Annotated in this window: 101 protein-coding genes, 1 tRNA gene and 1 pseudogene; 50 read left to right on the forward strand and 53 right to left on the reverse strand. The window is 69.2% G+C overall.

Annotated elements, in window-relative coordinates:
* The first annotated feature begins 33 nt into the window (after positions 1-33).
* The gene (locus V5F63_RS21015) at positions 34-711 is read left to right on the forward strand and encodes a flavin reductase family protein (RefSeq protein WP_394101200.1); all 678 of its coding nucleotides are present in this window, start codon (positions 34-36) and stop codon (positions 709-711) included.
* 60 nt (positions 712-771) lie between these two features.
* Positions 772-1,149, forward strand: a complete 378-nt coding sequence (locus V5F63_RS21020) for a hypothetical protein (protein ID WP_209485359.1) — start codon at positions 772-774, stop codon at positions 1,147-1,149.
* A gap of 87 nt (positions 1,150-1,236) precedes the next feature.
* On the opposite strand, the gene V5F63_RS21025 is transcribed toward V5F63_RS21020, so the two are convergent.
* Positions 1,237-2,058 (reverse strand): ABC transporter ATP-binding protein, encoded by an 822-nt coding sequence (locus V5F63_RS21025; protein WP_394101199.1) that lies wholly within the window; start codon positions 2,056-2,058, stop codon positions 1,237-1,239.
* A 111-nt stretch (positions 2,059-2,169) separates the two neighbouring features.
* Positions 2,170-2,591 (reverse strand): annotated as a pseudogene (locus V5F63_RS21030) (LLM class flavin-dependent oxidoreductase); the annotation flags it as partial.
* A gap of 228 nt (positions 2,592-2,819) precedes the next feature.
* Between V5F63_RS21030 and V5F63_RS21035 the strand changes: the two are divergent.
* From V5F63_RS21035 to folK, 4 genes are all read left to right on the forward strand, one after another.
* Positions 2,820-3,134 (forward strand): hypothetical protein, encoded by a 315-nt coding sequence (locus tag V5F63_RS21035; protein ID WP_209485361.1) that lies wholly within the window; start codon positions 2,820-2,822, stop codon positions 3,132-3,134.
* A 150-nt stretch (positions 3,135-3,284) separates the two neighbouring features.
* Complete coding sequence (msrA, locus tag V5F63_RS21040; RefSeq protein WP_394101198.1) at positions 3,285-3,941, forward strand: peptide-methionine (S)-S-oxide reductase MsrA; 657 nt, start codon at positions 3,285-3,287, stop codon at positions 3,939-3,941.
* A gap of 113 nt (positions 3,942-4,054) precedes the next feature.
* Positions 4,055-4,891: a dihydropteroate synthase gene (gene folP, locus V5F63_RS21045; protein WP_394101197.1), complete on the forward strand. Its 837-nt coding sequence runs from the start codon at positions 4,055-4,057 to the stop codon at positions 4,889-4,891.
* Positions 4,888-5,370 carry a 2-amino-4-hydroxy-6-hydroxymethyldihydropteridine diphosphokinase gene (folK, locus tag V5F63_RS21050; protein WP_394101196.1) on the forward strand — a complete coding sequence of 161 codons (483 nt, stop codon included), beginning with the start codon at positions 4,888-4,890 and terminating at the stop codon, positions 5,368-5,370. Before folP ends, folK begins: the two co-directional genes overlap by 4 nt.
* A 79-nt stretch (positions 5,371-5,449) precedes the next feature.
* On the opposite strand, the gene V5F63_RS21055 is transcribed toward folK, so the two are convergent.
* A complete protein-coding gene (locus V5F63_RS21055; RefSeq protein ID WP_209485369.1) occupies positions 5,450-5,656 on the reverse strand; it encodes a CsbD family protein in 207 nt (68 codons plus the stop codon).
* Positions 5,657-5,748: 92 nt separating this feature from the next.
* Here V5F63_RS21055 and meaB point away from each other — a divergent pair, with 92 nt between their 5' ends.
* The 5 genes from meaB to V5F63_RS21080 all read left to right on the forward strand — a co-directional run bounded on the left by meaB (position 5,749) and on the right by V5F63_RS21080 (position 10,434).
* Positions 5,749-6,735: a methylmalonyl Co-A mutase-associated GTPase MeaB gene (meaB, locus tag V5F63_RS21060; protein ID WP_209485370.1), complete on the forward strand. Its 987-nt coding sequence runs from the start codon at positions 5,749-5,751 to the stop codon at positions 6,733-6,735.
* Between the two features lie 4 nt (positions 6,736-6,739).
* Complete coding sequence (locus V5F63_RS21065; protein ID WP_394028724.1) at positions 6,740-7,384, forward strand: pyroglutamyl-peptidase I; 645 nt, start codon at positions 6,740-6,742, stop codon at positions 7,382-7,384.
* A gap of 68 nt (positions 7,385-7,452) precedes the next feature.
* Positions 7,453-8,379: a sulfite exporter TauE/SafE family protein gene (locus V5F63_RS21070; RefSeq protein WP_394101195.1), complete on the forward strand. Its 927-nt coding sequence runs from the start codon at positions 7,453-7,455 to the stop codon at positions 8,377-8,379.
* Complete coding sequence (locus V5F63_RS21075; protein ID WP_394101194.1) at positions 8,376-9,191, forward strand: TIGR02186 family protein; 816 nt, start codon at positions 8,376-8,378, stop codon at positions 9,189-9,191. The genes V5F63_RS21070 and V5F63_RS21075 overlap by 4 nt, the downstream gene beginning before the upstream one ends.
* 460 nt (positions 9,192-9,651) lie before the next feature.
* Positions 9,652-10,434 carry an enoyl-CoA hydratase-related protein gene (locus tag V5F63_RS21080; protein ID WP_394101193.1) on the forward strand — a complete coding sequence of 261 codons (783 nt, stop codon included), beginning with the start codon at positions 9,652-9,654 and terminating at the stop codon, positions 10,432-10,434.
* 92 nt (positions 10,435-10,526) lie between these two features.
* Here V5F63_RS21080 and V5F63_RS21085 read toward each other — a convergent pair whose 3' ends face one another.
* Positions 10,527-10,904, reverse strand: coding sequence for a hypothetical protein (locus V5F63_RS21085; protein WP_209485379.1), 378 nt, complete (start codon positions 10,902-10,904; stop codon positions 10,527-10,529).
* Positions 10,905-11,167: 263 nt separating this feature from the next.
* Here V5F63_RS21085 and V5F63_RS21090 point away from each other — a divergent pair.
* Positions 11,168-11,242: transfer RNA gene (locus V5F63_RS21090), tRNA-Gln, on the forward strand.
* 33 nt (positions 11,243-11,275) lie between these two features.
* On the opposite strand, the gene V5F63_RS21095 is transcribed toward V5F63_RS21090, so the two are convergent.
* Complete coding sequence (locus V5F63_RS21095) at positions 11,276-12,292, reverse strand: zinc-binding alcohol dehydrogenase family protein (RefSeq protein ID WP_394101192.1); 1,017 nt, start codon at positions 12,290-12,292, stop codon at positions 11,276-11,278.
* Positions 12,293-12,470: 178 nt separating this feature from the next.
* Here V5F63_RS21095 and V5F63_RS21100 point away from each other — a divergent pair, with 178 nt between their 5' ends.
* Positions 12,471-12,845, forward strand: a complete 375-nt coding sequence (locus V5F63_RS21100) for a winged helix-turn-helix transcriptional regulator (protein ID WP_245327242.1) — start codon at positions 12,471-12,473, stop codon at positions 12,843-12,845.
* Positions 12,846-12,906: 61 nt separating this feature from the next.
* Positions 12,907-13,911, forward strand: coding sequence for an MBL fold metallo-hydrolase (locus V5F63_RS21105; RefSeq protein ID WP_394101191.1), 1,005 nt, complete (start codon positions 12,907-12,909; stop codon positions 13,909-13,911).
* On the opposite strand, the gene pap is transcribed toward V5F63_RS21105, so the two are convergent.
* The 4 genes from pap to V5F63_RS21125 all read right to left on the reverse strand — a co-directional run bounded on the left by pap (position 13,908) and on the right by V5F63_RS21125 (position 17,515).
* A complete protein-coding gene (pap, locus tag V5F63_RS21110) occupies positions 13,908-15,395 on the reverse strand; it encodes a polyphosphate:AMP phosphotransferase (RefSeq protein ID WP_394101190.1) in 1,488 nt (495 codons plus the stop codon). The two genes, V5F63_RS21105 and pap, sit on opposite strands and share 4 nt — an antisense overlap.
* A gap of 43 nt (positions 15,396-15,438) precedes the next feature.
* Positions 15,439-15,891 (reverse strand): MaoC family dehydratase, encoded by a 453-nt coding sequence (locus V5F63_RS21115; RefSeq protein WP_029555753.1) that lies wholly within the window; start codon positions 15,889-15,891, stop codon positions 15,439-15,441.
* A gap of 121 nt (positions 15,892-16,012) precedes the next feature.
* Positions 16,013-16,966, reverse strand: a complete 954-nt coding sequence (locus V5F63_RS21120) for a DnaJ C-terminal domain-containing protein (RefSeq protein WP_394101189.1) — start codon at positions 16,964-16,966, stop codon at positions 16,013-16,015.
* Between the two features lie 141 nt (positions 16,967-17,107).
* Positions 17,108-17,515: an RT0821/Lpp0805 family surface protein gene (locus V5F63_RS21125; protein ID WP_394101188.1), complete on the reverse strand. Its 408-nt coding sequence runs from the start codon at positions 17,513-17,515 to the stop codon at positions 17,108-17,110.
* 114 nt (positions 17,516-17,629) lie between these two features.
* Between V5F63_RS21125 and pdxH the strand changes: the two genes are divergently transcribed.
* Entirely contained in the window at positions 17,630-18,253 is a 624-nt protein-coding gene (pdxH, locus tag V5F63_RS21130) for a pyridoxamine 5'-phosphate oxidase (protein WP_394028734.1), read from the forward strand.
* Positions 18,254-18,331: 78 nt separating this feature from the next.
* A complete protein-coding gene (locus V5F63_RS21135) occupies positions 18,332-19,081 on the forward strand; it encodes an SDR family NAD(P)-dependent oxidoreductase (RefSeq protein WP_394101187.1) in 750 nt (249 codons plus the stop codon).
* Between the two features lie 21 nt (positions 19,082-19,102).
* Here the strand turns inward: V5F63_RS21135 and V5F63_RS21140 are convergent, their stop codons facing one another.
* Positions 19,103-20,077, reverse strand: coding sequence for a magnesium transporter CorA family protein (locus V5F63_RS21140; RefSeq protein ID WP_394101186.1), 975 nt, complete (start codon positions 20,075-20,077; stop codon positions 19,103-19,105).
* A 253-nt stretch (positions 20,078-20,330) separates the two neighbouring features.
* Positions 20,331-20,534, reverse strand: a complete 204-nt coding sequence (locus V5F63_RS21145; RefSeq protein WP_024280859.1) for a hypothetical protein — start codon at positions 20,532-20,534, stop codon at positions 20,331-20,333.
* A 313-nt stretch (positions 20,535-20,847) separates the two neighbouring features.
* On the opposite strand from V5F63_RS21145, the gene V5F63_RS21150 reads away from it, so the two are divergent.
* Positions 20,848-21,450: a L,D-transpeptidase gene (locus V5F63_RS21150; RefSeq protein WP_209485397.1), complete on the forward strand. Its 603-nt coding sequence runs from the start codon at positions 20,848-20,850 to the stop codon at positions 21,448-21,450.
* A gap of 205 nt (positions 21,451-21,655) precedes the next feature.
* Here V5F63_RS21150 and V5F63_RS21155 read toward each other — a convergent pair whose 3' ends face one another.
* On the reverse strand, positions 21,656-23,008 hold the full coding sequence (locus tag V5F63_RS21155; RefSeq protein WP_394101185.1) for an extensin-like domain-containing protein: 1,353 nt from the start codon (positions 23,006-23,008) through the stop codon (positions 21,656-21,658).
* A 206-nt stretch (positions 23,009-23,214) separates the two neighbouring features.
* Here V5F63_RS21155 and V5F63_RS21160 point away from each other — a divergent pair, with 206 nt between their 5' ends.
* Positions 23,215-23,958 carry an HAD family hydrolase gene (locus tag V5F63_RS21160; RefSeq protein ID WP_394101184.1) on the forward strand — a complete coding sequence of 248 codons (744 nt, stop codon included), beginning with the start codon at positions 23,215-23,217 and terminating at the stop codon, positions 23,956-23,958.
* 41 nt (positions 23,959-23,999) lie between these two features.
* Positions 24,000-24,779 carry a DUF1499 domain-containing protein gene (locus V5F63_RS21165; RefSeq protein WP_394101183.1) on the forward strand — a complete coding sequence of 260 codons (780 nt, stop codon included), beginning with the start codon at positions 24,000-24,002 and terminating at the stop codon, positions 24,777-24,779.
* 3 nt (positions 24,780-24,782) lie between these two features.
* Here the strand turns inward: V5F63_RS21165 and V5F63_RS21170 are convergent, their stop codons facing one another.
* The 3 genes from V5F63_RS21170 to V5F63_RS21180 form a co-directional block, all read right to left on the reverse strand.
* A complete protein-coding gene (locus V5F63_RS21170; RefSeq protein ID WP_394101182.1) occupies positions 24,783-25,505 on the reverse strand; it encodes an SOS response-associated peptidase in 723 nt (240 codons plus the stop codon).
* 19 nt (positions 25,506-25,524) lie between these two features.
* Positions 25,525-26,439, reverse strand: coding sequence for an MBL fold metallo-hydrolase (locus V5F63_RS21175; protein WP_209485406.1), 915 nt, complete (start codon positions 26,437-26,439; stop codon positions 25,525-25,527).
* 222 nt (positions 26,440-26,661) lie between these two features.
* Positions 26,662-27,369 carry an outer membrane protein gene (locus V5F63_RS21180; protein WP_209485408.1) on the reverse strand — a complete coding sequence of 236 codons (708 nt, stop codon included), beginning with the start codon at positions 27,367-27,369 and terminating at the stop codon, positions 26,662-26,664.
* A 328-nt stretch (positions 27,370-27,697) separates the two neighbouring features.
* On the opposite strand from V5F63_RS21180, the gene V5F63_RS21185 reads away from it, so the two are divergent.
* Both V5F63_RS21185 and V5F63_RS21190 read left to right on the forward strand, forming a co-directional pair.
* Positions 27,698-28,015, forward strand: coding sequence for a hypothetical protein (locus V5F63_RS21185; protein WP_209485410.1), 318 nt, complete (start codon positions 27,698-27,700; stop codon positions 28,013-28,015).
* 59 nt (positions 28,016-28,074) lie between these two features.
* A complete protein-coding gene (locus tag V5F63_RS21190) occupies positions 28,075-28,398 on the forward strand; it encodes a hypothetical protein (protein WP_209485412.1) in 324 nt (107 codons plus the stop codon).
* An 80-nt stretch (positions 28,399-28,478) separates the two neighbouring features.
* Here the strand turns inward: V5F63_RS21190 and V5F63_RS21195 are convergent, their stop codons facing one another.
* Positions 28,479-30,395 (reverse strand): propionyl-CoA synthetase, encoded by a 1,917-nt coding sequence (locus V5F63_RS21195; RefSeq protein WP_394101181.1) that lies wholly within the window; start codon positions 30,393-30,395, stop codon positions 28,479-28,481.
* A gap of 238 nt (positions 30,396-30,633) precedes the next feature.
* On the opposite strand from V5F63_RS21195, the gene V5F63_RS21200 reads away from it, so the two are divergent.
* The 7 genes from V5F63_RS21200 (at position 30,634) to V5F63_RS21230 (ending at position 40,663) form a co-directional block, all read left to right on the forward strand.
* Positions 30,634-32,259, forward strand: coding sequence for an acyl-CoA synthetase (locus V5F63_RS21200; RefSeq protein WP_394101180.1), 1,626 nt, complete (start codon positions 30,634-30,636; stop codon positions 32,257-32,259).
* Positions 32,260-32,274: 15 nt separating this feature from the next.
* Complete coding sequence (locus tag V5F63_RS21205; protein ID WP_024280870.1) at positions 32,275-32,487, forward strand: alkylphosphonate utilization protein; 213 nt, start codon at positions 32,275-32,277, stop codon at positions 32,485-32,487.
* A gap of 191 nt (positions 32,488-32,678) precedes the next feature.
* Entirely contained in the window at positions 32,679-34,421 is a 1,743-nt protein-coding gene (locus V5F63_RS21210) for an ABC transporter ATP-binding protein/permease (RefSeq protein ID WP_394101179.1), read from the forward strand.
* 112 nt (positions 34,422-34,533) lie between these two features.
* The gene (gene clcA, locus V5F63_RS21215) at positions 34,534-35,898 is read left to right on the forward strand and encodes a H(+)/Cl(-) exchange transporter ClcA (protein WP_394101178.1); all 1,365 of its coding nucleotides are present in this window, start codon (positions 34,534-34,536) and stop codon (positions 35,896-35,898) included.
* Between the two features lie 215 nt (positions 35,899-36,113).
* Positions 36,114-36,620, forward strand: coding sequence for a peptide deformylase (locus V5F63_RS21220; protein WP_394101177.1), 507 nt, complete (start codon positions 36,114-36,116; stop codon positions 36,618-36,620).
* A gap of 223 nt (positions 36,621-36,843) precedes the next feature.
* On the forward strand, positions 36,844-37,875 hold the full coding sequence (locus V5F63_RS21225) for a TRAP transporter substrate-binding protein (RefSeq protein WP_394101176.1): 1,032 nt from the start codon (positions 36,844-36,846) through the stop codon (positions 37,873-37,875).
* Positions 37,876-37,960: 85 nt separating this feature from the next.
* A complete protein-coding gene (locus V5F63_RS21230) occupies positions 37,961-40,663 on the forward strand; it encodes a bifunctional diguanylate cyclase/phosphodiesterase (protein WP_394101175.1) in 2,703 nt (900 codons plus the stop codon).
* A 13-nt stretch (positions 40,664-40,676) separates the two neighbouring features.
* On the opposite strand, the gene V5F63_RS21235 is transcribed toward V5F63_RS21230, so the two are convergent.
* Positions 40,677-41,375, reverse strand: coding sequence for a GntR family transcriptional regulator (locus tag V5F63_RS21235; protein ID WP_209485427.1), 699 nt, complete (start codon positions 41,373-41,375; stop codon positions 40,677-40,679).
* A gap of 224 nt (positions 41,376-41,599) precedes the next feature.
* On the opposite strand from V5F63_RS21235, the gene V5F63_RS21240 reads away from it, so the two are divergent.
* The 3 genes from V5F63_RS21240 to V5F63_RS21250 all read left to right on the forward strand — a co-directional run bounded on the left by V5F63_RS21240 (position 41,600) and on the right by V5F63_RS21250 (position 45,195).
* On the forward strand, positions 41,600-42,601 hold the full coding sequence (locus V5F63_RS21240) for a Bug family tripartite tricarboxylate transporter substrate binding protein (RefSeq protein WP_394101174.1): 1,002 nt from the start codon (positions 41,600-41,602) through the stop codon (positions 42,599-42,601).
* A 75-nt stretch (positions 42,602-42,676) separates the two neighbouring features.
* Positions 42,677-44,413: an L-arabinonate dehydratase gene (araD, locus tag V5F63_RS21245; RefSeq protein ID WP_394101173.1), complete on the forward strand. Its 1,737-nt coding sequence runs from the start codon at positions 42,677-42,679 to the stop codon at positions 44,411-44,413.
* 14 nt (positions 44,414-44,427) lie between these two features.
* Positions 44,428-45,195 carry an HpcH/HpaI aldolase family protein gene (locus V5F63_RS21250; protein ID WP_394101172.1) on the forward strand — a complete coding sequence of 256 codons (768 nt, stop codon included), beginning with the start codon at positions 44,428-44,430 and terminating at the stop codon, positions 45,193-45,195.
* 8 nt (positions 45,196-45,203) lie between these two features.
* Here V5F63_RS21250 and V5F63_RS21255 read toward each other — a convergent pair whose 3' ends face one another.
* Complete coding sequence (locus V5F63_RS21255; RefSeq protein ID WP_209485435.1) at positions 45,204-46,295, reverse strand: class I SAM-dependent methyltransferase; 1,092 nt, start codon at positions 46,293-46,295, stop codon at positions 45,204-45,206.
* A 124-nt stretch (positions 46,296-46,419) separates the two neighbouring features.
* Here V5F63_RS21255 and bchE point away from each other — a divergent pair, with 124 nt between their 5' ends.
* On the forward strand, positions 46,420-47,943 hold the full coding sequence (bchE, locus tag V5F63_RS21260; RefSeq protein WP_394101171.1) for a magnesium-protoporphyrin IX monomethyl ester anaerobic oxidative cyclase: 1,524 nt from the start codon (positions 46,420-46,422) through the stop codon (positions 47,941-47,943).
* 10 nt (positions 47,944-47,953) lie between these two features.
* On the opposite strand, the gene V5F63_RS21265 is transcribed toward bchE, so the two are convergent.
* The 3 genes from V5F63_RS21265 to V5F63_RS21275 all read right to left on the reverse strand — a co-directional run bounded on the left by V5F63_RS21265 (position 47,954) and on the right by V5F63_RS21275 (position 58,209).
* Positions 47,954-49,501 carry an adenosine deaminase gene (locus tag V5F63_RS21265; protein ID WP_394101170.1) on the reverse strand — a complete coding sequence of 516 codons (1,548 nt, stop codon included), beginning with the start codon at positions 49,499-49,501 and terminating at the stop codon, positions 47,954-47,956.
* Positions 49,502-49,824: 323 nt separating this feature from the next.
* Positions 49,825-50,469 carry an invasion associated locus B family protein gene (locus V5F63_RS21270; protein WP_209485441.1) on the reverse strand — a complete coding sequence of 215 codons (645 nt, stop codon included), beginning with the start codon at positions 50,467-50,469 and terminating at the stop codon, positions 49,825-49,827.
* A gap of 276 nt (positions 50,470-50,745) precedes the next feature.
* Entirely contained in the window at positions 50,746-58,209 is a 7,464-nt protein-coding gene (locus V5F63_RS21275; RefSeq protein ID WP_394101169.1) for a hypothetical protein, read from the reverse strand.
* A 377-nt stretch (positions 58,210-58,586) separates the two neighbouring features.
* Here V5F63_RS21275 and V5F63_RS21280 point away from each other — a divergent pair, with 377 nt between their 5' ends.
* The gene (locus tag V5F63_RS21280) at positions 58,587-59,579 is read left to right on the forward strand and encodes a helix-turn-helix transcriptional regulator (protein ID WP_209485447.1); all 993 of its coding nucleotides are present in this window, start codon (positions 58,587-58,589) and stop codon (positions 59,577-59,579) included.
* A 41-nt stretch (positions 59,580-59,620) separates the two neighbouring features.
* Here V5F63_RS21280 and V5F63_RS21285 read toward each other — a convergent pair whose 3' ends face one another.
* On the reverse strand, positions 59,621-60,310 hold the full coding sequence (locus V5F63_RS21285) for a gamma-glutamylcyclotransferase (protein ID WP_209485449.1): 690 nt from the start codon (positions 60,308-60,310) through the stop codon (positions 59,621-59,623).
* Between the two features lie 335 nt (positions 60,311-60,645).
* Between V5F63_RS21285 and V5F63_RS21290 the strand changes: the two genes are divergently transcribed.
* Together V5F63_RS21290 and V5F63_RS21295 are read left to right on the forward strand one after the other, a co-directional pair.
* Positions 60,646-62,817, forward strand: a complete 2,172-nt coding sequence (locus V5F63_RS21290; RefSeq protein ID WP_394101167.1) for a histidine kinase dimerization/phosphoacceptor domain -containing protein — start codon at positions 60,646-60,648, stop codon at positions 62,815-62,817.
* Positions 62,818-62,923: 106 nt separating this feature from the next.
* Complete coding sequence (locus tag V5F63_RS21295; RefSeq protein WP_394101166.1) at positions 62,924-63,940, forward strand: LLM class flavin-dependent oxidoreductase; 1,017 nt, start codon at positions 62,924-62,926, stop codon at positions 63,938-63,940.
* A 93-nt stretch (positions 63,941-64,033) separates the two neighbouring features.
* Here V5F63_RS21295 and V5F63_RS21300 read toward each other — a convergent pair whose 3' ends face one another.
* Positions 64,034-64,465 carry an OsmC family protein gene (locus V5F63_RS21300; RefSeq protein WP_209485455.1) on the reverse strand — a complete coding sequence of 144 codons (432 nt, stop codon included), beginning with the start codon at positions 64,463-64,465 and terminating at the stop codon, positions 64,034-64,036.
* A 341-nt stretch (positions 64,466-64,806) separates the two neighbouring features.
* On the opposite strand from V5F63_RS21300, the gene V5F63_RS21305 reads away from it, so the two are divergent.
* Positions 64,807-65,520 (forward strand): SGNH/GDSL hydrolase family protein, encoded by a 714-nt coding sequence (locus V5F63_RS21305; protein ID WP_394101165.1) that lies wholly within the window; start codon positions 64,807-64,809, stop codon positions 65,518-65,520.
* 15 nt (positions 65,521-65,535) lie between these two features.
* On the opposite strand, the gene V5F63_RS21310 is transcribed toward V5F63_RS21305, so the two are convergent.
* From V5F63_RS21310 to V5F63_RS21330, 5 genes are all read right to left on the reverse strand, one after another.
* Entirely contained in the window at positions 65,536-66,504 is a 969-nt protein-coding gene (locus tag V5F63_RS21310) for a hypothetical protein (RefSeq protein ID WP_394101164.1), read from the reverse strand.
* 78 nt (positions 66,505-66,582) lie between these two features.
* Positions 66,583-67,776, reverse strand: coding sequence for a dihydrodipicolinate synthase family protein (locus tag V5F63_RS21315; protein WP_394101163.1), 1,194 nt, complete (start codon positions 67,774-67,776; stop codon positions 66,583-66,585).
* A 31-nt stretch (positions 67,777-67,807) separates the two neighbouring features.
* Positions 67,808-69,220: an enolase C-terminal domain-like protein gene (locus V5F63_RS21320; RefSeq protein ID WP_394101162.1), complete on the reverse strand. Its 1,413-nt coding sequence runs from the start codon at positions 69,218-69,220 to the stop codon at positions 67,808-67,810.
* An 87-nt stretch (positions 69,221-69,307) separates the two neighbouring features.
* Positions 69,308-70,129, reverse strand: coding sequence for an ABC transporter ATP-binding protein (locus V5F63_RS21325; RefSeq protein WP_394028761.1), 822 nt, complete (start codon positions 70,127-70,129; stop codon positions 69,308-69,310).
* 10 nt (positions 70,130-70,139) lie between these two features.
* A complete protein-coding gene (locus V5F63_RS21330; RefSeq protein WP_209485467.1) occupies positions 70,140-70,949 on the reverse strand; it encodes an ABC transporter permease in 810 nt (269 codons plus the stop codon).
* A 302-nt stretch (positions 70,950-71,251) separates the two neighbouring features.
* Here V5F63_RS21330 and V5F63_RS21335 point away from each other — a divergent pair, with 302 nt between their 5' ends.
* From V5F63_RS21335 to V5F63_RS21345, 3 genes are all read left to right on the forward strand, one after another.
* Complete coding sequence (locus V5F63_RS21335; RefSeq protein WP_209485469.1) at positions 71,252-71,953, forward strand: thioesterase II family protein; 702 nt, start codon at positions 71,252-71,254, stop codon at positions 71,951-71,953.
* Positions 71,946-72,659 carry a 4'-phosphopantetheinyl transferase family protein gene (locus tag V5F63_RS21340; RefSeq protein ID WP_394101161.1) on the forward strand — a complete coding sequence of 238 codons (714 nt, stop codon included), beginning with the start codon at positions 71,946-71,948 and terminating at the stop codon, positions 72,657-72,659. Before V5F63_RS21335 ends, V5F63_RS21340 begins: the two co-directional genes overlap by 8 nt.
* A gap of 95 nt (positions 72,660-72,754) precedes the next feature.
* Positions 72,755-74,059 (forward strand): methyltransferase domain-containing protein, encoded by a 1,305-nt coding sequence (locus V5F63_RS21345; RefSeq protein ID WP_394101160.1) that lies wholly within the window; start codon positions 72,755-72,757, stop codon positions 74,057-74,059.
* On the opposite strand, the gene V5F63_RS21350 is transcribed toward V5F63_RS21345, so the two are convergent.
* The 7 genes from V5F63_RS21350 to V5F63_RS21380 form a co-directional block, all read right to left on the reverse strand.
* A complete protein-coding gene (locus V5F63_RS21350) occupies positions 74,056-74,751 on the reverse strand; it encodes a GntR family transcriptional regulator (RefSeq protein ID WP_394028766.1) in 696 nt (231 codons plus the stop codon). The genes V5F63_RS21345 and V5F63_RS21350 overlap by 4 nt on opposite strands.
* A 42-nt stretch (positions 74,752-74,793) precedes the next feature.
* Positions 74,794-75,477, reverse strand: a complete 684-nt coding sequence (locus V5F63_RS21355; RefSeq protein WP_394101159.1) for a DUF2848 domain-containing protein — start codon at positions 75,475-75,477, stop codon at positions 74,794-74,796.
* 90 nt (positions 75,478-75,567) lie between these two features.
* On the reverse strand, positions 75,568-76,740 hold the full coding sequence (locus V5F63_RS21360; protein ID WP_209485479.1) for an ABC transporter substrate-binding protein: 1,173 nt from the start codon (positions 76,738-76,740) through the stop codon (positions 75,568-75,570).
* A 29-nt stretch (positions 76,741-76,769) separates the two neighbouring features.
* Positions 76,770-77,495: an ABC transporter ATP-binding protein gene (locus tag V5F63_RS21365; protein ID WP_394101158.1), complete on the reverse strand. Its 726-nt coding sequence runs from the start codon at positions 77,493-77,495 to the stop codon at positions 76,770-76,772.
* Positions 77,496-77,498: 3 nt separating this feature from the next.
* A complete protein-coding gene (locus tag V5F63_RS21370; RefSeq protein WP_209485483.1) occupies positions 77,499-78,272 on the reverse strand; it encodes an ABC transporter ATP-binding protein in 774 nt (257 codons plus the stop codon).
* Positions 78,272-79,108, reverse strand: a complete 837-nt coding sequence (locus V5F63_RS21375; RefSeq protein WP_394101157.1) for a branched-chain amino acid ABC transporter permease — start codon at positions 79,106-79,108, stop codon at positions 78,272-78,274. The genes V5F63_RS21370 and V5F63_RS21375 overlap by 1 nt, the downstream gene beginning before the upstream one ends.
* Complete coding sequence (locus V5F63_RS21380; RefSeq protein ID WP_394028768.1) at positions 79,108-79,980, reverse strand: branched-chain amino acid ABC transporter permease; 873 nt, start codon at positions 79,978-79,980, stop codon at positions 79,108-79,110. Before V5F63_RS21380 ends, V5F63_RS21375 begins: the two co-directional genes overlap by 1 nt.
* A gap of 470 nt (positions 79,981-80,450) precedes the next feature.
* Between V5F63_RS21380 and V5F63_RS21385 the strand changes: the two genes are divergently transcribed.
* From V5F63_RS21385 to mog, 3 genes are all read left to right on the forward strand, one after another.
* Positions 80,451-82,157, forward strand: a complete 1,707-nt coding sequence (locus V5F63_RS21385; RefSeq protein ID WP_394101156.1) for an AAA family ATPase — start codon at positions 80,451-80,453, stop codon at positions 82,155-82,157.
* 268 nt (positions 82,158-82,425) lie between these two features.
* Positions 82,426-82,632 (forward strand): TOBE domain-containing protein, encoded by a 207-nt coding sequence (locus V5F63_RS21390; RefSeq protein WP_209485489.1) that lies wholly within the window; start codon positions 82,426-82,428, stop codon positions 82,630-82,632.
* Positions 82,633-82,843: 211 nt separating this feature from the next.
* Complete coding sequence (gene mog, locus V5F63_RS21395) at positions 82,844-83,377, forward strand: molybdopterin adenylyltransferase (RefSeq protein WP_209485491.1); 534 nt, start codon at positions 82,844-82,846, stop codon at positions 83,375-83,377.
* Between the two features lie 7 nt (positions 83,378-83,384).
* Here the strand turns inward: mog and V5F63_RS21400 are convergent, their stop codons facing one another.
* The 6 genes from V5F63_RS21400 to fabA all read right to left on the reverse strand — a co-directional run bounded on the left by V5F63_RS21400 (position 83,385) and on the right by fabA (position 88,776).
* On the reverse strand, positions 83,385-84,275 hold the full coding sequence (locus tag V5F63_RS21400) for a cation diffusion facilitator family transporter (protein ID WP_394101155.1): 891 nt from the start codon (positions 84,273-84,275) through the stop codon (positions 83,385-83,387).
* Between the two features lie 150 nt (positions 84,276-84,425).
* Positions 84,426-85,190, reverse strand: coding sequence for a bestrophin-like domain (locus tag V5F63_RS21405; RefSeq protein WP_394101154.1), 765 nt, complete (start codon positions 85,188-85,190; stop codon positions 84,426-84,428).
* 149 nt (positions 85,191-85,339) lie between these two features.
* Entirely contained in the window at positions 85,340-85,966 is a 627-nt protein-coding gene (locus V5F63_RS21410) for a DsbA family protein (protein WP_394101153.1), read from the reverse strand.
* 7 nt (positions 85,967-85,973) lie between these two features.
* Positions 85,974-86,822: an enoyl-ACP reductase FabI gene (gene fabI / locus V5F63_RS21415; RefSeq protein WP_209485499.1), complete on the reverse strand. Its 849-nt coding sequence runs from the start codon at positions 86,820-86,822 to the stop codon at positions 85,974-85,976.
* A gap of 138 nt (positions 86,823-86,960) precedes the next feature.
* The gene (gene fabB / locus V5F63_RS21420) at positions 86,961-88,178 is read right to left on the reverse strand and encodes a beta-ketoacyl-ACP synthase I (RefSeq protein ID WP_209485501.1); all 1,218 of its coding nucleotides are present in this window, start codon (positions 88,176-88,178) and stop codon (positions 86,961-86,963) included.
* A gap of 55 nt (positions 88,179-88,233) precedes the next feature.
* Entirely contained in the window at positions 88,234-88,776 is a 543-nt protein-coding gene (gene fabA / locus V5F63_RS21425) for a 3-hydroxyacyl-[acyl-carrier-protein] dehydratase FabA (RefSeq protein WP_209489957.1), read from the reverse strand.
* Between the two features lie 313 nt (positions 88,777-89,089).
* On the opposite strand from fabA, the gene mscL reads away from it, so the two are divergent.
* Entirely contained in the window at positions 89,090-89,554 is a 465-nt protein-coding gene (gene mscL, locus V5F63_RS21430; RefSeq protein WP_394101207.1) for a large conductance mechanosensitive channel protein MscL, read from the forward strand.
* Between the two features lie 18 nt (positions 89,555-89,572).
* On the opposite strand, the gene V5F63_RS21435 is transcribed toward mscL, so the two are convergent.
* From V5F63_RS21435 to V5F63_RS21450, 4 genes are all read right to left on the reverse strand, one after another.
* Positions 89,573-90,577, reverse strand: a complete 1,005-nt coding sequence (locus V5F63_RS21435; protein ID WP_394101152.1) for an alpha/beta fold hydrolase — start codon at positions 90,575-90,577, stop codon at positions 89,573-89,575.
* Between the two features lie 80 nt (positions 90,578-90,657).
* Positions 90,658-91,728, reverse strand: a complete 1,071-nt coding sequence (locus V5F63_RS21440) for a quinone-dependent dihydroorotate dehydrogenase (RefSeq protein WP_209485505.1) — start codon at positions 91,726-91,728, stop codon at positions 90,658-90,660.
* Positions 91,729-91,736: 8 nt separating this feature from the next.
* Positions 91,737-92,435, reverse strand: coding sequence for an orotate phosphoribosyltransferase (locus tag V5F63_RS21445; RefSeq protein WP_209485507.1), 699 nt, complete (start codon positions 92,433-92,435; stop codon positions 91,737-91,739).
* A 297-nt stretch (positions 92,436-92,732) separates the two neighbouring features.
* On the reverse strand, positions 92,733-93,347 hold the full coding sequence (locus V5F63_RS21450) for a 2-hydroxychromene-2-carboxylate isomerase (protein WP_394101151.1): 615 nt from the start codon (positions 93,345-93,347) through the stop codon (positions 92,733-92,735).
* Positions 93,348-93,457: 110 nt separating this feature from the next.
* Between V5F63_RS21450 and V5F63_RS21455 the strand changes: the two genes are divergently transcribed.
* The 4 genes from V5F63_RS21455 (at position 93,458) to V5F63_RS21470 (ending at position 98,845) form a co-directional block, all read left to right on the forward strand.
* Positions 93,458-94,207, forward strand: coding sequence for a phosphatase PAP2 family protein (locus V5F63_RS21455; protein ID WP_394101150.1), 750 nt, complete (start codon positions 93,458-93,460; stop codon positions 94,205-94,207).
* Positions 94,208-94,304: 97 nt separating this feature from the next.
* Positions 94,305-95,534, forward strand: coding sequence for an argininosuccinate synthase (locus V5F63_RS21460; RefSeq protein ID WP_209485513.1), 1,230 nt, complete (start codon positions 94,305-94,307; stop codon positions 95,532-95,534).
* Between the two features lie 102 nt (positions 95,535-95,636).
* A complete protein-coding gene (locus tag V5F63_RS21465; protein WP_394101149.1) occupies positions 95,637-97,742 on the forward strand; it encodes a LodA/GoxA family CTQ-dependent oxidase in 2,106 nt (701 codons plus the stop codon).
* Positions 97,739-98,845 (forward strand): FAD-dependent oxidoreductase, encoded by a 1,107-nt coding sequence (locus V5F63_RS21470; protein ID WP_394101148.1) that lies wholly within the window; start codon positions 97,739-97,741, stop codon positions 98,843-98,845. Before V5F63_RS21465 ends, V5F63_RS21470 begins: the two co-directional genes overlap by 4 nt.
* On the opposite strand, the gene V5F63_RS21475 is transcribed toward V5F63_RS21470, so the two are convergent.
* Positions 98,842-100,734 carry a heavy metal translocating P-type ATPase gene (locus tag V5F63_RS21475; protein ID WP_394101147.1) on the reverse strand — a complete coding sequence of 631 codons (1,893 nt, stop codon included), beginning with the start codon at positions 100,732-100,734 and terminating at the stop codon, positions 98,842-98,844. The two genes, V5F63_RS21470 and V5F63_RS21475, sit on opposite strands and share 4 nt — an antisense overlap.
* A gap of 103 nt (positions 100,735-100,837) precedes the next feature.
* Here V5F63_RS21475 and mbfA point away from each other — a divergent pair, with 103 nt between their 5' ends.
* Both mbfA and V5F63_RS21485 read left to right on the forward strand, forming a co-directional pair.
* Entirely contained in the window at positions 100,838-101,815 is a 978-nt protein-coding gene (gene mbfA / locus V5F63_RS21480) for an iron exporter MbfA (protein ID WP_209485521.1), read from the forward strand.
* Between the two features lie 71 nt (positions 101,816-101,886).
* On the forward strand, positions 101,887-102,870 hold the full coding sequence (locus V5F63_RS21485; RefSeq protein WP_394101146.1) for a zinc-dependent alcohol dehydrogenase family protein: 984 nt from the start codon (positions 101,887-101,889) through the stop codon (positions 102,868-102,870).
* 4 nt (positions 102,871-102,874) lie between these two features.
* Here the strand turns inward: V5F63_RS21485 and V5F63_RS21490 are convergent, their stop codons facing one another.
* From V5F63_RS21490 to V5F63_RS21520, 7 genes are all read right to left on the reverse strand, one after another.
* Positions 102,875-104,629, reverse strand: a complete 1,755-nt coding sequence (locus tag V5F63_RS21490) for a PHA/PHB synthase family protein (protein WP_394101206.1) — start codon at positions 104,627-104,629, stop codon at positions 102,875-102,877.
* 379 nt (positions 104,630-105,008) lie between these two features.
* The gene (locus V5F63_RS21495; protein ID WP_394101145.1) at positions 105,009-105,869 is read right to left on the reverse strand and encodes a CHAD domain-containing protein; all 861 of its coding nucleotides are present in this window, start codon (positions 105,867-105,869) and stop codon (positions 105,009-105,011) included.
* Between the two features lie 25 nt (positions 105,870-105,894).
* Complete coding sequence (locus tag V5F63_RS21500; protein WP_394101144.1) at positions 105,895-107,022, reverse strand: thiolase family protein; 1,128 nt, start codon at positions 107,020-107,022, stop codon at positions 105,895-105,897.
* Complete coding sequence (locus V5F63_RS21505) at positions 107,019-108,479, reverse strand: AMP-binding protein (protein ID WP_394101143.1); 1,461 nt, start codon at positions 108,477-108,479, stop codon at positions 107,019-107,021. The genes V5F63_RS21500 and V5F63_RS21505 overlap by 4 nt, the downstream gene beginning before the upstream one ends.
* Positions 108,476-109,051: a biotin transporter BioY gene (locus V5F63_RS21510; RefSeq protein ID WP_209485530.1), complete on the reverse strand. Its 576-nt coding sequence runs from the start codon at positions 109,049-109,051 to the stop codon at positions 108,476-108,478. The genes V5F63_RS21505 and V5F63_RS21510 overlap by 4 nt, the downstream gene beginning before the upstream one ends.
* A gap of 14 nt (positions 109,052-109,065) precedes the next feature.
* Entirely contained in the window at positions 109,066-109,707 is a 642-nt protein-coding gene (locus V5F63_RS21515; RefSeq protein WP_209485533.1) for an energy-coupling factor transporter transmembrane component T family protein, read from the reverse strand.
* A complete protein-coding gene (locus V5F63_RS21520) occupies positions 109,704-110,471 on the reverse strand; it encodes an energy-coupling factor ABC transporter ATP-binding protein (protein WP_394101142.1) in 768 nt (255 codons plus the stop codon). The genes V5F63_RS21515 and V5F63_RS21520 overlap by 4 nt, the downstream gene beginning before the upstream one ends.
* Before the next feature lie 205 nt (positions 110,472-110,676).
* On the opposite strand from V5F63_RS21520, the gene V5F63_RS21525 reads away from it, so the two are divergent.
* Positions 110,677-112,527 carry an IlvD/Edd family dehydratase gene (locus V5F63_RS21525; protein ID WP_394028787.1) on the forward strand — a complete coding sequence of 617 codons (1,851 nt, stop codon included), beginning with the start codon at positions 110,677-110,679 and terminating at the stop codon, positions 112,525-112,527.
* Position 112,528: the final 1 nt, after the last annotated feature.

Below are 112,528 nucleotides of genomic sequence, written 5' to 3' on the forward strand. Positions count from 1 at the left end.
GTGCCGTCCCGCATGTTCAAAGAAGGCAGATCGATGAACGCGCACGTCTCCGCCGCCCACAGCCAGCCCGCCCAGGTCACGGCAGTTCCGCCCCCCGCGCCCGAGCTTTCAGCTGCCCCGCGCGCCTTCCGGGGCGCCATGCGCAAGCTGGCGGGCGCCGTCAGCGTGCTCACGGTGGGCCAGGGCGAGGAGCGCACCGGCCTCACCGCGACATCGGTCACCTCCCTTTCGGTGGAGCCGCCGACGCTCCTCATCTGCGTCAACCGCGCCACCTCCTCGGTCGTGCCGCTGCTGAAGGAACGCGCCTTCGCCATCAACGTGCTGCGGCCGCATCACGAGCCGGTGGCCGACCGCTTCGCCGGCAAGGGCGGGCTCAAGGGTCCGGCCCGCTATGACGGTGCCGACTGGACCCGCCTTTCCACCGGCGCGCCGGTGCTCGCCGATGCCCTCGCCGCTTTCGTGGCAAGCCACTGTGCCGGCACTGTGCGGGTCGTGGCGTGGGCCACCCGGAAAAGGGCAGGTTGCCGGCTGAGATCAATGTCGGACATGGCGTGCCTCATGGTCTTGTCAGGCAGTTCACGGGTGGAGAAATGCCAATTGGTGTTCGTCAACGCGTTCCGGGCGCAACCAACGCTCCGGATCAGATCGTCAAAGCCGCAGGTCTCGACTAACTTCACGAGACGCCGGAAACACAACCTGATGTCGGCTTGATATTCTTCAAAAGCCTTGCGACAGTCCCGCGCGTAAATTCACATGGGGGAGTGGGGTCAAATGGGGAAAAGAAGGAACATCAGCGTATTCAGTTCCGTGTTTCTGCTTTTTACATGCGTATCTTATATTGACGTTGCGTCAGCTCAAACCGGAAAGAGCGGCGAATTCACTATCCATAACGAGACCGAGGCAAATACTGTCGTCGGGTTCTATACAAATGACGGGACCGGCTGGAGCACCAACTGGCTGAGCGAGCCGGTCGGCCCCGGCGACAACGCCGCCCTCGTCTTCACCAAGACGAGCGGCCGTTGCCAGCAAACGCTGCGTGTGGGCTGGCGCGGGAAGTCGGGCGGCGAAGTGAAGGATGATCCGATCCGCATCGACATCTGCAAGGCCAGCAACGTCTATCTGCACGACAACGACGTCACCTACGATTGAAGCATGGGCCGGTGACGAAACGGACATCGTCGCCGGCTCCCGCCGTGCTCCGCTCATCTCCACGGCCTTCGGCCCCTGCCCCGAACGTCAGTCATGGCGGGCTCCATCGGCGAAGAGCAGGTCGCTCACCTCCCGCACCACCCCCTCGAAAGCCGGCGAGCCGCGCTCGGCAAGCCCCAGCGACGACGTGTCGAAGCTGGCCACGGTGCGGCCGGGATGGGCCGCCAGAAGATGCAGCCGCGTGCCGATGAGCACCGCCTCGTCGATGGCGTGGGTGACGAAGACAAGGGTGAAGCCCTGCTCCTCGGCGAGGCGCAGCAGATCCTCCTGAAGGGTCCGCCGGGTGAGGGCGTCGAGGGCAGCGAAGGGCTCGTCCATCAGCAGCACGTCCGGCTCGGCGGCGAGCGCACGGGCGATGACGGCGCGCTGCTTCATGCCGCCGGAGAGCGTATGCGGATAGGCATCGAAGGCGCGGGCGCGACCGACCTTGGCGAGCGCCGCCCGCGCCCGCTCGCGGGCTTCCTTCAATGGCACCTTGCGGGCGACGCGCAGCGGGAAGGCCACGTTGTCCGTGATGCTCTTCCACGGCAGCAACTGGTCGAATTCCTGGAATACGACGAGGCGATCCGGCCCCGGCCCGGTCACCGCCTTGCCGCGCAGGCTCACCGTGCCGGCGGCGGGCTTCAGGAACCCTGCCAGCGCCTTGAGGATCGACGACTTGCCGCATCCCGAAGGCCCGATCAGCACAAGACGCTCGCGCGCGTGGACGGTGAAGCTCACATCCTCCACCGCCCGGTGCCGGCCGGCCTGCCCGACATAGTCGAGCGTCAAGCCCCGCACCTCCAGCACGGGGGGCGCAATGTGGGCGACGGGCGGCATGGCGGCGGCAGCGACGGCGTGGATGGTCATCGCATCCCCCCTCAGCTGCCCGACGCGGAATGCAGGTCCTCGAAGGTGAAGTCCTTGAAGCTCGTCGGCTTCGCCTTGATGGCGCCGATGCGGTTCATGAAATCAGCGAGCTTTAGCGTGCCGAGCGGCACGAGCGTGCTCCAGGAAAATGCCGTCCGCGCCCAGCTCGGCGGGATGGCCGCCCACCACCACGTTCAGCAGCAGCCGCCCGTCGCTGAGCCGGTCGAGCACCGCCGCCTGCCGCGCCGCGAAGGCTGGGAAGTGACGCCTGGCCGCAGCGCCACGAGGAGTTTCAGGCGCTCTGTGGCGGTGGCAAGGCCCGCAGCGGTGATCCAGCTATCTTCGCAGCTCTGGCCCGTGGGGAGAAGCACGCCCTTGAAGCCCAGCCGGTCCACCGCCTGCGCCACCTCGCGGAAATAGGCGAATTCCGGCGGCCGCTGCTGGGTCTCCGAGCCGAGATAAGAGCCGTCCCCATGGGTCGGGATGAACCAGAACAGGTCCGGCGGGGTGGCGGGAGACAAGGACGCGCTCATGGGGAACTCCGTTATTCCCATCGAGCTTGCGTACATTATTTGATCAGCCTATTTTATTATATTGATAGACAAAGTTTCCTAAAGCTGCGCATAGCTGCACGTGCCCCTGGGTCGGATCTGCCCCTTGCTTGCGATCGGAGATCATCGACGTACCGGCGTGCATTTGCCCGCGATCCTGCCTAAATGAGAGCCGTCGAGCCTTCGCCGCAAGGAGCCGCGCGCCGCCCCATGATCCGTTTCCTGCTTCGCTTCACCGGGTTCTGGCTGCTGGCTGGCGGCTTTGTCGCGCTCATCGTGGACGGCACGCGCTCCATCGCGGCGGCCGGCCTCGTCTTCACCTCGGCTGGAGATGCCTGGTTCGCGTTGTCTCCTGGCAGCCTGGAGCGGGCGGAGACCTCCGCCAAGGCGGGGATGCCGGCGGTTTGGAACAGCGTGCTGCTGCCGCTCCTCTCCATGCCGGCCTTCGCGCTTCTGATGCTCGTGGGGCTCATGCTGATGGGCCTCGGCCGCGTGCGCGAGCGCTCGCGCTTCGAGATCAGCTGAGCACGCACGCCCCGCAGCCCTCCCCCCCTCGCGCAAGCGCGGCCGCATCCCCATATTGGGGTTCCAGCGGGGTTTCCCGCCTGCCCCATCCAAAACCATGGCGCGGCCGCAGGGTCCGATGCCCGTGTGCCGCGAGACGAGGAGCCCGCCATGTTCTGGCTGAAGAAGTCCCTCGACCTGCCCACCGCCGCCGATGCCCTCCCCGGCCGCGCCGGTGCCATCCCCACCGCCGAGGTCCATTACGTCAATGGCCACGCCCTCAAGGGTCCGTACCCCCAGGGCTTCGAGACCGCGGTGTTCGCCCTCGGCTGCTTCTGGGGCGCCGAGCGCAAGTTCTGGCAGCAGCCCGGCGTTTGGGCGACGTCGGTCGGCTATGTCGCCGGCCATACGCCCAACCCCACCTATGAGGAGGTCTGCTCCGGCAATACCGGCCATACCGAGGCGGTGCTGGTCGTGTACGACCCGGCGGTTGTGTCCTACGGCGAACTGCTCAAGCTGTTCTTCGAGAGCCACGATCCCACCCAGGGCATGCGCCAGGGCAATGATGTAGGAACTCAGTACCGCTCCGGTATCTACGTCACGAGCCCCGAGCAGCGGGCCGAGGCGGAGGCGGCGAAGGCGGCATATGGGCCGGCGCTGAAGGCGCGCGGCTTTCCCGCCATCACCACTGAAATCGCCGATCTCGGGCCGTTCTATTTCGCCGAGGGCTATCACCAGCAGTATCTGGCGAAGAACCCCAACGGCTATTGCGGCCTCGGCGGCACCGGCGTCTCCTGCCCCATCGGCACCGGCGTCGCCGCGCAGTAGACCTGAAGCGGCGCTGACGCGCCTGTCATCCAAGAGTCGGCGGTGCCATCGCGCCGCCTTGCCAAATCGACACGCAGCGGGCTTGAGTGGGCGCCTCTCATCTGGTCCCCATCATGCCCGCTGCTCCTTCCCGATCCCTTCTCGCGCGCGGTCACGCCCTGCACCTGGGGCCGCGCACCCTCATCATGGGCATCCTCAATGTGACGCCCGATTCCTTCTCCGACGGCGGCCGCAGCGCTGCGCCGGACGATGCGCTGGCCAATGCCAGGCGGCTCGTCGCGGAGGGCGCGGACATGCTGGACGTGGGCGGCGAATCGACGCGGCCGGGACATACACCGGTGGCGGCGGAAGACGAGTGGGCGCGCATCGCCCCGGTCATCCCCGCGCTGGTGGCGGAGATGGGCGTTCCGGTCTCTGTGGACACCTACAAGGCCGAGGTTGCCCGCCGGGCGCTGGAGGCGGGTGCCAGCATCGTGAACGATGTCTGGGGCTTCACCCGCGATCCCGACATGGCGAAGGTGGTGGCCGACCACGATGCGGCGGCGGTCGTGATGCACAACCGCGCCGAGGTGGATGAGACCCTCGATATCGTGACCGATATGCTGGGCTTCTTCGAGCGCGTGCTCGAAATCGCCGACCGCGCCGGCGTGAAGCGGGAGAAGCTCGTGCTCGATCCCGGCATCGGCTTCGGCAAGAGCTTCCCGCAGAACCTCGCTGCCATCCGCCGCCTGCCCGAATTGCGCGTGCTGGGCCTTCCGATCCTCCTCGGCACCTCGCGCAAGTCCCTGATCGGCAAGGTAATCCAGACGACGCCGGCGGAACGGGTGCCGGGCACCATCGCCTCCAACGTCATCGCCATCATGGATGGGGTGGAGATCATCCGCGTGCACGATGTGGCCGCCCATGTGCAGGCCGCCCGCGTGGCCGAAGCGATCCGGGACGCCTCGTGACGACCGCCTATCTCTGCCTCGGCTCCAACCTTGGCGATCGCGAACAGACCATGGCGCAGGCCCTCGCCACCCTGTGCCGCGCCGGGCTCACCCTGCGCCGGAGCTCCTCATATTACGAAACGCCGCCTTGGGGACCCGTCCCGCAAGGGCCCTATCTCAACCAGGTGGTGGAGGTGGACAGCCCCATAGGGCCGAAAAGCCTGTTGGCGCTTGGGCTGGAGGTCGAGCGCATGCTCGGCCGTGACCGCGCGAACGAGGTGCGGTTCGGCCCGCGCCGCATCGATATCGACATCCTGCTGTTCGGTGACGAGACCGTCCGGGACGACGATCTCGAAATCCCCCATCCGCGGCTCATGGAACGCGCCTTCGCGCTCGTTCCGCTCACCGAGATCGCGCCCGACATCGTGGTGGGCGGCATACGCGCAGCGGATGCGCTGGCCCAACTGGACCGGAGTGGCATTACGCGGCACGGCACGTAGGTCCACCCATACAAAAAAGCCCCGCGCCGGGAGGCGCGGGGCGTTGGCGCAAGGGCCGTCCTTGCAGGATTGTTCGGCGTCACATGGTCCGGACGTTGGTGGACCAGGTATCGACCTGGCGCTTCACCTCGTCCTTCGCATAGCCGTAGCGTTCCTGCAGCTTGCCTTCGAGAACCTCGCGGTTCCCGTTGATCTCGGTGAGGTCGTCGTCGGTGAGCTTGCCCCACTGGGTCTTCAGGTTGCCCGTGAACTGCTTCCAATTGCCTTCGATGCGATCCCAATTCATCGGCTCGTCCTCCGCGTGAGTGGAAAGATGCAACAAGAACGTTCACGCTTGAGCCGGAGTTCCGCTAAGTTTTGCATATCAAGGGAGGAACGATGACAGCCGCGGTGCACGACGACGAGAAGCTGGCCGCAGGCGTCGCGAAGGGAGAGAGGGCCGCGCTGGCGCGGGCCATCACACTTGTGGAATCGCGTCGCGCGGACCACCGCCGCCGCGCCCAGGCCCTCCTCCAGTCGCTGCTGCCGAAGACCGGCAACGCTTATCGCATCGGCATCACCGGCGTGCCGGGGGTCGGCAAATCCACAACCATCGACGCGCTCGGCACCTATCTGACAGGGCTTGGCCACAAGGTGGCGGTGCTGGCCGTCGACCCCTCCTCCACCCGAACCGGCGGCTCCATCCTCGGCGACAAGACGCGCATGGCGCGGCTGTCCATCGATCCCGCCGCCTTCATCCGCCCCTCCCCGTCCGGCGGCACGCTAGGCGGCATCGCGGCCAAGACGCGCGAGACCATGCTCCTGTGCGAGGCGGCCGGATTCGACGTGGTGCTGGTGGAGACGGTGGGCGTCGGCCAGTCGGAGACGGCGGTGGCCGACCTGACCGACACCTTCCTCGTGCTCATGCTGCCCGGTGCCGGCGATGAACTGCAGGGCATCAAGAAGGGCGTTCTCGAGCTGGCCGACATCGTGGCCGTGAACAAGGCCGACGGCGACAACATCGCCCGTGCCCGCGCCGCCGCCGGCGAATATCGTGCCGCACTGCACCTCCTCGGGGCACGGGAGGCGCACTGGTCGCCGCCGGTGCTCACCTACTCCGCTCTGACCGGCGACGGCATTCCGGGCGTGTGGGAGCAGGTCGTCCTGCACCGGCAGAAATGCGAGGCGGCCGGCACCTTCGCCGCCACCCGCCGCGCCCAGCAGGTGCGCTGGATGTGGACCCTGCTGAACGAGCGGCTCGCCGAGAAGGTCGCCCACGACGCCGGCGTCAAGGCGCGCCTGCCAGCGCTGGAGCGCGAGGTGGCCGAGGGCGCCCTCTCCCCCGCCCTCGCGGCGGCGGAGATCGCCAGTCTCATCGGGCTTTAGCGCGATGAACCGGCCGTTGCGCATTCTCGTCTGCGCCTTCGGCCCGTTTCCCGGCGTGCCGGTAAACCCCTCGCAGCTTTTGGCGGGTGATCTGCTGCGCCTGCGACGCCCTGCGCTGTCGGACATCGAGATCGCGCTGGAAATCCTGCCGACGCGCTGGGATGCGCTGGCGCGCCTCGATGCCCGGCTTGAGGCGCTCGATCCCGACGCGGTGCTGCTCCTCGGGGTCGCGGCCCGGCGCCGCAGCCTCTCCATCGAGATGCTGGCGGTCAACGCCGCACGGGCCGCGCCGGACGCCGCCCGCAAGCACCCGTCCGCGCGCCGCCTCTCGGCAGGCGGGCCACCGCTCCTGCACTCCGGCGTCCCGGCCGAACGGCTGGCCAACGCGCTGCGTCGCGCCGGCATCGCCGCCGGCCCCTCGCGCGATGCCGGGCGATACCTGTGCAATGCCAGCTATTTCCACGCGCTCTCTTGGGCGGAAAGGGAAAGCGGGCGCCCGCGGCCGGTGCTGTTCGTCCACCTGCCGCGGCGGGAGGGCCGGCCGGCCGGCGTCTCGCGGGCGCGAATGGGGCGCGGGCTCTCCCACATCCTCCTCGCCCTCGCCGCCGAGGCGCGGCGTGGGACCTATGCCCTTAAGTCGATGGGATAGCTACAGCTTTCGCCTTCGGGGACGAACCGCTATAGGCTCGCCCATCCCCACGTACCGAAAGCCGGCCCGTGACGATCTATCTGCCCATTGCCGAGCTGCCAGTCGCCATCTTCACGATCCTTGCGATGGGCCTCGCGGTCGGCTTCATCTCCGGCATGTTCGGCGTCGGCGGCGGCTTCCTGATGACGCCGCTCCTCATCTTCACCGGTGTCCCGCCGGCGGTGGCCGTGGCCAGCGTCTCGCCCTACATGGCGGCCTCCTCCCTGTCCGGTGCCTTGTCCTACTGGCGCAGGGGCATGGTGGATACGACGCTGGCGTGGGTGCTGCTCTCGGGCGGCCTCGTCGGCACAGTGTCCGGCGTGCTGCTGTTTCTCTGGCTGCGCTCCGTCGGGCAGGTGGATCTCACCATCCGCCTCTCCTACATGCTGCTGCTCGGCGGCATCGGCCTGCTGATGCTGGTGGAGAGCGTGCGGGCCATCGTCAGGGCGCGATCCGGCGCGGCGCGCCCGGTGCGCCGGCCGGGCACCCGCCCCGCCCTCATGCGCCTGCCACTGAAGATGCGCTTCCGCCGCTCGCGCATCTACATCTCGGCCCTGCCGGTGGTGGCCATCGGCTACGTCATCGGCCTGCTCGGCGCAGTGCTGGGCGTGGGCGGCGGCTTCATCCTGGTGCCGGCGCTGATCTACCTGCTGCGGGTGCCGACCCAGACATCGGTCGGCACGTCGCTGGTGCTCACCCTCGTCACCATGGCGGCCGCAACCGTGCTGCACGCGGTCGCCAACGGCACCGTGGATGCCGTGCTGGCGCTGGTGATGATGATCGGCGGCACGGTCGGCGCCCAGTTCGGCGCCCGCACGGGGCAGACGCTGAAGGCGGAGAACCTGCGGCTGCTGCTCGGCCTTCTGGTGCTGTCGGTGGCGGTGCGCGTGGGTGCCGAGCTGGTGACGGCACCGGGCGACACCTTCGCCGTTACCGTGGTGGAGACGGTGCGATGAACGCCGCCCGCCCCCGCGCTGGCGCGGCCACCCCGCGCTTTCCCCGCCTCGCGCTCGCCGGCCTCGCCCTGCTGGCGGGCCTTTTTACCGGGCCCGCCCGCGCCGACCGGCTGGTTCTGTCGGTATCGCAGCACAAGGTGAGCATCTCCTCGAGCTTCGCCGGCGCCGAACTGGTGGTGTTCGGCGTTGCCGAGGCGTCCGATGGCGCGCCCATCGACGACACCCCCGACGTGGTCGTGACCGTGCGCGGCCCGCGGGAGGATTTCACCACCTGGCGCAAGGCGCAGGTGCTGGGCCTGTGGATCAACACCGACAGCCGCACCTTCATCGATGTGCCCGCCTTTCTCACCGTCCTCTCCAACCGGCCCACCGACGAGATGGCGAGCCTCGCGATCCTGCGGCGGGAGCAGATCGGCCTTACGCGGAATATCTTTGTCCAGCGCGTGGGCGCCGATTTCGCCGACGTTGTGCCGACCGACCCGTTCCGCACGGCTTTTCTTCGGCTGCAGTCGGCCCAAGGGCTCTATGAGGAAAATGCGAAGGGCGTCACCTTCCTCGCCCCCCGGGTGTTTCGCGCGGAGGTCCGCATCCCCGGTGCAGCGCCCATCGGTTCGTACCAGATCGAGGTCAAGCTGCTGCGGAACGGTCTAGTTGCCGCCACGGAACAGGCCACCTTCGACGTGCAGAAAATCGGCTTTGAGCAACGCGTAGCAGAGTTCGCCATGAACGATGCCTTGCTTTATGGACTGGCCGTGGCCTTAGGCAGTCTGATTGTCGGCTTCATCGCCAACATCTTGTTCCGCAAGGAATGACCTGAGCAGAGCGACGGTGTGGAACGCTTTGACGTACAACCTGTCTAGAGATCGATAGGACGGAAGCGGTTACCAACGCTGGAATTCAGCAGGAACCCCCTCATTTTTTCCTTGAATCTGCTTTAATCCGCGTCCACACAAGGGCAAGGATTGTCAGATTATCATGATACCCTGTCCGTTTTTGCGGCCTCCGTGCACGGCCACAGGATCTGCTCCGGGTGCCAAGCCCTGACCGGCGCCCGTAGGGAACGGGGTGGCGCACACGCGCCGCCCCGGCACCCTCAACAGCTTCAGACGGCAGGGAACCGCAGCGGACATCGTTCGGCACGCGCGTTCCCAACGTCCGACGGCGTTGCATTGGGATCGCCCCGTGCTCTAGGAACGTCCCAGTCACCGGCCACCGCCGGGTGGCAAGCAGCCGCGCCCTGCATGCAGCGCCGGCGGGAGCAGGGAGACGACCTTGGCCGGGAGCATCGCCATCACCGTCGAAGGCGGCATCGCCCGTCTCACGCTCACCAATCCGGAGCGGCGCAACGCCATTTCCAGCGCCATGTGGCGCGCCCTCTCCGTCTTCGCCCAGGAGGCCGGCGGCCGTTCGGATATTCGCGTCGCGGTACTGCGCGGTGCCGGCGATCTCGCCTTCTCCGGCGGTGCCGACATTTCCGATTTCGACAGCGCCCGCTCGGATGCCTCCGGCGCCCAGAGCTATGACGATGTTGTGGAACAGGCGTGCTCCGCCATCGAGGGGCTGGCCTTCCCGACGCTCGCCTTCATTCGCGGCGCCTGCGTCGGGGCGGGGGCGGCGCTGGCGGCCAGCTGCGACATGCGGATCGCGGGCGATGATGCATTCTTCGCCATCCCCGCCGCGCGGCTGGGGCTCGGCTACGATCCGCGCGGGCTCGGCCGCGTGCTCCGCGCCTTCGGCAGTCAGGGCGCGCGGCAATTGTTCTTCACCGCCGAGCGCCTCCCGGCAGATCGGGCGCACGCGATGGGCGCGGTGGATCTGATCGCCCCGGCGGCCGAAGTGGAGGTGCTGGCCGAGCGCACGCTCCTGCGCATCGCCGAGAACGCGCCGCTGACCCTCAAGGCCGCGAAACTCGCCATCCGGGCGGCCGAGAGCGGCAGCCAGGCCCTCTCCGGCGAGGCCAAGCGCGCCACTGCCTCCGCAAACGCCAGCGCGGATTATCGCGAAGGCCGCCTCGCCTTCGCCGAGAAGCGGGCGCCTCGCTTTTCGGGGACCTGACCGACACCGCACCCGGACGGCGGTGTCGCGTGAATGGGCGCTCTGGCCCGGATCGGGCAAAGCTCAGGCGCGGCTGCGGCCACCTCCCCGCATCATTTGCCCTGGGCTTTCAGGCGGGTATTGCAGGCACTCCAGTATTTTGGCCACGTCTGGCCGGCGGGAATCTTGCCGGCGGCCTTGGCCGCGCGCCATTCCGCCCCGCACGCAGCCTGACGCTGGTGCAATGCCGTCTCGGCCGCTGAGGGCGGCGCGCCGGGCTTGGCCGGGCTCGTCGCGCCCGTCGAGGCTGCCGGTGGCTTGGCGGGCGCCGTGGTCGCGGGCGGTGTCGTGGCAGGTGCAGGTGTGGCAGGCGCGGGCGTCGTCGCGGCCGGCTTTGTCGTGGTGGCGGGGGGCGTCGTCGTCTGCGCGAGGGCAGGCACCGCGAAGGCGGCGGCGAACGTCAGAGCAAGGACGGCAGTACGTGCACGCATGGTGCAGGCCTCCAAAAGGGCCGCGCAAAGCGGCGCGGCACACGGTCCGGTTCCGGACACCCCCTCAGCACGCCACGCGACCACGGCGGAATCGCGGCACAAGCTCTTGATGACGTTACGGAATTTCGGACCGGCACAGCGTTGCCGGGCGGCCGTGCCATCGCACGGGCCGCCCCCTCCACCGGCGCGATCCGTCCACATCGTCAATCGCGCGCCGATCCGTGGACAGGAGCCCCCCACGCCTATATGTTCCGCCGCCGCGTTGGGGCGTAGCCAAGTGGTAAGGCAGGGGATTTTGATTCCCCCATTCCCTGGTTCGAATCCAGGCGCCCCAGCCACGCCACGCCACGCCACGCCCCCAAGGCGATCCCCTACGCCCAGCCCTCCAGCACGATCTTGCCGATGGACCGCCCGCTCTCCAACGCGAGGTGGGCGCGCCTGAGGTTGTCCGGGGTAATGGCCCCGAAATGGGCGCCGAGGGTGGTGCGCAGGAGGCCTTCGTCCACCAGTCCCGCGACTTCCGAGAGGATGCGGTGCTGGGCGTCCATGTCCGGCGTCTCGAACATGGAGCGCGTGAACATGAACTCCCACGCGAGCGTACCGCTCTTCAGCTTCAGCAGGTTCGCATCCAGCCCCGAGGGATCGTCGATGACGCACACCGTGCCCTGCGGCACCAGCGCCTCCACCAGCTCCGGCCAGTGCTGCTGTGTCGCCGTCAGGCTGAAGATGCGATGAGCGCCGGCGAGCCCGAGCGCCTTCAGTTCAGCTGACAACGGCTTCGTATGATCGATCACATGGTCGGCCCCGAGGTCCTTCACCCAGGTGGCGCTTTCCGGCCGGGAGGCGGTGCCGATGATGATGGCGGAGGCGAGCCGCCGCGCAAGCTGCACCGCCATGGAGCCGACGCCACCGGCGGCGCCCACGATCAGGAGGACCGTGCCGTCGTCGGCGACGCCGCGCGGCAGGCGCAGGCGATCGAACAGTCCTTCATAGGCCGTGAGCGCCGTGAGCGGCAGGGCCGCCGCCTCGGCGAAGGAAAGCGTGCGTGGCTTGCGGGCGGCGATGCGGGCATCCACGAGGTGCAGTTCGGCATTGGTGCCGGGTCGCGTCAGGCTGCCGGCGTAATAAACCTCATCCCCCACGCAGAACGCCCCGGCGTCCGCGCCCACCGCCTCCACCACGCCGGCCGCGTCCCAGCCGAGGATGACGGGCGTCTCATCCGTGCCCTGGCGGCGCATGCGCACCTTGGTGTCCACAGGGTTGACGGAAATGGCCTTCACCCGCACCAGCAGGTCGCGCGGACCGGGCACGGGGTCCGGCACCTCGAAGGCGAACAGGGCGTCCACACTGTCGGCGGGACGGGAAGCGACGTAGCCGATGGCCTTCATGACGATCTCTCTCGAAGCTGGCGCGAGGTGCGCCGTCGTCCCCTAATCTTGATCGTCCGGCGCCCGGCGCAAGACGGCACAATCGGGTGGGGTGGTATCAGCCATGATACGCCATGTGGCGCGAACGACCTGCGTCCGCCATACTTCACCGCCGCCGCGACACGAGGAGGATCGAGCATTGGCAAGGCGCCACGAGACCCATCCGGGAACGGGATGCCCCGTGGAAGCGACGCTGGCGCTGATCGGCGCCAAGTGGAAGGGCGCGACCCTCTTTCATCTCATGGATGGCGAATTGCGCTTTTCCGAATTGCGACGCCGCCTGCCCAACGTCACCCAGCGCATCCTCTCCAAGGCGCTGCGCGAGCTGGAGGCGGATGGGCTGGTGCTGCGCCGGGTCTATCCCACCGTGCCGCCGCAAGTCGGCTACCGGCTCACCCGCAAGGGCGAGGCGTTGCGGGGCGCCATCGGGGCGCTGGCCGATTTCGGGCGCGGCCATCTTCAGGGCGCAGCCTGCCCGTTTCCCCATGCCGAGCAGGCGGTGGCGGCGGAATAGCGCGGCAGAGGGCCGCTGAGCATCGCGCGCCGGCTGCGCGAAATTGAGCTAGTGTCGGGCCATGCCCCGTCCTTACCATCATGGCCCGCCGTCGGATCATTTCGACGGCACGCGCTTCTTCAATCCCGATCACCCTTCCACTGACAAGAGCCTGAAGGATCTCCTGGCCTGGCGCCGCGCCAAGCGCGGACAGGCGCCCCAGCCTGCCGGCTGGCCGGCCGAGCCGCCGCTCCCGACGCGGAAGGAGACGCCGCCACCCCGCGTGGCATCCGGCATCCGAATCACCATGGTCGGGCACGCCAGCGTGCTGATCCAGGTGGCAGGACTGAACATCCTCACCGATCCGGTGTGGTCGGAACGCGCCAGTCCGCTCGGCTTTCTGGGGCCGAAGCGGCACAACCCGCCGGGCATCGCCTTTGAGGCGCTTCCGCCGATCGACTGGGTGCTGCTCAGCCACAACCATTACGACCACATGGATCTGGCGACCCTGCGCCGTCTCCAGCGCGCCCATCGCCCGCGCGTGCTCACGCCGCTCGGCAACGACAAGGTCCTGCGCCCGCGGATCAAGGCCCTCGACATCACCACCGGCGACTGGGGCGCGCGCTTCGATCTCGGCGCGGGGGTGGAAGCGATCCTGCATCCTGCCAACCACTGGTCGGCGCGCGGTGTCCGGGACCGGCGGTTCGCCCTGTGGGCCGGCTTCGTGCTGGCGACGCCGGAAGGGCTGATCTACTTCGCCGGGGATACCGGCTACGGCACCGGCGCGATCTTCCGGGCGGTTGCGCGCGACATCGGCGCGCCACGGGTGGCGCTGATCCCCATCGGCGCCTACGAGCCGCGCTGGTTCATGAAGCCGCAGCACACCAACCCGGAAGAGGCGGTGCGCATCCTGGAGGACACCGGCGCCACCCAGGGCCTCGGCATCCACTGGGGCACGTTCCGCCTCACCGACGAGGCCCAGGATGCGCCGAAGCGCGCGCTCAGCGCGGCGCTCGACGTCGCCGGCATCGCCAGAGACCGCTTCCTGCCGCTCCACCCGGGACAAGTGTGGGAAGCGGCCGGCTAGCCAATGGCCTCCTCGAGCCGGTCGGCGATGGTCTTCAGCACCTTGACCCGGCCGTAGCGCTTGTCCTCCGCCTCCACCAGCGTCCAGGGGGCGAAGCGGGTGGAGGTGCGGTCCACCATCTCGGTCACCGCCGCCTCATAGAGCGGCCATTTCTCGCGGTTGCGCCAGTCCTCCGGGGTGAGCTTGAAGCGCTTGTAGGCGATCGTCTCGCGCTCCTCGAAGCGGCGCGCCTGCTGCTCCTGGCTGATGGCGAGCCAGAACTTCACCACCACATAGTTGGCCGCCGCGAGCTGACCCTCGAAATCGTTGATCTCGCCATAGGCCCGGCCCCAGTCATCCGGACCGCACAGGCCCTCCACCCGCTCCACCAGCACGCGGCCGTACCAGGAGCGGTCGAAGATGACGATGCGCCCGTGCGCCGGAATGTGCCGCCAGAAGCGCCAGAGATAGGGCCGCGCCCGCTCCTCGTCGGTCGGCGCGGCGATGGGATGCACGCGGAAGCGCCGCGGATCGAGCGCCCGCCGCAGCCGCATGATGGTGGAGCTCTTGCCCGCCGCGTCCGAGCCCTCGAACGCCACCACCAGCCCGGCCTCGGCGAAGCGGCGGGAGTTGGTGAGGCGGGTGATGCGGCTCTGCTCCTGCGCCAGCTGGCGGTCGTACGCGTCTTCGTCGAGGGATTTGGACAGGTCGAGCGTCGAGAGGATGGAGAAGGTCGGCAGCGCCGGCGGCAGCCGCGTGGGATTGGGCGCGAGGGGCTGCGGGGCCGGCTCGGGCTCCGACACCATGGACCTCAGTTTCTCCAGCAGCAAGCTACCGGCCATGGCGTCGCGATACTCCTCGTCGGCGGCCGGCACAACGTGCCAGGGCGAGGTCTCGGTGGAGGTGGCGCGGGCGGCGTCCTCGGAGATCGCGAGCAGACGCTTGCGCGGGCCAGCTTCCTTCAATTCCTCCCACTCGCGCACGACCGGGCGTTGCCACTCGCCCCTGGACACGCCCTTGAGGCGCGCGCGCGCCTCCGCCTCGTCGAGGTAGAGCCAGATCTTGAGAAGGCTCACCCCCTCCGCATGAAGCATGGCCTCGAACCGCTCGATCTCGTCCAGCGCGGCCATGAAGTCGGCGCGCTTCATCTCGCCGAGCGCCCGCCGGCACAAAGGGGCGTGATACCAGGAGCCCAGCATGATGCCGATCTGGCCGAAGGGCGGCAGCTCGCGCCAGTATTTCCACATGGCCGGACGGTCCTCCGGCGCGCAGGGCATGTCGAAGGTGAGCGTCTGCAGCTTGCGCACGTCCAGCCAGCCGTAGAGACGGTTCAGCACCGCCCCCTTGCCGGCGCCGTCCGGCCCGTGGATCAGGACGATGAGGCTGCGCCGCTTCTGCTCGATGAGCTGGAACTGCGCGGTGAGCAGATCCTCGCGCAGGCTGGGCTCCATCGCCTTGAAGGCGGCCTTGTCGAGATGGTGCGCGAACGTCGCGGATTCGAACATGCCGCCTCTCCTCCGGTCGGGGGGAGGCAGCCTGTACGAGCCGTCAGGCCGATGCAACCTTCTGGGTGGCGGCGGAGGGCACCTTCACCCACGCCTCGCCATCCAGCACCACCTCGCCCTTCACCGTGCAGATGCAGGAGAGGCGGGCGCGGAAGCGCTCGGGGATCAATTCCACCACGCGCACCTCCACCTCCACCGTGTCGTCGATGCGCACGGGAGCCCTGAAGTTCAGCGTCTGGGAGATGTAGACCGCGCCCGGGCCGGGCAGGCGGGTGCCGAGCACGGCGGAGATCAGGCTCGCGGTATAGAGGCCATGAGCGATGCGGCCACCGAAGGGCGTGCGCGCGGCGAAATGCTGGGACAGGTGGATGGGATTGCGGTCGCCGGTGAGTTCGGCGAAGCCCACGATGTCGGACGAGGAGACCGTCTTCGACATGCGCTCGATGCGGCCCACCGTCAGGTCTTCAAAAAAGAGGTTCTGCAATTCGAGGAACATGGGCGCGCTTCCATTATGCTTGTCGGGGCGCGCACTCTAGAAGCCAGCCGCGAGGGTGGGAAGTCGGCCGAAATGGTAAGCCGGAACGTCGCAGGGGCGGCGGACACGGACAGAGGCGGCGTCAGGCCGCCTCCCCCTTGAGCTTGCGCATCAGCTCTTCCAGCTCCGCGTTCTTTTCCGCCGGCAGCACCACATTCACCCGCGCCAGCAGGTCGCCGTGGCCGCCTGTCGCATTGGGCAGGCCCTTGCCGCGCAGGCGGAAGGTGCGCCCGCCGGAGGTCCAGGCCGGAATGGCGAGCTCCACCGCGCCGGTCAGCGTGGGCACGCGCACCTTGGCCCCGAGCACCGCGTCGGCAAGCGGCACGTCCAGCGACTGGCGCAGATCGTCGCCGTCCCGCTCGAACACGGGATGCGTGGCGTAGGAGATGGTCACATAGGCATCGCCCGCCGGCCCGCCCATGGGGCTTGGCTCGCCCTGCCCCTTGAGGCGCATGCGGTGCCCCTCGCGGGTGCCGGGCGCGATCTTGATGTCGATCTGCTTGCCATTGGGCAGGCCGACACGCTTCGACGCCCCCTGAGTCGCCTCCTCGAAGGAAACGGGGAGCGTGATTTCCATGTCGGCGCCTGGCTGAGGCGCAAAGCCGCCGCCCGCCGAGCGGCGCTGGCGGCCGAAGCCGAAGATGTCGCCAATGTCCTCGAACCCACCGCCACCGCCACGCGACGACGTGCGCCGCGTGCCCTCGGGGCCGAAGGAGAAACTCTCGAAAATCGTATCGCCGTCGAAGCCGGAGAACCCGCCGGGGCCGCGCCGGGGACCGCCACCGCCGAAGCCGGAAAATTCCGGTGCGCGCGGCTTGCCCTCGGCGTCGATCTCGCCGCGGTCGAACTGGCCGCGCTTCTCCTTGTCGGAGAGAATCTCGTGCGCCGTGTTCAGCTCGGCGAAGCGGTCCTGGGCCTTGGGATCGGACGCATTGGCGTCCGGGTGGAGCTTCTTCGCGAGCTTGCGATAGGCGCGCTTGATCTCTGCCTCGTCGGCGGTCTTGGAAACACCGAGGACGTCGTAGGGATCACGCATGAATAGTCACCTCTGCGGCCGGCACTCAGGCGGCCAGCCGCAGCGAACATGTGGTTCGCGGCGCAAAAAATGCAACGGTAGCGCTCAAAGCCTCTGCGCTTTTGTGCGCCATGCTCCTTCTGCGTGCCCTGCGCAGAAGGCTCAGGCGCGCCCGAGCAGGCGCACCTGGTTCAGCACCGTGCCGCCACGGCTCTTGCAAGCCTCGCCCTGAACCCAGCGGTCGGGGGTCTTGCCATCCACCAGCGAGATCATGAAGGCGCGGCAGCCGGCCTGGGTCGGGCCGACCGGGGTCGCGGTGCCGCGAGCGCCCGTCTCCGGATTGTCCCACGGGACCGATACGTCGCCATCACGGGCGGCCAGCGCCTGGTCGAGCGCGAGCTTCGCCTGCGTCCAGTCGCCGGGCGCGATACCCTTGGGCGCCGGCCCATCCGGCACCGGCAGGGAGGCCGGCGTTGCCTTGATGGAGCCGGTGACGAGCGAATCGTCATCATGGAACGGCACGCTGGCGCAGCCGGAAAGGAGCGCGGCCAGAAGACACGCTCCAGCCACGGCCGTCAGCCCTTCGCGCGGGCGCCCGACACTTCTATATAGAACGATGAAGCCGCCCCGAGAGGCGCGCGAACGATGAGGCACGAGGGGCTCCACATGACGGCGAGCGAGACCATGGAACCCCGAGATCCCTTAACATCCGGTGATTTCACCGAATCTTCCGAGCCCTTCCGTCTTTTCGGCGCGTGGCTGGAGGAGGCCGGCAAGTCCGAGCCCAATGACCCGAACGCCATGACGCTGGCGACCGTGGACGAGGATGGGCTTCCCGACGCCCGCATGGTGCTGCTGAAGGGGCTGGACGAGCGCGGCTTCGTCTTCTTCACCAACACCGGCAGCGCCAAGGGCCGGGAGCTGGCCGCCATCCCCAAGGCCGCATTGGTCTTCCACTGGAAGTCCCTGCGCCGGCAGGTGCGGGTGCGCGGGCCGGTGGAGCAGGTGAGCGACGCGGAGGCCGATGCCTATTTCGCCACCCGCCCCCGCCTATCGCAGATCGGCGCCTGGGCCTCGACCCAGTCACGCCCGCTGGAGGGCCGCTTCGCGCTGGAAGCGGCGGTCGCGACGACCACCGCGAAATATGCCCTCGGCAGCGTGCCGCGCCCACCCCACTGGACCGGATTCCGCATCCTGCCCACGGCGATCGAATTCTGGCACGACCGGCCGTTCCGCCTGCACGACCGCGTGGTGTTCCGCCGCGCCGGCGAGGGCGAGGCGTGGACGAAGACGCGGCTCTATCCCTGACCGGAAAGGCCGGCCGGGCTTGACCCGGAGACGGGCGGGTGCTGCATGAGGTCGCCCGCTGTGGCCGAGGCTTGCATCATGACCCCCCAATCCGAAGATCGCCCGCGCATCATGCTCCTCACCGGAGCTTCGCGCGGCATCGGCCACGCCACGGTGAAGCGTTTCTCCGCCGCCGGCTGGCGCGTCATCTCCTGCTCGCGCCATGCCTTTCCCGAGAAGTGCCCCTGGGGCGCCGGCCCGGAGGATCATCTGCAGGTGGACCTTTCGAGCCCTGCGAGCACGAAGGCAGCCATCGCCGAGGTCAAGAGCCGCCTGCCGGAAGGCAAGCTCGACGCGCTCGTCAACAACGCAGCCATATCGCCCAAGGGCGAAGGCGGCGCGCGCCTCGGCACGCTGGACACCGACCTTGAGACCTGGGTGGACGTGTTTCAGGTGAATTTCTTCGCCCCCATCATCCTCGCCCGCGGCCTTTCGGCGGAGCTGGAAAAGGCGCAGGGCTCTGTGGTGAACGTGACCTCCATCGCCGGCTCGCGGGTGCATCCCTTCGCGGGGGCCGCCTATGCCACCTCCAAGGCGGCGCTCGCCTCGCTGACGCGGGAGATGGCCTCCGACTTCGGTCGCAGGGGCATCCGCGTCAACGCCATCGCGCCAGGAGAGATCGACACCGCCATCCTCTCGCCGGGCACCGACAAGATCGTCGCGCAGATTCCCATGCAGCGCCTCGGCACGCCGGACGAGGTGGCAAAGATCATCTACGTGCTGTGCACGGACACCTCTTCGTACCTGAACGGCGCCGAGATCCACATCAACGGCGGCCAGCACGTCTGAGCGGGCGGCTCATTCTTGGCGTTAGAGCCAGCCGCGCCACTTGAAGAAGACGTAGGGCAGGATGCCCGAGATCACCATCGCGACGAGGGCTGCCGGATAGGCATAGGTCCAGTTCAGCTCGGGCATGTGCTGGAAGTTCATGCCGTAGATGGAGGCGATGAGCGTCGGCGGCATCAGCACCACCGAGAGCACGGCGAAGATCTTGATGATGTTGTTCTGCTCGAGGCTCACCATGCCGATGGTGGCATCGAGCAGGAACTGCAGCTTGTCGCCGAGGAAGTTGGCGTAGTCGGAAAGGCCGGCCACGTCCCGGCTCATGGACTTGATGTTGGCCTTCCCGTCCTTGGCGATGGTCGAGCCGTCGGTGTCCGCGCCGAGGAACGAGATGAGCCGCTGCAGCGAGGCGAGGCTCTCGCGAGCGTAGGACACCAGCCCTTCCTTCCGGCCAATGTGGGAGAGAATGGCGCGGTAGCGCTGGTTGGCATTCTCGCGGCTGCCGGATCGGTCGAAAATCCGCCGCGAGATGCGCTCGACGTCCGCGCCGATCTGCTCCAGCACGTCGGCGGACCGGTCCACCACGGCTTCCAGCAGCTCGATCAGAACATCCTCGCCCTTGAGGGTGTCCGGGCAGGACTTCCCGAGCCTGGTCGCAACGGACGGGAAGGCGCGCGGCTCGCCATAGCGCACAGTGATGAGACGACCGCGGGTGAGGATGTAGGTGACAGCCAGCATCACCGGCGTCTCGGTGTCGGCGCCGCAGAGGATGGTGGCCGTCATGTAGCGTGCGCCGCCCTCCACATAGAGGCGGCTCGACTGCTCGATCTCGCCCATCTCCTCGCGGGTGGGGACAGAGATACCGGCAAACACCTCGGCCCGGGCGTCGTCCTCTTCTGTAGGGGATACGAGATCGATCCAGATCGCGGCTTCGGGGATGGCCCCGTCCACGACGGGCACCGCCTCAAGGCTTCCTTGTCTGGCGAGATAGGCGATGATCATGCTGCGGTCCCCGATCGGCCGGACCTTCTAGCCCGCCGCCGAGCGCGTGGGAACAGCGCGCCTTGGCGGCTTGCGTTCCCATCACCTGCCATGAGCATCCCTCGTCCGGCGGCAATCCATCGTCGCCGCCAGTCCGTCCGTTCCGGCCCGTTTCTGAAATCGAGGCCAGCGAGCGCGCGGCGCCCGCGCCAGCGCGCTGTCATCACCCCCGGCCGGCCCCCGCGCCGGTCCCGAGGAGCGCCATCGTCCCCGCTCAGGCGGCGAGGAAGTCGATGTCCTTGAGGGTGACCACCTTGTTGGCCTGGGCCGCCTTGGCCTCGACCGCCTTCTTGTCGCTCGCCTGCTGGGCGGCGGCGGCAACGGCGGAGATGCCGATGTCGCGCCACTGCTGGCTCTGCGCCGTACGCTTCAGATCCGATTCCTCCCGGGGGCTGAGCCCTTGGTGTCCGGTAGACATGTCCCAACTCCTGTGTGGTGCGCCGTTACGCAGCGGCACCTTCGCGTGACCCTTCCAGAGATGGCCATCAACTGCGTCAAAACTGTGCAGCCGATGCGACTTCTCCGCGGTCATACGAAGAGTAGGCGCCCCAAAGCTTGCGAAACTCCAAAGAGGCTGACGAAAGGGCAATCTGTGAGGCATTTCTGCAACGCATTCCCACAAGCATCCGCTGGCCATCCGAACACCCTTCAAGCGGGGCGGACATTGGGTTAATCCATTCTCGCGGGTCGAATCCTCCTTGCGCGTCAAGGGAAGAGTTAAGAGGCGAGACATGATGTGGCGAGCGGTCGGGGCACTGCTGACGGGTTTGATGCTCAGCGGCTGCATCTCCGGAACGGTTGCGCCGGCGCCGGATACGGCAATGACGGCGCGGGACAAGCAGCTTCTTGCCAACAAGCCGTACCCGAATGTGAAGCCTTCGGGCGACTTCGCGCGGCATATCGTTGAGTATCCGACCAATAAGAAGCCGGGCACGGTGGTCGTCGATACTCCGAACAAGTTCCTTTACTTCGTGGAAGGCAACGGTAAGGCGATCCGCTACGGCGTGACGGTCGGCGAGGAAAGCCTCGCATTCCGCGGCCAGGCCAAGGTTGGTCGCAAGACCGAATGGCCGAGCTGGACCCCCACGCCGGAAATCCACCAGCGCATCGCGGGCCTGCCGTCCTATGTGGCGCCCGGCCCCCACAATCCCATGGGCGCCCGCGCCCTTTACCTCTACCAGGGCAGTCAGGACACCCTGTTCCGCATTCACGGCACCAACCAGCCGGAATACATCGGGCAGGCGATCTCCTCGGGCTGCATCCGCATGCTCAACGAGGACGTGATCGACCTGTACAGCCGCGTGCCGGTCGGCGCCGAGGTCGTGGTCCTCTGATTGTCACCCCGTCGAATGCATGAAGGGCGCGGCTTGGCCGCGCCCTTTTTCGTTTGAGCTGCTGGGACGGCGCGAAGGCTCTGTCTGCAGCATCCGCGTTCACGCCGGACGAAGGCGGCCATGGCTACGCGGCGGCACGAGTGCGTTTCGCGCAGCCACGCATCGTCCAAGCCAATTCCACGGCGCGGTCAGTTAAGCTGCAACGTCAATTGGGCTGTACTGCAGCCGGCTTGGAGCCCTTCGCGCTCGCGTCCTTGCTCCCATCCTTGGCGGAATCCTTTGACGAAGCCGTCGTGGACGATCCAGCCTTGGGCGACGTGGGCTTGGGCGACGTGGGCTTGGGCGACGGCTTGGCTGCAGAAGGTACCGGGGGCGTGCTCCTGGGCTGATCCTTTGCCTGACCAATCTTGGGCTCACCAATCTTGGGCTGACCGTTCTTGGGCTGGCCGCTCTTCCCTGCCGCATTGCCCGTTGCTGGCGGCACGGATACCGGCCCCGCCTCCGGTTCGGCCTCGGCGCTCCCAGCCGCCGCCTCTTGGTCGGCCGCATCCTCGCCGCCCTTGCCTTCCGGCTGACCCGTCGTAGCGCCCCCCGCCGGCTTCTCCTTGCGCGATGCGACCGCGCTACCGGCGTCGAGATTCCAGTGGCAGAGCTTGAAATCGTTGCGGCGCTGGGCGAGGTCCACGTGGATGTGGTCCTCATGGTAGCCGTCGGAGCCTGGACCCAGCACGGTGCTGAACCGCGTGCAGGCACTGTCCTTCATCGATGCACGCAGCGACATCGGCAGCCCGCCCTTCGCCACCGTCCACACCCGGCCGTCGCCAAGCTCGAAACCACCCACGTCCACGGCATTGCCGCGCCCGTGCTCGCTCATCTTGGCGCCAGCCACCCGGTTGCGCGGACGGCAATTGTAGGAATCGGCAATGCGGATCGCCACCAATGCGCCACCGGCCGCCGCCACGGCGGGCGCCAGCGCCTCGCGCATCCACGCGGCTGCCGCGACCGTCAGCTCGCATCGGGAGATGGCGGCCGGCCTCAGCGGAATCATCCGCCCATCAGCAAGGCGCACCGCTGTCAGCCGCACCGGGACGAAGGTGCCGCACGTGGGATTGGGGGAGAGGGAGGTATCGAGGCTCGCCTCGATCTCGCCGGCCACCACCAGCTCCGCGCAGGCGGCCGGCATCTCCACGGGACCGGTTGGCGCCGACGGAGCCGGCGTCGGAAGAACGCCGGGGGATGGCGCCGCATTCGGCGTGGTTTCGCGTGAGGCCATGCGCGGGGGCGGCGAAGGTCGCGCCGGCTCCCGAACGAAGCCGTCGGCAGTGCCTAGGTCAACGGGCCTCTCTTGCGCCGCCTCCTGGCTGCCGGCCTCCGGCTCCGCCTCGCCATCCTCCTCGGCCAGTTCCGGCGGACGGCGTGGCGGCAGGGGCGCGGAGCGCAGAAGGGGCGGCCGCGTCGCCGTCGCTGCGGGCGACGCCTTGATGTCCTTGGGCTTGACGGGGGGGAGCGGGGTAGCCGCCTCCGCCGGATGCGGTCCCGGCACGGCGACAAGGGCCATGCTCAGGACGAGCGGCAGCCAGGCGGACGGCAATGAGGCAAGGGGAAGTCCCCCGTGCCACCGGACAGGTGGCCGCTGGGCGTCAGACTCGTTCGGGCGGCGCGGAGCGGCGGGTCGTCTCGATGACATGCCCATGATACTAAAGACGTCTTCCGCTGCGGTCGAGCCAGCCCGTCGGCGTTCCCTCCCCGCCCGGCGGACCCATCATGCAAGACCTGACCGCGCTGCTTTTCGACAAGGACGGCACCCTCGTGCATTTCGACCGCACTTGGGGTCGCGCTGCCGGCGCCGTCATGCGGCAGATGGCCCACGATGACGCCCATGCCGTCGCCCGGCTGGAAGCTGTAAGCCACTATCTTGCCGACGAGGAGCGCTTCCTACCGACATCGCCGCTGGTCTCCGGGTCGTCGGCCCATTACGGCCCTTTGTGGGCGCACGCGCTCGGCCGCCCCGCCGACGCCGGTTTTCTCGCGGAGATCGACCGGCTTTTCGCGGCCGAGGGCCTGCTCAATCTGACGCCCATCGGCCATCCGGCCCGTGTGCTGGGGGAGTTGAAGGCGGCGGGCTTCGCCCTCGCCATCGTCACCAACGATGCGGAGGAGAACGCCCGGCAGCAGGCGGAGGCCCTTGGCTTCCTCCATCTTCTCGATGCCGTCCACGGCTATGATTCCGGCTTCGGCTCCAAACCCGGCGCCGGCATGGTGGCGGCCTTCGCCGAGCGCTTCTGCCACCGCCCGCACGCCATGGCCGTGGTCGGCGACAGTGCCCACGACCTCGCCGCCGCGCGCGGCGCCGGCGCCAGGTTCATCCTCGTGCGCAGCGGACCGGCACCGGTGGATGACCTCGTGGGCGATGCGGACCTGGTGGTCGACAGCGTCGACGACCTGCCGGAAATCCTCGGCGTGTCGCTAGGCAAACCCTCTTCCCTCGTCGGCGAAAACGCGGTCTAACCTGCACGGACACCGCGCAAGAGCGCACCACAGGCGGCAGGATGATCAGACGCCGGCTTTATTCCGAGGAGCGCTATTCGCCGCTCGCCCGCTGGAGCTTCCGGCTGGCGCTGTTCTCGGTGCCGGTGGTGGCGCTGGCGGCCCTGCTCTATCGTACGGGAGCGCTCGATTTCCAGCCGGCCATCGTCACGCTGGGCGCCGGTCTCGTTCTCGCGCTGGTCGCGGCCGCCATGGGCGTTGTCGCCTTCTTCATCACCTGGGAGACGGGATGGCTGGGCATCGGCCGCGCCATCGCGGCGGTTGCCATCGGTGGCCTGGTGCTCGCCGGCCCGGCGGCTGTCCTCGCGCGTGGCATGATGCTGCCCCAGCTCACCGACATCGCCACCGATCCCACCGATCCGCCCCGCTTCCGGGCCCTCACCCTCGCCCATCCGCGCGATGCGAACAGCCTTGTGTTTGGCGGGGCCGCGGCGGCGGATGCCCAACGGATGGCCTATCCCGGCATCAAGCCCGTGGACCTCACGGCGACGCCGGAGGAAGCGTTCAACACCGTCCTCGCTTTGGTGCAGAAGCGGCACTGGCACATTCTCGATGCGATTCCCCCCCGCGGCACCCGACGCGACGGTCAGATCGAGGCTGTGGCGGTATCGCCCATCATGGGCTTTCGCAGCGACGTCTCGATCCGCATTCGCCCGACCTCCAAGGGCGCGCGCGTGGATGTGCGCTCCTCGGCCCGCTACGGCGTCCATGACCTCGGCACCAATGCCCAGCGCATCGAGGCGCTGATGGCAGACCTCGCGGCGGAGCGACGCCGACGCTGAGTCTCAGGACGCGGGCAGCGCCAGAAGGGCGGCGGCAGCCGCGGCCTCGCTGTCCGGCAAGGGCGACAGCAGTTGCGGGCCCTCATTGCGCACCGCGTTGACCTCACTCGAGACCGGCATGAGTTGCAGCGCCTCTCCCGGGAAAGGGCGCATGAGGGCGGTGGCATCTCCGCCCTCCAGCCACGCCTTGATGTCCGGCTCGGGGAGAATCACCGGCATGCGTTCGTGCAAGGCCCGCAGGCGCTCGGTCGCGGCGCAGGTGAGAATGGTGAACGTTCTAAGCCATTGGCCGGTGGCGGGATCCTTCCAGCCTTCCCACAGGCCCGCGAAGGCCATGGGCCGCCCATCTTCGCGCGAGATCAGGAAGGGCTGGCGCCGCTTGTCCACGGCCTTCCATTCATAGAAGGCATCGGCCGGCACGATGCAGCGCCGACGCGCCCGCCAGGCGGAGCGAAAGGTGGGCTTTTCTGCAACATTTTCGGAGCGGGCATTGATGAGCCGCCCGCCGCCGGAGCTATCCCGCGCGAACGACGGAACCAGCCCCCAGCGCAGGAGATCGAGATGGCGCCGCCCGGTCTCGGGATTGCGCCGCACCACCATCAGGTCCTGAGTCGGCGCTGCATTGTAGCGCGGCGGAACGTTGGGCAGCGGCGCGTGGGCGGGATCGACGCCGAACAGCGCCGCGAGCGCCGCGGGCGGCGTGAGCTGGACAAAGCGGCCACACATCCGAGACCGGGCCGCCGCGTCAGGCCGCCCGGCGGAAGCGGCCGGTGATGGCCGCGGCGCCCTCGGTGACGACCCGTCCGCTTGCCACCAGATGCTCCAGATGCGCCAGCACCGTGAGCGAAGCCGCACCGACCAACCGGGGATCGAGGCCGATATAGATGCCGCGCACCAGATCGGGAATCGTCTCGACCTCGCGGTCGAGGGCCCTCAGAATCGCGGCCTCCCGCGCCACGCGGTGTGCGAGGTAGTCCCGCACGAAGACCGGTGCGTTCCGTACGGGACCGCCGTGGCCGGGGAGATAAGTGGATTCGGTACGGGCCGCGAAGCGTTCGAGCGAGCGGATATAATCGCCCATCGAACCGTCTGGCGGCGCGACGATGGAGGTCGCCCAGGCCATCACATGATCGCCGGAGAAGACGAGATCCTCCTCCGCCAGTGCGAAGGCCATGTGGTTGGCGCAATGGCCCGGGGTCGCGATGGCGGTCAGGGTCCAGCCGGGGCCGCTGACGGCTTCTCCGTCGGGGATCACGATGTCCGGCCGGAAATCCATGTCCGCGCTGGCATCCAGGGGATTGACCTCGCCGATAGCGAGCGGGCGCGCCGCGCGGTGTGCCCCCTCTGCAACGGTCGGGGCGCCGGTCGCGGCCTGGATCGCCTTCGCGGCGGGGGAATGATCGCGATGGGTATGGGTGATGACGATATGGCTGACGCTCTCGCCCCGCACCGCGTCGAGGACGGCCGCAATGTGCGCGGGATCGTCCGGCCCCGGATCGATGATGGCCACGGTGCCGCGGCCCACGATGTAGGAGCAGGTGCCGGTGAAGGTAAACGGCGAGGGGTTCGGCGCCACGATGCGCCGGACAAGCGGCGTCACCTGATCGAGGCGGCCGGACGGGACATCGAAGCTGCGGTCGAACGCGATATCGTCGCTCATGGGTGGACGCTAGCCTAAGAGGGCCATATGCGACAACCGCGCCGGCGGCGAGGTCCGGCCCGGATCATGACCGTCATCGAGATGGGCCGGGCTTCGCCGTCCGCCAATAAAGTTCGGTGCGATCTCACGCTCTCGCGCGTGACCCACCTTCAGCGACAAGCCCGAGACAAAAGAAAAGCCCGCTGCCGAGGCAGCGGGCTTCGCGATGAAGCAGAGCTTCGATCAGAACTTGTAGTTCACGCCAGCCTTGAACGAGCTGAACTTGGAGTCGTTGCCGACGGTGACGCCGGGCGCAATGACCGCAGCCTGCACGTTGGAGTCGCCGAGGTCGACGTACAGGTATTCAGCCTTGAACGTCCAGTTGTTGGTGATCGCGAACTCGCCACCGGCACCGATCGTCCAGCCCCACGAGGTGGTGGAGGAGGAGAGCAGCGGAACGCCGAGGAGCGAGATGTCGGTGCCGGTCTTGCCATACGCCACACCGCCGGTGATGTAGGGCAGGAACCGGTCGATCGCGTAGCCGAGGCGAGCGCGGATCGTGCCGAAGTAGTCGATCGAGGAGCCAGCGCTCACGACCGGCAGGCCGAGCACGGAGGCGCTGACGGTGCCGGAGATGTCCGACCACTGCAGGTCGGTCTCGAGGCCGAGCACGATGTTGTTCGCGAACTGGTAGTTGTAGCCGATCTGACCACCGGCGAAGAAGCCGGAAGAGGTCACGCTGGCAGCGGCGACCGGGGTGCCGAGCACGTCCACGTCGTAGGTGAACGAGTCACCGCCGTAGCCGACGTTGGCGCCGATGTAGAAGCCGGTCCAGGAGAACACGGGAACAACGGCGACCGCCTTGACGGGGTACTTCGTCGCCAGGTCAGCAGCCGCGGCCGGAGCCGAGAGCGCCGCCAGCGCGACAGTGGCGAGAAGGAACCGCTTCATGACTAAAACCCCCTTGCTTGGGTAACTTATGTTTGGGCGAAACCATCGGCGACCGTCGAGAGCCACTGTCGTTTCGTCCAGTGACATCTATCTAGCAGGGGTCTCGCCGGAATGCCGTAACATTCTTGCCACAGTCGCCCCAAATCGCCACAACTGGAGGGCTAATTCCCAGTATGTTACCGCCACATAGGGGCTTTCGGCGCCCTTCGCCGGCTATCTGACCGCCCAGCCGCTCCGAAAAGGTAAATCGTTCGTAAAAACAACGCGTTTCAGACCCATTCAGAGAGCGGATGACACCTGGATTCGTTGGTCAAGGAAGGAGGCAGGCATGCAACTTTACCGATTCCCCCGTTTCGCCCTGTCCGTGGTGGCCGGTGCGGCGCTGCTGGCGGGCTCCTGCGGCCTCGCGATGGCGCGGCCCGACAGCCTCACGATGACGTGCGCGGCCGCGGCCGGCCTCGTTTCCAAGAATGGCGCCGTCGTCATGGGCACGGGTCCCAATCTGTTCGACCGATACGTGAGTTCGGTGCGCTATTGCTCGGGGTTCGAGCAGCTCAAGCCCGAATGGATCAAGACAAGGGACAATCCCGCGTGCTTCGTGGGCTATACCTGCTACGTGCCGACCCGGGACAATTACCTGCGGTGAACCGACCAAGCCCAAGCCCCACAACGGCCGGCGGCGGGGACGATGCGAAGGAGAAGCTCATGAAACCAGCCAACAGGCGCCCGTCCCGCCGGGCGCTCGCTCTTGTGGTCGCGGCCGCGCTCCTCGGGGTCGCAGGGCCGGCGTGGGCGCAGACGCAGAGCCGCACGTTCACCTGTGCCGAGGCCGCGGCGCTCATCCAGTCGCGGGGCGCGATGGTGCTCGCGACCTCGCCAACCCTTTATGATCGTTATGTTCGGGACCGGTCCTTCTGCGTCTACGACCAGGACACGCGACCGGAATGGGTCCCGACCCGCGACAATCCCCAGTGCTTCATCGGCTACAGCTGCTACGTGCCCTATCGCGACGGAGGCCGGGCGCCCTGAGCGGGATGCCTCGACCGTCGCCTGAACGCAAAAGGCCGGGCGATCGCCCGGCCTCGATAGGGTCAAAAAACGACATCGGCTCAGGCGATGCCGCGCTCCTTGAGCACGCCCTCGATCTCCTCCAGCACACCGGCATCGTCGATGGTAGCGGGCACGGTCCAGGGATCGTGGTCGGCGATCTTCTTCATGGTGCCGCGCAGGATCTTGCCCGAGCGGGTCTTGGGCAGGCGGTTCACGGTGACGGCCAGCTTGAACGCGGCCACCGGCCCGATGCGGTCGCGGACAAGGCCCACCAGTTCCTTCTCGATCACGTCCGGCGCACGCCGCTCGCCGGCCTTGAGCACGACGAAGCCGCAGGGTACCTCGCCCTTCAGCTCGTCCTTCACGCCGATGACGGCGCATTCGGCCACGTCCGGATGGGAGGCCAGCACCTCCTCCATGCCGCCGGTCGACAGGCGATGGCCCGCGACGTTGATTATGTCGTCGGTGCGGCCCATGACGAAGACATAGCCGTCGTCATCCAGGAATCCGGCGTCGGCGGTCTTGTAGTAGCCGGGGAACTCGGCGAGGTAGCTCTCGGCGAAGCGGTCGTCCTGCTGCCACAGGGTGGGCAGGCAGCCGGGCGGCAGCGGCAGCTTCACCACGATGGAGCCCATGGTTCCGGCCGGAACGGGCTTCGACGCCTCGTCCACGATCTGCACGTCGTAGCCGGGCATCGGCACCGTGGGCGAGCCCAGCTTGATGGGCAGCAGGCCCAGGCCCACAGGATTGGCGGCGATGGCCCAGCCGGTCTCGGTCTGCCACCAATGGTCCACCACCGGGACCTTCAGCTGCTCCTGCGCCCACATAACGGTATCGGGATCAGCCCGCTCGCCGGCGAGGAAGAGGGTGCGGAAGCGGGAAAGATCCCGCCCCTGCTTCAGGAGGCAGTCCGGATCTTCCTTCTTGATGGCGCGGAGCGCGGTCGGCGCGGTGAAGAGGGCGACAACGCCGTGCTCCTCGATCACCCGCCAGAAGGCCCCCGCATCGGGCGTGCCCACGGGCTTCCCTTCATAGACCAAAGTTGTCGCGCCAAGGATCAGCGGGCCGTAGACGATGTAGGAATGGCCCACCACCCAGCCGATGTCGGAGGCGGTCCAGAACACCTCGCCGGGCTTGATGCCGTAGAGATTCTTCATGCTCCAGTCGAGCGCCACCATGTAGCCGCCGGTGTCGCGCACGACGCCCTTCGGCTTTCCGGTCGTGCCGGAGGTGTACAGGATGTAGAGCGGATCGGTCGCAAGCATGTCGGCGCAAGGCGCGGCCTTGCCGGCGCCGGAGGCGGCATCCACGGCGGCCTGCCAATCGAGATCGCGGCCCTCCACCAGCGCGCCCGGCCCCTGTTCACGCTGCAGCACCAGGCACGCTTCCGGCTTCACCGCCGACATGGAAATGGCGAGGTCGAGCAGCGGCTTGTAGGGCACCACACGGTTGGGCTCGATACCGCAGGACGCCGCCAGGATCACTTTCGGCTCGGCGTCCTCGATGCGGGTGGCGAGTTCCTTGGCTGCGAACCCGCCGAACACCACGGAATGGATGGCGCCGATGCGGGCGCAGGCCAGCATGGCGCAGATCGCTTCCGGCACCATGGGCATGTAGATGAGCACCCGGTCGCCCTTGCCGACGCCCATGTCCTGGAGCACGGCGGCGAGCGTCGCCGTTTCCTTGAGCATCTCGCCGTAGGTCAGCGTGCGCCTGGTGCCGGTGACAGGGCTGTCATAGACGAGCGCCGCCTGATCGCCCCGGCCGGCGGCGACGTGGCGGTCGAGGGCGTTATGGCAGACGTTGCCCACCGCATCGGGAAACCAGCGGCCGTAGACACCGGCGTCGGCATCGAAGACCGTCTCGGGCGGCCGGACCCAGTCGATGCCGCGGGCGGCTTCGCCCCAGAAGGCGGACGGATCGGTCTTCCAGCCGGCATAGGCCTGCGCGTAGCGGCTCGCGCCATTGATGGACATGGACGTCTCCCTCAAAGGTCTTCTTTGGCCCGGTGATGCCGGGAGCGTTTTTACGGCGCAAGCTCGCACAAATGCGTAAGACGTTTGTCGCCCGGCGTGGGAAACACATGCGTGAACCGGTACTTTGGTATCGGGCAACCCCGATTGCACCGCCCTGCCGCCCTCGGCTAGGTTCGCGCTCGAATTCGACCGGAATCCCGGCGCGAACACAAGCATTCGCACGAATGGGGGGAACACGATGGCCGGCATCTACGACCAGGATCTCGATCGGAACGCGGCGAACTTCCAGCCACTGACCCCCCTGGGCTTCCTCGAGCGGGCGGCCAGTGTCTTTCCGGACCGCACCGCCATCCTGCACGGCAAATTGACGCGCAATTACCGCGATTTCTACGCCCGCAGCCGGCGCCTCGCGTCCGCGCTCACCAAGGTTGGGGTTGGCGTCGGCGACACCGTCGCTGTGATGCTGCCCAATGCGCCGGCCATGCTGGAAGCCCACTACGGCGTGCCCATGACGGGCGCCGTGCTCAATTCGCTGAATACCCGGCTCGACGCCGCCATCCTCGCCTTCACCCTCGACCACGGCGAGGCGAAGGTGCTCATCACCGACCGGGAATTCTCCCCGGTCATCAAGGCCGCCCTCGCCCTCGCCGTCCACAAGCCGCTGGTCATCGACTATGACGATCCCGAGTTCACCGGCGCGGGCGAGCGTATCGGGGTGATGGAATACGAGGATTTTCTCGCCACCGGCGACGAAGACTTCGCGTGGAAGCCGCCGGCCGATGAGTGGGATGCCATCGCCCTCAACTATACGTCCGGCACCACCGGCGATCCCAAGGGTGTCGTCTATCACCATCGCGGCGCTCACCTGTTGGCGGTCGGCAACGTGGTGACGTGCGGGCTGGGCAAGCACCCCGTCTATCTGTGGACGCTGCCCATGTTCCACTGCAACGGCTGGTGCTTCCCCTGGTCGATCACGCTTGTTGCCGGCACCCATGTGTGCCTGCGTCAGGTGCGGGCGAAGGCCATGTTCGATGCCATCGCCGACCACAAGGTGACGCACATGTGCGGGGCACCCATCGTGATGTCCACGCTGCTCAATGCGTCGGAGGCGGACAAGCGCCCCCTGCCCGGCCGGGTGGAGTTCATCACCGCCGCCGCCCCGCCGCCCGAAGCCGTGCTCGCCGCCATGCAGGACGCCGGCTTCAACGTGGTCCATGTCTACGGACTGACCGAAGTCTACGGCCCGGCGGTCGTCAACGACTGGCACGCGGAGTGGGATGCGCTCGACGCCAAGCAGCGGGCCTTCCTCAAGTCCCGGCAGGGCGTGCGCTACAGCGCGCTGGAAGCCCTCGACGTGATGGACCCCGAAACCATGGTTCCGGTCCCGGCCGACGGCGAGACGCTGGGCGAGGTCATGTTCCGCGGCAACGTGGTGATGAAGGGTTATCTCAAGAACCCCGCCTCCACCGAGAAGGCGTTTGCCGGCGGCTGGTTCCACTCGGGTGACCTCGGGGTGAAGCATCCCGATGGCTATATTCAGCTCAAGGACCGTTCCAAGGACATCATCATCTCCGGCGGAGAGAACATCTCCTCCATCGAGGTGGAGGACGCTCTCTACAAGCACCCGGCGGTCGCGGCGGCGGCCGTGGTGGCCAAGCCTGACGAGAAGTGGGGTGAGACGCCCATCGCCTTCATCGAGCTGCGCGACGGCATGAGCGCCACGGCGGAGGACATCATCGCCCATTGCCGCGCACATCTCGCGGCGTACAAGTGCCCCCGCCATGTGGTTTTCGAGGAGATCCCCAAGACCTCCACCGGCAAGATCCAGAAGTTCCGCCTGCGCGAGCTGGCCAAGGAGGTTTGAGGAAAGATGTCCGACATCGAAGTGCGCGACGCCAACGGCGCCGTCCTGAAGGACGGCGACAACGTGACCCTCATCAAGGATCTCAAGGTGAAGGGCACCTCCGTGACCCTGAAGCGCGGCACCCTGGTGAAGGGCATCCGCCTCACCGGCGATCCGGAAGAGATCGACTGCAAGGTCGAGAAGGTGAAGGGCCTCGTGCTGCGCACCGAGTTCGTGAAGAAGGCGTGAGTCGGCGTCCCCGAACGATCGCCTGATGGCCCGCGGTTACAGACAGGATCGGCAATCCCGTCTGTAACCGCCGGGGCAACTCCGCGACGCCTGCCCCATCGGCACCTTTCCAATCCTTCATCCTGCGGCCATGGTTCAGTCATGCGCGGGGGATCAATGCTCGCCGCGAGCCCCTTCCGGAGAGCCCGGCCTTGCGTGCCCTTCTATCCCTCCTCGGCGACATCCGCCGCCTCGCGCTGCCCTATTTCAAGAGCGAGGAACGGTGGATCGCCATCGGCCTCCTCGCCGCGGTCATCGCGCTCGAGCTCGCATGGGTGTTCGCCACCGTCATGCTCAACGAGTGGAACGTCGCCTTCTACAACGCCATCCAGGAGAAGGACTTCGACGCGTTCCAGCAGCAGTTGCTGGTCTTCTGCGCCATCGCCGCCGGCGCCATCATCGTGGCGGTCTACCAGATCTACCTGAAGCAGTGGCTTGAGGTGCGCTGGCGGCGCTGGCTCACCCGGCGCTACCTGGGCGCGTGGCTCGGCGATGACGTGCACTACCGGCTGCGGCTCGCCGGCGACGAGGCGGACAACCCCGACCAGCGCATCGCCGAGGACGTGCAATTGTTCATCAACCGGACCATCTCGGTGGGGGTGGGCCTGCTCGGCACCGTGGTCTCCCTCGTTTCCTTCTCCGTCATCCTGTGGAATCTGTCCGGCGCGCTGCCGATCAACCTGTTCGGGCGCGAGATGAATGTCCCGGGCTACCTGTTCTGGGCGGCGCTGATCTATGCCGCCGGCGGCACCCTCCTCGCCCACTTTATCGGTCGGCCACTGGTAAGGCTGAATTTCGAGCAGCAACGCTATGAGGCGAACTTCCGCGTCGATCTCGTGCGGGTGCGCGAGAATGGCGAGCAGATTGCCCTCCTGGATGGGGCCAAGGCGGAAGAGCGCAAGCTTGAAGGACGGTTTTCCAACATCTTCGGCAACTTCGTGGAGCTGATGAAGGCGCAGAAGCGCCTCACCTGGTTTACCGCCGGCTACAACCAGATCTCGACCATCTTCCCCTACGTGGTGGTGGCGCCGGCCTATTTTTCCGGCCAGATCCAGCTCGGCCAGCTGATGCAGACGGCAAGCGCCTTCTCCTCCGTGCAGGGCTCGTTCTCCTTCTTCATTTCCAGCTATGTGACGCTGGCCGAATGGACCTCCGTGGTGCAGCGGCTCACCGGCTTCGAGGCGGCCATCGCGGCGGCGCAGGCGAACCGTCCGGCCGAGAGCCTCGCGTCCCTTCCGCCCGGCCGGGCCCTGGCGCTGCGTGGACTGGACGTGCGTCTGCCGGGCGGTGCGCCGCTCATCGCCACGGACGAACTCCAAATCGCGCACGGCGAATGCGTGCTCATCACCGGCCCTTCGGGCGCCGGCAAGACCACCCTCCTGCGCGCCATCGCCGGCATCTGGCCCTATGCGACAGGCTCGGTGCACCGGCACGCCGCCCATCGCCTGATGGTGCTGCCACAAAAGCCTTATGTCCCGGCCGGGCGGCTGGATGTCGCCCTCGCCTATCCCAACCCCGTCGCCGATGTGCCGCGGGACCGCCTCGCCGAAGCGCTGAGCGCCGTCGGGCTCGCCGACCTCGCCGGGCGTCTGGATGCGGAAGCCCTGTGGCCGCACGAGCTCTCGCTGGGTGAGCAGCAGCGCATCTCCATCGCCCGCGCGCTGCTGGATGCCCCCGAGGTGCTGCTGCTGGACGAGGCGACTTCCGCCCTCGACGAGGCGAGCGAGGCGGCCCTCTATCGCCTGCTGCGGGAGCGGCTGCCGGAGACGACCTTCATCTCCATCGGCCACCGCAACACCCTGGTGGATCTGCACGACCGGGTGCTGCACCTCCACGGCGAGCAATCGCCGCGGATGCTGGGGCCGGCGGCACCGCCAACGCTCCGGGCGGTCTGAACAAGACGAAGGGGGCGGCGGGCCGAACAGCCTTGCTCCCCACGGCGCGGGTCAGCTAAGTCTGTTGCTGCAGCGCATCAGGCTGCTCAGCTGCCCCGCCCCGAGGTCCCGCGTGACGACCGCCGAACCCGCCCAGAAGCCGCGCGACATCATCTATTACGCCCTTGCCGCTCTGGTGGGCTTCATCGCCGGCGGCGTAGGCTCCGGCTTCCACTGGGCAACGGAGAAGGCGGGCGAATGGCCGCTGCTGCTGCGTGAGCATTTCCAAGGGCCGGCGCTCTATGCCGCGCTCTCGGTCGGGGCCGCGCTGATGGTGGCGCTGTCGGTCCTCCTGGTGCGCCGCTTCGCGCCCGAGGCGGCCGGCTCCGGCGTGCAGGAGATCGAGGGCGCGCTGGAAGGCCTGCGCGAGGTGCGGTGGAAACGGGTGCTGCCGGTGAAGTTCGTCGGCGGTGTCCTCGCCCTCGGGTCCGGATTGGTGGCGGGCCGGGAAGGGCCGACCATCCATATGGGCGCGTCCATCGCCAAGGCCATCTCGGATGCCGCAGGGCTCGGCACGCGCGACGGCCGGGGCCTTCTGGCGGCAGGCGCGGCGGCCGGTCTGGCGGCGGCCTTCAACGCGCCGCTGGCGGCGATCCTGTTCGTCATCGAGGAGACGCGGCGGCAGTTTCCATATGGCCTGCGGACCTACAGCGCAGTCATCATCTGCTCGGTGGCGAGCGCCGTCGTGGCCCAGGTCGTGGGCGGGACGGAGCCGGACATGCAGATGATCGTATCCGCCGTGCCGCTCCACCTTTTGCCTGCATTCATCGGGCTTGGCGCGGTGCTCGGGGTGGTGGGCATCGCCTTCAACGCGGCCCTCGTTTTCTCCCTTGATACGGCTCGGCGCCTCGCTTTGAAGGTCTCCCCCTATCTGCTGCCGGTGGCGGTGGGCGCGGCGGTGGGGCCGTTGCTGGTGCTGCGGCCGGAGGCGACGTTCGGGGGGGAATTGCTGGCGGTATCCTTGCCGGGGATGGGGTTGCCGGCGCTGACTTTGGCGGGGATCGTGCTGATCCGCTTCGTCATGACCATGGCGAGCTATTCCACCGGCATCCCGGGTGGCATCTTCGCCCCCATCCTGGCGCTGGCGACGGCGGTCGGGGTGTTGTTCGCGACCTTGCTCGGAAGCCTTTTTTCCCTTCCGCCCCAGATGCTTGCGGCTTGCGGGATCGCGGCGATGGGCGGGCTGTTCTCGGCCACGGTGCGGGCGCCGCTGGTGGGAATGGTGCTGGTGGCGGAGCTGACCGGGGCCTATGACCTCCTGGTGCCGACCATCCTCACCTGCGTCACCGCAAACCTTGTGGCAGAAGGACTTGGCGGCAAGCCGATCTACGAGGTGCTGCTCGACCGGACCCTCCGCCTCGCCGGAACGCCGCGTCCGCCGGAGCCGGAGCCGGAGGCCATCGGCGGCTGGGACGAGCGCGAGCGGCGTCCTCAGTAGCGGCCGATATCGGGCAGTTCGGGTGGGGTAGCACCGGGGGTATCGGGGGGATTCGGGACCCATTCGGGAGCGGTTCGAATTTTGCCGGGTCGGCGCCCGCCCGCCATCGACCCAGCTCCTCGGACGACGGTATCTAATTACATCACAGCCCCCATGGCGGGGGGAGCCCCGTCCGCCCCCTGCGGGGGGCATCAAGAGTCGAGACGGAGGGCACCATGGCGGTGCGGCAGATCGTGAAGTTCCCCGACCCGCGCCTGCGGCAGGCGGCGGCGGCGGTGACGGTGTTCGACGCCGCGCTCGAAGCCCTTGCCGCCGACCTCCTCGATACGATGCGCGCGGCGCCGGGCATTGGCATCACCGCCCCTCATGTGGGCGTGCTCGCGCGGGTGATGGTGCTTGAGCTGTCGCCCGGCGAGACACCCGCCACCTACATCAATCCCGAGATCGTCTGGTCTTCGCCGGAGATGATCCGCCATGTGGAGGGCAGCGTCTCCATGCCGGGGGCCAGCGAGGAGGTGGAGCGCCATGCCCGCGTCCGCGTCCGGTACCACACCCTGTCCGGTGCTCTCGCGGAGGAGGAGGCTGAGGGCCTGCGCGCCGTCTGCCATCAGCACGAGTGCGACCAGTTGGACGGCATCTACTGGCTGCAGCGCCTGTCGCGGCTGAAGCGGGAACGGGTTGTGCGCAAATACGAGAAGGCGCAACGCGGCCCCGCCACCTGACGCGGAACACCGGGCGACTATCGTAAAGCTTGTGCTTGCGCCCACCCCTGTCCTGCGCTCACTCTCCACTGGAAACATCCCTTCCGGGCGTTGCGGCCCGGACCGGGCGGCTGCCAGATGGCGAGGCCGGAAGATGTGGGCGGGACGAGGGCGGATGGGGCTCAAGGGGCGAAGCGGCAGGGCTGGGGCGGTTCTGCGGCGTGTGATGCAGATGCACGCCCTAATGATAACAATCTTTTCACTCGCCTTCTCCTTTGCCTCCGTCGCGGCAGAGAAGGAGCCCATCCGGCTGCAGGTGGTGGGCGGCCTCGCCGGCGTCACCCAGTTCACCCGCCTGGAGCAGCCGTTCTGGGAGCACGAGATCACCGAGCGCACGGGCGGGCGGGTGATCGCGACCATCACCCCCAACGACGGCGGCGGCCTGCGCGGACAGGAGATGCTCCGGCTCATGCAGCTCGGCGTCGTTCCGTTCGGCACCGGCCTCGTTTCCGTGGTCTCGGCGGAGGAGCCCGAGCTCAACGCCGTGGACCTGCCCATCCTCAATCCGGACATGGCGACGCTGAAGAAGACGGTGGCTGCCTTCCGCGCCCACCTCGTGACCCTCCTGCGCGACAAATGGGACATCGAGCTGCTGGCCATCTACGCCTATCCGGCGCAGGTGCTGTTCTGCCGCTCCGCCTTCCGGGGCCTCGACGACATGGCGGGGCGCCGCGTCCGCACCTCCTCGGTGGCCCAGTCCGACCTGATGAAGGCGCTCGGCGCCATTCCCGTGGTGGTGCCGTTCGCGGATGTGGTGGACGCGGTGCGGCAGGGGGTGGTGGACTGCGCCATCACCGGCACGCTCAGCGGGTACGAGATCGGCCTCGGCGACGTGACCACCCATGTCCACGGCATGGCGATCAGCTGGGGCCTGTCGTTCTTCGGGGCCAATGTGACCGCCTGGGAGGCGCTGCCACAGGACGTGCGGACGCAGATCCGCGCCGGGCTCGCGGGCCTGGAGGGGCGGATCTGGCAGCAGGCGGACGCGGACACCATGCGCGGTCTCGACTGCAACACCGGCGCCATCGCCTGCGGTCGCCCCCAGGCGCGGCGGCTGGTGGTGACTCCGAAGTCCGAGGCGGACGCCGCCCGCCGTCTGAACCTGCTGTCCGGCATCATCCTGCCGCGTTGGATCGAGCGATGCGGCGCGGCTTGCGCCAATGCCTGGAATGCCTATCTTGCTGAGTTGCATGCCACGACCGCCAAAGCCGAGTGATTGCGCCCTCCCGGGACAACCGGACCGACCGCGATCCCTCAGGCATCCCCGCAGTGCCCTCAAGCCTGGCGAATGATGCCCTCGAATGATCTGGCACCGCCTCAAGCTATCCGTCATCGCCGGAACCATCGTCATCTTGGGGCTGCTCGGCGTCGGGACGGCGTTGCTCGCCCATCGCGGGCTTGAGGCCACGAAGCTCGCGGCGGACGCCGACCTGGAGCGCTCCGCGCAAGCGGTCGAGAATGCGCTCAATCGCCAGCTGCTGCAGGTCCACAGCGCGCTCGCCACCATGCGACCGCTATTCGCCGCCGCCGGGCTCGCCCCAACCTCGCCGGCCTCCAGCGAACTGCTGCGTGGCCTGAACCTGCAGATCACCGCCTTCCGCGACCTGATGCTGGTGTCGCCCGAAGGCGACATCATCGCGTCCGCGCGTCCGCGCGGCGCGCTGCGCTCGCTGCCGATCGCCACAAGTCTCTCCGGGCTCCAGCCCGCCGCGTTGCTGGGGCCGGTCCAGAATCCGGTGAGCGGGGACTGGTCCCTGTACGCCGCGCGGACGGTGCCCGGATGGGGCGGTGTGATCGCCTTGGCCGACGTGCCGATCCTGGCCCTCATGAAGGTGCTGGCCGAAACCGGCCTCGCGCCCGGAACGCGCATCCGCATCGAACGACCGACCGGCCAGCTGGTGGCCTCGCTGCCCCATGATGAACTGGCCATCGGCGAGTGGCATCCGGGGGCGCTCGGGACGCGCCCCCCCGACGGCAAGGCCTTCGTGACCTCCAATGCCGGCGGTGGGGCGGAACTGGCGGTGGTGCGCACCTCCCTGACCGGCGACCTGCGCGTGGTGCTCGTCATCGATCTCGCCGAAGTGCTCGCCCCCTGGCGGCTGGACCGCGACCGCATGGTGGCGGCGGCGGCCATGGGCGGGGTTCTGGTGACGGCCTTCGCCGGCGCGCTGTTCCTGGCGCTGCGCCAGCGCGAGAAGGTGGACGCCGAGCGCGACCGCGCCAGCGCCGTGCTCGCCAATGCGGTGGAGGCCATGTCCGACGGCTTCGCCCTGTGGGACGCCGAGGATCGGCTGGTGGCTTGCAACCAGCGCTACCGCGAGCTGTTCACCATCACCGCGCCCTATCTGCTGGTGGGCGCGCGCTTCGAGGACATCATGCGGGCGAGCCTCGCGTCCTCGCTACGCTCCGATACCGCACCGGCGAGCGCCGACGCGCTGGCCCGCCGCATCGGCGGGCATCGGCCCCAGCACACCCCGGTGGAACGCAGGCTCTCCGACGGCCGATGGGTGCTGATGACGGACCGCCGCACGGCGGACGGCGGCGTGGTGGCCCTGCGCACCGACATCACGGCCCTCAAGAAGGTGCAGGCGGAACTGGCCGAGGCGAATTTGCGCGCCAACGAGGCGGCGGCGGAGGCGCAGCGGCAGAACGTGGCGCTGATCGAGCGCGAGGGGCGCATCCGCTTCCTCGCCCATCACGACGACCTCACCGGCCTTCCCAACCGGGTGGTGTTCCGCGAGCGCATCGGCAAGGCGCTCTACCAGGCCGCCGAACGGGGCGAGGGCATGGCCCTGCTCTATCTCGACCTCGACCGCTTCAAGGACGTCAACGACACCCTCGGCCATCCGGTCGGCGATGCACTGCTGCGCATGGTGGCCAGCCGGCTCACCGGCTGCGTGCCGGCCACCGACATGGTGGCGCGCCTCAGCGGCGACGAGTTCGCCGTCATCTGCGTCGGCCCGCGCCAGCCGGAGGCAGCGACCGCGCTGGCGGAGCGCATCATCTCCTTGCTCGGCGAGCCCTATTCGGCGCTCGGCCACACCCTCTCGGTCAGCGTCAGCGTCGGCATCGCCGTGGCCGAGGCGGCCTGGACCGACGCCGATACCCTGCTCAAGCAGGCCGACCTCGCCCTCTACCGGGCCAAGGCCTGGGGCCGCGGCACCGCATGCGTGTTCGAGCCGGAGATGGACACCCACCTGCGCGCCCGGCTCGAGATGGAGCAGGACATCAAGCAGGCGCTGGCGGAAAACCAGTTCCACCTCGCCTACCAGCCGATCTTCTCGGTGGCCACCGGCGCGCTCACGGGCTTCGAGGCGCTGCTGCGCTGGAACCACCCACGCCGGGGCCCCATCGACCCGTCAGCCTTCGTGCCCCTCGCCGAGGACACGCGCAGTATCGTCGAGATCGGCGCCTTCGCCATGCGGCGGGCCGTGGCGGACATCGCGTCCTTGCCCGGCGGGCTGAAGGTGGCGGTGAACCTCTCGCCGGTGCAGCTCGCCTTCGGCGACGTGATCGCGACGGTGGAGGCGGCGCTGCGCGACGCCGGCCTGCCGCCGGGCCGCCTCGAATGCGAGATCACCGAGAGCGCCCTGTTCGAGAGCGAGCAGGCGAGCCTCGCCGTGCTGCAGCGTCTGCGCGAGATGGGGGTGCGGATCGCGCTCGACGATTTCGGCACCGGCTATTCCAGCCTCAGCCGGCTGCGCCAGCTGCCCCTCGACAAGATCAAGATCGACCGCTCGTTCATCCAGGACGCCACCGAAGGCTCCGCCAGCGCCGCCATCGTCGAGGCCATCACCGTGCTCACCAGCCGGCTCGGCATCGCCACCGTCGCCGAGGGCATCGAGACCGAGGACCAGTGGGCGCTGGTGGCCCGCACCTCCTGCAACGAGGCGCAGGGCTTCCTGCTCGGCCGGCCGATGCCCATCGCCGAGGCGGCCGCGCTGGCCCATGCGGGCTACGGCGTGCCGGTCGCCCTGGCGGCGGGCCTGTGCGGCCAGCCGTGACGGCGCGCCCCGCTCAGCTGCGGAAATAGGCCGGCCAGAGCGCGACGAGATCCGGCGCGTAGGCGAGCGAGTTGGACAGATGGGTGCGCAGCGCCTCCTGCGCCCCGGCGGCATCGCCCGCCCGCACCGCGGCGGCCACCGCCCGGTGCTCGCGCAGCACCCGCTCGGCCTTGCCCGGCATGGGCAGGTGCAGGCGGCGGATGCGGTCGATATGGCCGGAATAGCGGCGCACCATCAGCCACAGGCTGTGGATGCCGGTGGCATCGAACAGCACGCGGTGGAAGTCGCGGTCGCCCGCATCGAAGCCGGGCAGGTCGCCGCGCGCGAGCCGCTCGTCCTGGAGGGCGATCACCCCATCGAGGCGCGCGGCGATGGCCGCATGGTCCTCACCCAGGGCCACCGTTCGCACCGCCTCCAGCTCGATGGAGCGGCGCAGAAAGTGCGCCTGCCGGGCGAGTTCCAGATCGATGGGGCTCACCACGGTGGCGTGCTGGGGGAAGATCTCCACCAGCTGCTCCTCCTGCAGCTTGAGCAGCGCGTCGCGCACCGGCGTCGAGGAGAAGCCGAACAGGTCCTGCAACTCGGCGCGCGAGATCAGCGTGCCCGGCGGCATCTCCAGCGTGATGATCCGCTCGCGCAGATAGTCGAACACCTGCGGCGCCGCATGGCGGGAGGGATCGCGGGAGGGCCGCGCGCTGCGCGTCAGGTCCATGGTCGTCGTGTCCATGGCGGAAGAATAGCAAATCGGGCGCTTGACGCCACTAATGCATTAGCGTTTTAGTGGACCCATAAACGAGAAGGCCCCGCCTCAGGCAGGGGCCGCCGAGGAAACGACCGCCGCCGGCGCATCCGCCTGCCCCAATTCCGGGCGGCAGGGATGGCGCCCGTGAAGCCCGCGCACCGCAACCGCGCAGCCAACCGGCCCCGGGAGGACCCATGACCCGCCTGCAACGCCCGTCCCGCTCCTTTTCCAGCGGCGCGCTTCTCGCCGCGCTCGCCGCCACCGCGCTGACCCTCGCCGGGCCGGCGGCGGCGGAGACCTATCCGCAGCGGCCCGTCACCGTGGTGGTGCCCTTCCCGCCCGGCGGCGCCTCCGACAGCACGGCGCGCCTCACCTCGCAGAAGGTAAGCGACGCGCTCGGCCAGCCCGTGGTCATCGACAACCGCCCCGGCGCCAATGGCGGCACCGGCGCCACCCATGTGAAGACCTCGCCCGCCGACGGCTACACTTTGCTGGTCGGCTCCATCGGCGTCTTCGCCATCAATCCGGCGCTGTACCCGGCGCTGAGCTATTCGCCCAAATCCGACTTCGACCTGATCACCGTGGCGGTGCGCACCCCGAACGTGCTGGTGGCCAACCCCAATTTCCCGGCGAATTCGGTGAAGGAGCTGGTGGAGTATCTGAAGAAGAATCCGGACAAGGTGACCTTCGCCTCCTCCGGCGTCGGCTCCTCCGACCACCTCACCGCCGCTCTGTTCTGGCAGAAGACGGGGACCAACGGCATCCACGTGCCCTACAAGGGCGGCGGACCGGCCATCAGCGACCTCATCGCCGGCCATGCGGACGTCTCGTTCCAGAACCTCGGAGCGGTGGCGAACCAGATCAAGGCCGGCAAGCTGAAGGCCCTTGGCGTCACCGCCGCCGCCCGCAGCCCGCAGTTTCCCGACATTCCGACTCTCAAGGAGGGCGGCGTGGACGGCATCGATGTCTATTCCTGGCAAGCCGCGGCCGCGCCCAAGGGCCTGCCGCCGGAGGTGAAGGCCAAGGTGGTGGCGGCCTTCAAGGCGAGCCTGTCCGATCCCGCCGTCAAGGCCAAGTTCACCGACCTCGGTTTCGAGGTTGTGGCCAACACACCGGCCGAGTTCGCCGCCTTCCAGGCTGCCGAGGAGCAGCGCTGGCGCGAGGTGGTGAAGGCCGGCAACATCGTGGTCCAGTAATCCCCCACCCCACCTTCGCACCGGGCGGTCTCGCCCGGTGCCCGCGACGGTCCCAGAGAGACGGGTTCCTGAGACATGACACGCCTGAAGACACCGGACCTTCTGCGCAGCGCGCGCTGGTTCGCCGCCGACGACCTGCGCAGCTTCGGCCACCGCTCCCGCCTGCGGCAGATGGGCTACGCCCCGGAGGACTGGGCGGGACGGCCGGTGATCGCCATCCTCAACACCTGGTCGGATTTCAACTCCTGCCACGCCCATTTCCGGGACCGGGTGGAGGACATCAAGCGCGGCGTGCTGCAGGCCGGCGGCTTCCCGCTGGAAGTGCCGGTGCATTCGGTGTCCGAGACCTTCCTGAAGCCCTCGTCCATGCTCTACCGCAACATGCTGGCCATGGAGGTGGAGGAGGTGATCCGCGCCCATCCCGTGGACGGCGCGGTGCTGATGGGCGGCTGCGACAAGAGCACCCCGGCCCTGCTCATGGGCGCCACCAGCGCCGGCGTGCCGGCCATCTACGTGCCGGCCGGCCCCATGCTGCGAGGCAACTGGAACGGCAAGACGCTGGGCTCCGGCTCGGACGCCTGGAAGTTCTGGGACGAACGGCGCGCCGGCAACATCGGCGAGGCGGAGTGGAACGAGATCGAGGGCGGCATCGCCCGGTCCTACGGCCATTGCATGACCATGGGCACGGCCAGCACCATGACCGCCATCGCCGAGGCGCTGGGCATGACGCTCGCCGGCGCCTCCTCCGTGCCGGCGGCGGATGCCGGCCACATGCGCATGTGCGCGGCATCGGGCCGGCGCATCGTGGACATGGTGTGGGAGGACCTGACGCCGGCCCGCATCCAGACCCGCGCGGCGTTCGAGAACGCCATCATCGTCGCCATGGCCATGGGCTGCTCCACCAACGCCATCATCCATCTCATCGCCCAGGCGCGACGCGCCGGCTGCGACATCACCCTCGATGATTTCGACGCGGCCAGCCGCCGCGTGCCGGTGCTCGCCAACGTGCGGCCGAGCGGCGACGCCTATCTGATGGAGGACTTCTACTTCGCCGGCGGCCTGCCGGCGCTGATGGGGCGCCTCACGGACTTCCTTCACCTCGATGCCCTCACCGTCTCCGGCCGCACGGTGGGCGAGGCCATCGCGGGGGCGAAGGTGCACAATGACGACGTGATCCGCCCCCTCGACAAGGCCATCTACGACGAAGGCGCGCTCGCCGTGCTGCGCGGCAACCTCGCGCCCGAGGGCTGCGTCATCAAGCCCAGCGCCTGCGCGCCCCATCTGCGGGTCCACACCGGCCCGGCGCTGGTGTTCGACGATTATCCCAGCCTCAAGGCCGCCACCGACGACGAAAACCTCGACGTGACGCCGGGCCATGTGCTGGTGCTGCGCAATGCCGGCCCCCTGGGCGGCCCCGGCATGCCCGAATGGGGCATGCTGCCGATCCCGAAGGCGCTGGTGAAGGCGGGCGTGCGCGACATGCTCCGCATCTCCGACGCGCGCATGAGCGGCACCAGCTACGGCGCGTGCATCCTCCACGTCTCGCCGGAGAGCCATGTGGGCGGGCCTCTGGCCCTGCTGCGGACCGGCGACCTCGTCACCGTCGACGTCCCCAACCGGCGCATCGACATGGAGGTGCCGGCCGAGGAGCTGGAGCGCCGCCGCGCCGCTTTGCCCGCGCCCGTGCCGCGCTATGAGCGCGGCTATGGCTGGATGTATTCCAAGCACATCAGCCAGGCGCATCTCGGCTGCGACTTCGACTTCCTGGAAACCTCCTTCGGTGCCGCCCCCGGCGAACCGGCGATCTACTGAGCAAGGAACACCCCGTGGAACTGCCTCGCAACGCCTTCAAGCACGCCATCTATGCCGGCCAGCAGCAGATCGGCCTGTGGAGCAGCCTCGCCAGCCATGTGTCGGTGGAGATCCTCGCCGGCGCCGGCTTCGACTGGCTGCTGCTGGACACCGAGCATTCGGCCAACGAGGTGCCGATGGTGCTCAGCCAGCTCCAGGCCTGCATGGAGCACCCCTCCGTCATGCCCATCGTGCGCCCGCCGGTGAACGATCCCGTGGCCATCAAGCGGCTGCTGGACGCGGGGGTGCAGACCCTGCTCCTGCCCATGGTGGACACGCCGGAGCAGGCCGCCGACGCGGTGGCGGCGACGCGCTATCCGCCCGCCGGCATCCGCGGCTTCGCGAGCGCCTCCCGCGCCTCCCGCTTCGGCCGGATCAGCAACTATCACCAGCGCGCCCATGAGGAGATCTGCGTTCTGGTGCAGATCGAATCCCGCCTCGGCATGGACAATCTGGAGGCCATCTGCGCGGTGCCCGGCGTGGACGGCGTGTTCATCGGCCCCGGCGATCTCTCGGCCGCCATCGGCTATCTGGGCGACCAGAACAACGAGCACATCGTCACTCTTATCGAGGGGCTGATCGGACGCATCGTGACCGCCGGCAACCGCGCCGGCATCCTCACCCCCAGCGAGGCTCTCGCCCGCCGCTACATCGCCGCCGGCTCCGTCTTCACCGCGGTCGGCTCCGACACCGGCCTCCTCGCCCGCAACGCCGAGGCGCTGGCGAAGCGGTTCCGCGCGTAGGGCCGCCCCTACCCCGCCTTCCGGTAGAGCCCCGTCAGAATCACCATGGGCGACAGGAGCGGCTGCGGCGCCGCGCGCATGCGCTTGCCCAGCCCGTCCATCAGCCGGTTGGTGAAGGCGTCGCGGAAGGCGGCGTCGCGGCCGGGGTCGAGCGCCGCCAGCAGCGAGGGCAGGAAGGGCGCGCGGAAGAAGCCGAGATGCTGGTCCGCCAGCGCGGCCGCGTCGCCATCCACCGCATAGGCCGGCCAGAACGGGTCCGGCATCTCCCGCGCCTCTTCGGCAACGAGGGTCAGCCCGGCGAAGGCGCCATCGGCGAAGGGCAGCCGCGCCTCGGCGGCGGTGCGCTCGAAGACGAGGATGGTCATGCGCCCGCGCTCTTCCGGCGTGAGCACGCCTCCAAGCGCCATCGCGTCCAGCTCCGCCTCCACCCACGGCATCAGCACCGGGAAGGTGGTGGGCTCCGCGTCCGGCAGGCTCGGCTGAACGACGACAAGGGCGCCGCCGGGCTTCAGCTCCCGCGCGCGGGCGGCGAGGAAGGCCCGCCAGTCGGCCGCCGCCTGCGCGGCGAAGGCGGCGCGCACCTCCGGCACCGTCTGCCGGGGCCACACATGGCCAGTTGGCATCACCGGCGCATGGCTCATCCAGTGGGCGGCAAACGAGCACCAGCCGAAATCCACGCAGCCATCGGGCAGCACCTGTTCATGGAAGGTGCGCCCCACCGCCGAGGCGAAGGTTCGCGCGTCGCGCCTGAGATAGCTGTCCGGATCGTCCCGCAGCAGCTGGAACAGGGCGGTGAAGTCATTGCCCGGCTGGTCGGTGTGGACGACGCTCACCGGCACGTCCGGCCCCAGCCGCCGCCGCACCTCGGCGAGCGCCAGCCCCAGGGGCGCGAGCGAGTTGCGCCCGGTGGCGCTGCCATAGTCGGCGAGCGTGACGGGGCCGCGCAGCGCCATCCCGTCGAAGTCCATGCCCTCGAACGCCCGCGCGATCAGCGGCAGCCCGTGGGCGCCGCCCTTCGCCTGATGCTGGGCATGGTCATTGTAGAACCCGCCCCCCTGCATGGGCGCCGGGCCCTCCACCCGCTCGTGACCCTCGGCCATCAACCCCTCCCCGTTGCTCGGAGGATGGCACATCTGCCGGCGACGGGGTAAGCAGTGACCCATCCGAACGCAGGCCTCGGCCACATGCATTTCGACCATTCCGGAGCGGAGGAAGCGAGGTCGCGTGCGCATCCTGCTCATCAACGTGCCGCATCCCTCCATCGGCAGCCGCATCCCCGACGATCACCTGCCACCGCTGGGCCTCCTCGCCATCGGTGGCCCGCTCATCGATGACGGCCACGAAGTGCGCCTCGTGGACGGCGAACTGAAGCCGATGACGGTGGCCGATCTCGTCGCGGCGGCGACGGACTTCCAGCCGGATGCGGTGCTGTTCGGCCATTCCGGCTCGACCTCCGGCCATCCGGTGATCGCGGCCGTGGCGGCCGGCATCGCGCAGGCGCTGCCCGGCGCCTTCATCGTCTATGGCGGGGTGTTCCCCACCTATCACTGGCGCGACATCCTCGCCGCCGAGCCCCATGTGACGGCCATCGTCCGGGGCGAGGGCGAGGAGACGGCACGCCGTCTCATGGCCGCGCTTCACGCCGGCGCGCCGCTCGCCGACGTCCCTGGCATCGCCTTTCGCGACGCCACCGGCCCGCGCGCCACCCCGCCCGCGCCGATGATCCAGAACCTCGATGCCTACCGCGTCGGCTGGGAGCTGATCGATCACGCCCATTATTCCTACTGGGGCGGGCTCAGGGCAGTGGTGGTACAGTTCTCGCGCGGCTGCCCGCATCCCTGCACCTATTGCGGGCAGCGCGGCTTCTGGAGCCGCTGGCGTCACCGCGATCCCGTGCTGTTCGCCAAGGAACTGGCGCGGCTGCACCGCGAGCAGGGCGTCAAGGTCATCAATTTCGCCGACGAGAACCCCACCTCGTCCCGCAAAGCGTGGCGCGCCTTCCTGGAGGCGCTGATCGCCGAGGACGTGGACCTCGTCCTCGTGGGCTCCACCCGCGCTGACGACATCGTGCGCGACGCGGACATCCTGCACCTCTACCGCAAGGCCGGCTGGGTGCGCTTCCTGCTCGGGCTGGAGAATACGGATGCTGCCACCCTCGCGTTGATCCAAAAGGGCGGCGGCATCGACACGGACCGGGAGGCGATCCGCCTGCTGCGCCGCCATTCCATCCTCTCCATGGCGACCTGGGTGGTGGGCTTCGAGGAGGAGACCGACGCCGACCACTGGCGCGGCCTCAGGCGCCTCCTCGCCCACGATCCCGACCAGATCCAGATGCTGTACGTCACGCCGCATCGCTGGACGCCCTACTACCAGCTCGCCGCCGGCCGTCGGGTGATCGAGAGCGATCGCCGGCGCTGGGACTACAAGCACCAGGTGCTCGCCACGCGCCACATGCCGGCGTGGAGGACACTCGCCTGGGTCAAATTTACCGAGGCGGTGCTGCAGCTACGGCCGAAGGCGCTCCGGCGCACCTATCTGGAGCGCGACGCGCGCCTGCGGCACGCCATGCGCTGGTACGCGAAGATCGGCCGGCGGGTGTGGCCGCACGAGATCCTCGGCTTCCTGCGCCGTCCCCCGCGCGACACCGGCACGACGGTTGCGGACATGTGGGGGCCGCCGCAGGACCGGGAGGAATATGCGATGGCGCCCTCGCCCCGCAGGCCGGCGGAGGCGCGCGAGCCCGCCTGAGGCCCCGCTTTCAATGCCCCTCCGCGCCCACCAGCGCGCGGAAGAAGGCGGCGAGGCGCGCCTTGAGGGGCAGCGCATCGGCCACCTCCTGCTCGAAGGCAGCGAAGGCGGCTGCGAGGCGGGCCTGCTGACGCGCCTTTTCCGGCGCCGGCAGGAAGGCCTTGTCGATGGCGGTCTGCGCGAATCTCTTCAGCCGGCGATAGCCGAGGCCGTGGTCCTGGGCGGCGCGCAGATATTCGTTGGTGAGGTCGATGCGCGAGACGCCCGCGTCGTCGGTGGCGAGCGTCACCGGCACGCCGGCGGAGAGATAGGTGCGGATGGGATGGCGGCGGGCGCGCACGCCGAGGATCACGTCCGAGGAGGTGAGCGCGATCTCGATGGCGACGCCGCGCGCCTTCAGCTCCGCCAGAAGCCCGTCCATGTCGCGCTCGAAACCGATGGCGGTGCCATGGCCGATGCGCCGCGCCCCGGCCGTCTCCACCGCATCGCGGATGTGGAAGTCGAGGTCCGGCGGCGGCACGAGGCCGATCCACAATTCGCCCGCATGGAGCGCCACCGGCACGTCCTTGCCGGCGAGGAAGCCGATCCACTGCATGTGGGTGCGATAATCCTGCCGCGCCGTGCGGTAGTCCTCCGGCCCGACATAGTTGAAGCCGGCGACGATGTCCGGCAACGCCCGCACCAGCGCCGCCGACAGCGCCGTCTGGGCGAACACCTCGGCCGGCGCGCCGTTGCGGTTCACCTGGGCGATGTAGCGGAAATCCACGCCGCAGCCAGGGCGGGAAGCGTCCGCCGCGCAGCCGCGCAGCGCCTCCACACGGGCCACGAGGGCCTTGATGTCCTCCACCCGGCGGCGCACCACGTCCGCCATTCCGGCCGCCTCTAGCGCCGCCAGCATGGCCTTGGGATCGCGCTCCGCGCCGATGGCCTGGCCGAGGCGGCGGCGGTCGTCGCCCTCGATCAGCGTCACCATCAGCTCGGCATATTGCACGTTCTCGGCGCGGTACTGGCGCAGCTGGTCCACCGTCATCTCGGCGGTGCGCTCCATAGTGCGCGTCCAGTCCGGACCGCCGGCGGCGGGATTGAACTTGGAGAAGGAGGCGAAGAACTGGTCGTGCCCGGAGGGCACCTGAGGGGTGGGCACGAACCAGCGCATGGAGAGCGCATCCACCAGCAGGTCGAAGGTGGTCTGGCCGCGCCAGCCGGCCACCGCGTCGGCGATGGGGACGATCTTCGGATCGGCACCGCAGGGCTTCTCCGCGCTCGCGTCGGCGGGCGGGGACAGGATGTTCATGGCGGCGGGATCGAGGCACAGGCCATCCTTGATGGCCCAGGCGATCAGCCGCTCGGCATAGACCGCGCCGGAGAGGTGGGTGTGCAGGTCGCCGCCCTTCGGCATGCGGTGCAGGAAAGCGCGCTGGCGGTTGGGCTCCGGCCGCATCCGCTCGAACTGCGCGGCGGTGAGCGCCTCGGGCAGACGGCTGACGACGACGGCGGCCCGGATGGCGACAAGCGCCGCGATCAGGACGAACGCGGCGATCAGGATGCGGCGACGCAACAGGGCCTCCGGGGCGCGGATCTCAACTCGGGCGCGAGCGTAGCGAGTTTCTCCGTGTCACGGAATCCGGCAAACGCCCGCATGCGCCGTCATCGCCCGCCTATGGCCGCGCCTGACGCTCGATAACGCCGTCATCGCCCGCCTCGTGCGGGCGATCCACCCGTCCGACAGAGGGGTGCCGGGCCTGAGGAAGCGGACGAGTGGTGGAGTGGATCCCCCGGACGAGCCGGGGGATGACGGTGGTGAGGGCGCGAGAGGGAAGCGACAGGGCGGAGTTCAGCGCTGGTATCTCGGCTCTCGCCCGCTGCCCCGCGCGCCCCGACTCAGCTCTTGGCGAGCCCGGCGAGCACCTTGTCGACGCCGGTGACGCCGACCTTCACATTCACCTGCCGGCCGTCCTGCAGGCGGAAGGAGATGGTGGCCTCCTTGGCGGCGGACAGCTCCTTGGAGAGCGCCGCGTCATAGGCGATGCTCGCCTCGCACTCGGTGCCGTTGCACCACTGGTACGCGAGCTTGCGGGTGTTCTGGCCGAGCACCAGATCCACGCCGTCGCGCACGATCACGCCGGTGGGCGTGGTGATGGCGATGGTGGGAACGTCCTTGCCGTCCTTGCCGATCTTCCACACCACCACGACGCGCTTGGACTGGTTGTCGGTGATGCGCAGCACCGCAAAGCAGGTCTTCTTGCCGGTCCTGGCGCCGGCCGCCGGGGGCAGTTCCTGGCAGGTGAGCACCCAATTGTCGAACGACTGGGTCTCGGTCTTCACCGGGCCGGCGGGCGCGGCGGCCGGTGGCTGGTTCTGGGCGGAACGGGTCTGCGCCGGCGCCTGCTGGGTCTGCGCCACGGTCACCGCGCCCGTGTCCTCGGAGAACAGGACGGCGAAGGGGGTGGCGGCAAGCAGCGCTGCGAGGGCGAGAAAGGGGCCGGTGCGGAACGCGCCGGTGCGGGACGGACGGGGAAGATTCACGAGACGCCTCCGTGGACGAAGACCCGGGGACAGAAGGAATCGGGACCAGAAAGAAGGGGAACCTGAATGCCGATCGTGCGGATGCGCGGCCGGTTGGCCCGGTCCGCGCGCCATGCTTGCCGGGCGGAAAGGCCTGCCGGACGGGAAGGATGGGGCGGCGGAGCACGAAAGCCAAGCGTTGTTCAAGCGTTCCTGCGGCATTGTCCCCCGCAGAAGAAACGGGCGGCGCACCGTGAGGCACGCCGCCCGCGGGACTGATCGAGGATCAGGCGCAGATCACCACTGGTAGCGCAGACCGCCCTTGGCGCTGCCGGCCGTGTAGTTGTCGCCGAACTTCACATCGGCATTCACGAAGCTGTTCCAGCCCGAGTCCTTGGCGAAGACGTTGAAGCCGACACCCACTTCCCCGAACAGGCCGTCGAAATTGTCGACGGTGCTGAAGGGCACGCCCGGATTGAAGAGGGTGACCGCGTTGTCGCCGAGGAACTCGTACCAGAGCCGGCCGGTCAGGCTCGCCTGCACCCGGTAGGTGGCCGCGTCGTAGACCTGGCCGCCGATGCGGGCGCCGAGGCTGCCCCGCAGGCTGTCGTTGTTGCCGAAGTCCACGAAGGTGGCGCCGGCGATGTTGAGGTCGGAGATGTTGGTGTTGACGTAGGACAGGGTGGCGAGGCCGTCCAGGAACCCGCCGTTGCCCCAGGTGTAGAAGCGGTAGCCGGTGTCGAGGGCGAAGCCGACGTTCCGGGCGTCCGTGGACTGGCCGAAGTAGCCGATGCCCGCGAGCGTCGGCGCGTTGTAGTCCATGGAGAGGAAGTCGGCCTTCACCAGGGCGTCGAAGTACCAGTTGCCGGTGATGTAGGTGGCATAGGCACCGACCGTCCCGCCGGAGTAATCCGCCGAGGTGGGCGAGTTGCTGAAGTTCAGGTTGGACCCGACGAAGCCGCCGAGGACACCGAACACCATCGCGTCGTTGGAGGCGAAGACGTTCTCCTTGCCGAAGTCGGCGCCGGCCATGAAGCCGTAGATGTTCTGGCTGTAGCCGGTGTCGAACCCGTAGATGCCGCCGCCGCCCGCGAAGGTGTTGGAGGCATCACGCGAGCCCCAGCTGCCGATCACCTTGCCCCAGATGCCGGGGGTGACGGAGGCGGGAGCGCCGGGAACCGCCTTCACGCCTTCCTTGGTGACCAGCTGCGTGGGCGTGCCCTGCAGGTAGGTGCGCAGGTCGGCCTGGCGATCAAGCCACACGCCGGTGGTCTCGTGCCAGATGGCCTGGGCGCCGGTGACGAGCTTGGGCAGTTCAAAGGCTTCCTGGTCCGGCAGGCCGATCAGGTACTGGTCGTTCCCGATGACCGTGAGGTCGTAGAAGAAGAAGCCCTTGTCGATCACGCCGCCGAACTTCGGCGCGTAGTTGGTGGAGGTCGGATCGATGTAGAAGCTGTTCGGGTCGGTGGTGCCCGCCACGCTCTGCACGTCCACCACGCGGATGCCGGCGAGGTTGAAGGCGCCGGGGCCGGGGTTGACGTCGTTGATGACGAGGCCGGTCGCGCCGGTGGTGACGAGGCCGGCGATTTCCAGGCCGTTCACGTCGAGCCCGCCCACCGCGAGCTGGTCCGAAGTGGAGCCGGCCGCGCCGAGGAAGCTGTCGAGGCCGACCCGGCTGTTGCCGACGCCATTCCAGGTGCCGCTCACGTAGGTCACGTCGCGGGCGCCGTTGAAGGCGATCTGGCCGGGCACCTCGTCGATCATGGTCAGCAGGCCGCTCTGGAGGAAGAGCGGATCGCCGTTGTTGAAGGTCTCGAGGCTGAAGAAGTTGGTGTTCTCGGCCACCGCGCCCTGCAGCGCGGTCACGACGCGGCCGGCGTTGTTCACCGTGTCGGTGCCGCCGCCGAAGTAGTTGTTGCCGACCGTCACCCAGGTGTTGGACGACAGGTTGTTGAAGGTGTCGTCGTTGTCGGTGAGGCCGACCCGACCGACAATGGTGCCCGCGTTGGTGATGGTGGTGGCGCCGCCGTCGGTATCGATGACGATGTCGCTCGCCGCGATGATCAGGCCGGGCAGGTTGACGCCGCCCAGGTAGCTCCAGGAGCTGACCAGCGTGCCGGCGCCCACGTTGATGATGGTGCCGTCATCGCTGTTGACCGAGATCACCGCCTCGCCCCAGCTCTTGCCCGAGCCGATCACCGCATTGTTGGTGCCGATGTTCACCGTGGCGAAGTCGGCCTCGAAGATGCGGATGGCGTTGCCGACGCCGGTCTGGTCGGCGTCGCCGCGGATCAGGCTGAGGTCGGAGGTGGTGATGGTGACGTTGTCCCAGCCGCCGGCCCGGATGCCCTTGTCGTTGGCGACGACCGAGGAGTTGAGGCCGGTGGTGACGAAGATGTCGTTGCCGGCGCCGAAGGCGAAGTTGGTGGCGGTGAGGCCGTCGTCGCCCGCGGCCACCGTGCTCGAGGAGCCGGTGGTGAGGAAGATGTCGCCGGAGCCGGCGAACTTGTTGGCCACGATGCCGTCGCCGCCCGCCGTGACGCCGCTGGCGAGGCCGGTGGTGACGGTCACGTTGCCGGTGGCGCCGATCGACTGGGCGTCGATGCCGTTGCCGGAGGTGGTGACGGCGCTCGAGATGCCGGTGGAGACCACCACGTCACCCGTGCCGCCGAACCGGCCGGCGAAGATGCCGCCCGCAGTGGCGTTGATGGCCGAGAGCGTGCCGGTGGTAACCGTCACGTTGCCCGTCCCCAGGGTCTTGGAGGCGATGACGCCGAAGTCCTGGGCGGTGATGGTGGTGAGACCCGCCTGAGCCACGTTCACGTCGCCGGTGCCGAAGATGGCGTTGGCCTCGATGCCGTTGGCGGTGGTGGAGGTGATGTTGGCGTTGGCGTTCACCTGCACCGTGCCGTCGCCGGCCTTCAGGATGAAGATGCCGTTGTCGGTGGCGGTGATGGCCGCGTTGTTGGTCACCGTCACGTTCCCGGCGGTCAGCGCCGCCGCGAGCACCTGGATGCCCTCGTCGCCGGCGGTGATGGTGCCGTTGGTGGTGATGGCGATGTTGCCGCCGCCCAGCTGGGCCACCGAGATGCCGTCGTCGCCGGCGTTGATGGTGCCGAGGGCGGTGGTGTTGATGGTGATCGGCGTCTCGCCGAAGGCGATGGCGAGGATGCCGTCGCCGCCGGTCGCCGCCTGGTTCAGGCCGCCCACCGCCGCGTTCACGTCGATGGTGGTGGGGCCGTCGCCGAGCTTGAAGGTGAGGATGCCGATGCCGTCGGACTTGATGGTGCCGCCGGCGTTGACGTTCACGTCGATGGCGCCGTTGCCGATGTTGGCGCCGACGATACCGATGGTGGTCGCCTGGACCTCGGCGTTCACGTTCACCGTGGCGGTGCCCGAGCCGATGGTCAGCGCGCCGCCGCCCACCGCCGGCGGATCGATCACGCCGTTGATGGTCAGGGTGGCGTTGCCGGTGCCGCCGGCGATGGCGGCCGCGCCGATGAAGCCGCCGGGCGCAATGGAGACCTTCTGGTTCACCGTCACGTCGGCGTTGCCGCCGGTGTTGAAGCCGATGACGCCGGCGACGGCGGCGTTGACCGTGCCGTCGGTGACCACGGTCACCTGCTGGCCCGCGCCGATGTTGCCGCCGAGGACGCCGATGCCGTTGGCCGAGGTGACCGCCGCCTTGGTGTTCACGTCCACCGTGCCACCGTCGCCGATGGAGAGGGCGCCGACGCCGAGGAGGTCACCGCTCACGGTGCCTTCGGTGAGGACCTTCACGGTGTTGGTGTTGCCGAAGGCGAGGCCGGCGACGCCGAAGCCGTCCGCCGAGGTGACCGCCGCCTTGGTGTTGATGTCCAGCGAGCCGCCGGTGGCGCCGAGGATGCCGCCGACGCCGAGCAGGCGGCCGGTGACGTCCTTCTCGGTGGTCACCGCGACGGTGTTGGGGCCGGCGCCGATGGCACCGCCGAACACGCCGAAGCCGTCCGCCGAGGTCACGGTGTCCTTGGTGAGGACGGTGACGGTGTTGGTGTCGCCGAGCGCCAGCGCGCCGACGCCGAGGTAGCGGCCGGTGACCGCCTTCTCTGTGGTCACGTCGATGGTGTTGGAGCCGAGGCCGAGGGCCGCGACGCCGAAGCCGTTGGCGCTGTCCACCGTGTCCTTGGTGAGGACGGTGAGGCTGCCGCCCGTGCCGCCGACGATGCCGCCGACGCCGAGGAGATCACCCGCGACCGCCTTCTCGGTGGTCACCGAGACGGTGTTCGGGCCGGCGCCGATGGCGCCGCCCAGCACGCCGAAGCCGTCGGACGAGGTCACCGTGTCCTTGGTCAGGACGGTGACGGTGTTCTGGTCGCCCAGCGCGAGGGCGCCGACGCCGAGGTAGCGGCCGGTCACTGCCTTGTCGGTGGTGACGTTGATGGTGTTGGAGCCGAGGCCGAGGGCCGCCACGCCGAAGCCGTTGGCGCTGTCCACGGTATCCTTGGTCTCGACGGTGAGGGTGCCGCCCGTGCCGCCGATGATGCCGCCCACGCCGAGCAGGTCGCCGGAGACCTGCTTCTGGGTGGTGACGTTCACCGTGTTGGCGCCGGTGCCGATGGAGCCGCCCAGCACGCCGAAGCCGGAGGCCGAGGTGACCTTGGCCTGGGTCTCGACGTTCACCGTGGTGCCGCCGCCGCCGAGGTTCAGCGCGCCGACGCCGAGCAGGTCGCCGGAGACTTCCTGCTGGGTGGTGACGTTGATGGTCTGGCCGGTGCCGAGGCCGAGGGCCGCGACGCCGAAGCCGTCGGAGGAGGTCACCTTGTCCTCGGTGACGATGGTGAGCTGCGAGCCCGCGCCGCCGATGAGGCCGCCGACGCCGAGGAAGGTGCCGTCCACCTGCTCGCCGGTGGTGACCGTGACCACCGAGCCGTCGCCGATGCCGGCGCCGACCACGCCCGCGCCGCCGGAGGTGACGGCCGCGGTGGTGGTGACGTCCACGTTGCCGTTGGCGCCGATGGAGAAGCCGCCCACGCCGAGGAGGCCGGAGTTGATGGCGCCGGAGGTGGAGACCTTCACCACCTGATTGGTGCCGATGCCGCCGCCCAGGACGCCGATGCCGTCATTGGTGATGGCGGCGGAGTTCTTCACGTCCACGGTGGTGGCGATGCCGGTGGTGTTGTCGCCGATCACGATGCCGCCGACGCCCAGAAGGCCGCCGGTGATGGCACCGGTGTTGGTGACCTTCACCTGGCCTTCGTCGCCCGCGACGAGGCCGGCCACCGCGGCACCCTGGGTGCTGATGGCGCCGGAATTGGTGACGTTCAGGGTGCCGTTAGCGCCGCCGATGACGCCGATCACGCCGCCGATGTCGGCGTTCACCGAACCCTGGTTGTTGATCGTCACGGTGTGACCGTCGCCGAAGGCGAGGCCGGCCACGCCGATGCCGGAATTGTTCAGGATCGCGCCGGAGTTCTGCACGTTCACCGTCGTGCCGGTGCCCGGGCCGATCGCCACGCCCGCGACACCGAGGAAGCCGCCGGAGATGGCGCCGCCGTTGGTCACCGACACGTTGGTGCCGGCGCCCGAGCCGTCGAGGTCGATGGCCGCGCCCAGAACGCCGATGCCGCCGGTCTGGATGGCGCCGATGTTGCTGACCGTCACCGTCTCGCTGCCGGTGCCGTCGCCCACCACGATGCCGCCGACGCCGAGGAAGCCGGCCTGCACCACCGCGAGGTTGCTGACGTTCACGTCGTTGCCGTTGCCCACCGCGAGGCCGAGCACGCCGACCTGGTAGTCCTCGACCACGCCCTTGTTCTCGACGTTCACGTCGAGGCCGGCGTTGTTGTTGCCGACCTTGATGCCGGCCACGCCGATGAGCGGGGTGGCGCCGACGGTGGATTCCACCGTGGCGCTGTTGTCCACGTCCACCCGCCCGTCGCCCACGTTCAGGCCGAGGACGCCGATGAGGTCGGCGTCGATATTGCCGGCCGTGTTGGTGGTGGCGGTGCCGTTGCCGATGGTGACGGCGGCGACGCCGATCAGCGGCGGATCGATCACGCCGGAGAAATTGACCGTGGCATTGCCGTTGTTGGCGATGGCGCCGACACCGACGAGGCCGCCCGACGCCACATCAACGGTGCCGTTGGTGGTCACGTTGACATTGCCGTCGGTGTTGAAGCCGAGCACGCCGCCCGCGGTGCCGGAGACACTCCGCGTCTCGACGTCCACCGTGCCGCCGGTGCCGATGGAGCCGGCCAGCACGCCGAAGCCGCCGGTGGCGTCGACATTGTCGCGGGCATCCACCGACACCTCGTTGCCGGTGCCGATGCCCACCGCGAGGATGCCCGTGCCGTTGCCGGCCGTCACATTGTCCTTGGTGGTGACGTCGACCGTGGCCTTGCCGGTGCCGACCGCGGAATTCCAGGTGGAGGGGTCTGCCGGGTCGAAGCCGGTGAAGTCGCCGACGCTGGCGCCGAGGGCGAAGACGCCGTTGCCGTTGGTGCCTTCCACGTCGCCGGAGACGTTCACCGTGGTGTTGGCGTTGCCATTCAGGCTGCCGGCCAGCGCGAAGATGCCGTTGGAGCCGCCGGTCACGTCGGCCGAGCCCTGCACGGTGGTGGTGGCGGTGTTCGGGCCGCCCGAGACCGGGGCGGTGATGGCGGAGGCGAAGATGCCGGCGCCCGTGCCGCCGATCACCGAGCCGCCGTTCGCGGTCACGGTGGTGGTGGCATCCACGCCGATGCCGCTCAGGCCGACCGAGGTGGCGGTGGCGTTGATGCCGTTGGTGCCGCCCTGAACGAAGGTGCCGTTGGTGGTGACCGAGGAGACCGCCGGGATCTGCGTGCCGCCGAGGGAGAAGCCCACGGCGGTGGCGTTGATGCCGTCGCCCGAGGTGCCCATCGCGGTGCCGCCGACGAACCGCAGGTCGAGGTCGGTGCCGGTGGCGGCGACGCCGTTGGTGCCGCCCATGAAGAAGGAGTTGTTGGCGGTGAGGTTCACTTCCTGGCCGAGGAAGTTGGCGCCGGAGCCCGAGGTGCCGCTGAAGAAGCCGCCGTTGGTGGTGGTGTTGATGGTGCCGAGGGCGGTGAAGTTCAGGCCGTTCGTGCCGCCGCCGACGAAGGCGGCGGGCGTGGAGGTGAAGGTGATGTCGCCCAGGGTGGACGTGAGGTTGATGCCGTTGCTGCTCGCCTCGGTGCCGGTCGCCGTGCCGGCGAAGCCGGTCATGGTGATGTCGCCGATCGCCGCGGTGGCGCTGATGCCGTTGTCGCCGCCCGTCGCCGTGCCGGTGAAGTTGTTGGCGGTGATGTTGCCGGTGGTGGCGAAGAGCTGGATGCCGTTTCCGGTGGTGCCTGTGGCCGAACCGGAGAAGTTGTTCAGCGTGATGCTGGTGCCGGACGTGTAGACGATGCCGTTCTCATCACCGGTGAAGGTCGCGGCCGTGTTGTTGCTGGTGATCGATGTGAGCGCGCCGACGTTCAGGGCCGTTCCGCTCGGCGCAGTCTGGACGATGACGCCCGCGCCGGCGTTGACCGTCGTGCTGCCGAAGATGTTGTTGCTCGAGAACCCGTTGTTATCGGTCCCGGTGCAGTCCACCGTCACATTCGGAAAGCCCGCGCCGGAGCACGCCGCATCCGCCGTGCCCGGCTGGATCACGCCCGCCAGCACCGTCGCCAGCGCCGAGGAGAGGAGAAGTGCCCGTGCCCGGCCGCGGGTTACGGAGCCTCCCTTCGCAGAGGACCGAACATGCGCGCCAGACAGGATGGTGCCGCCCGAATTGACCATCTTCACCCCCAACATGCAGCGGCAGGAGGACACCCTCCGCCGGCATTAACCTGTTTGGGCCGCCACAATCTGCGACCATTGGTTGTGGAGCGATTTTCACACCCCTCGAACTGACGCGAACTTACCCATGGTCTGCAATCACCTCTCCGCAAGACGCGACTCATCACTGCTCAAAAAACGAAATGCTTCATATTCACGTGAGGTGTTGCACTTTTGCCATGACGGCAAATTCCGATTAGATTCAAATGCTTAATCTATTTTCATGCTCGGGGCGGTTGCGGGCAACCGCCCTACGGTCAAGGCCAAGACAGGATATCGACCGGTATTTGGGTAGTTAGAGTTGCATTTAGACTCTGTTTGCTCTGTTGTTGCGCCGGTTGGGCAAGGGGCGGAAACCAGCGATGGAGGGCTATCTAAAGATTTCGCAGACGCAATATTTAAGTATTCACGATTGCGCTGCATCAAATTCAGAGCTTCATCACGCGCGGTTGCAAGGTGGCACCGCGGTGGCGCCCAAGGTCAAATCCGCTCAGGACGGACTAAGTTTGCGGCAGACGCTGTTGCCGAATGTGGCCGTTATTTGTGCGACAGCGCCACAATTGGGCGCCCTGCGTGTCGCCGCGCTGGAGCTGCCACTCATTGTGGCCGGGCAAGCCAGCGAATCCGCAACACTGGCCGTCGATCAGGAGCCGCCCCGCGATATACCGGCGAACGCCTCCTTCCTCGCCACCGTCCGAAACCGCGCGGACATCCGCTTTCCCGGCGGCACGCTGTTTCTGGTGGCCGCCCCGCAGCGGGGCCCGATCATGGGCGAGACGGGCGGGAGCCTGTCCACCGCGCCGGACGAATCGGTCGACCTGCTCATCACGCAGGCACAGTCCATCGTCGGGCGCGATCTGCCGCCGGCTCTGGCGCGGGCCTGCGAGGCGGGCCTCCTCGCGCTGCTCTCGGTTGCGCGCGAGCGTGAGGATAAAGGGGCGGTCGATGGCGACCCGCTGTTCCGCGACATTCTGGCTGACATCGCCGCCAACTGCCGCCAGCAGGATTACGGGGTCGCCCAGGTCGCGCAGCGCTACAAGCTGAACGTGCGCACGCTCCAGAAGATGTTCCAGAAGCACGGCACCACGATCCGCGAGCACATCACCGCCGCCCGCCTGAAATACGCGGGGGCGGCCCTGCTCGATCCCGCCAATGCTGGGAAAAAGGTGTCGGACATCGCGTTCGAGGCCGGCTTCAACGACATCGCCACCTTCAACCGCCTGTTCCGCCGCACCTTCGGGCGCGCCCCCTCAGCCTTCAGGACAGAGGCGAATCAGGCGGCTGCCGGCGTTGCCCGCGCCGAGCAGGCGGATATCGACGACATCGCCTAAGCGCTTCCGGGCTCACCACCCGACCCGCGGCGCGTCCCGCCTCAGCCCTGCGATTCAAGCGCCTCGCGGCGGCGGCGCACGGCGGCGGCCAGCGCGTCGAGCGCGGGATCGCTGACGCCGTGCCCGGCCAGCCCCTCGCAGGTGGCGAACAGATACTCCGCCGCAGAGCCGATGGCGCCGCGCGCGGTGGCGAGCCGCTCCACCACCTCTTCCTCGCTCAGCCCACCGGCATAATGCGGGTTGGCGCGGTCCATGGTGAAGGCGATGGCGCAGCCGATCTCCCCGCCATCCGGATCGGTGACTTCCAGCCAGCGCGGCACATAGGCGCCGGAGAGCATCTCGCGCCGCCACAGGAGGGAGAGTTCGTGCTCCAGCCCCTCCTCCGGCAGACGGAAGGCGACGCCGGTGCAGTCGCCGCCCGAATCAAGGGCGAGCGTAAGGCCGGGATGGGCGCGGGAGCCCCGCCCCACCACCGTCTCAAGGCAGAAGGCGCGATGCCAGCCGTCGATGCGGCCGACCCGGCACGCCTCCACCCGCACCGTGGGGTTCCAGATCAGCGACCCATAGGCGAAGAGCCAGACCGGTCCTTCCGGCCGCGCCGCCAGCGTGGCCGTGAGCGAGGCGGCGCGCTCGGCCTGCGTGAGCACGGCCAGATCCGGCGCGTCGCGCGCGACCAGCGCGTCAATGCCGCCGGCCTCGATGAGTTCGCGGGTAAGAGCATGCATCTTCATGGCTGCCCCTATTTAAGCAGGAACTGCGCCAATTCCCATGCCCCCCGCGCCGAACCAGCCGGATGGGGGTATAAACCCTCCCATGATACCGCATCGATGCTTCCAACGGTATTTCAGTGGGGCTTAGACGTGGCCGTCGTGATTTTCGGGCTTGTCAAGGGCTGGGCATTTGGCTTGGCAGCAAAAGCCATGCGATGAAGAAAAGAACAAACTGTGTCCATCGCCAGCGGCGGCGGACACAGGCATCGGGGGCTTCGCCGGGGGGCGCGGCCAGGTCCCGTCTTTCTTCAGCGCGGGTCCTCCCGCGCTGAGCGATCACGAGCGCGAACTGCCCCATGAAAGACGCTTCCGTCAGCAGCACCGCGCCCCGCGGCACGCCGGATATCGGCGGGTGCGACAGCGAGCCGATCCACATTCCGGGCTCCATCCAGCCGCACGGCCTGCTGCTGGTGGCGGACCCGCGCACGCGCACCGTGGTGGGCGGAGCCGGCGACATCGAGGGCCGCCTCGCCGAAGGCTGGCTCGGCGCCACCCTTGACGCTTTGCTCGGGCCGGACATGTCCGCGCCGCTCCAGGCGGCCGTGCAGCAGGCCCCGCACACTGTCGTCACCCGCCTCGGCCTCCTCGCCGGGCGCGCCGAGACCTTCGAGGTGCTGCTGCATCGCGCCGCGCAGGGCATCCTCGTGGAGCTGGAGCCGGCCCCCGAGGTGCGGCTCGGCGCCGCCGAGGTGCTGGCCGGGCTCGACGCCGCCGCCGTGAGCTTCGAGCGCGCGGCGGACCTGCGCAATCTCTGCGCCGAGGCGGCCGCCGTCTTCCGCCGCATCACCGGCTTCGACCGGGTGATGATCTACCAGTTCCTCGACGACGAGGCGGGGACGGTGCTCGGCGAGGCGAAGGCGAAGGAGATGGGCTCCTTCCTGAACCACCATTTCCCCGGCAGCGACATCCCCCGCCAGGCCCGCGCGCTCTATGTGCGCAACCGCGTGCGGGTGATCCCTGACGTGTCCTACACGCCCGCCCCGCTGCGTCCCGCCGAGGCCGGGCTCGCCCAGCTCGATCTGTCGGATGTGATGCTGCGTTCCGTCTCGCCCATCCACATCCAGTATCTGCGCAACATGGGGGTGGGGGCCTCGGCCTCCGTGTCCATCGTCAAGGACGGGTTGCTGTGGGGCCTCGTCGCCTGCCATCACCGCACGCCCCGCCGCCTGCCCTACGAACTGCGCATGGCCTGCCAGTCGCTCGCCGCCAACCTCGCCCGCCAGATCCGCACCCGCGAGGAGGCGATGCAGTATCGCGACCGCATCCGGCTGCACGGTGCCGAGGATTCGCTCGCCGACTATCTCTCCGCCGACGCCCCGGTGGAGGAGGTGCTCACCCGCCACGGCGACGACCTGCGCCGGGCGCTGGGCGCCGACGGCTTCGCCGTGGTCGAGGCCGACCGCGTGCGCACCTGCGGCCGCTGCCCGGACGAGACGGCGCTCCGGCGCATCGCCCGCTGGGTGGAGGCGCGGGCGCAAAGGCGCGCCTTCAGCACCCACACCCTGCCCGCCCTGCTGCCCGCCGCAGCCGAGGTCGCGCCGCTGGCCAGCGGCGTCGCGGCGGTGAACATCCCCGGCGACGCGCCGCTGGTGCTGCTGTGGCTGCGCGCCGAGCAGGTGGAGGTGGTCAACTGGGCCGGCAATCCGCATCGCGACGACCCGGCCGATCCCAATGCCCAGCTCACCCCGCGTGCCTCCTTCGAGGCATGGAGCGAGACCGTGCGTGGCAAGGCGCGCGCCTGGTCGATGGCGGAGGTGGAGACCATCAACCGCCTCGGCCACGCCGTGCTGCAGGCGCGCCAGAACCGGCGCGTGCGCGACCTCAACCGCCGGCTCTCCGCCACCGTGGTGGAGAACGAGCAGCTGCTGCAGCACAAGGACTTCCTGATGCGCGAGGTGAACCACCGCGTGCAGAACAGCCTGCAGCTGGTGTCCTCCTTCCTGCGCCTGCAATCACGACGCCTCGGCGAGAGCGAGGCGGCCTCGGCCCTGGCGGAGGCGGAGCGCCGGGTGGCGGCGGTGGGCCTCGTGCATCGCCAGCTCTATGCCGGCGAGCAGGTGGAGGCGGTGGACCTCTCGCGCTATCTCATCGACCTCACCAACGAGGTCACGAGCGCCCTCGGCAAGGAGTGGGAAGCCCACATCAGGCTCGATGTGGCGCCGGTGCTGATGGCGGCCGACCGGGCGGTGCGGCTGGGTCTGATCCTCACCGAGCTGGTGCTCAACACCGCCAAATATGCCTATGGCGGCGCCCCCGGCCCGCTCAGCGTGGCGCTGGAGCAGCACCGCGACCGCTTCCGCCTCATCGTCGCCGACCACGGCAGCGGCAAGGTGGGCGAGCGCCAGGGCTTCGGCACGCTCATGATCAAGGCCATGGTGCAGGGCCTCGACGGCGTGCTCGCCGACGAGGAGAACGCCCCCGGCCTGCGCACCATCGTCACCGCCCCGATATGCCCGGCGGGTGGTTGATGGGTGGCGCTGAGGCGCCGCGGGCTTGACCAGAGCCCCTTCCGTTCGGCCCCTGCCCTTCCTATCTCAGCCTCATCTTTCGTTCGGGGGCGAACGAGGCTGGTTGATGGCTGAGCTTTCCATTCTCGATCTCGTCCGGGTGCGCGAGGGGTTCTCCCCCCGCCATGCCTTGGACAACGCCCGCGACCTCGCTGCCCACGCCGAAGACTGGGGCTACCGCCGCTTCTGGGTGGCCGAGCATCACAACATGCAGGGCATCGCCAGCGCCGCGACGGCAGTGGTCATCGCCCATATCGCGGCAGGCACGCAGCGGATCCGGGTGGGCGCGGGCGGCATCATGCTGCCCAATCACGCGCCACTCGTCATCGCCGAGCAGTTCGGCACGCTGGCGCAACTCTTCCCCGGCCGCATCGACCTCGGCGTCGGCCGCGCGCCGGGCACCGACCAGATGACCATGCGGGCGCTGCGGCGCTCGCTCACCAATGCGGACAATTTCCCGCAGGACGTGCAGGAGCTGGAGGCCTATCTCGCCCCCGCCCAGCCGGGCCAGACGCTGTTTGCCGTGCCGGCGACCGGAACCGAGGTGCCGCTCTGGATCCTCGGCTCCAGCACCTACGGCGCCCAGCTCGCGGCGGCCCTCGGCCTGCCCTACGCCTTCGCCTCCCACTTCGCCCCGGCCGACCTCCTGCCGGCGCTGGAAATCTACCGGGAGCGCTTCAAGCCCTCGGACGTGCTTCAGAAGCCCTATGCCATGGCGGCCCTGAACGTGATCGCGGCCGAAACCGACACCGAGGCGCGCCGCCTCGCCACCACCCAGCAGATGTCGGTGGCCGATATCTTCCGCGGCGCGCGCGGGCTCTCCAAGCCGCCCATCGATGACATCGAGGACTATTGGACCCCCATGGAGAAGGCGCAGGCCCAGCGCTTCCTCGCCCGCTCGGTCATCGGCGGACCGGAGCGCGTGCGCGAGGGCATTGCCGCCTTCGTGCGCGAGACCGGCGTGGACGAGGTGATCGTGGTGTCCGACGTGTTCGACCACGACAAGCGCCTCGCCTCCTACCGCATGATCGCGGAAGTGGCGGGCGCTCTGGCCGGGACGCAGGCGGAGGCAGCGGCGGTGTGAGTCTCGGGCGGACCGCGTATGCGGCCCGACATCTCCACGTGTCATCGCCCGGACGAGCCGGGCGATGACGGCTCTATGATACCTTCCTGTCCCTCACCCCTCCAGGCGCGCGTCCAGCGTGATGTTGGCGCGGATTACCTTGGACAGGGGGCAATTGGCCTTGGCCTTGCCGGCCAGTTCCGCGAACTGCTCGGGCGTAGCGCCCGGCACGGTGCCCACCAGGGTGAGGTCCACCTGGGTGATGGCATAGCCGGCGTCCTGCTTCTCCAGCGACACCTTCGCGGTCGTCTCCATCTGCGTGGCGGTGAGCCCCGCCTCGCCGAGGATGAGGGAGAGCGCCATGGTGAAGCAGGCGGCATGGGCCGCACCGAGCAGTTCCTCGGGATTGCTGCCGCGCTGGCCCTCGAAGCGGCTGGCGAAGCCGTAGGGGAAGCCGGCCAGCGCCCCGCTCTCGGTGGAGATCTTGCCCCGCCCGTCCTTGATGCCGCCGCTCCATTCCGCCGAACCGCTGCGCACGATCGCCATGGTCGTCTCCTGTTCCGATGGCCCGCGCACGGGTGCGCTTGGGCTTTGCAGTGCCTGCGGGGGAGGAACGACCGAGGGGGCGAAATCGTTCACCGCGCCGGCGTGCAAACCGGAAACAATCGTTCACACCCGTGACACCAAAAGACGCACCGCGGTCCAACTTGCGACATCTGGGCCGTGACAATGGAGCCTGTCTTGCGGGGCGCCCCGGCCCGCTGCGGCGCGGCACCGGGGAAGAGGAGATTTGCTTCGGACCACCAGCGAGGGGCGGCACCCGACGCTGCGACCGGGCACCGAAAGGTGTTTCCGGCGTTGCCTTCCAGATGAAAGGGAAAGCCCCCATGCGCTTTTATTCCGGCCGGCCCGACGCCGGCGGCACATTGCCGTCCCGCCGGCGCCTGATGCCCGCATTGTCCCATCGCCAATGGGCTCGGCTCCGGCCCTGGCTTTTAGCGCTGGCGGTGGCCGGTGGCGCGGTGGCGCTCGGCGCGCTTATTGTCAGCGAGATTCCCCAGCGCACCCGCATCGCCTTCGAGGCCGATGTGCGCGCCCGCTTCAGCACCGCCCCGGTGCTCGTCATCGGCGACAGCATCACCTACCAGGCCGCCCCGCGGAACCTCTGCGGCGAGGAGGTGCTGAACGCCGCCGTTCCGGGCGACAAGATCGACGATCTCCTCTCCCGCGCCGACGCGCTGGAGCGGCATCTCGCGCCGGCCCGCGTGGTGATCGCCATCGGCGCCAATGACGCGGTGAAGCCGAAGCATTCCATCGCCGAATGGCGGGCGCGCTATCGCGACCTCATCTCCCGCTTTGCCGGAACCCAGCTGGTGCTGGTGGAGGTGAACCCGGTGGAGCATCACCGCTCGCCCTATGCGGACATGCTGGACGAGGCCTATGTGGCCGAGCAGAACGCCGTGATCCGCGCCATCGCCGCCGAGACGGGCGCCGTGGTGGTGCCGGCGCCGCAATCCGTCTCCACCACCGACGGCATCCACCCGAGCCGCGCCGGCGCCCTGCTGTGGCGGGCGCGCCTGTTCTCGGCCGCGTGCCGGTAGGCGCCTTGGTGGCGATCAGGCGTCGAGCGGGAACCGCCTTGGCGCGATGGCGTAGCGGGCGCGAAGGGCATCGATGTCCATTCCGGCCACCGCGAAGAAATCCCACCCCGGCGCGAACAGGTCCGTATTGATCCCCGCGCCGCGCTCCCACGCCTCGAAGAAGGCGCCCGGCTTGAGCGCGCCCACGGCGGAGGCCGCCACATCGTTGAGCTTGATGCCGAGGTGCCAGCTCACGATCACCGGCAGCACATGGGCCGCCATGGAATTCTTCGGGTGCATGGCGGCGGTGAAGGTGGAGACGAGGATTTCGCCGGGCGGCGTGGTGTCGTAGCCGGCCAGCACATGGCAGGAATCGTGCGGCACGCTGAACACGGCGGAGAGCCCGTTGGGCTCGCCGGGGAAGGCGTATCCGTTGTCGCGGAAGTGGTGGAAGAAGTGGTTGCCGAAGCTCTCCGGCGGCAGATGCTCCAGCGCGTGAAAGCGGGCGGCGAGGGCCGGGTCCGGCTTGGCAGTGTAGGGCAGGAGATAGGCGGCGACGTCGCTCGTGACGTTGCCGCTCCAGGCGCGGCCGGTGACGCTCTCCATGTTCGCCCGGATCATGCATCCGAGCGCCGCTTGAAGATGGCCATGGGCGGCCTCGGCGAGATCGCGCACATAGTCGGCACCGCCGAATCCCGTGGCCTGCGCGCAGGCCACCAGCCGGTCGATGCGGGCGGCATCGATGCTGCCATCCACCAGCGCCACCACGGTGAGGAGCCGCATGGCCTCGGCGGCAGCCGGGCCGGAGAGGCGCGCCGCGAGGCCGGCGGGATCGACGGGTCCCGGCAGCGGCCCGCCGGAGGGTCGGCCGAACACGACCTCCGCGGCAGCGGCAATGGTGTGGTGGTCCGGCTCGGTCACCGCCTCGGCACCCTTCGCCTGCGACACCCAGAGCATCGCGCCGAGCGCCGCATCCTGCTGATCCGCGTCAAGGTTGATGCGCATGCTCCTGCCCCGCGCCGTTCACTCCGCTGGGGAAGTTGGCACAAGCACAAGCGCGGCGGAAGCACTTGAGGCGTGGGATTAGCCCTCCACGCCGCGCACGGCCAGCACCGCCTTCATGCGCCTGAGCGCGAGGTCGGGATCGGTAAGCAAGCCGGCCGCGTCGGCGAGGCGGAACAGCTCGGCGAGGTGGAGCGTGGAGCGGGTGCTCTCCTGCCCGCCCACCATGGTGAAATGGTCCTGATGGCCATTGAGATAGGCCATGAAGACCACGCCCGTCTTGTAGAAGCGCGTCGGCGCCTTGAAGATGTGCCGCGACAGCGGCACCGTCGGCCCGAGGATGTCGTGGAAGCGCGCCGTGTCCCCCGCCGCCAGCGCGGTGAGCGCGGCCGAGGCGGCCGGCGCGATGGCGTCGAAGATGCCGAGCAGCGCGTGGGAATGGCCCTGTTCGTCGCCGGCGATCAGCTCCGCATAGTTGAAATCGTCGCCCGTATACATGCGCACGGCCGGGTCCAGCCGGCGGCGCATGGCGATCTCCTTGTCCTTGTCGAGCAGGGAGATCTTCACGCCGTCGATCTTCGCCGTATTGGCGTTGATGACGGCGACCGCCGTGTCCATCGCCGCGTCGAGATTGCGCGTGCCCCAGTAGCCGGCAAGCGCGGGATCGAACATGTCGCCGAGCCAGTGGATGATGACCGGCGCCGACACCTGCGACAGCACGCGGGCATAGACCGTCTCATAATCCTCCGGCGACTTCGCCACGCGGGCCAGCGCGCGCGAGGCCATGAGGATGATGCGCCCGCCCACCTTCTCCACCGCCGCGATCTGCTCCTCATAGGCGCGGATCACGTCGTCCAGCGATGTCGCCGCCTCAGGCGCGAGATGGTCGGTGCCGGCGCCGGAGAAGACCAGCGCCTCCGGCCCGTGCGCCTTCGCGGCTTCGACCGAACGGCGGATCAATTCCAGCGAGGTCGGCCAGTCCAGCCCCATGCCGCGCTGGGCGGTGTCCATGGCTTCCGCGACGCCGAGCCCGAGGTCCCACAAGCGGGCGCGGTAGGCGATGGTGCGGTCCCAGTCGATGGCCGCGTCGAGCCACGGGTCGCAGTCCTTCAACGGGTCCGCCACCACATGGGCGGCGGAGAAGGCGATGCGGTTCATGGGGCCGGAGGCACGGGCGGGAAAATCGCGCGGGGCGGAGAGGCGGAAGGTCTCAAGGCTCCCGCCGGCGACCGGCAGGCGGAGGGACAAGGCGGTGGCGCGGGCGTGCTCGTTCATGGTGTCGATCCTGAAAAGGCGGCGCGGTCGCTCAGGCGAGCGTCCCGTGCGGGATGGGTTCGGGCACCGCGGCCGGCGCGATGGGGGTGAGGCTTGTCCAGTCGGGTTCGGCGGCGCGGGCAAAGCCCGGCGCCTCCAGAAGGCCGCGGGTGGGCAGGAGCCCGCGCGAGACATCGAGGCCGAGCCGCCCGTTTCGCTGGGTGTAGAGGTCCGGATGGGCATCGAAGAAGGCGCGGGCCTCGCCCTCCGGCGCCGGGCCGAAGCCGTCCACATAATGGTGGCCGTTGCGCTCGCCATGGGCGAGGCCGAGGGCGGCGACGAGCGCGGTGTCCTGCTCGATGCCGAGGCCGGGCTGGCAGGTGAGGTCTTCCGCCGAGATGAGGAAGGGCGCGCGCGCCCCGCCCGCGTTCCACGCCTTCACCCGCGCGGCGTTGAGGATGGCTTTGTAGAGGCCCTTGCAACTCTTGGAGGAGACGCCGCGATAGCCGAGCGCCGCCGCGCGCGGGAAGGCATCCGGCGCATCGTCCGCCTCGTCGATGATGACCGGCAGGCCATCCAGCGGCGGCAGCGGGGCGGCGAAGGTCTCGGCGCGGTCGAACGGCTGCTCGATATAGAGAAGCCGCGCGCGGAAGGCGGCGAGGCGCGGGGCGTTCAGCGCCTCGGCGAGGGCCATGAGGCGGTCGGGGTCGTACTGCTCGTTGGCGTCCAGCGTCGCCGCATAGCCGGGGGCGGAGGCGGCGAGAATGGCGGCGATCTCCTCCAGCCGGGCGATGTCAGCCGCGAGGTCGCCGCCGATCTTGATCTTGAAGAAGGCGAGCCGCGCCGCGGCGATCTCGGCGGCGAGGCCGTGCGGCCCGTCGAGCGGGTCCATGAGGCCGACGGTATGGCGCAGCGCCACCGCCGGGGCCGGCGTGAGCGCGGCGAGGAAGCCGCCGATCTGGCCGGCGGTGAGATCGGGCGAGAGCCGCCCGTCGAGCCCCATGACGTTGCGCTTCAGGCCGGCGACGAGGCCGAGGCCCATGGCGCGCAGGAGCGCATCCAGCACCGCCTTGTCGAGGAGAGCCGGGCCGAAGCCAGCGGCGAGCGGCGGCACACCTTCGCGGTTGCCCCACATGAGCTGCGGCGCCCGCGCCGCCACCGACAGGCCGAAGGCGCTTGAGGGCAGCGCGTTGGCATAGACGCGCGCGGCCTGGGCGAGGCCGCGCCGCAGGTCGTCCACCGTGTGGAGCGGGCTCTTCGCCGGCGCCTTGTCGAACCAGCGCGGCATCATCATCTCGGCGGCCATGCCGGTCGCCGGGCCGAAGCCCTCCACCTCGGCCGCCACCTTCACGAAGGCCTGCGGCGCCGTCTCCACCACCGAGGGGCCGAAGCGGAACGGGCGGACGAAGGGCATCAGCCGCTCGCCGATCTCCACCTCGCGGATGGTGACGCGCGGGAAGGGCATGTTCGTCCTCTCAGTCCTGCGGGACCAAAGCCCGCGCGGCGATTGAGCGAGGTGCGCCCGGGCCGCGACCGGGCCGGGCGCGGCTCCTCAGTCCAGATGACCGCGGGCGTAGAAATGTCCGCGGATGGTCTTGGCGAGTTCGGCGAACACCGGGCTCGCCATCATGTCGAGAGAGCGCGGGCGGGGCAGCGGCACGTCATAGATGGCGGCCACCGAGCCCGGCCGGTCGGTCATCACCACCACCCGGTCGGCGAGGAAGATCGCCTCGGGGATGGAGTGGGTGATGAGCAGGATGGTCTTGCCGGTCTCGTGCTGGATGCGCTGGAGTTCCAGATTCATCTTCTCGCGCGTCATGGCGTCGAGCGCGCCGAACGGCTCGTCCATGAGCACGATCTTGGGGTCGTGCACCAGCGCCCGGCAGATGGCGGCGCGCTGCTGCATGCCGCCGGAGAGCTGCCAGGGATATTTGTTCTCGAAACCGTTGAGGCCCGCCGTGTTGAGGAGCTGGCGCGCGCGCTCCAGGTGGCTCGCGCGGTCGAGCCGGCGCACCTCCACCGGCAGCATCACGTTGCGCAGCACGGTGCGCCAGGCGAGCAGCACCGGGCTCTGGAACACGATGCCCACATCGTCCGGCGGCTCGGTCACGGCCTTTCCGTCGATGCGGATTTCGCCCGCCGTGGCCGGGATGAGGCCCGCCACCAGCTTCAGCAGCGTGGACTTGCCGCAGCCGGAGGGGCCGACCACGCAGATGAACTCGCCCTCGGAGATGTCGAGGTCCATGGGCTTCAGCGAGGGCACCTCGCCGTCGCGGGTCTGGTAGGTCTTGGACAGGCCGCGGATGTCGATGAGGCGGCGGCGGGTCGCGCCGTCGTCGCGGGAGATCACGCGCAGGGTGTTGGGTCTGGCCATGGCGCCCTCCTCAGACGGTGACGAAGACGTCATGGCGCTGGCTCGCATGCCACGGGACCAAAAGGCGTTCGACGAGGTCGATCACCCAGAACAGCACCACGCCGATGAGCGCGAGCACGATCAGGGCGGCGAACATGGTGGGCAGCTCGAAATTGCCGATGGAGCGCTGGAGCACGAAGCCGAGGCCGGAATTCGAGCCCACGAACTCGCCCACCACCGCGCCCACCACCGCCAGCGTCACCGACACCTTGAGGCCGGCGAAGATGGCCGGCATGGCGTGGGGCAGGCTCACCATGGCGAAGGTCTGGAGGCGCGAGGCCTTCATGGAGCGGGCGAGGTCGCGCATGTCCGCCTCCACCGACTTGAAGCCCTGCACCCCGGCCACCACCACCGGGAACACGCCCAGAAGGAAGGCGGAGATCACCTTGGGCACGATGCCGAAGCCGAACCACACCACGAACAGGGGCGCGATGGCGACCTTGGGGATGGACTGGGAGAACACCAGCAGCGGGTAGAGATAGGCCTCGATGGTGCGCGAGCCGGCGATCAGCATGGCGAGCGGGATGCCGATGGCGGCCGACAGCGCGAAGCCGGCGAGGGTCGCGATGGTGGTCGGCACCGCCTCGCGCGCCAGCATGGCGCCGTCGTTGCGGAAGGCGAGCATCACATCCCACGGGGTGGGGATGAGATAGGCCGGGATCTGGAAGATGCGGACCGACAGCTCCCAGATGGCGATGAGGATCACCAGCAGGCCCAGCGGCCGCGCCCACGGCGCGTCGATGACGGCAAGCACGGGATTCCTGTGGCGCGGCGACGCCATGCGGCTTCCTCCCTTTTGGTTTGATCCGGCCGGGACTCTGCGGTCCCGTTTTTAACTAACTAGTGAATTACATTTCCCGCGGCGTCCGTTGTCAAGCCCGCCAAGGCGGAGTGAAACCGCACCGAGGTAGCGCAGGACGGCTTTTGCCGCCGCTTTTCCCGTTGCAACTTCTGCCGCACCGCAGCGAAAGCCTTGAGCCGGTCGCGCTTTCCAGCTTATCTCGGTAGCGGGAGGCTTCCACGATGCCGCGTCGCTGTCCAGACACACGGCCGCTACCGCGCCCTGGCGCGAAGGCCTGAGCCGTGCGCCTCGTCTGCCTGCCCCATGCCGGCGGCTCCGCCGTGCTCTACCGCACCTGGAAGGCCGCGCTGCTGGGCCTCGCCACCGTGGACAGCCCCGAGCTTCCCGGTCGCGGCAGCCGCCACGGCGCGCCTTTGCCGACGAGCCTTCCGGCGCTGGCCGAGGACATCGCCGCGCCCCTCGCCCACCGTCCGGTGCCGGTGGTGCTCTACGGCCATTCCATGGGCGCGCTGCTCGCCTTCGAGACGGCGCGGGCGCTCGCCCGCCACGGCGTCACTGTCGCCGGCCTCGTGCTCTCCGGCCGGGCGGCGCCGCACCTGCCGTTTCCCCGGCTCGACCGCCATCTGATGAGCGATGCCGCGCTGATCGAGGAGCTGAAGCGCATCGGCGGCACACCCGACGCGCTGTTCCGCCGTCCCGAAATCCTCGCCATGACGCTGCCGGCGCTGAAGGCCGATTTCCGCATGGTGGACACCTACGCCTTCACCCCCGGCCCGGCGCTGGCCTGCCCGGCGGTGATCCTCGGCGGCGCCGACGATCCCGCAACCCCCGAGCCGAGCCTGCATGCCTGGCGCGAGCTGATCGCAGGCCCGGTGGCGGTGGACATCTGGCCCGGCGGCCATTTCTTCGTGCGCGAGGACGAGGAGCGCCTCCTCACGCTGCTCAAGCGCACCCTCCCCGTCTGGCGCGCCGCCCGTGCCTGAGGCGTCAACCCCGGTGGACGCCGCGCGCCTCGCGCCGGGCGCGAGCCTCCTCGCCATCGCGCGCGTCACCGATGCCCTCATCAATCCCGACCTCGATATCGCGTTGCCGCCCGACGAGGACGCGCGCATCGCCCGCCATGTGAAGGCCGACGACCGCGCCGCCCGCCGCGCCGCCTGGAGCCTCGCGCGCACCCTGCTCGGCGCCGCCCTCGGCCGCGCGCCGGCCGAGGTGTGCGTGGCGCGCGGGACGAACGGGCGGCCGGAACTGGCGGCGCCCTCCGACATCGACTTCAACCTGACCCATTCCGGCGACTGGGTGGCGGTCGGGCTCGCCCGTGGCGGCGCCATCGGGATCGATGTGGAAAAGGCGCGCGGGCTGGACCTGTGGACCCGCCTCGCCCCCGATTTCATGCATGAGGACGACCGCGTCCGCTGGTCCGCCGCCCCCGAGACCGACCGCGCCGCTTCGGCCCTGCGCGCATGGTGCGGGAAGGAAGCGGTGCTGAAGGCGACGGGGGAAGGCCTCGCCGGCGACGCGCGCGGCGTGCGCCTGCCCGAGCGCGGCGGCCTCGTGGTGCGCGCCGGCCGCGCCTTCCTCACCGGCAGCGGCGCTTTGCCCGCCGCCGCCTACGCCTTCGCCGTGGAGGTGGAGGCCCCGCTGCTGTTCCGCTCCGCCGGAGCGGGGTGGGAGCGCATCGCCGGCTGAGGGCTACGCGCTGTCCGGAAATGCTGTCGTCCGGATGCTCTAGCATGGCCGATGGCGGTCCGGTCGAACCGGGATCGAAGATGCGGAGGGGCACGATGTCGAGGGACACGCACGCTTTGAGCCTTGCCGACCGGCTGGCGGCCCTGTGGGATCATCTGGGGATCGAGGCCGCTCATGTGGCGACGCAGATGCCGGGCAGCCTCGCGGGCTTCGCCGCGGCCCATCCGGGGCGCATCGCCGGCCTCCTGTTCCACGAGCCGGTGGGCTGCGAGCCCGCGGCCTTCGCGGACGTGGCCGACCGCCTGACAGTGCTCGCCGGAGATGGCGGCACCTCGTCCCAGATCGCCGCCGTGATCGCGGCTGCCCTGCCCGAGAGCCGCCGGCGCGTGCTCGAAGGCTATGCGCAGCCGGGATGGGCGGATCATGTGCGCGACCGCACCGACGAGGTGATCGCCGCCCTCAAGGACCTGCCGGGCGCGGCCAGCACGCGCGACCGCGCCCCCGAAAGCGGCGCCCATGCGGGCATCAGCTATGACATGCGCGGATCGGGGCCGGCGCTGGTGCTCTTCCCCCTCTTTCTCGCCCCCACCCAGTGGGACGCGGCGCTGCCCCGCCTCGCGGCGGAGTTCACCGTGATCCGCCTGGGCGGCGCGCATCTCGGCGGCGTCGCCCTGCTGGAGGACCGCGCGTCGAGCCCCAGCTATCGGGGCATGTTCACGACGCTCCTCGACATCATCGCTCCCGGCCCGGCGGATCAGGTGCTTGACGTGGGCACGGGCTCAGGCGCGCTGGCGCGGATCGCGGCCCGGCGGGCAGGCCACGTCACGGCCTGCGACATCAACCCCTACATGGTGCGGGAGGGCGCGGACCTCGCCGCCACCGCCGGACTGTCCGATCGCATCACCTTTCGCGAGGCGGATGCCGAGCACCTGCCGTTCGCCGACGCCAGTTTCGACCATGCCTACAGCGTGACAGTGCTGGAAGAGTGCGACGCCGACCGCGCCATCGCCGAGCTGATCCGCGTGGTGAAGCCCGGCGGGCGCGTCGGCGTCATCGTCCGCGCCATCGACGGCCGGCACGTCTTCAGTGCCGATCTGCCGGACGCAATCCGGACCAAGGTGGAGGTCGTGCCGCCCATGGTCTCGCCCGGCGGCGTCGCCGATGCGAGCCTCTACCGGCGGATGCGCGCGGCGGGGCTTGTCGATCTCGTGCCCGGTCCGGCCATGCCGTCCTTCGAGACCGGCAGCAGCTTCTGGCGCTTCGTGGTTGGCCGGCTGGAGCCGCGGCTCTCCGCCGGGGAGCTTGAGGTCTTCCGGGCCGCCCTCGCGCAGGCCGAGGCCGAGGGCAAGCTGTTCGTCACCTTCCCCCACCACGGGGTGGTGGGCACGAGGCCGGCCTAAAGCTGCCGGTTGAGGTTCTCGGCGAAGGAGAGGATGTGGGCGCGGGTGGCCTGCTCGGCGGCGTCGGCGTCGCGGGCGGCCAGCGTGTCGACGATGGCGGCGTGCTCATCCACCACGCGGCGGTGGTGGGCGACATCGCGCAGGGAGACGAACCACACCCGCTGCGCCCGCTCGTGCAGATTGCGCAATATCTCGCCCAGCACCGGATTGCGCGCGCCGCCGGAAATCGTGAGGTGGAATTCGCGGTCGAGGGCCATCAGCTCGGTGATGTCCCCGTCCCCCGCGGCGGCGGTGCCCCGGCGCACGTTCTCCTTCAGCGCAGTGATGACTCCTGCATCCGCCCGCTCGGCGGCGAGGCGGGCGCAGAAGCTCTCGTTGAGGAGGCGCACCTCCACCATGTCGCGCACCTCGTCCTGCGTGATGGGACGCACGATGATGCCCTTGCGCGGCAGCACCTCCACCAGGCCGTCGCGCATCAGCCGGTCGAAGGCCTGCCGCACCGGCGTGCGGCCGAGACCGAGGGAGGCCGCCACCTGCGCCTCGCTCAGCGCCTCGCCGGGACGGAAGGCGCACATGATGATGCGCTGCTTGATGGCCTCATAGGCGGTGTCGCGCAGGGAGCGGACCTCGAGGCGGCCCGGCCCGGGCTCCTCCGGCATGGCGTGATCCATGTCGCGCGCGTCGAGCTGCATGGCGCCCCTCCCAGTTGCCCCTGCCCTTTTGCCTGACCGCGCTCAGCCGGCGACGGGCAGGACGGTCACATCATACCCATGACGGATGATCCGGCCCAGCACCGGGTCCTCGATCTCGAACTCGAACCGCTCGGCCGGGCGGATGCCGCCGATGGCCGCGAGCGTGCCGCAGAACATGGCGGTGCCGTCGCCAAAGCCCGGCTCATAGCCGGCGATGATCTCCTGCGGCGGCAGCATCGCCGCAACCGAACCCTGCTGGTAGACCACGCGCGCCCCGTCGATGACGGCATGGGAGCGGATGAGCAGGCTGTCCCAGTGCGGCAGCACCTCGTCCAGCGCCCAGAGGTCGGCGGCGATGGGCTTGTCGCACATCTGCTTGGACACGGTGATGCCGTAGGTCTCGACCTTGCGGTCGGTATGATCGGAGCCGACGCCGAGCCAGCGGCGCCCGCCCGCCTGAAGGATCATGAACTCCACCTCGCCGGACGACTCGGGGCCGGTGGATTCGATCGCGCCCGCCGTGGTGAAGCGGGCGGCGGCGACGCGGTAATAGATAGGTGTCGAGGCCGGGCGGGCGACGCCCAGCTCCTCCAGCTCCACGATGTGCTTCTCCAGCGCGACCTTGTCGCGGCCGGTCCAGCCCGCGATCACCGCATGGCGGATGTCGATCGTCTCCGTGCGGCTCTCGCCGCCGGCGTGGAGGGTGAAGGTGATCTTCGTGCCCATCGGAATCTCTCGTTCAGGAAACTGGGAAAGAGGCCGGCGCCTCCGAAAGGGGGAGGCAAAGGAGGCGCCGGCCGCACGCTCGCGCCGAGGTCAGTTCGGCGTGCGCGTGTCGAGCAGGGTCCACTTTCCGCCCTTCACCTCGAGGATGTAGACGGGCTTAACGGCGTCGCCGTCGGTGAAGGAGATGGCGCCCTCGAGCGCCTGGTAGTCCTTCAGCTTGGCGAGCTGGTCGCGGATGGCGGCGCGCTCCTCGGCGAGCTTCGCCTTGTCGCCGGTGACGCCCGCGCGCTTCATCGCCTCGGAATAGAGATAGACGATGTCGTAGACCGAGGCGTCCATCTGGTTCGGATCGGTGCGGGTCATGCCCGCCGCCTTGGTGCGCTTGCCGAACTCGGCGGTGAAGGCCTTGGTGGTCGCGTTCACCTCGGGGAAGAAGGTGGTGCCGATGGTGAGGTTGTCGCCTGCACCGTCCATGCGCTTGGGCAGCTCGGGATCGGCGATGGTGGTGCCGCCGACGATGCGGGTGGAGACGCCCTGGCGCTTCAGCTCCTTGGCGAGGTTCACCGCGCCCTCGGGCGGCGAGCCGAGGCCGACGATATCCGGCGCCATCTGCTTCAGCTGCGCCACCTGGGGCGACAGGTCGAAGGCGGCGAGCTGGAAGTCCACCGAGCCCTTGGAGGGGATGGCGTACTTCTCGAACATCTTGGGCACCACCACGGTGCCGATGGACTTGGACACCACGTCGTCCGTGGCATAGGCCGCCGCGCCCGAAGCCATGGGCAGCTTCTTGTCCTTGATGGAGGCGAGCACCTGGTCGATGACCTTGCCCTCGTCCGTGGTGTTGCGGAAGCCGTAGGTGAAGCCCTTGGTGAGGCCCGGCGCCGAGGAGGCCATGGACATCTGGGCGATGCCCTCGCGCTCGCCCACCGGGAAGGTGGTGCGCACTTCCGAGGACGAGAACGGGCCGATGACGGCGAGCGCATTGGCATCCTGCGCGAAGGAGCGCAGCGCGGTGGTCGCCTGCTTGGGATCGCCGGCGGTGTCGAACTTCACCACCTTGATCTTCTTGCCGTTGATGCCGCCCTTGGCGTTGATCTCCTCTACCGCCATGTCGACGGCCACCTCATTGGTGTTGGCGAGGCTCACATAGGGGCCGCTCTTGGCCATCATGTAGCCGAGGACCAGTTCGCCCTCGGCCCGCGCGGCACCGGAGGCGACCAGCGCCGCCAGGAGGCCGGCGCCGAACAGCACGCTCTTCTTCATGTCCCGTTCTCCTTTGAAGGTTTGTTGTTTCAGTGGGCGGCCGACCCGCCGCCCAGATACGCGTCCTGCAAACGGGGATCGGCCGCGAGCACCTCCGGCGCGCCGGCCATGGCGACGCGGCCGAGTTCGAGCACGGTGGCCGAATGGGCGGCCTTGAGCGCCTTGCCGGTGTTCTGCTCCACGAGCAGCACGGAGAGCCCGTCCGTGTTCAATTCGCGGATGAGATCGAACAGCTTGGAGACGAACAGCGGCGAGAGGCCCAGCGACGGCTCGTCCAGCATCATCAGGCGGGGCTTCGCCATCATGGCGCGGCCGATGGCCAGCATCTGCTGCTCGCCGCCGGAGAGGCAGGAAGCGGCCATGTGGCGGCGCTCGGCGAGGTTGGGGAAGCGGTCGTAGATGGCCGCCATCTCCCGCTCCACCGCCGCCGTGTCGCGCCGCATGTGGGCGCCGAGCCTGAGGTTTTCTTCGACGGTGAGGGTGATGAGGATGCGCCGGCCTTCCGGCACCAGCACCAGCCCCGCCCCCATGCGCCGGTGCGGCGGCAGGCGGGTGATGTCGGTTTCCGCGAAGGCGATGCCGCCCGCCTTGGCCGGCACGGCGCCGAGGATGGCCTTGAGCAAAGTGGACTTGCCCGCGCCATTGGCACCGAGCACGGTGACCACCTCGCCCTCGTTCACGGTGAGCGAGACGTCCGAGAGGGCCGCGACGCGGCCATAGGCGACGGAGAGGCCGGAGACTTCGAGCAGCGCCATGGTTCAGGCCTCCTCGTCCGTGCCGATATAGGCCTCGCGCACCAGCTTCTCCTGCCGCACGCGGGAGAGCGGGCCTTCGGCGATCTTCTCGCCGAAATTCAGCACCACCACGTTCTCGCAGATCGAATCCACGAAGTGCATGTCGTGCTCCACCACGAGGAGGGTGACGCCCTTCGCCATCAGCGCCCTGAGATGATCGCGCAGCGCATTCGTCTCGCTGGGATTGAGACCGGCGGCGGGCTCGTCGAGCATCAGAAGGCTCGCGCCGGCCAGCGTCGCGCGCACGAGGTCGATGCGCTTCCTGACCCCATACGGCAGCGCGCTCACCATCTCGTCGCCCCAGCGGCCGAGGCCGCTCTCCTCCAGCGCGGCGCGCGCCTCGCGCTTCCAGCGGTGGTTGGGAAAGAGGCGGTAGGGGGTGAGCAGCGCGCCGAGGGAAGAAGCGCGCACGTGCTGGCCCACCAGCAGGTTTTCCAGCACCGAGAGGTGCGGCATCAGCCGGATGTTCTGGAACGAGCGGGCGACTCCGGTGGAGATGCGCTTGCGCGACGGCATGTGCGTCACGTCCTGCCCGTTCACCTCGATGCGCCCGGCATCGACGCCATAGACGCCGCTGACGAGGTTGAACACCGTGGTCTTGCCCGCCCCGTTGGGGCCGATGAGGGCGGTGGTGACGCCCTTCGGCACGGTGAAGGACAGATCGCGGATGGCGCGCACGCCGGCGAAGGACTTCGACAGGCCGGAGATGGCAAGGGCAGCGGAGGTTGCGGCACTCATCACGCGGCCTCCGCCTTGCGCCGGAACAGGCGGAACAGGGACGACGTCACCAGCCCCTGCGGCCGCACGGCCATGAACAGGATGATGAAGACGGCGAAGAGGGCGTAGCGCCACTGGTCGGAGGCGCGCAGCAGCTCCGGCACCAAGGTGAAGAAGGCGGCGCCCACCAGCGGCCCCCACACGGTCTGCGTGCCGCCGAACAGCACGTAGAGCACGGTGAAGACCGAGAGCAGCACGTTGAAATGCTGCGCCTCGACGAAATTGTAATGATGCGCGTAGAGCCCGCCGCCGAAACCGGCCACCGCCGCCCCCAGCGCGAAGGCGGCCACCTTCATGCCGCGCACGGAGACGCCGAGCAGGTCCGCCACCGTCGCGTCGCTCTTCACCGCCGTGAGGCAGAGCGCGAAGCGGGTGCGGGAGATGAGCAGCATCAGCACCACCACGCCCGCCGCCGACGCATAGACCACGTAAGGGCCGGCATAATCGGTGACGGGATAGCCCGCGGCGCCGCCCACCACTTCCAGATTGAGGAAGACGGCGGAGATCACCTGCCCGAGGGCGAAGGTCGCCATGGCCAGATAGATGCCGTGGGTGCGCAGCACCGGGACGCCGATGAGCAGGCCCACCAGCCCCGCCAGCCCCGCGCCGAGCGGGATCGCCGCCCACATGGGCCACATATATTCGTTGGTGAGGAAGGCCGAGGCATAGGCGCCGATGGCCATGAAGCCGGCGATGCCGAGGTTCAATTGCCCCGCCGCGAGCGGCAGGTAGACCGCATAGGCGGCGATGACATTGAAGGCGAGGACGACGAGGACGCCCGTCAGATAGCCGCTCATCAGAGCTTCTCCCGGCTGGCGGCGCGGCCCATGAGGCCCTGCGGACGCACGATGAGGATGAGGAGGAGCAGGCCGTAGACGGAGATGTTCACCACGTCCGCGCCGATGAAGGAGATGGACAACACCTCCGCGAGGCCGATGACCAGCCCGCCCAGCACCGCGCCCCAGATGGAGCCCATGCCGCCGACGATCATGGCCGCGACGCCCTTGAAGCCGACGCCCTCGCCCATGAAGGGCGACACCTGCTGGTAGTTCACCGCGAACAGGATGCCGGCCAGCGCCGCCAGCAGCGCCGAGGCAATGAAGAGCTGCGGCACGAGGCGGGAGATGTCGATGCCCATGAGCAGCGCCGTCTCCCGGTTCTCCGCCACGGTGCGGATGCGCCGGCCGCCGGCGGTGGAGGACAGATACCAGGACAGGAACGTCACGAGGCCGAGGGAGAGCGCCAGCGAGATGAGCTGCGCGATGCCGATGACGAGGCCGCCGAGGCGGATGTTGAGATCGGGGAGCAGGGCCGGGAAGGCCTGCTGGTCCGAGCCGTACTGGATCAGCATCAGGTTTTCGAGCAGCACCAGAAAGCCGAGGGAGGAGACCAGCGGCACCTCCGGATCGCCGCCCTGCATGGGCCGGTAGGCGAAGCGCTCCACCAGGAGCGACACGAACGCCGCCGCCGCCAGCGCGCCCGCCGCGGCGAGAAGGAAGGGCCAGCCCGCCTTCATCAGCCCGAAGGCGAGCATGCCGCCCACCATGAACAGGCCGGGGAGCGAGAAATTGAGGAAGTTCAGCACGCCGATGGCGAGGGTGAAGGCCACCGCCACCAGCATGTAGATGGCCCCAAGCATGAGGCCGTTGACGATCTGCTGCGCGAGCATGGGCCGGGGCAACCTTCCTCTCGTACGCCGTGACGCGGGCGCCGCCCTTCCCCCCGATCGTCGCCATCGAAGGACGAGCCTTGCGACGAACGGACCTTACGGAAGCGGGGCAGCGATTAGTTTTGATACAAAGCTATTTCGCCCGAGGCTTCAAGCTGAAATTTCAGGCGGATTTCACTGCATTGCAGCATGGTCCCTGGCTGGCCCCGCTCTGAATCCTCATAGGCTTGCGGGGATTCCACAGGAATGCGTGGCCATCGCCTGCCCTTGCCGCAGGCGCCCGCCTGCCCACGCCTGCGGCAGAGCCGCCTTACCCTGTGACCTGCCTGCCGCGCCGGACCGACGCCACCGCGTGGCGGCGGCCCCGATCTTGCTCACGGCCCTTCATCCCCGTTCGCGATGCCAGGGCGTGTCACAGGTCGGCCAAAAATGTCGAAGCCCCGACATCGTTCGAGACATGAGGCTGCCCCATGAAACTCATCGTCGAACGCCTGGTGGTCGAAAGCCTGGTGGACGCCTTCCCGGACCAGGCGCACCTCCTCGCCCAGCCGCGTCTTTCGAGCCGCATGGAGCTGGGCCTCGACGCGCTGAATCCCGACGAGCTGGCCCACCTGCACGAACTGGTGCTGCGGACGGGCGGCACCACCATTCGCGGACAGGAGGAGCAGCTCGCCAATCTCGTCGGCGTGTTCCGCGACGACGGCCGGCGTTTCAGCCCGGACGAGCTGGAAGATCTGGCGGGGGCCATCGCGCTCTATTTCGTCAAGCACTGCATCCGCGGCTGGCTGTTCCGCATGAACCCGGCGGGCAAGCCCGAGCCCTATCTCATCACCCGCCTCGACTACACGCCCCCCGGCGAGGAGGAGGCCGGGCGGCTGATCGTTGAACTGAAGGCCAACAACCGCGGCAAGACCCATGTGGAGAACCTGCTGATCCGCTCCAAGGATCTGCGCGGCCTCACCATCCCCGGCACGCTCGCGGCCAAGGGCTGGCTGATGGAGGACGAGGGGCTGCTTGCCTCCTTCGACGACCAGATGGTGCGCTATTTCGAATGGCGCGGCCGCTATGGCCAGCAGTTCTCCGGCCGCGGCACGGGCCTCTTCGCCGAGGACCCCACGGCCAACCGGCGCGACACCGACTGGGCGCGCAAATCCACCGTCGTGCTGTCCTCCTCCGGCAGCGAGGCGCGGCTGGTGAATGACGAGGAACTGCTCGGCGAGCGCACGCTGGGCACCGAGACCTCCGGCTTCTTCCTGGACAAGATCGTGAAGAAGGCAGACAAGCAGAACCTCTTCCACATGGCGGTGGACGAGGCCCTGCGCGCGGCGAAGGACAGCATCCCCAAGGGTGCCTTCACCGACATGCCCGTCCATCCGCTGATCCTGATGTTCCATCTGGAGCTGCACCACCATGTGTGGGTGCATGTGGACGACATAAAACCTTACGAATACCACCCGGAACTCAAGCAGAAGCTGGTGCTGCCGCCGGAGCAGACCGACCTCATCGACATTCTCACCGCCGAGATGAACACGCTGATGGATGACGTGGTGGTGGGTAAGTCCGGCGGCACCACCGTGCTCTGCGCCGGCCCGCCCGGCGTCGGCAAGACGCTCACCGCCGAGGTCTATTCCGAGATCATCCAGCGCCCGCTCTACCGCGTGCATTCCGGCCAGCTCGGCCTCGACGTGGCCCACATGGAGCAGGCCCTGAAGGATGCGTTGACGCGCGCCCAGCGCTGGGGCGCGGTGATGCTGATCGACGAGGCGGACGTCTACATCAAGCGCCGGCAGGATAACCTCACCATGAATGCGGTGGTGGGCGTGTTCCTGCGCGTGCTCGAATACTTCAACGGCCTCCTGTTCCTCACCACCAACCGGGTGGACGACATCGACGAGGCCATCGTCTCGCGCTGCATCGCCCTCATCAAATATCACTCCCCCGGCCCGGACGACCGGCGGAAGATCTGGCGCGTCATGTGCGACCAGTTCGGCCTCATCCTCTCCAATGACCTCATCGACACGCTGGTGGAGATGTTCCCGGAAACCTCCGGCCGCGACATCAAGGGCCTCGCCAAGCTGGTGGCGAAATACTGCTCGCAGAAGGGCGAGCCGCCCACCATCGACGCCTTCCGCCGCTGCGCCATCTTCCGCGCGCTGGACGTGCCGCCGATGGCCTGATTCCGGCCGTCGGCCTGGCGCCATTCCCCTTGCGGAACTTGGCCCGCCCGGTCCTCGGGCGGGCTCTTTTACGCGGCGGGCCATCCCCCCGCCCTGAACGTGCCGCCGCTCGGCACCGCGTCCGGCCTTCGATAAAGCTATATCCAATTGGAACTAGCATGAGGCTCGTCCCGGTGGTATGGCACGGCCTGGCCTCCGGTTCGTGGTCCCGCGCGGTCTGCGCCCGGCCACCACGGAGGTCCCGGAAAGCGGCAGAAGGATCAGGCACATGAAGGTTTCGGCACGCAATGCCTTCACCGGCACCATTACCGACATCAAGGTCGGCGCGACCACCGCGCATGTGGTGATCGACGTGAACGGCCTCAGGGTCACCGCCTCCATCACCAACGAGGCCGTCCAGGATCTGGGCCTGAAGGTTGGCGGAGAGGCGACGGCCATCGTCAAGTCGTCGGACGTCATCGTCGCGGTCATCTGACGCCACGACGCGCGCAGCGGGGGACGGGGGCGGCGCGCACCTTGTTACCGTCGGTCCGGCCCGGCTTCCGGCGCAGCCTTCAGCGAAGCGCACGCCGGCGCGCGTGAAGAAATGCGCCGGCGCGGGGCTCCAGGGTGTTTCCCCGATTCCGTGAGGTGGGGAAACGCTCTAGACTGGCAGGCGAAGCTCCCATCAGGTTCATCGCCCGCCCATGACTCCCGTCCGCATCGGCATCGTCACCATCTCGGACCGCGCCAGCGCCGGCACCTATGAGGATCTGAGCGGCCCGGCCATCGAGGCCTGGCTGCGCCACGCCATCACCAGCCCCTGGGTCTCCGATTACCGGATCATCCCGGATGGGTTCGAGAGCGTGCGCGACACCCTCATCGCCCTCTGCGACGACGAGCGCATGGACCTCATCTGCACCACGGGGGGCACCGGCCCTTCCCCGCGCGATCTCACGCCGGAGGCCATGGCGGCGGTGATCGAGAAGCCGCTCGCCGGCTTCGGCGAGCAGATGCGGCGCATCAGCCTGAATGAGGTGCCCACCGCCATCCTGTCGCGGCAGGAGGCCGGCGTGCGCGGCAAGACGCTGATCGTGAACCTGCCGGGCAAGCCGGCCTCCATCGCCGTGTGCCTTTCGGCGGTGTTCCCGGCCATTCCCTATTGCCTGGACCTCATCGGCGCCGGGCGGATCGAGACCGACCCCGACGTGTGCGCCGCCTTCCGGCCGAAAGGCGCGTAAGGCAGCCTCAGACCACCACCACGCCGCGGTGCTTGGCCTCGCCCTCGGGCTCCACATGGATGGTGATGATCGCATCGTCCATGTCGCGCTCGAAGGCGTTCTCGATGCGGTCGCAGATGTCGTGGGCGGCGGCCACCGTCATGTCGCCAGGCACCACGAGGTGGAACTCCACGAAGGTGATGCGCCCGGCATGGCGGGTGCGCAGATCGTGCGCCTCGATGGCGCCGGCGGCGTGGAGCGAGACCAGCTCGCGGATGCGCGCCACCACGTCCGGCGGCGGGGCGGCATCCATCAGGCCGCCCACGGATTCCTTCATGAGCGACCAGCCGGTCCACAGCACATTGAGCGCCACGAGGCCGGCAATCAGCGGATCGAGCACCGGCCAGCCGGTGACGGGCACCAGCACGAAGCCGATCAGCACGCCGCCGGAGGTGACCACATCGGTCAGCACATGCCGGCCGTCGGCGACCAGGGCCGGCGAGCGCATGGCCTTGCCCACCCGCAGCAGCACGACGCACCAGATGGCGTTGATGACCGTCGCCGCGCCGTTGATGAGCATGCCGGTGAACGGCTGGTCGGGCAGGCGCGGGTCGAGGAAGCCGAAATAGGCCTCCCGCATGATGGTGACGGCCGCCACCACCACCAGCACGCCTTCCAGCACGGCGGAGAGATATTCCGCCTTGTGGTGGCCGAACTGGTGGTTGTCGTCGGCGGGACGCGCGGACACCGTGATGGCGAACAGCGCGGCGGCCGAGGCGGCGACGTTGATGATGCTTTCCAGCGCATCCGACAGCAGCGCCACCGAGCCGGTGACCCACCAGGCCAGCGTCTTCAGGCCGAGGACGATGGCACCGACGAGCACGCTCGCCGCCGCGATCCAGAGCACCTTGCGGCTCATGTCGGCCTCCATTCTGCGAACCGTCGGGGGCGGTCCCGCGGGTCCGTCCCCGGCGGTCGGCAGGACGTACAGAACCCCACGCCCCGGCGCAACCGCGCCGGGGTCGCACTCCCGGACACGCGGGAGGTTACACCCGCGTTACACCGCCCCTCAGGGCAGCTTCATGTGCTCGAGCGCGCGCTGGATGGCTTCCGGCCCCACCATGATGACGCCGTCGAACGGGGAGCTCATCTCCAGGATCAGGAAAATGGCGCCGGCCAGCGACAGCGAGCACAGGGGAAAGACGATGAGCGAGACCAGGTTCACGGGCGAGAACAGCCCGAAGCTGGCGAAGATCAGCGTCAGCCAGACGATCAGCACGACGATGAAGACCGGCGGGATCTCGGTGACGGCCTCGGCGATCAGCGTCCAGCGCAGCGCGTTGAGCGACTTGAACCGGTCGAGCGCCTCCGCCTTGAGATCGGTCTGCTCGGGACCGGCGGGATCAAGGATGCGGATCTCGTGGCCGACGCGCTCCAGCATCAGCTCCGAATCGAAGCTGGCGACCATCACCGGCGCACCATTGGGCGCAGGCCAGGTCTCGTTCATGGCGTGGACCGTGTAGGCGCGCAGCGCATCGCGCGCCGGCCTGGCCGCGGGGCCGTAGTGCTGGAGCGTGGCATCGAGGATGGTGAGGAACGTCGCATATTGCTGCACGTCCTTGCCGGTGGTGTCGAAATTGCCCTTCACCGAGGCGGTCATCAGGCCGAGGATCAGTGACGCCATGGCCGCCACCATGCCGACGCCCAGCTTCACCGCCTCCTGCGTCTCCTTGGAGAGGTGATGCGCCTTCAGCCAGCGCTGCGAGCCCATGCCGAACAGCGCCCCGCCCTCGAGCGCGAGAAAGACCAGTATCGCGACCTGCCACGCCTGCATGGCTTCCCCCCGGCCTGCACGTCCGTTCAGCTTTTGTCGGACGATCGGCGCAGGCGACCGAACGTTCGCCCGATACGACGCCGGCTTTGCAGCGTAAAGAAAGAAAATCGCGCGCCCCCGCTTTGCCGCAACGGGAGCCGGGGCGGCGATCAGCGGGCGGCGGCGGCGATCAGCGCCCGCTTGCGGGCGAGGTCCGCGTAGCCGGCGATCACCTCCGCACCGATCACATAGGCGGGGGTTTCCAGCACCCTCAGCGCGGCGGCCAGCGCCACACCTTGGGTAAGGATGTCGGTGATGTCCGGCTGGTTGGCGGCGCGGAACACCTTGTAGTGGTCCAGCCCCTCGGCGCGCACCACGTTCAGCGCCTTCACCCCCTCGATCTCGCCGGTGGTGGCGGCGAGCGCCAAATAGAAGTCGCCGAACTTCGCCGGCTGCATGGCGAGCACCGCCAGCGCCACCCGTGCCGCCTCGATGGAGCCCACGCCCACGCGCGGCGTCTGCACGATGGCATAGGCGAGCTTCGCATCGCCGGCGAGCAGCTCGCGCATGTCGAATGCGGAGCGGCGCCAGTCGGGGGCGTTGAAATCCACCAGCTCGGTGACGAGGGGGGTGGTCTTCTCCGCCCCCAGCACCGCCTTGCCGGGCATGGCGTCCAGCAGCTTGCGCGCCTCGGGGGAGAGGGGATCGGCGAAGGCGGGGGATGCCGCGACCGCGATCAGCCCGGCACAGGCGGCGAGCAGTTCCCGGCGGGAGAGCGGGCGGAAGGGCACGCCCATGCCCGTCCTATTCGGCCGCCTTGGTCGGCACCTCGGAAGCGGCTTGCGCCTCCGCATCCTCCTGCGCCTTCAGCACGTCCGGGTGCGGCATGGAGATGATGTTGTAGCCGGAATCGACGAAATGGACCTCGCCGGTCACGCCGGCCGAAAGGTCGGAGAGGAGATAGAGGGCCGAGCCGCCCACCTCCTCGATGCTGACCGTGCGGCGCAGGGGGGCGTGGCGCTTCTGGTAATTGAACATCACCCGCGCATCGGCGATGCCGGCACCCGCCAGAGTGCGTACCGGGCCGGCGGAGATGGCGTTGACGCGGATGCCCACGGGGCCGAAATCCGCTGCGAGATACCGCACCGAGGCTTCCAGCGCCGCCTTGGCCACGCCCATCACATTGTAATTGGGCATGACGCGGGTGGAGCCGCCATAGGTGAGGGTAATCAGCGAGCCGCCCTCGGTCATCAGCGCGGCGGCGCGCTTGGCGATCTCGGTGAAGGAGAAGCAGGAGATCACCATGGTGCGGGAGAAGTTCTCCCGGCTGGTGTCGGCATAGCGGCCCTTCAGCTCGGACTTGTCGGAGAAGGCGACGGCGTGGACGAGGAAGTCGATGCTGCCCCAGGCCTCCTTCAGCGCGGCGAACACCGCGTCCACGCTGGCGAGGTCTTCCACGTCGCACGGCAGCATGAGGGAGGAGCCGACGCTCGATGCCAGCGGCTTGACGCGCTTGGCCACCTGCTCGCCCTGGTAGGTGAAGGCGAGTTCCGCGCCCTGACCCGCCAGCGCCTTGGCGATGCCCCAGGCGATGGAATGATCGTTGGCGACACCCATCACCAGGCCGCGCTTGCCCTTCATCAGGTCCTGCATAACCTACCCTCTCGCGCCTGAGACGCCGATAGCAGACGGCGCCCGGCCACGCCATCGCGTTCCGGCCGGCGCCGCCTCACCATTGATGACCAATCCTGACCGCCGCCTTCAGGCGGAGCGCTCAGGCGTCCAGCACCGTCACGCGTCGACGTGCTTGATGACGAGGCTGGCGTTGGTGCCGCCGAAGCCGAAGCCGTTGGACAGCACATGGCCGAGCGTCACGTTATCCACCCGCTGGCGCACGATGGGCATGTCGGCGAAGGCCGGGTCCATCTCCTCGATGTTGGCGCTCTCGGCGATGAAGCCGTTCTGCATCATGAGGATGGAATAGATCGCCTCGTGCACGCCGGTGGCGCCCTGCGAGTGGCCGGTGAGCGACTTGGTGGCCGAGATGGGCGGGCACGTGTCGCCGAACACGGCGCGGATCGCCTCGATCTCCTTGAGATCGCCGATGGGGGTCGAGGTGGCGTGCGGGTTGATGTAGTCGATGGGCGCCTTGATGCCCGCGATGGCGAGCTTCATGGCGCGCTCGGCGCCCTCGCCCGAGGGGGCCACCATGTCCACGCCGTCGGAGGTCGCGCCGTAGCCGGCGATTTCGCCATAGATGCGCGCCCCGCGCGCCTTGGCATGCTCCAGCTCTTCGAGCACGAGGACGCCGGCGCCGCCGGAGATGACGAAGCCGTCGCGGTTCTTGTCATAGGCGCGGGAGGCCACCGCCGGACGGTCGTTGTAGCTGGACGACATGGCGCCCATGCCGTCGAACAGCACGGAGAGGGTCCAGTGCAGATCCTCGCAGCCGCCGGCGAAGATGATGTCCTGCTTGCCGTACTGGATCAGCTCGTAGGCGTTGCCGATGCAGATGTTGGTGGTCGCGCAGGCGGCCGAGATGGAATAGCTCAGGCCCTTGATCTTGAACCAGGTCGAGAGCGTCGCCGAGGCGGTGGAGCCCATGGCCTTGGGCACCGCGAACGGGCCGACGCGCTTCGGCCCCTTCTCGCGGGTGATGTCGGCCGAATCCACGATGGTCTTGGTGGAGGAGCCGCCCGATCCCATGACCAGGCCGGTGCGGATGTTGGAGACCTCGTTCGGCTCCAGGCCCGAATCGCGGATGGCCTGCTCCATGGCCACGTGGTTCCAGGCGGTGCCGCCGCCGTGGAAGCGCATGGCGCGGCGGTCGACGACCTCTTCCGCGTTCAGGGTCGGCGCACCGTGCACCTGGGAGCGGAATCCGAGCCGGGAATAGTCCTCGGCGAAGGAAATACCGCTCTTGGCTTCGCGCAGGCTGGCAAGAACCTCCTGCGTGTTGTTGCCGATGGACGAGACGATGCCCATCCCGGTGACGACGACGCGCCGCATGTCAAATCCCCATTGGAGTGCACCCAGTGTCGCCGCAGATCGTGGCGAGGCCTTGTCAGGCGCTCGCGGCGCCTGCGGGCTGGGGTGCCGTCTCGGCCTGGAACAGGCCCACCTTCAGATCCTTGGCGCGGTAGATCACCTCGCCGTCCGCCGCCAGCCAGCCGTCGGCGATCCCGAGCACGAGCTTGGAGCGCATGACGCGCTTGAACTCGATGCCGTAGACCACCTTCTTCACGCCTGGGAGCACCTGGCCGGAAAATTTCAGTTCGCCGAGGCCCAGCGCCCGGCCGCGGCCGGACGATCCGAGCCAGCCGAGATGGAAGCCCACGAGCTGCCACAGGGCGTCAAGGCCGAGGCAGCCGGGCATCACGGGATCGCCCTTGAAGTGGCAGGCGAAGAACCAGAGGTCCGGGTTCACGTCCAGCTCGGCGCGCACCATGCCCTTGCCGAATTCGCCGCCGGTCTCCGAAATTTCGGTGATGCGGTCGAACATCAGCATGGGCGGCAGCGGCAATTGCGCGTTTCCGGCCCCGAACAGCTCGCCACGTCCGCACGCGAGGAGATCCTCATAATCGAAGCTGGTCTGCCGGTCCGCCATTCTTGCCAGTGTCGCCATTTGTTCCCCTGTACTGTCCGGAAGGGCAGCCGGGGGTTGCTGTTGATGAGCCCGGAAGGCCCGCCCCCGCCATCGGTGGCGGGCACTCCCTAACATAGGCAAGGGCGCGCTCAAAGTCATGAAAGCGTCACGCGCGGCACGATGCGCGCGTTATCCGGCCGCGCCGGGCGAACCGGATCGGCTGCGCGAACGTTGCCGTCAGGGGCGAGGGGGTATGCTATGGCGCGGGGGCAGAACGACCCGGTGCCCCATGGCGAGCGCCCCCACGCGACACTGGCTGGAGCATGGCATGCCGATTTTGAAGGAATTCAAGGAGTTCGCGGTCCGCGGCAACGTGGTGGACCTCGCCGTCGGCGTCATCATCGGCGCGGCATTCGGCAACATCGTCACCTCGCTGGTGGGCGACGTGTTCATGCCGGTGATCGGCGCCGTCACGGGCGGGCTGGACTTCTCGAACTATTTCGTTCCGCTCTCCAAGACCGTGACCGCCGACAACCTCGCCGACGCGAAGAAACAGGGTGCGGTACTGGCGTATGGGTCCTTCATTACGATCGCCATCAATTTCATCATCGTGGCGGGCGTGCTCTTCCTGGTGGTGCGCGGCATCAATGCGCTACGCCGGGCCGAGGCCGGCAAGCCGCCCGCCGCGCCAACCAAGAGCGAAGCCCTGCTGATGGAGATTCGCGACCTGCTCGCTTCCGACCGGCCCGCCGCCCGCCCCCCGGCGCCCCCCGCGCCCCCGGCACCGCCGACGATGTGAGCGCGGACGCGGGCCGGCTCAGGGCTTCGCACCCTGCGCCGCCAGCGCGTCCTGCCGCTTGAGGAAACCCCGCACCACCGCCACCGACTCGTCGGGGCGGTCGTTGAAGATGCCGTGGGCGGCGCCGGGGATCACCGCGAACTCGGCGCCGCCGGGCACCTGCTCCGCGAAGGCCGCGACGGTGGAGATGCGCGTCTCGTCATATTGGCCGACGACGAACAATGTGCGTGCCCCGTCGAGGCGCGCCAAGAACGGCTCTCCGTCATAATCCTTCAGCGTGCCGGTCTGGGTGAACTCGCCGGCGCCGTTCATGGCCACGTAGAGCTTTTCGTTGAGCTTCAGATTGTGCGCCGTCTCATAGGTCTTGCGCATGGCGGGCAGCGGCTCGCGCCGGTTGAAGGCGGCGTAGAAGGCCCCCGACGCCGCATCGCAGGTGGCCGGCGGGGGCGGGGCGGTGCCCTCGCAGGCGTCGATCACCTTCTGCACGTCGGCGGGGAGCGCGGCGCGGCGGGCGGCGACATCCGCGATCCAGCTTTTCCCCGAGATATAAGGGCTGGCCAGCACCAGCCCGGCCAGCGTCGCCGGCTGGCGCGCCGCCCATTCCAGGGCGATGGTCGCGCCCCAGCTGTGGCCGAGCACATGAAAGCGCGGCAGGCCCAAAGCGGCGCCGACGGCATCGATCTCGTCGGCGAAGCGCGCGACGGTCCAGTTGGCGGGATCATCGGGATGGTCGGAGCGGCCACTGTCGAGCTGGTCGCAGAGCACCACCATGCGCTCGTCCGCCAGTTCCAGCGGGTCGTGGAAGGTGGAATGCATCCCGCCCGGCCCGCCGTGGAGGAGCAGCACCGGCAGCCGGCCGCCCGCGCTCGTCCCGTTGGTGCGGACGTAGACCCGCCCGCCCTTGACCGGAACCATCAGCTCCCGCTCCGCCGGTGGGAAGACCGCCGGCCGGGCGACGGCAGGCGCGGCGAACGCCGCCGCGCCGAGGAGAGAGAGGAAGGCGCGTCGATCCAGCCCGGCCATGGTGCCCCGCCGTCAGGAGGAAGGAGCGTCACGGGTATCATAGTAGCCGCCGCGGTCAAGCGGCGCGCCACCGGACAGGATCAGCGGAAATCCGCGCCCACCGCATCCGCCACATGGGCGAAGCCATCGGCCTTCAGGCGGGCGGCGAGGTCCGTCTTGATGCGGCCGACAAGGCCGGGGCCGTGGAACACCAGCGCCGAATAGAGCTGCACGAGGCTCGCCCCCGCCCGGATCTTGGCATAGGCATCCGCGCCCGAGCTGATACCGCCCGAGCCGATGACCGGAATCCTGCCGCCCACGAGGCGGTAGAGCGCGCCCAGCCGCTCGGTCGAGAGCGTCATGAGCGGCTTGCCGGAGAGGCCACCGGCCTCGCCTTTGTGCCCGCTCTTCAGGCTCGGCGGGCGCGACAGGGTGGTGTTGCCCATGATGATGCCGTCGATGCCAGTCTCCAACGCCACCTCGGCCACGTCGGCGAGGCCTGCGTCGTCGAGGTCGGGCGCGACCTTCACCAGCAGCGGCGGGCGCTCCTTGGGGTCCGGCACCGAGGCGTTGCGCACGCCGACGAGGTGGGCAAGCAGCGCCTCCATCTCCGCCCGCGCCTGCAGGGCGCGCAGGCCCGGCGTGTTGGGGGAGGAGATGTTGCACACGATATAATCGGCGAGCCGGCAGGTGGCGGACACGCCGGCGGCGTAATCCTCCAGCGTGTCCTCGCTCTCCTTGTTCTTCCCCACGTTGGCGCCGAGGATGCCCTTGCCGCCCGCCGAGCGGCGCTTGGCCAGCCGGTAGACGAAGGGGGCGAGGCCCTCGCTGTTGAAGCCGAAGCGGTTGATGACCGCCTCGTCCTCTTCCAGCCGGAATAGGCGCGGCTGCGGATTGCCGGGCTGCGGGCGCGGTGTGACCGTGCCCATCTCGGCAAAGCCGAAGCCCATCTTCAAAAGGCCGTCCGCCACCTCGCAATGCTTGTCGAAGCCGGCGGCGAGGCCCACGGGATTGGGGAAATCGAGGCCCCAGACGCGGGTCGCGAGCACCGGGTCGTCATGGCCGGAGAGGTCCGGCATCAGACCCTTCGCAAGGGCGCGGACGGCATAGCCGTGCGCGCGCTCGGGGGTCACCAGCCCGAGCAAGGGCCGAACGAGGGCGTAGAGTTCCATCTAGGGCGTCACTCGCCGGTGGTGGCGGTGCCGCCGTGGGCCTTGGACCAGGCATGCGGATCGTTGAGGAACGATTCGATCTCGGCCACCTGCTTGGATTCGAAGCGGTTCATCTTCTTCACCTGCGCCAGCACGTCCCACCAGGTGGCGAGGCGGTGGAGGCTGAGGCCGGCGCCGTCCAGGATGCCCGCCGCCTCGGAGAAGATGTCGTAATAGAAGAACACGAAGCAGTGCGAGCACTCCGCCCCGGCGTCACGCAAGGCGTTGACGAAATTGACCTTGCTCTTGCCGTCGGTGGTCAGGTCCTCGACCAGCAGCACCCGCTCGCCGGGGGCGAGGTGGCCCTCGATCTGGGCGTTGCGGCCGAAGCCCTTGGGCTTCTTGCGCACATACTGCATGGGCAGCATCATCCGGTCCGCGACCCAGGCGGCGAAGGGAATGCCCGCCGTCTCGCCGCCCGCCACCGTGTCGAACTGCTCGTAGCCGATGTCGCGGTAGATGGTGGAGATGCCGAAGTCCACCAGCGTCTGGCGCACGCGCGGGAAGGAGATGAGGCGGCGGCAGTCGATATAGACCGGGCTCGCCCAGCCCGACGTGAAGATGAAGGGCTCTCCCGAGGAAAAGCGCACCGCCTCGACCTCGAGCAGCATCCGCGCCGTCTGCTCGGCGATGGTAGCCTTGTCCGGGAAAGCAGTGACATTCGCCATGGGGAAAGCCTTCGTCGCGGTTTCGTCGCTTGTGTGTGACGCGCATATATCAGAGCCGGGCGGCATTGCGACAGGCCCGGTGACGCGGCGCGGGAAAAAGGCGCGTCCTCGGGAGAGTGGTGTCATCCCCCGGCCTGTCCGGAGGATCCACGTCTCCATTCGTCAGGATAAAAATCCCGACAGCGCGCACGGCGGCGGTGTGGATCCCCCGCACAAGGCGGGGGATGACAGACCCGAGGGGGGTCGAGCCTTGAACGCGCCTCCCGCTTACGCCGCAGATGATGCACGACGGGCGGCTCACGCCGCCCGGGCGAGGCGCCGGGCGTGCTCCAGCGCCATCTCCAGCCGGTCGTTGCCCCAGAACAGCTCGCCATCGGCGGTGAAGAAGGTGGGGGCGCCGAATACGCCGCGGGCCTGCGCCTCCTCGGTCTGGGCGCGCAGGCGCGCCTTGTTCACCTCGGATTCGGCGTCGGCGATCACCTCGTCCCAGAAATGGCCGAGACCGGCGAGCACCTGCCGGACGGTCTCCCGGTCCGAAATGTCGCGGCCCTGAGCGAATTCGGCGGAGAACAAGGCGCGGGTGAAGGCGGGCCGGCAGGCGTCGTTGAGGTGGATCGCCACACGCGCCGCCAGGAGCCCGTTGGCCGGAAAGGTCGCGGGCCTGGTGATGGGCGGCAGGCGCTGGGCGCTCGCGAGGCGGTCGAGATCCCGCCACATATGCGCGCCCTTCAGGGGATAGACGTTGAACGGCGAGCTTGTGTAGCCCTGCGCGGCGAAGATGGGGCCGAGCAGGAAGGGCTTCCAGTTCACCCGCACGTCCGCCAGCTCGGCCAAGGAGGCGATGCGGCAGGCGGCGAGGTAGGAATAGGGCGAGGCGAACTCGTAGTAGAAATCGAGGCTGCCGCTGGCCATGGGCTCCTCCGGCCTGTACATCGCGGCGGAAGAGTGCGGCGGGGCGGCCCCGGCGTGCAAGGGTCTGGATCAATCGGCTGGATCAATCCCGGAATGGAGCTGGCGACGCGGTGAAGTGGGTGCTGTTCTTCGCGCTGGTGATCGGGGCCGCCGTGGCGATCCTGTTCACCGTGTTCCCTGAGTGGGACCTGGCCATCTCCGGCCTGTTCTGGAACGCCACGCGCCACGTGTTCGGCGTCGCCGGCCTCGGCTGGGCTGCCAAAGTACGGACCCTCGCCAACTGGCTGCCCTGGATCTTCGCCGGCCCGGCCTTCGCCGCCATCATCCTCAAGCTCATTTTTCCCCGGGGCAAAATGTTCATGCCGGCGCGGGCGGCGGTGCTGCTCGCCGTTACCATGGCGCTGGGGCCGGGCCTTCTCGTCAACGGCATCCTGAAAGAGCATTGGGGCCGGCCGCGCCCGGTGCACGTGGATACCTTCGGCGGCAAGGACGCCTTCCGCCCCTGGTATGCCACCGACGGCACCTGCCCCACCAACTGCTCCTTTGTCTCGGGCGAAGGGTCCCTCGGCTTCTGGCTCGTCGCCCCTGCGAGCCTCGTGCCCGGACCGGCGGGGGCGGTGGCGATGGTCGCGGCGGTCTCCTTCGGCGCGCTGGCCGGGGGATTGCGCATCGCCTTCGGCGGCCACTTCTTCACCGACGTGGTGTTTTCCGGCGTTCTGGTCATCCTGCTCATCGTCGGCATGCGGCTGTGGCTCTACGACCGGCCACGCAGCCCCACCGATGCCTCTGTGGAAGACGCCATCGGCAACGCCGGCCTCGCGCTTCAGGCGGGCCTGCGCCGGCTTCTTGGCAGGACCTGACGGGCGCCCCGTCCCCATCCTTGACCGAGACGGCTTGCCAGCGCGCCGCGCGCGCCTATAGTCCGCGCCGATTTTCCCCGAACATCCGAGAGACGTGATGGCGCGTGACGTGAAGAAGGTGGTGCTGGCCTATTCCGGCGGGCTCGACACCTCGGTCATCCTGAAGTGGCTCCAGACTACCTATAATTGCGAGGTCATCACCTTCACCGCCGACCTCGGCCAGGGCGAGGAGCTGGAGCCGGCGCGCAAGAAGGCGGAGCTGCTCGGCATCAAGCCCGAGAACATCTTCATCGAGGACGTGCGCGAGGAATTCGTGCGGGACTATGTGTTCCCCATGTTCCGCGCCAATGCGCTGTATGAAGGGCTGTACCTGCTCGGCACCTCCATCGCCCGTCCCCTGATCGCCAAGAAGCAGATCGAGATCGCCCGTAAGATGGGTGCGGACGCGGTGTCCCACGGCGCCACCGGCAAGGGCAACGACCAGGTGCGCTTCGAGCTGGGCTACTACGCCCTCGAGCCGGACATCACCGTCATCGCCCCCTGGCGCGAGTGGGACCTGACCTCCCGCACCCGCCTGCTGGAGTTCGCCGAGGCGCACCAGATCCCCATCGCCAAGGACAAGCGCGGCGAGGCGCCCTTCTCGGTGGACGCGAACCTCCTGCACTCCTCCTCCGAGGGCAAGGTGCTGGAAGACCCGGCCGACGACGCGCCGGAATATGTCTACCAGCGCACCATCTCGCCGGAGGAAGCCCCCGACGAGGCCACCCTCATCACCATCGCCTTCGACAAGGGCGACGCGGTGGCCATCAACGGCGAGGCGCTCTCCCCCGCCACCCTGCTCACCAAGCTCAACGAGCTGGGCAAGGCCAACGGCATCGGCCGCCTCGACCTCGTGGAGAACCGCTTCGTCGGCATGAAGAGCCGCGGCATCTACGAGACCCCCGGCGGCACCATCCTGCTGGCCGCACATCGCGGCATCGAGAGCATCACGCTCGACCGCGGCGCGGCGCACCTCAAGGACGAGCTGATGCCCCGCTATGCGGAGCTGATCTATAACGGCTTCTGGTTCTCCCCCGAGCGCGAGATGCTGCAGGCGGCGATCGATTACTCGCAGGCCTATGTGACCGGCGAGGTGACGGTGAAGCTCTACAAGGGCAACGCCACCGTCATCGGCCGCAAGAGCCCCTATTCGCTCTACAATCAGGAGCTTGTGACGTTCGAGGAAGGCGCCGTCGCCTACGACCACCGCGACGCCGCTGGCTTCATCAAGCTCAACGCCCTGCGCCTGCGCACGCTGGGCTCGCGCGCCCGCAAGATCTCCGAATAGGGATCTCCCCGAGCGGGGTTCCGTCTCTGGCGCACGGCGCAGTTTGCGCTTTGCGCCAGAGGTTCGATCGGACACACTCCGTCCCGTTTCGGGGGCGGAATCATGGATCGTCGGGACCTTCTGAAAGGCGCAGCAGGCACGACCCTGCTTGCCGCCACCTCCGGCCTCGCCGCGGCCGATAATGCCCCGCCTGTGCTGCGCATCCATCCCGCCATCGGCATCGCCCGCGTCGGCAACAGCCCGGACTATTACCTCGCCCCCGAGACGGCGGCCGGAGAACTGCCGTCCTCCGGCGACGGCCTGTGGGGCGGCCTGCCCCTCGATGCCACAACCGGAAGACCCATCACCGCGGACGGGTTTCGCGACGGGCAGGGCCGGCTGAAGCGGCAGGCGGTGCGCTTCCGAATTTACGCCTATACCGGCTCCGGCTGGCCGACCGGTGAGAGCACCGAGGTCACGCTGGGCGCGCTCATCGGCGGCAAGCGTGTCACCGACATCGTGTGGCAGGCGCACATCGCCAACAAGAAGCTGAACTGCTTCTCCATGGAGGACACGCCCGGCCATTTCCCGGCCCTCGCCGGCTTCGCCGATGGCCGGCTGATGCCTATCCGCCGCCCGCAGGACGGCCCCCTCGACAGCCCGGACCGCCTCCGGCGCCTCGTCATCGATCCCGGCCCGCGCGCCCTTTCCGCCCGCGCGGATCAGAGCCGCGTCACCGCCTTCGCCCATGGCACGCCCGCGAGCTGCCTCGGCGACGGGGGGACGGTGCGGGCGCTGCCGGACTATCCGGTGAGCTTCCCGCAGGACCATTTCACCCTGCACATCCCGGCCGATCCGCTGACCAGCCTCGGCGACATGCGGGTGGAGGCCGGCACGGGCCGGCTGATCCTCGCCGGCGGCTTCGGCGCGACGGTGGGCATCATGACGCCCGAGGGTCGTCCCAACGTGAACGAGCGCAGCGGGGCGGAGAACACCAGCTGGTTCGACGACATCGGCGACGGCCCGGTCTCCGCCCGCATCATCTTCGAGGACGGCTCCTCGCTCATGGCCGCGCCGGCCTGGGTCATGTGCGGCGACCCGGGCTTCGCGCCGCAGACGCGCAACGTGGTCACCGCCTGGGACGAGGTCTACGACACCTTCGTCCGCCAATTGGCACTGGAGCCGGCGCTGTACGCGGATGGCACCTTCCGGCCGGGCTTTGCCGCCTCCTTCGCGGATGATGCCCGCCCCCTGTTCCACGCGGTGATGCTGCAGCGCTGGAACACCAATCTGCCGGCGCCGGCCATCGCCGCCCACAACCGCATCGGCGCCATCACCCCCGCTGACCGGCCCACCGACAAGATCCCGGATTTCGACGGCCTGATCCGCAATCCCGACAATCCGGCGAGCCTCGCTGCGGGCACGCCCATGATGCCGCTGGCGCTGGGCGACACGGACCGTCCCTTCCTCACCCTCACGCCAACGCAATATTATCTGCTGCGGCAGTGGCACAAAGGCGTGTTCACCCCCGAGCGGCGCCTGAAGCTGGGGGATGGGGAGGAAATGGACCGGGTGGCGCTGGCCAATTGCCTCGGCGGACGCTTCAGCCCCGGCATCGAGGTATCCTATCCGGTGCGCGACCCGAACCTGTTCATCCAGGACTGGGCGACGACGCCCGGCGGGCCGTTCCGCCTCAACGCCGCGCCGCTCGATTATTCAAAGGCGCGCCCCGACCGCGCGTTCCTCACCGTGGGCTACATCCCCCTGCGCCCCATCCCGCTGGAGCCGGGCGACTTCTCCAAGTTCATGGCCGCGCCCTGGCACACGGACTACAACCACTGCGCCTCCCACCCGCCGGAGAGCCCCTCCAACACCGACCAGACGCTCTACTGGTCATGGCCAGCCGAGCGGCCGGTGGCGGTCTATCCGCAGGCGCTGGCGCGCTTCAATCCCGGCACAGGATGGACGCCGGGGCGCCAGCTCTACGCGGTGCGCGGCGCGGGGACGACGACGATCTACCCGGCCAACGCCGGGCGCTTCCAGAAGGCGGCCGATTTCCTCGTCAACTGGCACAAGGTGGGCTTCGTGGTGCAGGCGAGCCGCATCAACCCGGATGCCCGCCCGGCCACGGCGGAAGACCCGTTCCTCGAAGTCGCGTGCTTCTTCGAGACCGACACAAGCCAGATGGTCGCCCCCTGGCCCACCTTCAACTCGCCGCCGGCCCCGTGAGCGGCGCGCCGGAGCGGGTGGGCGTCGCCATCATCGGCGCCGGCCCCGCCGGCTGCGCCACGGCCATCGCGCTGGCGCGGCGCGGCATCAGCGATGTCACGCTGTTCGAGGCCGGGGCGACCGACGGCCCGCGCATCGGCGAGACCATTCCCGGCGCCGCCCTGCCGCTGCTCTCCCGCCTCGGCCTCATGGAGCGCTGCACGGCGCGCGGGCACCTGCTGTCGCTGGGTGCGACCGCCGTCTGGGGCAAGGCCGCGCCGCACCACAATGACGGCTTCGCCAACCCCTTCGGCGGCGGCTGGCATCTCGACCGCGCCGGCTTCGACGCCGATCTCAGGGCGGAGGCGATGGCGTGCAGCGTGCGCCTCCACCCCGGCCGCCTGCGCGCGATGACGCAGGAGGGGACGGGCCACCGCCTCCGCTTCGATGGCGCGGACGAGCCGTTCGAGGTCACGGCCACTCTGGTGGTGGACGCGAGCGGCGTGCGCGCGGCGGCCTTGCGCAGCCTGAAGGTGGCACGCAACGCGGTGGACGCCCTGGCCTTCCACTGGACGGTTCTTCCCCTCGGGGCGCCGGAGGCGATGCCCGCCCGCACCTTCCTCGAATCCGTTCCGGACGGCTGGTGGTATGCGAGCCGTATCCCCGGCGGGCGGGCGGTGGTGGGCCTCGCCGCCGATCCCGGCGCGCGGTTCACCGATGGCGCCGCCTTCCGCGCCGCCCTCGCCGCAACCCACCTCATCGGGCCACAGATCGCGCGCGGCCGCCCACTGGACGAGCAAGCGCCGCCCCGCATCGCCATCGCCCCCACCGCCATCCTCAGCGCCGTGGCGGGACCCGGCTGGCTCGCCGTGGGCGATGCAGCCGCCAGCCTCGATCCTCTCCTCTCGCAAGGCCTCACCCGCGCGCTGGAGGAGGGCATCGCCGCCGCCGACGCCATCGCCGGCGCGCAGATGGGAGATGAAGGCGCGTTCAACGCCTATCAGGACAGGATTTTCGCCCGCTTCACCGCCGGCGTGCGGCTGCGCGCGGGCTTCTATGCCGGCGAGACCCGCTGGCCTGACGCGCCCTTCTGGCGCCGCCGGCAGGTTCAGGCGGCGGCCTAGGTCTCGGCGCCCTCGCCCGGTCCCGGAATGAGCACGCGCAAGGCGTTGAGGATGACCACCACGTCGATGGCCTCTTGCAGCAGCGCGCCCTGCACCGGCTGGAGATAGCCGAACGCCGCCGCCACCATGCCCACGAGCGACAGGCCGATGCCCCAGCGCACGCTCTGCCGCGCGATGGCGAGGGAGCGGCGGGCGATGGCCATGGCCTCGGCGAGGCGGTCGAGCCGGTCCACCAGCAGCACCGCATCCGCCACCTCGGCGGAGGCCGCCGCGCCCCGCGCGCCCAGCGCGACGCCGATGTCGGCGGCGGCGAGCGCGGGCGCGTCATTCACCCCGTCGCCCACCATCATCACCGCGCCGCCGTTGGCGGCCTCGCGCGACAGGGCGATTTGCGCGATCTTGCCTTCGGGCTTCAGCTCCCCGGTCCAGGCGTCGAGGCCGAGGTCGCGGCCCACCGCATCCACCGCCTCGGTCCGGTCGCCGGAGGCGAGCGCCACATGCTGCACGCCGCCGCGACGCAAGGCGGCGATCATGTCGGCCGCGTCGTCGCGTACCGGATCGGCGAACAGCAGCAGCCCGGCCGGCCGGCCGTCGATGGCCACCGCCACCACCGCGCTGGCGGGAGGAAGGTGGGCGCGCAGCGCGCTCCAGTCGCCGGAGGCACGGGCCGCGACATAGGCGGTGCCGCCCACGGCGACGGCATGGCCCTCGACCCATCCTTCCAGCCCGGCCCCGCCATCTTCCTTCACCGCGCGGGGCGGCGAAAGGGCGAGGTCCCGGTCGTGCGCGGCATGGACGAGCGCCCGCGCCACCACATGGCTCGACGCCTGATCCAGCGACGCGGCGAGGCGCAGCACCTCCTCCGGCTCGAAATCCGGCGCGGTGCGCACCTCTTCCAGCTCGGCGCGGCCGTGGGTGAGGGTGCCGGTCTTGTCCACCACCAAAGCGCGGACGCGGGCGAGCTTCTCCAGCGCGCCGCCGCTCTTCACCAGCACGCCGCGCTTCGCCGCCCGCGAGAGCCCGGCCATGAGCGCCACCGGCACGGCGAGGATGAGCGGACAGGGCGTCGCCACCACCAGCACCGCCAGCGCCCGGCGCGGATCGTGCGCGAGGATCGCCGCGCCGATGGCGAGGGCGAGGGAGACGAGGACGAAGGCGAGCGCGTAGCGGTCGGCGAGGCGCACCATGGGCGCACGGCTGGAGGCGGCCGCCTCCACCAGGCGCACGATGCCCGCATAGGTGCTGTCCGCCGCCGGCCGCAGGATGGCGAGATCGAAGGCGTCGCCCGCATTGACCGCGCCGGAGGGCGCCTCCTCGCCATCCTCCAGCCGCGCCGGACGCGTCTCGCCGGTGAGCGAGGAGAGGTCGAGCACCGCCGGACCGCCGAGCACCGCGCCGTCGGCGGGCACGGTGTCGCCGGAGCGCACCAGCACACGGTCGCCGGCCACCAGATCCACCGCCGCAACCACCACCAGCCCGCCATCGAGATGCAGCACCGCGTCGCGCGGGGCGCGGGCGGCAAGGGCGGTCATCTCCCGCCGGGCACGGCCTTCCGCGAACCGCTCCAGCTGCTGGCCGCCCGCATACATGAGGGCGACCACGTTGCCGGCCAGGGGCTCGCCGAAGGCCAGAGCCGCGGCCATGGAGAGGGCGGCCAGCACGTCGAGGCCGAACCGGCCCGCGCGCAGGGACCAGGCGATGTCGATAAGCAGCACCGCCAGAACCGGCGCCGTGCCCACGGCGAAGGCGGCCGAGGCGGCCCCCTTCATCCCCATGAGCTGGAGCAGCAGCCCCACGGCGAGGGGCAGCACGGCGGCGGCGAGCAGAAGGTAGCGGTTGCGCCCGGCCGCGCCCGCCGCTTGGATGTCGGCCCGTGCTGGTTCCGGCATGTCGCTCCCTCATGCCCGGCCTGCGGCGATTCCGTCGCATTGCCGTTGCGCTTATGCGCGTTATCTAGATCATTAGAAAAATTCTAAATTGGAGTCACCCGGGATGATCTCGCTTTTCCCCGGCCGCCGCCGTTTTTCGGACCTGTCTGAGCGGGAGATCCTCGCCCTCGCCGTCTCGTCGGAGGAAGACGACGCGCGCATCTACACGGAATATGCCGAGGCACTGCGTGGCGAGTATCCCGACACGGCCAAGGTGTTCGAGAGCATGGCGGCGCAGGAGCGCGGCCACCAGACGAGCCTCACCCGCGAATATGAGAGGCGCTACGGCGGCACCGTGCCGCTGATCCGCCGCGAGAGCATCGCCGGCTATTACAGCCGCCGGCCGGTCTGGGCGGTGGTGAACCTCGGCATCGAGCGCATCCGCGCCGAGGTGGGGCGGATGGAGGACGAATCCGCCGGCTTCTATCTGAAGGCGCAGCAGAAGGCGTCCGATCCCGGCACGCGCAAGCTGCTGGAAAACCTCTATCAGGTGGAACTGCAGCACGAGGAGATCGCGGGCAACCTCGCCGATCGCTATCTGCCGGCCGACAAGAAGAAGGAAGAGGACGACAAGGCCCGTCGCCAGTTCCTGCTCACCTTTGTGCAGCCGGGCCTCGCCGGCCTCATGGACGGCTCGGTCTCGACGCTGGCGCCCATCTTCGCCACCGCCTTCGCCACGCAGAATTCCCACACCACCCTGCTCGTCGGCCTCGCCGCGGCGGTGGGCGCGGGCATCTCCATGGGCTTCACCGAGGCGCTCCACGACGACGGCGTCATCTCCGGCCGCGGCTCGCCGCTGAAGCGCGGCCTCTCCTCCGGCATCATGACGGCGGTGGGCGGCCTCGGCCACGCTCTGCCCTACATCATCCCCGAATTCTGGACCGCGACGGCCATTGCCATCATCGTCGTGTTCGTCGAGCTGTGGGCCATCGCCTTCATCCAGAACCGCTACATGGAGACGCCCTTCTGGCGCTCCGTGTTCCAGGTGGTGCTGGGCGGCGCGCTGGTGCTCGCGGCGGGCATCTTCATCGGCGGCAGCTGACGCGCTTGCTTGAGATCATGTTCCGCCGCGCCGGGGCGTGAGAGGCTTCCTGCCATCGCGGGAGGCTCCTCATGCGCGCCATGGTCCTGAAACAGACGGGCGGTCCCCTCGTCGCAGAGGAGCGGCCCGACCCGGTGCCCGGTCCGGGCGAGGTGGTGATCCGCGTCGGCGCCTGCGGCGTCTGCCGCACGGATCTGCATGTGGTGGACGGCGAGCTGCCGCAGACGCTGCTGCCCGTCATCCCCGGCCATGAGATCGTCGGGCGCGTTGCGGCGATGGGCGCCGGCGTCTCGCACCTCGCGATGGGCGAGCGGGTGGGCGTCGGCTGGCTCGGCCGGGCCTGCGGCTGCTGCCCCTATTGCGAAGAGGGCGCGGAGAACCTGTGCGATGCGCCGGTCTTCACCGGCTGCACCCGCGACGGCGGCTTCGCCAGCCACACGGTGGCGGATGCGCGCTTCGTCTATCCCCTCGGCGAAGAGGGCGAGGACATCGCGCTGGCGCCCCTGCTCTGCGCCGGGCTGATCGGCTGGCGCACGCTGAAGATGGCGGGCGAGGGCCGGCGCATCGGCCTCTATGGCTTCGGCGCCGCCGCCCACATCATCGCCCAGGTGGCGCGCTGGCAGGGGCGGGAGATCTACGCCTTCACCCGGCCCGGCGATATGCGGGCGCAGGATTTCGCCCGAACGCTCGGTGCCGTCTATGCCGGCGGCTCGGACGCGCCGGCTCCGGAGCCGCTGGACGCCGCCCTCATCTTCGCCCCGGCGGGCGAGCTGGTGCCGCAGGCGCTGAAGGCGGTGCGCAAGGGCGGGCGCGTGGTGTGCGGCGGCATCCACATGAGCGACATTCCCGCCTTCCCCTATCGCTGGCTGTGGGAGGAGCGAAAAATCCTCTCCGTCGCCAACCTCACCCGCGCCGACGCCCGCGAATTCCTAGCTATGGCCCCTCAAGCAGGCGTCACCACCCACGTCACGCCCTATCCCCTCTCCGAGGCCAACCGCGCGCTGGACGATTTGCGCGGCGGCCGGCTGGAAGGGGCGGCCGTGCTGGTGCCCTAAAACCCTATCGCTGCATCACATAGGTACCCGGCGCCGGGCAGAGCACCGGATAGCCGGCCGCGCCCAAGGGCGGCAGCTCATGGCCGGGAGCGGAGCGGGCGGACAGCCAGGCCTCCCACGCCGGCCACCACGATCCCTCCTCCACAGGCGTCGCCTCCACCCACTGTTCGGGGCCGAGATGGTGGTCGCCGTGGCGGGTCTCGTGCCGGCGGAAATGCCGGTGCCTGTGGCCCGGCTCGCTGACGATGCCGGCATTGTGCCCGCCGGAGGTCAGCACGAAGGTCACGTCCACGTCGGTCAGCTGGTGGATCTTGTAGACCGAGCGCCACGGCGCCACGTGGTCGCGCTCGGTGCCCACCACGAACAGGGGCACGCCGATGTCCTGGAGGGAGATGGGGCGCCCGTCCACCTTGTAGCGGCCGGCTGCGAGGTCGTTGTCGAGGAACAGTTGGCGCAGATACTGGGAATGCATGCGGTAAGGCATGCGGGTGGCGTCGGCGTTCCAGGCCATCAGGTCGCTCATGGCCGCGCGCTCGCCCATCAGATATTCGTGGACGAGGCGCGACCAGACGAGATCGTTGGAGCGCAGCATCTCGAACGCCCCGGCCATCTGGCCGGCGGAGAGGACGCCCTGGTCCCACATCATGCTTTCGAGCGTGTAAAGCTCGCCGGGATCGACGAACAATTGCAGCTCGCCGGGCTCGGAGAAATCGGTCTGCGCCGCAAACAGCGTGACGGAGGCGAGCCGGTCGTCGTCATCCCGCGCCATGGCGGCAGCGGTGATGGAGAGGAGCGTGCCGCCAAGGCAATAGCCGACAGCGTGGACCTTCTCGCCCGGCACCACCGCGTTGATGGCGTCGAGCGCTGCCATCACCCCGTCGCGGCGGTAGTCGTCGAAGCCGAGGTCGCGGTCCTCCGCCGTCACGTTGCGCCAGGACAGGCAGAACACCGTGTGGCCCTTGGACACGAGATAGCGGATCAACGAATTTTCCGGCGAGAGGTCGAGAATGTAATATTTCATGATCCAGGCCGGCACGATGAGCACCGGCTCGGCGGCGACCGTCGCGGTGGTCGCGCGATACTGGATCAGCTCCACGAGGTGGTTGCGGAAGATCACCTCGCCCGGCGTCACCGCCACCGTGCGGCCGGGCTCGAACGCCTCGGCCCCCACGGGCGGCTGGCCGGCGGACTTGCGCGCCGCATCCTCCAGAAGATTGCGCGCACCCTGCACGAAATTCAGCCCGCCCGTCTCCCGCGCCCGGCGCAGGACCTCCGGATTGGTGAAGGGCGAGTTGGAGGGCGAGAACACGTCCAGCAATTGGCGGGCAGCGAAGGCCACCACCGCCTCATTATGGGGCGCGACGCCGGGCACGCCGTGGGTGGCGTTGTGCCACCATTGCTGGTTCAGCAGGAAGGCCTGGGACCAGAAGCGGAACGGCCAGTCCTGCCATGCCGGGGCGCTGAAGCGCTCATCCCCCGGCAGGGGCTGGATGCAATTGGGGAAATTCCGGTCGAAGCTGGAGGCGACCATGTAGGCGCCGAGCCGGGCGGACTTGCGCCACGCCTTCAGCGCCAGTTCCGCCTGCTTGCCGGGAGCGGCCGCAAGATGCATCCACCAGTCCATCAGCGACAAGGTGAGCGCGGTGGGCGACAGGCCGGAGGTGGCGCGGGCGGAGAGGGCGGCGGCGGCGCGGTCCACCGCGCGCAGGGCTTCGGGGCCTGGGCCGTGCTCGAAATCCTCCTCGTCATGGCAGGCCATGCGGGCCCAGGCCTGAGCGAACAGCCGCCCGGCCTCGGGCAGCTTGGAGAAATCCATGGCAGCGCGGGCGAGATCGGCGCCGGACGCCGGCGCCTCCGGCGCGGTCACGGCGGGCAGGGCGGGCACGGGGGCCGGCTCCGGCGCGACGGCGGGCGCTCCGCCCACGGTCTGGGGCTGGATACGGGGCGAATTGGCGGGCAGGTTGACCATCGGCCGATCTCTTCAGGACGCGGAAAGCGCCCGGGACTTGAAACGGATGCCGGAGCCTCGCCCGGCATCGCGCCGGACGCTCAAGCTTTGCTGACTTAGCTTTTGCCGCTTCTCACGGCGCTTTGATGACGATCAGGCCGCGCCGAGCCTCAGCCGGCAATGATCCGCGTCAATCCGACGCCGCGCCGACGCGCTCCCGGCAGCTGTCGCGGAAGGCCTTGGCGCTGCGGCGGAACAATGCCGCATGCTGCCGCAGCGCCCGCTTGCGCAGCCGCTTCTGCGCCCGGTCCATGGCAAGGCCCAGCCGCTCCCGCGTGCCCTCCGCCAGCGCGTCACCCGCCGCATCCAGCATGGGGCGCAGGGTCTCGATGTCCTGATAGGCGCCGAGCAGGTCGCGCAGCCGCTGCGCGGCGCGCGCCCGTTTGGCGCCATGGCCGAAGGCGTCGGCGAGGAAGCTCATCTGATAGCGGTGGGTGACGACGCGCTTGCGCGCCTCGTGCATGTCCTCGGGCGTGTCGAAGGGGGCGCGGCGGGCCTGCCTGTAGGCCTTCACCAGTCCCTTCGGCACATCCGCCTGCCGCGCCTGCGCCGCCAGCGTGTCGGCAAGGGCCGCACGGGCGGAGACAAGGAAGCCGCCGAGCGTGGCGCGATGCTCGCCGCCGTCCGCGGCGGCGTCCTCGCCCAGCACCCCCTCGGCGTCGCTCTGGTCGCAGGCCAGGAGGAAGCCGCCCTTGGCCATCACGTCCAGCGCATCGCGGGCCGCCACCTGGTCGCGGGCGCCGGAAAGCTGGCGTGCCACCTCCGCCGTGCGCCGCCGCTCGGCCTTCGCGTCATCGCCCGGAATGAGGCGGAGCAGGGCGCGATACTGCTTCATGGCCTTGCGGGCGTCGTGCACCATCTCCTCGGGGTCGGGATCGGCCACCGCCGCCGCCACCGTCTCGAGTGTGGCCGCCAGCGCGTCCGCCAGCGCGTCTCCCGCGGAACGGGGCGGCGGCGGGCGTGGGGCATCGGGGGTCGTGACATCCAGCATGGGCATTCGGCTCCGGAACCGGGGCTCAACGGTCTTGTGCCGGGCCGGTTCCGTCCCGGTCCAGCATCAGGGCACTCGCAATGCCACCGGCACCGGCGATGGCGCACAGGGCGCGGCCAGCGTTTCCAGCGCGCAGGCGATGATAGCTGCGTACCGCCAGGATTGCACCCGACGCGCCGATGGGGTGGCCCCGCGCCAATGCGCCGCCCCCGGCGTTCACCCGGGCCGGATCGAGCCCCAGCCGCCTCATGGCGACGAGGGCCTGCGCCGCATAGGCCTCCATCAGTTCCACATGATCGACGGCGGATGCGGCAACGCCGAGGCGGGCGCACAACGCCTCCACCGCCGCTATGGGCGCGAGCGCGGGCACGAACGGGTCACCGCCGCGCGCGAGGCCCCCGGCAATCGTCACGTCCCCCGCTTGCGCCGGCCCCAGCAGCACAAGGGCGGCCGCATCCGCCTCCACCGCGACGGTGGCGGCGGTGACGCCATGGGTTGCGTCGCCCGAAAGCACCGGCAGCCGCGCCATGAGCGCAGGCGACAGGCGCCGCGCGAAGGCATCGGCGGCAAGGCCCGCCACCGGCACGATCTCGCCATCCGCTGGCGGCACCGTCAGCGCGCGGCGGTGGCTTTCGGCGGCGAACGCCTCCTGCTCGGCGCGCATGATGCCTTCCGCCTCAGCCATGCCGGCGGCCGAGGCATCAAGCGCGATCTCGCGCTCCGGCCAGGGGGTGAAAGCGGGCTGGCGATAGAAATCCGGCACGCCGTCCTTCTCGCGCGGACGATAGGCGCGCAGCGGCGCGGTGCTGAAGCTCTCGGCCCCGCCCGCCAGCACATAGCGCGCCTCCCCCGCCATGATGCGCGCCGCGCCGAGGCGGATGGCGTCGAGGCCGGAGCAGCATTGGGTGTCCAGGGTGAGCGCCGGCACCGTCTCCGGCAATCCCGCCGCGAGCGCGGCGACGCGGGCCATGTTGCCGCCGCCGGACAAGGCATTGCCGAGGATCACCTCGTCCACATCCTCCGGCGCCACACCGGCCGCCGCCAGCACCGGGCCGATCAGCGCCGCCGCCAGCTTGTGGGCCGGCACGTCGCGAAAGGCGCCTCCGCGCGGGGCGACCGCCGTGCGCATGGCGGCGAGGAGCGCGACCGTCATGGCAGAAGCTCGCAGCGCGCAGGCCACAGGGTGGCGATCGCGGGGAAGTCCGTCTTGCCGGTGGGCGTCAGCGGCCAGTCAGCCACCCGCGCATAAAGGCGCGGCACCTTGAACAAGGGCAGGCGCGCCTTGAGGAAGCCGATGAGGTCCGCGCGGGCGGGCGCCTCCCCCTCGGCGAGCGACAGGAACGCCACCAGCCGCTCGCCGCGCTTGCCGTCCGCCACGCCCAGCACGGCGGCGGCGGCGATGGCGGGGTGGGTCTCCAGCACGCGCTCCACCTCCTCGGGAAAAAGGTTCTTGCCCGAGGTGACGATCATCCGCCGCGACCGGCCGGCGAGGTGGAGGAAGCCGGCGGCGTCGAGAAAGCCCATGTCGCCGACGCTCACCTCGTCGCCGCTCACGAAGAGGTCGGGACTGTCGCCGGTGGCATAGTCCATGAACAGGAAGGGGCTCGCCACGAACACCCGCCCCGTGCGCCCCGGCGGCAGCCGCCGCCCCGCCGCATCACGGATGGAGAGGCGCACGCCCGCGAAGGCGCGGCCCACCGAGCCCGCAGGCACGCCCTCGGCCTCCTTCGCCACGGTGACGAAGGAGAGTTCGGAGGCGCCGTAGAATTCCGCGAAGTCGGCGTTGGGCATGAGGTGCGCGAGCATCTGCCGCCGCCCCGGCGGCCATTTGGCGCCGGAGCACAGCACGAGCCGCAGCCCCGGCATGGTCTCGCCCTCGGCGGCAAGATGGTCCAGCAGCAGCGCGATCTGCGTCGGCACGCCATAGAGCACGGTCGCGCCATGGGCGCGCGCCAGCTCGGCGGCGCTACGGGGGCGGAAGCTGGGTGAGAGCAGCACATGGGCGCCGGCATCGAGGCCCCGCGCCAGCGCATAGAGGAAGAGCGAATGGGTGAGCGCGCCGGGGGCGAGGATCACGTCCTCCGCGCCGATGCCGAATTCCGCCGTGTCCGCATCGAAGCTCGAAGTCCACGAATGGTGCGCACGGCGATAGCCCTTGGGCAGGCCGGTGGAGCCGGAGGTGAAGCCCACGTAGAAAGGCAGATCGGCGGCCGGCTCGGGTATCGCCGCGGCCGCATCTGCGCCGATGGCTTCGGCCAGCCCTGCCGCCCCCTGCCCCGGCGCGAGGCGGATGTCGCCGGCCTTCCCGCTCACGATCAGACCGGGCTTGACCCGCTCCAGCACGTCCCGGCGCTGGCTGTCCGGCCAGCCGGGATCGAGGATCTGCGCCTCCCGTCCCGCACGGGCGGCGGCGAGGAACAGGATGGCGAGCGCCGCACCGTTCGGCAGGTCGAGCCCGATGCCGCCGGCCGGCGCGTGCGCGAACCGCGTCGCGCAGCGCGTCACCAGCGCATCGAGGGCGGCGTAGGTCAGCGTCTCGCCGGCGCAGGTGAGGGCCGGCGCGTTCGGTCGCTCCACCGCGTGGCGGGCGAGGTGGCGCGTGATGCTCACGGGCGGTGCGGCGCCGCCACCGACCAGTTGCGCAGTACGGTGGTGGCGAGCAGTGCCGCGCCCACCGCCTTGATGAGGTCGCCCGGCACGAAGACGGACGCGCCGATGAGCGCCTTCAGCGGGCTGATGTGCGCCATCAGCGCGATTCCCGGAATGCCGAAGGCATAGAGGGTGAGGATGCCGCCCGTGATGGCGGCGATCAGCGCCGTCGCCAGCGCCGGCAGATTGCGCGCCGCGAGCCGCTCGGCCACGAGGCCGGTCACGAAGCCGGCGGCGACGTAGCCGATGAGGAAGCCGGCGGTCGGGCTCGCCAGCACGCCGAGGCCGCCGCGCCCGCCCGACAGCAGTGGTGCGCCGAGCAGCACCACGAACACGAACAGCCCCGTCGCCGCCGCCCCCGCGCGGGCGCCGAGCAGGAGGCCGGCCAGCATCACGCCGAGGCTCTGGGCGGTGATGGGCACACCCGCCGCGATGGGCAGGAAGATGGGCGGCACGAAGCCAAGCGCCGCGATGAGGGCGGCGACGAGGGCGATGCGCACCAGCGTGCGGGTCTCGAAGATCTGGCTGTCCATGGGTCTGTCCCCTTTCAGAATCCGGACTTGCGAGTGGGGCGCGGCGGGCGTGTTCTGCGCGGGGCGCCGAAGCCGCGCGCGTCGAGGGCTTCCGCCACCTGATCGGACATGGCGAGCGCGCCGGAGAAGAAGGCGCCGACGAGCGCCAATCCAGGCCGGCGTGGGCTGCGCGCGCGCCAGGCCTCCTCGCGGCCCCGCCAGGTGTCGAGCAGCACCGGCACGAAGCGCAGCACCAGCGCCACCGCCAGCGCGATGCGCTCGGGATCGAGCCCGAAGCGCGCGAGCGGGCGCATCGGCAGGGCCAGCGCGTCCATCATGTCCTGCATGCGGGTGGAGAGGGTGACGAGATCGGCGAGCAGCACCATCACGCAGATGCGCAGCACGCTCGCCACCGCCACCTCGACGGATGCCGCCCACACCTGCAGCGCGAAGATCACGACAAGCAGCGGCGCGAGGCTCCGCCACTGGGCGAGCCGCCGCAGCCCCGGCCGGCCGAACCCGCAATAGACGATGAGCACGCCGGCGAGCGCCATGGCCAGCAGCACCGGGCTGTCCAGCGGCACGATCAGCACGGAGAGCACCGCGAGCGCGATCAGTTTCGCGCCGGCGGGCAGGCGATGCAGCAGGCTGCGGCCGGAGAGATAGCCGGCGATCATGGGACGGCCCGCCCGGACGCCCGCGCCACGGCGCGCTCGGCGCGGGCGCGCGCATCGGCCTCGTAGAGCGGGATGACCTCGGCCGGCGCGCCATCCGCCACCACCTCGCCGCCCCTCAGCCAGAGGACGCGATCGAAGCCGGCGAACAGGTCCACGTCGTGGCTCGCCATCACCAAAGTCACGTCGAGCGCGCCGAGGCGGGAGGCGAGGGTGAGGCGGGTGGTGAGGTCGAGACTGGAGAAGGGCTCGTCCAGCAGCAGCACGGAAGGGTCGGCGGCCAGCGCCGAGAGGATGCAGACGAGCTGCTTCTGCCCCTCGGAGAGATCCGCCACCGCCCGCTCGCCCCAGCCGGCGCAGCCGTGGCGGGCGAGCAGCCGCTCGGCGTCCGCATTGGCCTGCGCCTTCGGCGTGCCCTGCTGGATGGGGCCGAAGGCGATCTCCTCCCGCACCGAGGGGAAGATGATCTGGTGGTCCACGTTCTGGAACACGAAGCCCACCGTCGCCGGCAGCTTGCGCCGGTCGCGGCGGGTGTCGAGGCCCTCCACCGTCACCGTGCCCGTGTCCGGCAGGATCAGGCCGTTGATGAGGCGCAGCAGGGTGGACTTGCCCGAGCCGTTGTCGCCCACGAGGCCGATGCGCCGCTCGGACAAGGTGAGACTGAGATTGGAGAAGACCGTCCGCGCGCCGCGCGTCACCTCGACCCCGGCGAGCCGCGCGAAGGGCGCGGCGGCGGGGCGCGGGTCGGCGGCGGGCATCTGTGACATGGCGTCTCCTGCTGGCCCTCCTTCCGATAAACGGTTCGCGCGTCGAGGCAAGAGTGCCATCCGTCTAGGACGCCTGCGAAGGGTGCATTGCACACCGGAACGCCTCCAAACCCGGATTGATTTCCGTCGCCGCCGGGCGCATAAATCCCGCCGATCAAATCGATTAAAATCCGGCGCACCGAACGCCGGAGCAGTGGAGAAAGCCATGTCCGGTCCTGCCGACCAGGGAAAAAACGGAACGATCGAGCGCAAGGGCGACCAGCCTGAGAAGCACGGCCTCAAGCTCAGGTCGCAGCTGTGGTTCGACAATCCGGACAATCCCGGCATGACCGCGCTCTATCTGGAGCGGTACCTCAATTTCGGCCTCACCCGCGAGGAATTGCAGTCCGGCAAGCCCATCATCGGCATCGCCCAGACCGGCTCGGACCTCTCCCCCTGCAACCGCCACCATCTGGACCTCGCCCACCGTGTGCGGGCGGGCATCGAGGCCATGGGCGGCGTGCCGTTCGAGTTTCCCGTCCATCCCATCCAGGAGACCGGCAAGCGCCCCACCGCCGCGCTCGACCGCAACCTCGCCTATCTCGGCCTCGTGGAAATCCTCTACGGCTACCCGCTCGACGGCGTGGTGCTGACCACCGGCTGCGACAAGACCACCCCGGCCTGCATCATGGCCGCCGCCACCGTGAACATTCCGGCCATCGTGCTCTCAGGCGGGCCCATGCTGAACGGCTGGTGGAAGGGCGAGCGCACCGGCTCCGGAACGGTGGTGTGGAAGAACCGCGAGCGCTTCGCCGCCGGCGAGATCGACTATGACGAGTTCATGGACGTCGTGGCCTCCTCCGCCCCCTCGGTCGGCCACTGCAACACCATGGGCACCGCCTCCACCATGAACGCGCTGGCGGAAGCGCTCGGCATGTCCCTGCCCGGCTGCGCCGCCATCCCCGCCCCCTATCGCGAGCGCGGGCAGATCGCCTACGACACCGGCAAGCGCATCGTCGACATGGTGTGGGAGGACCTGAAACCCTCCGACATCCTCACCCGCGAGGCGTTCGAGAACGCCATCCGCGTGAACAGCGCCATCGGCGGCTCCACCAACGCGCCCATCCACCTCAATGCCATCGCCCGCCATGTGGGTGTGCCGCTCTCGGTGGATGACTGGCAGGCGGTGGGCCACAAGATCCCGCTGCTCGTAAACCTCCAGCCCGCCGGCGAATATCTCGGCGAGGAATTCCACCGCGCGGGCGGCGTGCCGGCGGTGGTGGCGGAGCTGATCGAGCAGGGCAAGATCCACGAGGGCGCGCTCACCGTGAACGGGCGCACCATGGGCGAGAACTGCAAGGGCAAGCTCTCCTGGGACCGCGAGGTCATCAAGGCCTATGACGCGCCGCTGAAGGAGGATGCCGGCTTCATCGTGCTGCACGGCAATCTGTTCGACAATGCGGTGATGAAGACCTCGGTGATCTCCGAGGAGTTCCGCGCCCGCTTCCTCTCCAACCCGAACGATCCGGAAGCCTTCGAGGGCCGCGCCGTGGTGTTCGACGGGCCGGAGGACTACCACCACCGCATCGACGATGCCTCGCTGGGCATCGACGAATACACCCTGCTCTTCATTCGCGGCACCGGCCCGCTGGGTTATCCCGGCGGCGCGGAGGTGGTGAACATGCAGCCGCCGGCCGCCCTCCTGAAGAAGGGCATCCATGCCTTGCCCTGCATCGGCGACGGCCGCCAGTCCGGCACCTCGGGCTCGCCCTCCATCCTCAACGCCTCGCCGGAAGCGGCGGCCGGCGGCGGCCTCGCGCTGCTGAAGACCGGCGACCGGGTGCGCATCGACCTCAACACCTGCACCGCCGACATCCTGATCTCGCCGGAGGAGCTGGCCCAGCGCCGCGCCGACCTGCAGGGTCACGGCGGCTACAAGGCGCCGGAGAGCCAGACCCCCTGGCAGGAAATCCAGCGCTCCATGGTGGCCCAGTTCGACGAGGGCATGGTGCTGAAACCGGCGGTGAAATACCAGCACATCGCCCAGACCATGGGCGTGCCGCGCGACAACCACTGAT

The organism is Xanthobacter wiegelii, assembly GCF_043193855.2.
In the GTDB taxonomy this organism is placed as follows: domain Bacteria; phylum Pseudomonadota; class Alphaproteobacteria; order Rhizobiales; family Xanthobacteraceae; genus Xanthobacter; species Xanthobacter flavus_A.

What these genes read in the sequence shown, in the direction of transcription:
- fabI (WP_209485499.1), bottom strand. Translation starts at nt 86,822, where the DNA reads ATGCAGGACCTGATGAAGGGCAAGCGCGGCCTGGTGATGGGTGTCGCC.
- V5F63_RS21370 (WP_209485483.1), bottom strand. Translation starts at nt 78,272, where the DNA reads ATGAGTGCCGCAACCTCCGCTGCCCTTGCCATCTCCGGCCTGTCGAAG.
- fabA (WP_209489957.1), bottom strand. Translation starts at nt 88,776, where the DNA reads ATGGCGGACCGGCAGACCAGCTTCGATTATGAGGATCTCCTCGCGTGC.
- V5F63_RS21140 (WP_394101186.1), bottom strand. Translation starts at nt 20,077, where the DNA reads ATGATCATCGCCTATCTCGCCAGACAAGGAAGCCTTGAGGCGGTGCCC.
- fabB (WP_209485501.1), bottom strand. Translation starts at nt 88,178, where the DNA reads ATGCGGCGCGTCGTCGTCACCGGGATGGGCATCGTCTCGTCCATCGGC.
- V5F63_RS21315 (WP_394101163.1), bottom strand. Translation starts at nt 67,776, where the DNA reads ATGAACGAGCACGCCCGCGCCACCGCCTTGTCCCTCCGCCTGCCGGTC.
- folP (WP_394101197.1), top strand. Translation starts at nt 4,055, where the DNA reads ATGCCCGCTGCTCCTTCCCGATCCCTTCTCGCGCGCGGTCACGCCCTG.
- V5F63_RS21105 (WP_394101191.1), top strand. Translation starts at nt 12,907, where the DNA reads ATGCCCCGTCCTTACCATCATGGCCCGCCGTCGGATCATTTCGACGGC.
- V5F63_RS21150 (WP_209485397.1), top strand. Translation starts at nt 20,848, where the DNA reads ATGATGTGGCGAGCGGTCGGGGCACTGCTGACGGGTTTGATGCTCAGC.
- V5F63_RS21135 (WP_394101187.1), top strand. Translation starts at nt 18,332, where the DNA reads ATGACCCCCCAATCCGAAGATCGCCCGCGCATCATGCTCCTCACCGGA.
- V5F63_RS21410 (WP_394101153.1), bottom strand. Translation starts at nt 85,966, where the DNA reads ATGGGCGTGCCCTTCCGCCCGCTCTCCCGCCGGGAACTGCTCGCCGCC.
- V5F63_RS21180 (WP_209485408.1), bottom strand. Translation starts at nt 27,369, where the DNA reads ATGAAGCGGTTCCTTCTCGCCACTGTCGCGCTGGCGGCGCTCTCGGCT.
- V5F63_RS21380 (WP_394028768.1), bottom strand. Translation starts at nt 79,980, where the DNA reads ATGCTCGCGCAGCAGATCGTCAACGGCCTCATGCTTGGGGCCATCTAC.
- V5F63_RS21325 (WP_394028761.1), bottom strand. Translation starts at nt 70,129, where the DNA reads ATGGCCAGACCCAACACCCTGCGCGTGATCTCCCGCGACGACGGCGCG.
- V5F63_RS21225 (WP_394101176.1), top strand. Translation starts at nt 36,844, where the DNA reads ATGATAACAATCTTTTCACTCGCCTTCTCCTTTGCCTCCGTCGCGGCA.
- V5F63_RS21510 (WP_209485530.1), bottom strand. Translation starts at nt 109,051, where the DNA reads ATGGACAGCCAGATCTTCGAGACCCGCACGCTGGTGCGCATCGCCCTC.
- V5F63_RS21375 (WP_394101157.1), bottom strand. Translation starts at nt 79,108, where the DNA reads ATGAGCGGCTATCTGACGGGCGTCCTCGTCGTCCTCGCCTTCAATGTC.
- V5F63_RS21490 (WP_394101206.1), bottom strand. Translation starts at nt 104,629, where the DNA reads ATGGCCTGCCATGACGAGGAGGATTTCGAGCACGGCCCAGGCCCCGAA.
- V5F63_RS21440 (WP_209485505.1), bottom strand. Translation starts at nt 91,728, where the DNA reads ATGGAACTCTACGCCCTCGTTCGGCCCTTGCTCGGGCTGGTGACCCCC.
- V5F63_RS21200 (WP_394101180.1), top strand. Translation starts at nt 30,634, where the DNA reads ATGGCCGGCATCTACGACCAGGATCTCGATCGGAACGCGGCGAACTTC.
- pap (WP_394101190.1), bottom strand. Translation starts at nt 15,395, where the DNA reads ATGTTCGAATCCGCGACGTTCGCGCACCATCTCGACAAGGCCGCCTTC.
- V5F63_RS21345 (WP_394101160.1), top strand. Translation starts at nt 72,755, where the DNA reads ATGTCGAGGGACACGCACGCTTTGAGCCTTGCCGACCGGCTGGCGGCC.
- V5F63_RS21295 (WP_394101166.1), top strand. Translation starts at nt 62,924, where the DNA reads ATGGCTGAGCTTTCCATTCTCGATCTCGTCCGGGTGCGCGAGGGGTTC.
- V5F63_RS21390 (WP_209485489.1), top strand. Translation starts at nt 82,426, where the DNA reads ATGAAGGTTTCGGCACGCAATGCCTTCACCGGCACCATTACCGACATC.
- mog (WP_209485491.1), top strand. Translation starts at nt 82,844, where the DNA reads ATGACTCCCGTCCGCATCGGCATCGTCACCATCTCGGACCGCGCCAGC.
- msrA (WP_394101198.1), top strand. Translation starts at nt 3,285, where the DNA reads ATGTTCTGGCTGAAGAAGTCCCTCGACCTGCCCACCGCCGCCGATGCC.
- V5F63_RS21240 (WP_394101174.1), top strand. Translation starts at nt 41,600, where the DNA reads ATGACCCGCCTGCAACGCCCGTCCCGCTCCTTTTCCAGCGGCGCGCTT.
- V5F63_RS21305 (WP_394101165.1), top strand. Translation starts at nt 64,807, where the DNA reads ATGCGCTTTTATTCCGGCCGGCCCGACGCCGGCGGCACATTGCCGTCC.
- V5F63_RS21115 (WP_029555753.1), bottom strand. Translation starts at nt 15,891, where the DNA reads ATGTTCCTCGAATTGCAGAACCTCTTTTTTGAAGACCTGACGGTGGGC.
- V5F63_RS21520 (WP_394101142.1), bottom strand. Translation starts at nt 110,471, where the DNA reads ATGTCACAGATGCCCGCCGCCGACCCGCGCCCCGCCGCCGCGCCCTTC.
- V5F63_RS21170 (WP_394101182.1), bottom strand. Translation starts at nt 25,505, where the DNA reads ATGTGTGGCCGCTTTGTCCAGCTCACGCCGCCCGCGGCGCTCGCGGCG.
- V5F63_RS21285 (WP_209485449.1), bottom strand. Translation starts at nt 60,310, where the DNA reads ATGAAGATGCATGCTCTTACCCGCGAACTCATCGAGGCCGGCGGCATT.
- V5F63_RS21405 (WP_394101154.1), bottom strand. Translation starts at nt 85,190, where the DNA reads ATGCAGGCGTGGCAGGTCGCGATACTGGTCTTTCTCGCGCTCGAGGGC.
- V5F63_RS21195 (WP_394101181.1), bottom strand. Translation starts at nt 30,395, where the DNA reads ATGTCCATCAATGGCGCGAGCCGCTACGCGCAGGCCTATGCCGGCTGG.
- V5F63_RS21185 (WP_209485410.1), top strand. Translation starts at nt 27,698, where the DNA reads ATGCAACTTTACCGATTCCCCCGTTTCGCCCTGTCCGTGGTGGCCGGT.
- V5F63_RS21025 (WP_394101199.1), bottom strand. Translation starts at nt 2,058, where the DNA reads ATGACCATCCACGCCGTCGCTGCCGCCGCCATGCCGCCCGTCGCCCAC.
- V5F63_RS21365 (WP_394101158.1), bottom strand. Translation starts at nt 77,495, where the DNA reads ATGGCGCTGCTCGAAGTCTCCGGCCTCTCCGTCGCCTATGGCCGCGTC.
- V5F63_RS21075 (WP_394101194.1), top strand. Translation starts at nt 8,376, where the DNA reads ATGAACGCCGCCCGCCCCCGCGCTGGCGCGGCCACCCCGCGCTTTCCC.
- V5F63_RS21120 (WP_394101189.1), bottom strand. Translation starts at nt 16,966, where the DNA reads ATGCGTGATCCCTACGACGTCCTCGGTGTTTCCAAGACCGCCGACGAG.
- V5F63_RS21485 (WP_394101146.1), top strand. Translation starts at nt 101,887, where the DNA reads ATGCGCGCCATGGTCCTGAAACAGACGGGCGGTCCCCTCGTCGCAGAG.
- V5F63_RS21220 (WP_394101177.1), top strand. Translation starts at nt 36,114, where the DNA reads ATGGCGGTGCGGCAGATCGTGAAGTTCCCCGACCCGCGCCTGCGGCAG.
- V5F63_RS21290 (WP_394101167.1), top strand. Translation starts at nt 60,646, where the DNA reads ATGAAAGACGCTTCCGTCAGCAGCACCGCGCCCCGCGGCACGCCGGAT.
- V5F63_RS21035 (WP_209485361.1), top strand. Translation starts at nt 2,820, where the DNA reads ATGATCCGTTTCCTGCTTCGCTTCACCGGGTTCTGGCTGCTGGCTGGC.
- V5F63_RS21435 (WP_394101152.1), bottom strand. Translation starts at nt 90,577, where the DNA reads ATGGCCGGGCTGGATCGACGCGCCTTCCTCTCTCTCCTCGGCGCGGCG.
- V5F63_RS21165 (WP_394101183.1), top strand. Translation starts at nt 24,000, where the DNA reads ATGATCAGACGCCGGCTTTATTCCGAGGAGCGCTATTCGCCGCTCGCC.
- V5F63_RS21145 (WP_024280859.1), bottom strand. Translation starts at nt 20,534, where the DNA reads ATGTCTACCGGACACCAAGGGCTCAGCCCCCGGGAGGAATCGGATCTG.
- V5F63_RS21230 (WP_394101175.1), top strand. Translation starts at nt 37,961, where the DNA reads ATGATCTGGCACCGCCTCAAGCTATCCGTCATCGCCGGAACCATCGTC.
- V5F63_RS21160 (WP_394101184.1), top strand. Translation starts at nt 23,215, where the DNA reads ATGCAAGACCTGACCGCGCTGCTTTTCGACAAGGACGGCACCCTCGTG.
- V5F63_RS21465 (WP_394101149.1), top strand. Translation starts at nt 95,637, where the DNA reads ATGGATCGTCGGGACCTTCTGAAAGGCGCAGCAGGCACGACCCTGCTT.
- V5F63_RS21330 (WP_209485467.1), bottom strand. Translation starts at nt 70,949, where the DNA reads ATGGCGTCGCCGCGCCACAGGAATCCCGTGCTTGCCGTCATCGACGCG.
- V5F63_RS21355 (WP_394101159.1), bottom strand. Translation starts at nt 75,477, where the DNA reads ATGGGCACGAAGATCACCTTCACCCTCCACGCCGGCGGCGAGAGCCGC.
- mbfA (WP_209485521.1), top strand. Translation starts at nt 100,838, where the DNA reads ATGATCTCGCTTTTCCCCGGCCGCCGCCGTTTTTCGGACCTGTCTGAG.
- V5F63_RS21450 (WP_394101151.1), bottom strand. Translation starts at nt 93,347, where the DNA reads ATGGCCAGCGGCAGCCTCGATTTCTACTACGAGTTCGCCTCGCCCTAT.
- V5F63_RS21095 (WP_394101192.1), bottom strand. Translation starts at nt 12,292, where the DNA reads ATGAAGGCCATCGGCTACGTCGCTTCCCGTCCCGCCGACAGTGTGGAC.
- V5F63_RS21500 (WP_394101144.1), bottom strand. Translation starts at nt 107,022, where the DNA reads ATGACGGTCGCGCTCCTCGCCGCCATGCGCACGGCGGTCGCCCCGCGC.
- V5F63_RS21065 (WP_394028724.1), top strand. Translation starts at nt 6,740, where the DNA reads ATGAACCGGCCGTTGCGCATTCTCGTCTGCGCCTTCGGCCCGTTTCCC.
- V5F63_RS21190 (WP_209485412.1), top strand. Translation starts at nt 28,075, where the DNA reads ATGAAACCAGCCAACAGGCGCCCGTCCCGCCGGGCGCTCGCTCTTGTG.
- V5F63_RS21320 (WP_394101162.1), bottom strand. Translation starts at nt 69,220, where the DNA reads ATGCCCTTCCCGCGCGTCACCATCCGCGAGGTGGAGATCGGCGAGCGG.
- V5F63_RS21445 (WP_209485507.1), bottom strand. Translation starts at nt 92,435, where the DNA reads ATGGCGAATGTCACTGCTTTCCCGGACAAGGCTACCATCGCCGAGCAG.
- V5F63_RS21460 (WP_209485513.1), top strand. Translation starts at nt 94,305, where the DNA reads ATGGCGCGTGACGTGAAGAAGGTGGTGCTGGCCTATTCCGGCGGGCTC.
- V5F63_RS21255 (WP_209485435.1), bottom strand. Translation starts at nt 46,295, where the DNA reads ATGGCCGAGGGTCACGAGCGGGTGGAGGGCCCGGCGCCCATGCAGGGG.
- V5F63_RS21310 (WP_394101164.1), bottom strand. Translation starts at nt 66,504, where the DNA reads ATGCGCATCAACCTTGACGCGGATCAGCAGGATGCGGCGCTCGGCGCG.
- V5F63_RS21350 (WP_394028766.1), bottom strand. Translation starts at nt 74,751, where the DNA reads ATGCAGCTCGACGCGCGCGACATGGATCACGCCATGCCGGAGGAGCCC.
- araD (WP_394101173.1), top strand. Translation starts at nt 42,677, where the DNA reads ATGACACGCCTGAAGACACCGGACCTTCTGCGCAGCGCGCGCTGGTTC.
- meaB (WP_209485370.1), top strand. Translation starts at nt 5,749, where the DNA reads ATGACAGCCGCGGTGCACGACGACGAGAAGCTGGCCGCAGGCGTCGCG.
- V5F63_RS21300 (WP_209485455.1), bottom strand. Translation starts at nt 64,465, where the DNA reads ATGGCGATCGTGCGCAGCGGTTCGGCGGAATGGAGCGGCGGCATCAAG.
- V5F63_RS21525 (WP_394028787.1), top strand. Translation starts at nt 110,677, where the DNA reads ATGTCCGGTCCTGCCGACCAGGGAAAAAACGGAACGATCGAGCGCAAG.
- V5F63_RS21275 (WP_394101169.1), bottom strand. Translation starts at nt 58,209, where the DNA reads ATGGTCAATTCGGGCGGCACCATCCTGTCTGGCGCGCATGTTCGGTCC.
- V5F63_RS21515 (WP_209485533.1), bottom strand. Translation starts at nt 109,707, where the DNA reads ATGATCGCCGGCTATCTCTCCGGCCGCAGCCTGCTGCATCGCCTGCCC.
- V5F63_RS21385 (WP_394101156.1), top strand. Translation starts at nt 80,451, where the DNA reads ATGAAACTCATCGTCGAACGCCTGGTGGTCGAAAGCCTGGTGGACGCC.
- V5F63_RS21085 (WP_209485379.1), bottom strand. Translation starts at nt 10,904, where the DNA reads ATGCGTGCACGTACTGCCGTCCTTGCTCTGACGTTCGCCGCCGCCTTC.
- V5F63_RS21175 (WP_209485406.1), bottom strand. Translation starts at nt 26,439, where the DNA reads ATGAGCGACGATATCGCGTTCGACCGCAGCTTCGATGTCCCGTCCGGC.
- V5F63_RS21360 (WP_209485479.1), bottom strand. Translation starts at nt 76,740, where the DNA reads ATGAAGAAGAGCGTGCTGTTCGGCGCCGGCCTCCTGGCGGCGCTGGTC.
- V5F63_RS21015 (WP_394101200.1), top strand. Translation starts at nt 34, where the DNA reads ATGAACGCGCACGTCTCCGCCGCCCACAGCCAGCCCGCCCAGGTCACG.
- V5F63_RS21475 (WP_394101147.1), bottom strand. Translation starts at nt 100,734, where the DNA reads ATGCCGGAACCAGCACGGGCCGACATCCAAGCGGCGGGCGCGGCCGGG.
- V5F63_RS21400 (WP_394101155.1), bottom strand. Translation starts at nt 84,275, where the DNA reads ATGAGCCGCAAGGTGCTCTGGATCGCGGCGGCGAGCGTGCTCGTCGGT.
- V5F63_RS21020 (WP_209485359.1), top strand. Translation starts at nt 772, where the DNA reads ATGGGGAAAAGAAGGAACATCAGCGTATTCAGTTCCGTGTTTCTGCTT.
- V5F63_RS21235 (WP_209485427.1), bottom strand. Translation starts at nt 41,375, where the DNA reads ATGGACCTGACGCGCAGCGCGCGGCCCTCCCGCGATCCCTCCCGCCAT.
- V5F63_RS21055 (WP_209485369.1), bottom strand. Translation starts at nt 5,656, where the DNA reads ATGAATTGGGATCGCATCGAAGGCAATTGGAAGCAGTTCACGGGCAAC.
- V5F63_RS21155 (WP_394101185.1), bottom strand. Translation starts at nt 23,008, where the DNA reads ATGGCCCTTGTCGCCGTGCCGGGACCGCATCCGGCGGAGGCGGCTACC.
- V5F63_RS21495 (WP_394101145.1), bottom strand. Translation starts at nt 105,869, where the DNA reads ATGCTGGATGTCACGACCCCCGATGCCCCACGCCCGCCGCCGCCCCGT.
- pdxH (WP_394028734.1), top strand. Translation starts at nt 17,630, where the DNA reads ATGGAACCCCGAGATCCCTTAACATCCGGTGATTTCACCGAATCTTCC.